Origin of the sequence: Pelagibacterium sp. 26DY04, assembly GCF_031202305.1 — a bacterium.
Lineage (GTDB): Bacteria > Pseudomonadota > Alphaproteobacteria > Rhizobiales > Devosiaceae > Pelagibacterium.
This window is the reverse complement of record NZ_CP101731.1, coordinates 630,969-746,311: the sequence shown is the minus strand read 5'-3', so window position 1 is coordinate 746,311 and position 115,343 is coordinate 630,969. Positions and strand designations below refer to the sequence as shown.

At 62.7% G+C, this 115,343-nt stretch carries 103 protein-coding genes, 1 tRNA gene and 2 riboswitches (2 of these 106 cut by a window edge); of the genes, 47 read left to right on the top strand and 57 right to left on the bottom strand.

Translation table 11 applies throughout. The features are described from left to right. From NO932_RS03430 to NO932_RS03395, 8 genes are all read left to right on the top strand, one after another. On the top strand, window positions 1-256 hold the final stretch of the coding sequence (locus NO932_RS03430) for an ABC transporter substrate-binding protein (protein WP_309209667.1). Its footprint begins 605 nt before the window's first position; 256 of the gene's 861 nt are visible here — the last part of the coding sequence; its start codon lies off the left edge, out of view; it ends in the stop codon at window positions 254-256. 5 nt (window positions 257-261) lie between these two features. Continuing rightward, window positions 262-1,353, top strand: a complete 1,092-nt coding sequence (locus NO932_RS03425; protein ID WP_309209666.1) for an iron ABC transporter permease — start codon at window positions 262-264, stop codon at window positions 1,351-1,353. A gap of 6 nt (window positions 1,354-1,359) precedes the next feature. After that, entirely contained in the window at window positions 1,360-2,148 is a 789-nt protein-coding gene (locus NO932_RS03420; RefSeq protein ID WP_309209665.1) for a heme ABC transporter ATP-binding protein, read from the top strand. Window positions 2,149-2,238: 90 nt separating this feature from the next. Then, window positions 2,239-2,838: a hypothetical protein gene (locus NO932_RS03415; RefSeq protein WP_309209664.1), complete on the top strand. Its 600-nt coding sequence runs from the start codon at window positions 2,239-2,241 to the stop codon at window positions 2,836-2,838. 147 nt (window positions 2,839-2,985) lie between these two features. Further along, complete coding sequence (locus NO932_RS03410) at window positions 2,986-4,263, top strand: hypothetical protein (protein WP_309209662.1); 1,278 nt, start codon at window positions 2,986-2,988, stop codon at window positions 4,261-4,263. Window positions 4,264-4,266: 3 nt separating this feature from the next. Beyond that, on the top strand, window positions 4,267-4,671 hold the full coding sequence (locus NO932_RS03405) for a hypothetical protein (protein ID WP_309209660.1): 405 nt from the start codon (window positions 4,267-4,269) through the stop codon (window positions 4,669-4,671). A 15-nt stretch (window positions 4,672-4,686) separates the two neighbouring features. After that, window positions 4,687-5,352, top strand: a complete 666-nt coding sequence (locus NO932_RS03400) for a hypothetical protein (RefSeq protein WP_309209659.1) — start codon at window positions 4,687-4,689, stop codon at window positions 5,350-5,352. A gap of 79 nt (window positions 5,353-5,431) precedes the next feature. Continuing rightward, entirely contained in the window at window positions 5,432-5,956 is a 525-nt protein-coding gene (locus NO932_RS03395) for a hypothetical protein (RefSeq protein WP_309209658.1), read from the top strand. A 24-nt stretch (window positions 5,957-5,980) separates the two neighbouring features. On the opposite strand, the gene NO932_RS03390 is transcribed toward NO932_RS03395, so the two are convergent. The 3 genes from NO932_RS03390 to NO932_RS03380 form a co-directional block, all read right to left on the bottom strand. After that, window positions 5,981-6,799: an ABC transporter permease gene (locus NO932_RS03390; RefSeq protein WP_309162601.1), complete on the bottom strand. Its 819-nt coding sequence runs from the start codon at window positions 6,797-6,799 to the stop codon at window positions 5,981-5,983. After that, on the bottom strand, window positions 6,796-7,587 hold the full coding sequence (locus NO932_RS03385) for an ABC transporter ATP-binding protein (RefSeq protein ID WP_309209657.1): 792 nt from the start codon (window positions 7,585-7,587) through the stop codon (window positions 6,796-6,798). Before NO932_RS03385 ends, NO932_RS03390 begins: the two co-directional genes overlap by 4 nt. 176 nt (window positions 7,588-7,763) lie before the next feature. Beyond that, window positions 7,764-8,795: an ABC transporter substrate-binding protein gene (locus tag NO932_RS03380; protein ID WP_309209655.1), complete on the bottom strand. Its 1,032-nt coding sequence runs from the start codon at window positions 8,793-8,795 to the stop codon at window positions 7,764-7,766. Between the two features lie 225 nt (window positions 8,796-9,020). On the opposite strand from NO932_RS03380, the gene NO932_RS03375 reads away from it, so the two are divergent. Genes NO932_RS03375 through NO932_RS03365 form a run of 3 tightly spaced genes read left to right on the top strand, consistent with a single transcriptional unit; the run spans window position 9,021 to window position 13,177 of the window. After that, on the top strand, window positions 9,021-11,330 hold the full coding sequence (locus NO932_RS03375; RefSeq protein WP_309209654.1) for an FdhF/YdeP family oxidoreductase: 2,310 nt from the start codon (window positions 9,021-9,023) through the stop codon (window positions 11,328-11,330). Next, complete coding sequence (gene fdhD / locus NO932_RS03370; RefSeq protein ID WP_309209652.1) at window positions 11,327-12,172, top strand: formate dehydrogenase accessory sulfurtransferase FdhD; 846 nt, start codon at window positions 11,327-11,329, stop codon at window positions 12,170-12,172. The genes NO932_RS03375 and fdhD overlap by 4 nt, the downstream gene beginning before the upstream one ends. A gap of 45 nt (window positions 12,173-12,217) precedes the next feature. Beyond that, window positions 12,218-13,177 carry a TIGR03885 family FMN-dependent LLM class oxidoreductase gene (locus tag NO932_RS03365; RefSeq protein WP_309209651.1) on the top strand — a complete coding sequence of 320 codons (960 nt, stop codon included), beginning with the start codon at window positions 12,218-12,220 and terminating at the stop codon, window positions 13,175-13,177. Between the two features lie 3 nt (window positions 13,178-13,180). On the opposite strand, the gene NO932_RS03360 is transcribed toward NO932_RS03365, so the two are convergent. The 16 genes from NO932_RS03360 to NO932_RS03285 form a co-directional block, all read right to left on the bottom strand. Beyond that, window positions 13,181-14,581 (bottom strand): Coenzyme F420 hydrogenase/dehydrogenase, beta subunit C-terminal domain, encoded by a 1,401-nt coding sequence (locus NO932_RS03360; protein ID WP_309209650.1) that lies wholly within the window; start codon window positions 14,579-14,581, stop codon window positions 13,181-13,183. Next, window positions 14,565-15,635 (bottom strand): polysaccharide pyruvyl transferase family protein, encoded by a 1,071-nt coding sequence (locus tag NO932_RS03355; protein ID WP_309209648.1) that lies wholly within the window; start codon window positions 15,633-15,635, stop codon window positions 14,565-14,567. The genes NO932_RS03360 and NO932_RS03355 overlap by 17 nt, the downstream gene beginning before the upstream one ends. A gap of 164 nt (window positions 15,636-15,799) precedes the next feature. Beyond that, window positions 15,800-16,741, bottom strand: a complete 942-nt coding sequence (locus tag NO932_RS03350; RefSeq protein WP_309209646.1) for a 2-hydroxyacid dehydrogenase — start codon at window positions 16,739-16,741, stop codon at window positions 15,800-15,802. 11 nt (window positions 16,742-16,752) lie between these two features. Continuing rightward, the gene (locus tag NO932_RS03345) at window positions 16,753-17,514 is read right to left on the bottom strand and encodes an amino acid ABC transporter ATP-binding protein (RefSeq protein WP_309162615.1); all 762 of its coding nucleotides are present in this window, start codon (window positions 17,512-17,514) and stop codon (window positions 16,753-16,755) included. Window positions 17,515-17,544: 30 nt separating this feature from the next. Continuing rightward, complete coding sequence (locus NO932_RS03340) at window positions 17,545-18,345, bottom strand: transporter substrate-binding domain-containing protein (protein ID WP_309209644.1); 801 nt, start codon at window positions 18,343-18,345, stop codon at window positions 17,545-17,547. Between the two features lie 31 nt (window positions 18,346-18,376). After that, entirely contained in the window at window positions 18,377-19,033 is a 657-nt protein-coding gene (locus NO932_RS03335) for an amino acid ABC transporter permease (protein ID WP_309209642.1), read from the bottom strand. Between the two features lie 9 nt (window positions 19,034-19,042). Beyond that, on the bottom strand, window positions 19,043-19,714 hold the full coding sequence (locus NO932_RS03330; protein ID WP_309209640.1) for an amino acid ABC transporter permease: 672 nt from the start codon (window positions 19,712-19,714) through the stop codon (window positions 19,043-19,045). A gap of 69 nt (window positions 19,715-19,783) precedes the next feature. Then, entirely contained in the window at window positions 19,784-20,824 is a 1,041-nt protein-coding gene (locus NO932_RS03325) for a LacI family DNA-binding transcriptional regulator (protein ID WP_309209638.1), read from the bottom strand. Window positions 20,825-21,046: 222 nt separating this feature from the next. After that, window positions 21,047-21,958 (bottom strand): ABC transporter ATP-binding protein, encoded by a 912-nt coding sequence (locus tag NO932_RS03320; protein WP_309209637.1) that lies wholly within the window; start codon window positions 21,956-21,958, stop codon window positions 21,047-21,049. Then, window positions 21,955-22,998, bottom strand: a complete 1,044-nt coding sequence (locus tag NO932_RS03315; protein ID WP_309209636.1) for an ABC transporter ATP-binding protein — start codon at window positions 22,996-22,998, stop codon at window positions 21,955-21,957. Before NO932_RS03315 ends, NO932_RS03320 begins: the two co-directional genes overlap by 4 nt. Further along, entirely contained in the window at window positions 22,995-23,855 is an 861-nt protein-coding gene (locus NO932_RS03310; RefSeq protein ID WP_309162628.1) for an ABC transporter permease, read from the bottom strand. The genes NO932_RS03315 and NO932_RS03310 overlap by 4 nt, the downstream gene beginning before the upstream one ends. 3 nt (window positions 23,856-23,858) lie before the next feature. Then, window positions 23,859-24,863, bottom strand: a complete 1,005-nt coding sequence (locus NO932_RS03305; RefSeq protein ID WP_309209635.1) for an ABC transporter permease — start codon at window positions 24,861-24,863, stop codon at window positions 23,859-23,861. 78 nt (window positions 24,864-24,941) lie between these two features. Further along, window positions 24,942-26,843 carry an ABC transporter substrate-binding protein gene (locus tag NO932_RS03300; RefSeq protein ID WP_309209634.1) on the bottom strand — a complete coding sequence of 634 codons (1,902 nt, stop codon included), beginning with the start codon at window positions 26,841-26,843 and terminating at the stop codon, window positions 24,942-24,944. A 194-nt stretch (window positions 26,844-27,037) separates the two neighbouring features. Further along, on the bottom strand, window positions 27,038-28,537 hold the full coding sequence (locus NO932_RS03295) for an alpha-N-arabinofuranosidase (RefSeq protein ID WP_309209633.1): 1,500 nt from the start codon (window positions 28,535-28,537) through the stop codon (window positions 27,038-27,040). 115 nt (window positions 28,538-28,652) lie between these two features. After that, window positions 28,653-29,579, bottom strand: a complete 927-nt coding sequence (locus NO932_RS03290) for a helix-turn-helix domain-containing protein (RefSeq protein WP_309162635.1) — start codon at window positions 29,577-29,579, stop codon at window positions 28,653-28,655. 191 nt (window positions 29,580-29,770) lie between these two features. Then, window positions 29,771-29,844: transfer RNA gene (locus NO932_RS03285), tRNA-Gly, on the bottom strand. 347 nt (window positions 29,845-30,191) lie between these two features. Here NO932_RS03285 and NO932_RS03280 point away from each other — a divergent pair. The 3 genes from NO932_RS03280 to proX all read left to right on the top strand — a co-directional run bounded on the left by NO932_RS03280 (window position 30,192) and on the right by proX (window position 33,498). Continuing rightward, complete coding sequence (locus tag NO932_RS03280) at window positions 30,192-31,439, top strand: glycine betaine/L-proline ABC transporter ATP-binding protein (RefSeq protein ID WP_309209632.1); 1,248 nt, start codon at window positions 30,192-30,194, stop codon at window positions 31,437-31,439. Further along, window positions 31,432-32,361, top strand: a complete 930-nt coding sequence (locus tag NO932_RS03275; RefSeq protein ID WP_309162639.1) for a proline/glycine betaine ABC transporter permease — start codon at window positions 31,432-31,434, stop codon at window positions 32,359-32,361. Before NO932_RS03280 ends, NO932_RS03275 begins: the two co-directional genes overlap by 8 nt. A 117-nt stretch (window positions 32,362-32,478) precedes the next feature. Further along, complete coding sequence (proX, locus tag NO932_RS03270; RefSeq protein WP_309209631.1) at window positions 32,479-33,498, top strand: glycine betaine/L-proline ABC transporter substrate-binding protein ProX; 1,020 nt, start codon at window positions 32,479-32,481, stop codon at window positions 33,496-33,498. A gap of 108 nt (window positions 33,499-33,606) precedes the next feature. Here the strand turns inward: proX and NO932_RS03265 are convergent, their stop codons facing one another. Beyond that, entirely contained in the window at window positions 33,607-34,716 is a 1,110-nt protein-coding gene (locus NO932_RS03265) for a 2'-deoxycytidine 5'-triphosphate deaminase (RefSeq protein ID WP_309209630.1), read from the bottom strand. An 87-nt stretch (window positions 34,717-34,803) separates the two neighbouring features. Then, a riboswitch (SAM riboswitch) is annotated at window positions 34,804-34,883 on the top strand. Window positions 34,884-34,921: 38 nt separating this feature from the next. Here NO932_RS03265 and metZ point away from each other — a divergent pair. Together metZ and NO932_RS03255 are read left to right on the top strand one after the other, a co-directional pair. Continuing rightward, window positions 34,922-36,130 carry an O-succinylhomoserine sulfhydrylase gene (gene metZ, locus NO932_RS03260; RefSeq protein ID WP_309209629.1) on the top strand — a complete coding sequence of 403 codons (1,209 nt, stop codon included), beginning with the start codon at window positions 34,922-34,924 and terminating at the stop codon, window positions 36,128-36,130. A gap of 41 nt (window positions 36,131-36,171) precedes the next feature. Next, entirely contained in the window at window positions 36,172-37,617 is a 1,446-nt protein-coding gene (locus NO932_RS03255) for a TrkH family potassium uptake protein (RefSeq protein ID WP_309209628.1), read from the top strand. A 6-nt stretch (window positions 37,618-37,623) separates the two neighbouring features. On the opposite strand, the gene NO932_RS03250 is transcribed toward NO932_RS03255, so the two are convergent. From NO932_RS03250 to NO932_RS03230, 5 genes are all read right to left on the bottom strand, one after another. After that, on the bottom strand, window positions 37,624-40,779 hold the full coding sequence (locus tag NO932_RS03250) for an efflux RND transporter permease subunit (protein ID WP_309209627.1): 3,156 nt from the start codon (window positions 40,777-40,779) through the stop codon (window positions 37,624-37,626). A 1-nt stretch (window position 40,780) separates the two neighbouring features. Further along, window positions 40,781-42,172, bottom strand: coding sequence for an efflux RND transporter periplasmic adaptor subunit (locus tag NO932_RS03245; protein ID WP_309209626.1), 1,392 nt, complete (start codon window positions 42,170-42,172; stop codon window positions 40,781-40,783). Between the two features lie 200 nt (window positions 42,173-42,372). Continuing rightward, window positions 42,373-43,359 carry an Hsp33 family molecular chaperone gene (locus NO932_RS03240; RefSeq protein WP_309162648.1) on the bottom strand — a complete coding sequence of 329 codons (987 nt, stop codon included), beginning with the start codon at window positions 43,357-43,359 and terminating at the stop codon, window positions 42,373-42,375. A gap of 63 nt (window positions 43,360-43,422) precedes the next feature. Continuing rightward, window positions 43,423-44,349 (bottom strand): ornithine carbamoyltransferase, encoded by a 927-nt coding sequence (argF, locus tag NO932_RS03235; RefSeq protein WP_375142821.1) that lies wholly within the window; start codon window positions 44,347-44,349, stop codon window positions 43,423-43,425. Window positions 44,350-44,374: 25 nt separating this feature from the next. Then, window positions 44,375-45,562, bottom strand: a complete 1,188-nt coding sequence (locus tag NO932_RS03230; protein ID WP_309209623.1) for an aspartate aminotransferase family protein — start codon at window positions 45,560-45,562, stop codon at window positions 44,375-44,377. Window positions 45,563-46,014: 452 nt separating this feature from the next. Between NO932_RS03230 and NO932_RS03225 the strand changes: the two genes are divergently transcribed. Then, window positions 46,015-46,569 (top strand): GcrA family cell cycle regulator, encoded by a 555-nt coding sequence (locus NO932_RS03225; protein ID WP_309162652.1) that lies wholly within the window; start codon window positions 46,015-46,017, stop codon window positions 46,567-46,569. 57 nt (window positions 46,570-46,626) lie between these two features. On the opposite strand, the gene NO932_RS03220 is transcribed toward NO932_RS03225, so the two are convergent. After that, entirely contained in the window at window positions 46,627-46,839 is a 213-nt protein-coding gene (locus NO932_RS03220; protein ID WP_309209622.1) for a hypothetical protein, read from the bottom strand. Window positions 46,840-47,025: 186 nt separating this feature from the next. On the opposite strand from NO932_RS03220, the gene NO932_RS03215 reads away from it, so the two are divergent. Next, complete coding sequence (locus NO932_RS03215) at window positions 47,026-47,226, top strand: hypothetical protein (protein WP_309162656.1); 201 nt, start codon at window positions 47,026-47,028, stop codon at window positions 47,224-47,226. A 9-nt stretch (window positions 47,227-47,235) separates the two neighbouring features. Here NO932_RS03215 and NO932_RS03210 read toward each other — a convergent pair whose 3' ends face one another. Then, complete coding sequence (locus NO932_RS03210) at window positions 47,236-47,670, bottom strand: PACE efflux transporter (RefSeq protein WP_309209621.1); 435 nt, start codon at window positions 47,668-47,670, stop codon at window positions 47,236-47,238. 170 nt (window positions 47,671-47,840) lie between these two features. Then, window positions 47,841-48,071, bottom strand: a complete 231-nt coding sequence (locus NO932_RS03205) for a DUF2798 domain-containing protein (RefSeq protein ID WP_309209620.1) — start codon at window positions 48,069-48,071, stop codon at window positions 47,841-47,843. Window positions 48,072-48,270: 199 nt separating this feature from the next. Between NO932_RS03205 and NO932_RS03200 the strand changes: the two genes are divergently transcribed. The 3 genes from NO932_RS03200 to NO932_RS03190 are packed head-to-tail and all read left to right on the top strand — an operon-like array spanning window position 48,271 to window position 50,388. Continuing rightward, a complete protein-coding gene (locus NO932_RS03200; RefSeq protein ID WP_309209619.1) occupies window positions 48,271-48,699 on the top strand; it encodes a CrcB family protein in 429 nt (142 codons plus the stop codon). Continuing rightward, a complete protein-coding gene (locus NO932_RS03195) occupies window positions 48,696-49,112 on the top strand; it encodes a CrcB family protein (RefSeq protein ID WP_309209618.1) in 417 nt (138 codons plus the stop codon). The genes NO932_RS03200 and NO932_RS03195 overlap by 4 nt, the downstream gene beginning before the upstream one ends. Window positions 49,113-49,158: 46 nt before the next feature. Next, complete coding sequence (locus NO932_RS03190) at window positions 49,159-50,388, top strand: hypothetical protein (protein ID WP_309209617.1); 1,230 nt, start codon at window positions 49,159-49,161, stop codon at window positions 50,386-50,388. A 1-nt stretch (window position 50,389) separates the two neighbouring features. On the opposite strand, the gene NO932_RS03185 is transcribed toward NO932_RS03190, so the two are convergent. The 10 genes from NO932_RS03185 to NO932_RS03140 form a co-directional block, all read right to left on the bottom strand. Next, window positions 50,390-52,117, bottom strand: a complete 1,728-nt coding sequence (locus NO932_RS03185) for an ABC transporter ATP-binding protein (protein ID WP_309209616.1) — start codon at window positions 52,115-52,117, stop codon at window positions 50,390-50,392. Window positions 52,118-52,167: 50 nt separating this feature from the next. Further along, window positions 52,168-52,605 (bottom strand): GtrA family protein, encoded by a 438-nt coding sequence (locus NO932_RS03180; protein WP_309209614.1) that lies wholly within the window; start codon window positions 52,603-52,605, stop codon window positions 52,168-52,170. Continuing rightward, the gene (locus tag NO932_RS03175) at window positions 52,602-54,077 is read right to left on the bottom strand and encodes a UbiA family prenyltransferase (protein WP_309209613.1); all 1,476 of its coding nucleotides are present in this window, start codon (window positions 54,075-54,077) and stop codon (window positions 52,602-52,604) included. Before NO932_RS03175 ends, NO932_RS03180 begins: the two co-directional genes overlap by 4 nt. Window positions 54,078-54,252: 175 nt before the next feature. Beyond that, on the bottom strand, window positions 54,253-54,951 hold the full coding sequence (phoB, locus tag NO932_RS03170; protein WP_309162667.1) for a phosphate regulon transcriptional regulator PhoB: 699 nt from the start codon (window positions 54,949-54,951) through the stop codon (window positions 54,253-54,255). Window positions 54,952-54,954: 3 nt separating this feature from the next. Further along, on the bottom strand, window positions 54,955-55,662 hold the full coding sequence (gene phoU, locus NO932_RS03165) for a phosphate signaling complex protein PhoU (protein WP_309209612.1): 708 nt from the start codon (window positions 55,660-55,662) through the stop codon (window positions 54,955-54,957). 13 nt (window positions 55,663-55,675) lie between these two features. Further along, window positions 55,676-56,506: a phosphate ABC transporter ATP-binding protein PstB gene (gene pstB, locus NO932_RS03160; protein ID WP_375142871.1), complete on the bottom strand. Its 831-nt coding sequence runs from the start codon at window positions 56,504-56,506 to the stop codon at window positions 55,676-55,678. 35 nt (window positions 56,507-56,541) lie between these two features. Further along, entirely contained in the window at window positions 56,542-57,903 is a 1,362-nt protein-coding gene (gene pstA, locus NO932_RS03155; RefSeq protein WP_309162671.1) for a phosphate ABC transporter permease PstA, read from the bottom strand. 2 nt (window positions 57,904-57,905) lie between these two features. Then, a complete protein-coding gene (pstC, locus tag NO932_RS03150; protein ID WP_309209608.1) occupies window positions 57,906-59,282 on the bottom strand; it encodes a phosphate ABC transporter permease subunit PstC in 1,377 nt (458 codons plus the stop codon). A gap of 74 nt (window positions 59,283-59,356) precedes the next feature. After that, window positions 59,357-60,388, bottom strand: coding sequence for a substrate-binding domain-containing protein (locus tag NO932_RS03145; protein WP_309209606.1), 1,032 nt, complete (start codon window positions 60,386-60,388; stop codon window positions 59,357-59,359). A 239-nt stretch (window positions 60,389-60,627) separates the two neighbouring features. Continuing rightward, a complete protein-coding gene (locus tag NO932_RS03140) occupies window positions 60,628-61,842 on the bottom strand; it encodes an ATP-binding protein (protein WP_309209605.1) in 1,215 nt (404 codons plus the stop codon). A gap of 179 nt (window positions 61,843-62,021) precedes the next feature. On the opposite strand from NO932_RS03140, the gene ppk2 reads away from it, so the two are divergent. Together ppk2 and NO932_RS03130 are read left to right on the top strand one after the other, a co-directional pair. After that, window positions 62,022-62,861, top strand: a complete 840-nt coding sequence (ppk2, locus tag NO932_RS03135; protein ID WP_309209603.1) for a polyphosphate kinase 2 — start codon at window positions 62,022-62,024, stop codon at window positions 62,859-62,861. 33 nt (window positions 62,862-62,894) lie between these two features. After that, window positions 62,895-63,803 (top strand): sugar kinase, encoded by a 909-nt coding sequence (locus tag NO932_RS03130; RefSeq protein ID WP_309209601.1) that lies wholly within the window; start codon window positions 62,895-62,897, stop codon window positions 63,801-63,803. On the opposite strand, the gene NO932_RS03125 is transcribed toward NO932_RS03130, so the two are convergent. Together NO932_RS03125 and NO932_RS03120 are read right to left on the bottom strand one after the other, a co-directional pair. Then, window positions 63,800-65,071, bottom strand: coding sequence for a DUF3422 domain-containing protein (locus NO932_RS03125; RefSeq protein ID WP_309209600.1), 1,272 nt, complete (start codon window positions 65,069-65,071; stop codon window positions 63,800-63,802). The two genes, NO932_RS03130 and NO932_RS03125, sit on opposite strands and share 4 nt — an antisense overlap. Before the next feature lie 123 nt (window positions 65,072-65,194). Next, entirely contained in the window at window positions 65,195-65,737 is a 543-nt protein-coding gene (locus NO932_RS03120; RefSeq protein WP_309162679.1) for a DUF924 family protein, read from the bottom strand. Between the two features lie 110 nt (window positions 65,738-65,847). Between NO932_RS03120 and NO932_RS03115 the strand changes: the two genes are divergently transcribed. Continuing rightward, complete coding sequence (locus NO932_RS03115) at window positions 65,848-66,945, top strand: AAA family ATPase (RefSeq protein WP_309209599.1); 1,098 nt, start codon at window positions 65,848-65,850, stop codon at window positions 66,943-66,945. Between the two features lie 1,634 nt (window positions 66,946-68,579). Here the strand turns inward: NO932_RS03115 and NO932_RS03110 are convergent. Beyond that, the gene (locus NO932_RS03110; RefSeq protein ID WP_309209598.1) at window positions 68,580-70,427 is read right to left on the bottom strand and encodes a monovalent cation:proton antiporter-2 (CPA2) family protein; all 1,848 of its coding nucleotides are present in this window, start codon (window positions 70,425-70,427) and stop codon (window positions 68,580-68,582) included. Window positions 70,428-70,546: 119 nt separating this feature from the next. On the opposite strand from NO932_RS03110, the gene NO932_RS03105 reads away from it, so the two are divergent. The 4 genes from NO932_RS03105 to NO932_RS03090 all read left to right on the top strand — a co-directional run bounded on the left by NO932_RS03105 (window position 70,547) and on the right by NO932_RS03090 (window position 74,332). Beyond that, complete coding sequence (locus NO932_RS03105) at window positions 70,547-70,903, top strand: GntR family transcriptional regulator (protein WP_309162683.1); 357 nt, start codon at window positions 70,547-70,549, stop codon at window positions 70,901-70,903. Further along, entirely contained in the window at window positions 70,900-71,790 is an 891-nt protein-coding gene (locus tag NO932_RS03100) for an ABC transporter ATP-binding protein (RefSeq protein ID WP_309209596.1), read from the top strand. Before NO932_RS03105 ends, NO932_RS03100 begins: the two co-directional genes overlap by 4 nt. After that, window positions 71,790-72,671 (top strand): hypothetical protein, encoded by an 882-nt coding sequence (locus NO932_RS03095; RefSeq protein ID WP_309209595.1) that lies wholly within the window; start codon window positions 71,790-71,792, stop codon window positions 72,669-72,671. Before NO932_RS03100 ends, NO932_RS03095 begins: the two co-directional genes overlap by 1 nt. A gap of 454 nt (window positions 72,672-73,125) precedes the next feature. Further along, window positions 73,126-73,273, top strand: a riboswitch (FMN riboswitch). A 93-nt stretch (window positions 73,274-73,366) separates the two neighbouring features. Continuing rightward, window positions 73,367-74,332 (top strand): DMT family transporter, encoded by a 966-nt coding sequence (locus NO932_RS03090; RefSeq protein WP_309209594.1) that lies wholly within the window; start codon window positions 73,367-73,369, stop codon window positions 74,330-74,332. Here NO932_RS03090 and NO932_RS03085 read toward each other — a convergent pair. From NO932_RS03085 to NO932_RS03070, 4 genes are all read right to left on the bottom strand, one after another. After that, window positions 74,329-75,441 (bottom strand): Gfo/Idh/MocA family oxidoreductase, encoded by a 1,113-nt coding sequence (locus NO932_RS03085; protein ID WP_309162688.1) that lies wholly within the window; start codon window positions 75,439-75,441, stop codon window positions 74,329-74,331. The genes NO932_RS03090 and NO932_RS03085 overlap by 4 nt on opposite strands. A gap of 209 nt (window positions 75,442-75,650) precedes the next feature. Then, window positions 75,651-76,553 (bottom strand): sugar ABC transporter substrate-binding protein, encoded by a 903-nt coding sequence (locus NO932_RS03080; protein WP_309209593.1) that lies wholly within the window; start codon window positions 76,551-76,553, stop codon window positions 75,651-75,653. Between the two features lie 74 nt (window positions 76,554-76,627). Beyond that, window positions 76,628-77,611, bottom strand: coding sequence for an ABC transporter permease (locus tag NO932_RS03075; protein ID WP_309209592.1), 984 nt, complete (start codon window positions 77,609-77,611; stop codon window positions 76,628-76,630). Between the two features lie 13 nt (window positions 77,612-77,624). Next, window positions 77,625-78,410: an ATP-binding cassette domain-containing protein gene (locus NO932_RS03070; RefSeq protein WP_309209591.1), complete on the bottom strand. Its 786-nt coding sequence runs from the start codon at window positions 78,408-78,410 to the stop codon at window positions 77,625-77,627. A gap of 261 nt (window positions 78,411-78,671) precedes the next feature. On the opposite strand from NO932_RS03070, the gene NO932_RS03065 reads away from it, so the two are divergent. Next, window positions 78,672-79,541, top strand: coding sequence for a MurR/RpiR family transcriptional regulator (locus NO932_RS03065; protein ID WP_309209589.1), 870 nt, complete (start codon window positions 78,672-78,674; stop codon window positions 79,539-79,541). Between the two features lie 311 nt (window positions 79,542-79,852). Here NO932_RS03065 and NO932_RS03060 read toward each other — a convergent pair whose 3' ends face one another. Beyond that, window positions 79,853-80,425 carry a putative glycolipid-binding domain-containing protein gene (locus NO932_RS03060; RefSeq protein WP_309209587.1) on the bottom strand — a complete coding sequence of 191 codons (573 nt, stop codon included), beginning with the start codon at window positions 80,423-80,425 and terminating at the stop codon, window positions 79,853-79,855. 1 nt (window position 80,426) lies between these two features. Continuing rightward, window positions 80,427-80,888 carry an Rrf2 family transcriptional regulator gene (locus NO932_RS03055; protein WP_309209584.1) on the bottom strand — a complete coding sequence of 154 codons (462 nt, stop codon included), beginning with the start codon at window positions 80,886-80,888 and terminating at the stop codon, window positions 80,427-80,429. A 111-nt stretch (window positions 80,889-80,999) separates the two neighbouring features. Here NO932_RS03055 and NO932_RS03050 point away from each other — a divergent pair, with 111 nt between their 5' ends. The 3 genes from NO932_RS03050 to NO932_RS03040 all read left to right on the top strand — a co-directional run bounded on the left by NO932_RS03050 (window position 81,000) and on the right by NO932_RS03040 (window position 82,789). Next, entirely contained in the window at window positions 81,000-81,422 is a 423-nt protein-coding gene (locus NO932_RS03050; protein WP_309209582.1) for a methyltransferase domain-containing protein, read from the top strand. 196 nt (window positions 81,423-81,618) lie between these two features. Beyond that, window positions 81,619-82,281 (top strand): DUF1236 domain-containing protein, encoded by a 663-nt coding sequence (locus NO932_RS03045; RefSeq protein WP_309162698.1) that lies wholly within the window; start codon window positions 81,619-81,621, stop codon window positions 82,279-82,281. A gap of 103 nt (window positions 82,282-82,384) precedes the next feature. Further along, window positions 82,385-82,789 carry a hypothetical protein gene (locus NO932_RS03040; protein WP_309209581.1) on the top strand — a complete coding sequence of 135 codons (405 nt, stop codon included), beginning with the start codon at window positions 82,385-82,387 and terminating at the stop codon, window positions 82,787-82,789. A gap of 34 nt (window positions 82,790-82,823) precedes the next feature. Here NO932_RS03040 and iolG read toward each other — a convergent pair whose 3' ends face one another. Then, a complete protein-coding gene (gene iolG / locus NO932_RS03035; RefSeq protein ID WP_309209579.1) occupies window positions 82,824-83,816 on the bottom strand; it encodes an inositol 2-dehydrogenase in 993 nt (330 codons plus the stop codon). Window positions 83,817-84,038: 222 nt separating this feature from the next. On the opposite strand from iolG, the gene iolC reads away from it, so the two are divergent. From iolC to NO932_RS03010, 5 genes are all read left to right on the top strand, one after another. Next, window positions 84,039-85,946 carry a 5-dehydro-2-deoxygluconokinase gene (gene iolC / locus NO932_RS03030; RefSeq protein WP_309209578.1) on the top strand — a complete coding sequence of 636 codons (1,908 nt, stop codon included), beginning with the start codon at window positions 84,039-84,041 and terminating at the stop codon, window positions 85,944-85,946. A 154-nt stretch (window positions 85,947-86,100) separates the two neighbouring features. Beyond that, complete coding sequence (gene iolD, locus NO932_RS03025) at window positions 86,101-87,945, top strand: 3D-(3,5/4)-trihydroxycyclohexane-1,2-dione acylhydrolase (decyclizing) (protein ID WP_309209576.1); 1,845 nt, start codon at window positions 86,101-86,103, stop codon at window positions 87,943-87,945. Between the two features lie 1,439 nt (window positions 87,946-89,384). Beyond that, complete coding sequence (iolE, locus tag NO932_RS03020) at window positions 89,385-90,278, top strand: myo-inosose-2 dehydratase (protein WP_309209575.1); 894 nt, start codon at window positions 89,385-89,387, stop codon at window positions 90,276-90,278. A gap of 330 nt (window positions 90,279-90,608) precedes the next feature. After that, window positions 90,609-91,406, top strand: a complete 798-nt coding sequence (iolB, locus tag NO932_RS03015) for a 5-deoxy-glucuronate isomerase (RefSeq protein WP_309209573.1) — start codon at window positions 90,609-90,611, stop codon at window positions 91,404-91,406. A gap of 250 nt (window positions 91,407-91,656) precedes the next feature. After that, the gene (locus tag NO932_RS03010; RefSeq protein WP_309209572.1) at window positions 91,657-94,332 is read left to right on the top strand and encodes an EAL domain-containing protein; all 2,676 of its coding nucleotides are present in this window, start codon (window positions 91,657-91,659) and stop codon (window positions 94,330-94,332) included. A 231-nt stretch (window positions 94,333-94,563) separates the two neighbouring features. Here NO932_RS03010 and hrpB read toward each other — a convergent pair whose 3' ends face one another. From hrpB to NO932_RS02995, 3 genes are all read right to left on the bottom strand, one after another. After that, the gene (gene hrpB, locus NO932_RS03005; protein WP_309209571.1) at window positions 94,564-97,053 is read right to left on the bottom strand and encodes an ATP-dependent helicase HrpB; all 2,490 of its coding nucleotides are present in this window, start codon (window positions 97,051-97,053) and stop codon (window positions 94,564-94,566) included. A gap of 238 nt (window positions 97,054-97,291) precedes the next feature. After that, window positions 97,292-98,206, bottom strand: a complete 915-nt coding sequence (locus NO932_RS03000; protein WP_309209569.1) for an ROK family protein — start codon at window positions 98,204-98,206, stop codon at window positions 97,292-97,294. Between the two features lie 546 nt (window positions 98,207-98,752). Then, the gene (locus NO932_RS02995) at window positions 98,753-100,264 is read right to left on the bottom strand and encodes an ATP-binding protein (RefSeq protein ID WP_309209567.1); all 1,512 of its coding nucleotides are present in this window, start codon (window positions 100,262-100,264) and stop codon (window positions 98,753-98,755) included. A 151-nt stretch (window positions 100,265-100,415) separates the two neighbouring features. Between NO932_RS02995 and NO932_RS02990 the strand changes: the two genes are divergently transcribed. Continuing rightward, a complete protein-coding gene (locus NO932_RS02990) occupies window positions 100,416-100,937 on the top strand; it encodes an NUDIX hydrolase (RefSeq protein WP_309209565.1) in 522 nt (173 codons plus the stop codon). Here the strand turns inward: NO932_RS02990 and NO932_RS02985 are convergent. Together NO932_RS02985 and pcaQ are read right to left on the bottom strand one after the other, a co-directional pair. After that, window positions 100,927-102,426: an anion permease gene (locus NO932_RS02985; RefSeq protein ID WP_309209564.1), complete on the bottom strand. Its 1,500-nt coding sequence runs from the start codon at window positions 102,424-102,426 to the stop codon at window positions 100,927-100,929. The genes NO932_RS02990 and NO932_RS02985 overlap by 11 nt on opposite strands. Window positions 102,427-102,544: 118 nt before the next feature. After that, window positions 102,545-103,462, bottom strand: a complete 918-nt coding sequence (gene pcaQ / locus NO932_RS02980) for a pca operon transcription factor PcaQ (protein WP_309209563.1) — start codon at window positions 103,460-103,462, stop codon at window positions 102,545-102,547. Window positions 103,463-104,078: 616 nt separating this feature from the next. Between pcaQ and NO932_RS02975 the strand changes: the two genes are divergently transcribed. The 3 genes from NO932_RS02975 to pcaF are packed head-to-tail and all read left to right on the top strand — an operon-like array spanning window position 104,079 to window position 106,912. Continuing rightward, window positions 104,079-104,924, top strand: coding sequence for a CoA-transferase (locus tag NO932_RS02975; RefSeq protein WP_309209562.1), 846 nt, complete (start codon window positions 104,079-104,081; stop codon window positions 104,922-104,924). A gap of 1 nt (window position 104,925) precedes the next feature. Beyond that, complete coding sequence (locus NO932_RS02970; RefSeq protein ID WP_309209561.1) at window positions 104,926-105,705, top strand: CoA-transferase subunit beta; 780 nt, start codon at window positions 104,926-104,928, stop codon at window positions 105,703-105,705. Window position 105,706: 1 nt separating this feature from the next. Next, a complete protein-coding gene (gene pcaF / locus NO932_RS02965; protein WP_309209560.1) occupies window positions 105,707-106,912 on the top strand; it encodes a 3-oxoadipyl-CoA thiolase in 1,206 nt (401 codons plus the stop codon). Here pcaF and NO932_RS02960 read toward each other — a convergent pair. Beyond that, entirely contained in the window at window positions 106,909-107,472 is a 564-nt protein-coding gene (locus NO932_RS02960) for a TetR/AcrR family transcriptional regulator (RefSeq protein WP_309209558.1), read from the bottom strand. The two genes, pcaF and NO932_RS02960, sit on opposite strands and share 4 nt — an antisense overlap. Window positions 107,473-107,517: 45 nt before the next feature. Between NO932_RS02960 and NO932_RS02955 the strand changes: the two genes are divergently transcribed. The 6 genes from NO932_RS02955 to NO932_RS02930 all read left to right on the top strand — a co-directional run bounded on the left by NO932_RS02955 (window position 107,518) and on the right by NO932_RS02930 (window position 114,438). Next, on the top strand, window positions 107,518-108,042 hold the full coding sequence (locus NO932_RS02955) for a dihydrofolate reductase family protein (protein ID WP_309209556.1): 525 nt from the start codon (window positions 107,518-107,520) through the stop codon (window positions 108,040-108,042). 66 nt (window positions 108,043-108,108) lie between these two features. Next, window positions 108,109-109,794: a D-lactate dehydrogenase gene (gene dld / locus NO932_RS02950; protein ID WP_309209554.1), complete on the top strand. Its 1,686-nt coding sequence runs from the start codon at window positions 108,109-108,111 to the stop codon at window positions 109,792-109,794. A gap of 171 nt (window positions 109,795-109,965) precedes the next feature. After that, window positions 109,966-111,951 carry a PhoX family phosphatase gene (locus NO932_RS02945; RefSeq protein ID WP_309209553.1) on the top strand — a complete coding sequence of 662 codons (1,986 nt, stop codon included), beginning with the start codon at window positions 109,966-109,968 and terminating at the stop codon, window positions 111,949-111,951. A 134-nt stretch (window positions 111,952-112,085) separates the two neighbouring features. After that, a complete protein-coding gene (locus tag NO932_RS02940; protein WP_309209552.1) occupies window positions 112,086-112,952 on the top strand; it encodes an aldo/keto reductase in 867 nt (288 codons plus the stop codon). 2 nt (window positions 112,953-112,954) lie between these two features. After that, window positions 112,955-113,929, top strand: coding sequence for a zinc-binding dehydrogenase (locus NO932_RS02935; protein ID WP_309209550.1), 975 nt, complete (start codon window positions 112,955-112,957; stop codon window positions 113,927-113,929). Further along, the gene (locus NO932_RS02930; RefSeq protein ID WP_309209549.1) at window positions 113,926-114,438 is read left to right on the top strand and encodes a DUF1697 domain-containing protein; all 513 of its coding nucleotides are present in this window, start codon (window positions 113,926-113,928) and stop codon (window positions 114,436-114,438) included. Before NO932_RS02935 ends, NO932_RS02930 begins: the two co-directional genes overlap by 4 nt. A gap of 9 nt (window positions 114,439-114,447) precedes the next feature. Here the strand turns inward: NO932_RS02930 and NO932_RS02925 are convergent, their stop codons facing one another. The 3 genes from NO932_RS02925 to NO932_RS02915 form a co-directional block, all read right to left on the bottom strand. Next, the gene (locus NO932_RS02925) at window positions 114,448-114,660 is read right to left on the bottom strand and encodes a hypothetical protein (protein WP_309162728.1); all 213 of its coding nucleotides are present in this window, start codon (window positions 114,658-114,660) and stop codon (window positions 114,448-114,450) included. Window positions 114,661-114,705: 45 nt separating this feature from the next. After that, complete coding sequence (locus tag NO932_RS02920) at window positions 114,706-114,915, bottom strand: cold-shock protein (protein WP_309209547.1); 210 nt, start codon at window positions 114,913-114,915, stop codon at window positions 114,706-114,708. 206 nt (window positions 114,916-115,121) lie between these two features. Continuing rightward, on the bottom strand, window positions 115,122-115,343 hold the 3' portion of the coding sequence (locus tag NO932_RS02915; RefSeq protein WP_309209545.1) for a hypothetical protein. Its footprint extends 132 nt past the window's final position; 222 of the gene's 354 nt are visible here — the last part of the coding sequence; its start codon lies beyond the right edge, outside the window; its stop codon occupies window positions 115,122-115,124.

Genomic DNA, 115,343 nt, shown 5'->3' with positions numbered 1-115,343 from the left:
ATATGAGGGGTATCGGCAGCTCACCGAAGAAGCGATCATCAATGCCAATCCCGACGTCATTTTGATGATGGACCGGGGCGGCGACCATGCGGTGAATGATGCCGAACTGCTCGACCATCCCGCCGTTTCGCTGACCACGGCGGGACAGACCGGCGCCATCATCCGCATGGAAGGGGAATATCTGCTCGGCTTCGGCCCGCGCGCCGCTTCGGCGGCCCGCGAGCTTTCCCAAGCCATCTACGCCGGGGAAGACTGAACCCCATGAGCATGATCGCCATACGGCACGCCATCGCTTCGGGCCGCCAGGGCGACCGAAGCGGGCTGGCGCGCCTGGTGCTGGCTGGCCTCGTGGCGCTGCTCGGGGTGGCAATCCTCGTGAGCCTGTTCACCGGCGCCTCGGGGGTTTCGGCCCTCGATGCGGCGGCGATCTGGCTCGGGCTGGGGGGCGCCGAGGACGCCTCGGCGGCACGGGCCATGCTGATCATCAACGAGATCCGGCTGCCGCGCATGGTGCTGGGCGCCATGGTCGGGGCCGGACTCGCCATCTCTGGCGTCGTCATGCAGGGCATGTTCCGCAACCCGCTGGCCGATCCCGGCCTAGTGGGGGTTTCGGCCGGCGCCGGGCTCGGCGCCGTGCTGTTCATCGTGCTCGGCGGAACGGTGCTGGCGCCGATCAGCGCCGTGCTAGACATTTACGCGGTGCCGATCGCCGCGTTTGGGGGCGGCGCGCTCACGACGATCATTCTTTACCGGGTATCGACCCAGCGCGGGCAGACGGCCATCGCCACCATGCTGCTGGCGGGCATCGCCATCGGAGCGCTCTCGGGCGCGGTGACGGGCATGCTGGTCTATATCGCCAACGACGTGCAGTTGCGCGACCTCACCTTCTGGGGGCTGGGTTCGCTGGCCGGAGCCAATTGGATGAAAGTCATCGCCAGCGCGCCATTCATGGTCACCGGGATCGTGGTTTCGCTCATGCTGTGGCGGGGGCTCAATGCGCTGACGCTGGGCGAGGCCTCGGCCCACCACATGGGTGTCGATGTCCAAAGGCTCAAGAATGTCGCCATCGGGGCGGTTGCCGCCTGTGTGGGCGCGGCCGTGGCGGTGAGCGGGGGCATCGGGTTCGTGGGCATCGTCGTGCCGCACCTTCTGCGCATCCTGATCGGGCCCGATCACCGCTATCTGCTGCCGGCCTCTGGCTTGCTGGGCGCCTCGTTCCTGCTCGGCGCGGACGCGATCAGCCGCGTGATCGTGGCACCGGCGGAGCTGCCCATCGGCATCATCACCGCGAGCGTGGGGGGACCGTTTTTCCTCTATATCCTGCTTCGGCGCAGAAACCATTTGGCCTGGTAGTCAGCCATGTATCACGCAAGCGATATCCGATACGCGATCGGGCGGCGCGAGATTTTGCGAGGGGTCGATTTTTCGGCGCGGCCGGGCGAGGTGACCGTCATTGTCGGGCCGAACGGGTCGGGGAAATCGACACTGCTGAAGGCCTTGACCGGGGAAATCGCCGCCCGTGGCGAGGTCAGCATCAACGGCAATCCGCTCAAGAACCTCAAACCCTGGCAGAGCGCGGCGATCCGCGCGGTGCTGCCGCAATCGAGCGTGCTGACCTTTCCATTTTCAGTGCACGAGGTTGTGCGGCTGGGGCTCTCGGGCGGCATATCGGGAGTGTCCGAACGTGAGGCCGAACGCCTGCCGGAGATGGCGCTGGCCCGTGTGGATCTCGCCGGGTTCGGCGGCCGGTACTACAACGAGCTTTCAGGGGGCGAGCAGCAGCGGGTGCAATTGGCGCGCGTGCTGTGCCAGGTCTGGGCGCCGGTGCTCGAGGGCGAGCCGCGCTACCTGCTGCTCGACGAGCCGATTTCGAGCCTCGATATCCGCCACCAGCTCCTGATCATGGACATCGCGCGCGATTATGCGCAGGCGGGCGGCGGAGTGATCGCGGTGCTGCACGATCTCAACCTGGCGGTGATGTATGCGGACCGTATCGCGGTGATGAGCCAGGGTCAGGTGGTCTCCCAAGGAACGAGCCGCACCGCGATCACCGATGCGGTGATCGAAACGGTTTTTGCCTGCCCCCTGCGCCTCAACAGCACGCCGCCGGCCGGCATGCCCTTCCTGCTGCCGCAATCGGCGCGGTAGCCGCGATCAAGGCGTACGAATAAAGGCTTGTCGTACTCCTGACAAAAATGGTCGGATAAAGTCCGGTGGAACCGAGCGGGAGGGATGGCAATGGGTTTTGGGTTCGCGCTGCGCCTGGCAGCGATTGCGATGGGCTATGCGCTGTCGGTGACGGCTCCGTTTGCCCAGATCAACGATTACCTCGGGCTGCCCGGGCCGATCGCGTTGGGTGGCGAGCAATACGAACTGGCGTGGAGCTCGAACCCGCAGGACAATTACATCAAGCATGAATATGTCCCGGCCGGACAGACCGTCGAGGCTTTCGAGGACATGGTCATCATCGAAACGCTGATCGGCGCCATCGAGCCGCTGCAGGCCGCCGCGGCGCAGGTGGAAAACCTCAACCAGGGCCGTCCCAACGATCCACTGCTCAATATGGACCTCATCGAGAATGAGGCGAGCGGGGAAGCGCTTTTGGATTTTCTGCTCAGCGACAGAACCGCCGAGGGCGAACTCGTTATCGAATGGAATGCCTATCGGTATGCGCCCTATGAAGATGGCGAGGGCAATGCGGGCATACTCCTTTTCGCCCTCTCCCACCGGGCTTATGGCGAGGAAAACGGCCGCGCATTCCTCGAAAGCCTGGGGACGTTCCGCACCGATCAGATCCAGGCCCTGGCCAGCGCACCGCTGCCGGAACCCGCTAATTAGTGGAGCGACATCGATGCGCGTTCTTGCCCTGGTTGCGCTCCTGACCGGTCCTGCCGCCGCCCAGGACATCACAAGTGTCGTAATCGCGCTAAGGTGAGCGATCACAATGGGGAGCGGAATGTCATTGGGCAGCGGGGAGGATCGCCAATGTCGAAGTTTCCGGGTTTTCTCAGATCATGCCTTGCCTGCCTCATTTGCGTTCTGCCCCTGGCGGACGCCCACGCCGAGGACGTAACGCTCAGCGGCGTCACGTTCAGCCTGCCCGACACGGGCTGGGAACGCCAGGAAGGATCGGGCAGCATCATCCTGCGCAGGACCTGGGATCGTGACGAAGCGGCCGGGCGCGATGAGGCCGGCGCGGCGCTGATCCAGATCCTCCCGGTCACCAACGCCACCGATTTCGACGCCAGCTTCGACCAGCTTTTCGGCCTGTTTCCCGACCTGGCCGAAGACGACCCGCTGATCGACAGCGAAGGGCGTACCGTCAACGGCCACGATATCCGCATGGAGCTGCGCTGCTGCACGAGCCAGCAGGACCTGACGGTTTCCGCCACGCTGGCCGGCATCGCCACCGAAGGGCTCGGGCAGTACATCATGCTGATCGAAATGGAGCTTCACGACGAGGATTCCGAGGTGGCCGAGGCGGCGTTTTCCGATATCGTGCGCAGCGTGCGGTTCTCGTCCGACGAAGAGGCCTTCGCGCTTGCGCCGCCCGAGGGGGCCGGTGGGCTCGAAGGGATCTACACCACGCTGACCTCGACGCTGATGCCCAACGTGTTCGGTGGCCTGGACTTCGTGGCCGAGAACCGGGTGCTTGCGCTCGATTCCGGCGGGCTTTTCAGCACCGTCATTCCGGCCGGGACGATCCCCGACCATTGCGCCAGCGCACCGACCGATTGCGGCACCTACAGGCTGCTGGGCGGAGGGGTGTTCTCATCGGCCGATACGATCGAAATGGCCGAGGTGGCCAACGAATACGGCATACTCGAGGTCAGCCGGGAACCGTTCAGCGGCGGCAAGGAGCAACTGGTCATCGGCGATACGACCTATGATCGCGTCCCGCCGCTGTCGGCGGGGACGACGTTCGAGGGGACCTGGCGTTTTTTCTGGGCATCGAGCGGCATGACGGCAACCAGTTCGGGTGGGGTTTCGTCCGAACGGATTCTGACGCTTACGCCCGACGGCCGGTTCTCGCTGACGGGTTCATCGGGGTTCATGTCCAGCTTCGATGGTGCCGATGCGACCACATCGGTGGCCGGGGCCGGTGCCGATCCGCTCCGGTCGGGCACCTATCGGGTGGAGGGCTATGAGCTCATGCTGACCGGTGAGGATGGGCAAACCGTGACGCAGAGCCTTTTTCTGCCCGAGCCCGGCAGCGACGAGTTGCTGGTGATCGGCGGCGACAACTACCTCAAGGAGGAGTGAGGCATGTCCGGTTTTGACCAAGACGCTGCCGACACGATATTGGGCGAGCTTGCCCGGCAGATCGTGGCCGACGAGGAATTCCAAGGCAAGCCCTGGCGGGCGATAGCCCTGGTGATCGGGGTCAGGCCGCGCCGCCGCGTGTTCGGATATCTCTACCGCCCGGATGGGAGCTGGGAGGCGGCGATACCGCGTGCGTCGAGGCCCACGATCGAAAAGGCCCAGGAACTCGCGGCCGCCATGCAGGTCGATGGCCGGGAAAGCTGGAAAGTCTGCCTGCTGCAGCTTATGGCGCCTGGTCCTCAGATCACGGCCGATTTCGAATATGACGATCACGGGCGATGGGACGTTTCGCCCGCCAATCTCGAGAGCCGGGTCGAGGAGCTTCGCCCCCGGGTTCAGCAACGTTGAGGAGCGGGCTAGGGCATGCAGGATAACGTAGCGGAGCATCCGGGTTTGCGATCTTCGAGGATTTGGATCGGGCTGGTCATCGGCCTGATCATCGGCGCGGGTATCGCCGTGGCGGCGGCGGCGCCCCACCTATGGCAGCCATTGCTGCGCGGTTCCGCGCCCGAGCCCATGGTGCTGCCTGAAAGCATCGGGATCGGCAGCTATCCGGCGGAGATTCCGCCGGTTCAAAGCCTGTTGTTCCTCGATATGACCGCACCTTACAAGGCGCTGGCCGAGGCCAGCTATGCCGATGTCTGGGAAACGACATATCTGTGGCGCCCCGACCGGCCGCTGCATGCGCGCGAGACGCGGCAGATGGTTGACGGCCCCGCCACGCTGATCGAAATGCTGGACCAGAACGCGCTCGATAGCGGCTGGACGCGAGACGATCGCTTCCGGCACGAGGGCTGGGCGATCACATCGGCCGGATACCAGCGCGACGGCTATGTCTTTGCCATCGCCATTCTCGGGCGGCGCGCGGCGCATGCACAGGATGGGCAAATCGTCATCGGCCCGGATGCGGACGCCGCAACCGGGACAGATACGGTGCTGCCCGTTGCCATCTTCACCAATCTGCCAAGGCCGCAAAACCCGACGGTAGAGGCGCCATGGATCGCGCCCGATGCCTGGCGGACGCAATAGCGGGCTCGAGAGTTCCGCGCGTCACGCTACGGTTATTGCCGCCCGCTAGCCTGCATGTTGCTAGATGTTTGGGAGACCGATGATGCGATCCGCCCGTATATTTGCCGCGCTCACGGCGCTGACGGTATTGGCGCCGGTTCCCGCGACTGCGGAATTTCTGGCGCCCGACTGGTCCACCCTCTCAATCGAGGGCGTCAGCCCGCCGGACTGGTTTGCCGGCGTGCGCGAGGGGAATTATATCGGCATGTGCACGGGCTGCGACGGCACGATGCTGCTCGAGGTGCGCGTTGTCCCAGACGATGGGACCGGCGACCGGATCCGTTCGGGCGAAACCACCGCTCAGACCTATACCGAAATCGGCGAGGCCAACGCATCGCAAATGGGCGGCGAAGCGGCCTATTACGGCACCAAGGAGATTGCTTTTGCTTCCGCCGTCGGGTTCGTAACGCAAGCCCGCACCGCGACGGGCGACTTCGCGGTGTCCTATCAATTGTGGAGCGACGGGCAGCAGCTCATCGTACGGGTCTACGGCAAGGATCAGGCCGCGGTCGAGGAAATCGCCGCGCGGGCGTATGAGCAGGCCGCGCCCCTGACCTTCAGGTAGGGCGCGGGCGCCCTACTCGGTTGCTCAACCGGCCATTGTGGTGGAGCGGTGCGCCCAGCCGGTGGTGCGTTTTTCGATCCAGGCCATGAGCGCATACATCGCAATGCCTTCGATGGCGAGCATCACCAGGCCGGCGAAGACCAGCGGAACGTTGAACTGGCTCTGGGCCGAGCTCATCATGAAGCCGAGGCCGGAATTGGCGGCGACGGTTTCGGAAATCACCGAGCCGACAAAAGCGAGCGTGATGGCGACCTTGAGCGAGCCGAAGAAATACGGCATCGAGCGCGGAATGCCGACCTTGAGCATGATGTCGATCTTTTTCGCCCCCAGGGCGCGCAGCACATCCTCGGTTTCCGGCTCAATGGTGGCAAGGCCCGTGGCCACATTCACGACGATGGGGAAAAAGGCGATGAGGAAGGCCGTCAGCACCGCCGGAACCGTCCCGATGCCGAACCAGATGACCAGAACGGGCACCAGCGCCACCTTGGGAATGGCGTTGAACCCCACCATGATGGGGTAGATCCCGGCATAGATGGTCCGCGACCAGCCGATCAGCAGGCCCAGGGCCAAGCCGCCGCCCACCGCGAGAACAAAGCCCAACGAGGTGGTATAGAGCGTCTGGAGGGAGTGCCGCTGGATGGCCGGCCAGTATTGCACGATGGCCCCGAAGACGCGCGAGGGGGCGGGCAGAATGGTGTGCGGCAGCCCGGAAAGCAGGACCCCTACCTCCCAAAGCACGAACAGTGCGACAGTGTAGATCCAGGGCATCCAGGGCAGCCAGTTGAACGGCTGCCTGGCGATCGGCTCGGACTTGACCACGGCGGGAGCGGGCGTATCGGTCATGCGGCCGCCCTCGCATCGGCGATCTGGCCGCGCAGGGCGTGCACCAGATCGTTGAACTCGGGCTCGTACATGACATCGAGTTGGCGCGGCCGGGGGAACGGCACGTCATGCACGTCGAGGATGCGGCCGGGGCGCGCGCTCATCACATGGATGGTGTCGGCCAGAAACGCCGCTTCGCGCAGATCGTGAGTGACGAGCACGATGGTCACGCCTTGCGCGGCATGGAGGTCGCGGATCACCTGCCAGAGCTCCTCGCGGGTGAAAGCGTCGAGCGCGCCGAACGGCTCATCGAGCATGAGCAGTTCGGGCTCGTGGATCAGGGCCCGGCACAGATTGGCGCGCTGCTGCATGCCGCCCGAAAGCTGCCAGGGGAATTTCTCGCCGAAGCCCTTGAGGCCCACGGTCTCGAGCAGCGCTTCGGCCTTGGCCACATATTCTGCCTTGTGCCTGCGCAGGCGATGGCGGTGTTTTTCGACGATCTCAAGGGGGAGCAGGATGTTGTCGAGCGTGGTGCGCCAGGGCAGCATTGTGGGGTTCTGAAACGCCATGCCCACGATCGACACCGGCTTGGTGACGCGGGCGCCCGCAACGGTGACGTTGCCCTTCTGAGGAAGGTGAAGCCCGGTGACGAGCTTCATCAATGTCGATTTCCCGCACCCCGAAGGGCCGACGACGGCGGCGAACTCGCCCTTTTTGACCTTCATGTCGAGCCCGGCAACGGCCAATGTACCGTCGGCGCCGCCATAGCGCATGTCGACATCGTCGATTTCAACCAATGGCTTGTCCATCCATATCCTCCCTAGAGCATTTCCGCTTTTCTCCGAATCGCTTCAATTGCTCTAAGTCTTTGTTTTATCGCGTGTCCGAACCGAAAAACCGTTTCCATCCCCGGCCAAGCCGGGGACATGATTTTGCTGGACACGCTCTGGAGCCGGGCCCGTAGGCCCGGCATTTGTGCCTATCGTCAGTTGAACATGCGCTCTTCTGCCGGAGGCAAGAAGCTGTCGTCAAAGACATCCGCCGCGGAAATATCCGACGAGATGCCGATCGAGGTGCCCAACTGCTCGATGGAGGCGTCAAGGCGCTCCATGTCCACGCCGCCGAACCCGTTTTCCTGCACATAGGGGGTGTAGATGTTCATCTCATTGGCCATGGTCAGGCGCTCGGTTTCGATGGCGACATCGAGAATGTCATTGGCAGCGACCACGGCCTCCGCTCCGGCCGCCGGATCGGCCACAGCATCGGCGAAGCCCTTGGTCAGCGCCCTCAGCATGCCTTGAACCACCTCGGGATTTTCGGCGGCGAAATTGGTGTTGACCATGATGGCGTTGCCATAAAGATCGAGCCCGTGATCGGCCATCATGATCGGCACGATATCGTCATCGGGGACGCCCTGGGCCTTCAAATTGAGGATCACCGAAAAGGCAAAGCCGAACACCGCATCGACATCACCCTGGGCAAGCATGGGCTCGCGCACCGGAAAGCCGATGGATTCGATGGTGATGTCGGAGGTATCGATCCCCGATGCCTCGACAAAGGCCGGCCATTGGGCGAACGCACCGTCGGGCGGGCGCGCGCCCAAGGTCTTGCCTTCGAGCGAGGCCGGATCGTCGGTGATGCCCAGCGATCTGCGGCCCACGATGGAGAAGGTGGGCGTTTCGTAGATCATCATGATGGCCTTGATCGGCTGGCTCGCGTCCTCATCGAGGAATTTGATGAGCGAATTGATGTCGCCAAAGCCCATGTCATAGGCGCCGGTCGCAACGCGCGGAATGACGTCCACCGAACCATTGCCGACGTCGAAGGTGACATCGAGGCCTTCCTCTTCGAAATAGCCGTTGGCCTCGGCGAGCATGAAGCCGGCGGCAGGCCCCTCGATGCGCCAGTCGAGCGTGAACCGGACCGGCGTCAATTCCTGCGCCCATGCGGGCGCGCCCAGGCCCGTGCCGAAAGCCAGAGCCCCGACGGCAAACGCGAATTGTCTCAGGTGAAGCATTTGGTTCCCTCTTGTTTTCCAAGGGGATCAAAGCTCGCGATCTCCGGGCTGTAAAGGGGAAAATGCCTGTTCTTAGGCAATGACTTGCAAGTGATCAAACTATATGCACGCCGCCTACGGTATTTGTTCATTCCGGCATCATTTCGGTTAGCCCGTCCGATGCGTCCCGGAACCGAGCCTTGCCACCGACATTGAGCAATCAATGCGATAGGACGAGGTGAAGGCATGGCGCGCAAACTCCACTTGGAACCCTATGAAGGACCGGCCGGGGGATGGGGCTCGATCAAATCGGTGGCCCGGCACATGGCCAAGCAAGGGGTGATGCCGGGCGCGACAGCGGAGCTTATGGTGCAAAACAAGCCCGATGGCTTCATGTGCGTGAGCTGCGCCTGGGCCAAACCGCGGCCGACCCATGCTGCCGAATTTTGCGAAAACGGCGCCAAGGCGACTTTTGCCGAAATCACCAAGAAGCGGGCAACGCCGGACTTTTTTGCCAAGCACACGGCAAGCGAGGTGCGCGAGTGGTCCGACCACGACCTCGAAGAGGTGGGCCGTCTGACCCATCCCATGCGGTTCAATCACGACCTCGACCGGTACGAACCGGTGGAGTGGGACGAAGCGATCTCCGATATCGGGAGGGAACTGAGGGCGATCGGGGCGCGCGATTCGCGACGGGCGGTGTTTTATACATCGGGGCGAGCCTCGCTCGAAGCCTCTTATATGTATCAGCTCTTCGCGCGCATGTTCGGCCACAACAACCTGCCCGACAGCTCCAACATGTGCCATGAATCCACGTCCGTGGCGCTGCCGGAATCGATCGGGGTGCCGGTGGGCACGGTTCGGCTGGAGGATTTTGACGAGGTCGACCTGATCTTGTTCTTCGGTCAGAACGTGGGATCGAACAGCCCCCGGATGCTGCACCAGCTCAAGGATGCGGTTGAGCGCGGAACGACGATCATCACGTTCAATCCGCTGCGCGAAAGGGGCCTGGAGCGGTTCGTCGACCCGCAAAATCCCGCGCAGATGCTCTCGACGGACCAGACGCAGATTTCGAACCTTTATTATCAGGTGCGGGCCGGCGGCGACATCGCGGCAATCACCGGCATCTGCAAGGCGCTGTTCACCCTGGATCGCGAGAGCCGCGACGGCGCCGGGTGGGGCGTGTTCGACACCGAATTCATCGCCGAGCATACGGACGGCTTTGCGGGCCTTGAGGCATTCGTTGCCGCGCAGGAGTGGGGCGAGCTCGAACGCGAAAGCGGGCTAACGCGCACCGACATGGAGATGGTGGCAAAGATCTACGCCAAGTCCCGCAACGTCATCGGCATCTATGGCATGGGACTGACCCAGCACAAGCTGGGGGTGGAGACCGTCCAGATGCTGGTCAACCTGCTGCTCTTGCGCGGCAATATCGGGCGGCCGGGTGCGGGCATCTGCCCGGTGCGCGGCCACTCCAACGTGCAGGGCCAGCGCACGGTGGGAATTTCCGAAAAGCCTGAACTGGTGCCTCTCGACCGACTGGCCGAGCAATTTGACTTCGAGCCGCCGCGTGAGAAGGGGCACGATACGGTGGAGACCTGCGAAGGAATCATCAAGGGCGAAGTCGATGCCTTTATCGGGCTTGGCGGCAACTTCCTGCGGGCGGTTCCCGATCGTGGCCCGATGGAGACGCACTGGCCGCATATGCGCCTTACGGTGCAGATCGCGACCAAGCTCAATCGCAGCCATCTGTTCAATGGTCAGACGGCTTACCTGCTGCCCTGCCTGGGCCGGATCGAGATCGACCGCCAGGCGAGCGGCGAACAGATGGTGTCGATGGAGGATTCCACCGGGGTCTTCCACTCTTCCTACGGCAAGCGCGAGCCGGCCAGCGAGCATTTGCGCTCCGAGCCCTGGATCGTAGCCAACATGGCCAAGGCGACGCTGGGTCCGCGCAACAATGGGCCGGACTGGGATGGCTGGGTGAGCAATTACGACCTGGTCCGCGATGCGATTGCCCAGACCTGGCCGGATACGTTCGGCGGGTTCAACACGCGCATCCGCGAAAAGGGCGGGTTCGGCAAGCCGATCCCGGCACGCGAGCGGAAATGGAATACCGAGACGGGCAAGGCCAATTTCATCACCCCAAGCGCGCTCAATGCCAGCTTCGATACCGGCGAGGACGATGGGGTGCTGAGACTCGTCACCCTTCGCAGCAATGACCAGTTCAACACAACTGTCTATGGCTATCGCGACCGGTTCCGGGGCATCTATGGATCGCGCATGGTGGTGCTGCTCAACGAGGCCGATATGGAACGGTTCGACCTCGACAAGGGCCAGGAGATCGCCCTTGTCGCCAAGGCCGATGACGGGGTTCACCGGCGGCTCGATGGGCTGACGGTCGTTCCCTACGACATTCCTCGTGGGTGTGTGGGCGCCTATTATCCGGAAGCCAACGTGCTCGTGCCGCTTTACCAGCGGGCTGAACGCAGCCATGTGCCGGCCGCCAAATCGGTTCCCGTGACCATCGTGCCCATGCGGGAGAATACGGCGTGAACCCGGCACGGCTAACCCATCCGCTTAAACTGGGAGCCAAGGCGGAAGTGATCACCCGGGCCGTGCCCGAGGAAGTTCCGGTGGCGATTGTCTGCAATGGCACGAGCGTGGGTGTGATGATGGCCACGCCCGCCGATCTCGCCGACTTTGCGCTGGGGTTCTGCTTTTCCGAAGGCATTATCGACGACAAGCGGGAGATCGAAAGCCTCGATATCGTCGAGCATGGCGAGGGGATAGAACTTCGGCTATGGATCGAGGCGAGCAAGGCCGATCGCCTTCTGGCGCGCCGGCGCAGAGCGGCTGGGCCGACCGGCTGCGGCCTGTGCGGGATCGAAAGCCTGCAGGAAGCCAGCCGGGCGCTTCCGGCGGTGCTCCACGAGAACCTTGCCGTCGATGCGTCTTTGCTGCGGCAGGCGATGCAATTGCTGCGCGGCGAGCAGCACCTCAACGGGCTCACCCACGCTGTACACGCGGCGGCAAGCTGGTCGCCCGAACGGGGGTTTGGGATGGTGCGGGAGGACGTGGGACGTCACAATGCGCTCGATAAGCTCATCGGGGCGATGCTGACGGGCGATCAGCAGCCTGCGATCCTGCTTCTCACCAGCCGGGTTTCGATCGAACTGATCCAGAAGGCGGCTATAGCGGGGTTCGGGCTCATCGCGGCCGTTTCGGTCCCTACAGCTTTGGCGGTGCGCACCGCCGAGGCGTGCAACATTACGCTGATCGGCGTTGCGCGGGATGACGGGTTCGAGGTGTTCACATGCGGGCATCGCGTGCGGGCCGATCGTGGCGGCGGGTTCCACGGCAGGGCCGGGCTGCGGCCGGAATGGGGGAACACATAAGAGGCGCTGCCGTTCTGCCATGGTTGGCCTGGAGCTTCCTAGACGATGCCCCTTATCGGATTTCACGCCTCTCACGAGCAGATCGACCCAGCGTCTCTGCTCAAGGCGGTATGCCTTGCCGAACAAGCCGGTTTCCAAGCGGCGATGTGTTCGGATCATTTTGCGCCCTGGAGCGCAAGACAGGGGCAATCGGGCTTTGCCTGGGCCTGGCTTGGCGCGGCGCTGCAGGCGACATCGTTCGGGTTCGGCGTCGTCAACGCGCCCGGACAGCGTTACCATCCCGCCATCATCGCGCAGGCGGGAGCCACGCTGGCCCAGATGTTTCCCGGCCGCTTCTGGCTGGCGCTCGGCTCGGGGGAAGCGGCAAACGAACACATCACAGCCGATCCCTGGCCCATCAAGCCGGTGCGCAATGCGCGGCTGGGTGAGTGCGTGGATGTGATGCGACGGCTCTTTGCCGGCGAGACGGTGACCCATGACGGGCTGGTTGCCGTCGACCGGGCGAAGCTCTGGACGCTTCCGGAGCGGCCGCCGGAGCTGATCGGCGCCGCCGTCAGCGCCGAAACAGCACGATGGGTGGGCTCGTGGGCCGACGGGCTCATCACCATCAACCAGCCACATGACACTTTGCGGCGCGTGATCGAGGCTTTCCGAACTGGCGGCGGCAAGGGCAAGCCGATCTACATCCAGATCCACCTCGCTTATGCGCATGATGACGAAACGGCGCTGGCCATCGCATTCGAGCAATGGCGAACGAACGTGTTTTCCCCTCCCCTGTGCTGGGATCTGGAGCTTGCCGAGCATTTCGATGAGGCATCGAAATTCGTGCGCAAGGAGGACATGCACGGTTCAGTGCTGATCTCGAGCGAGCCGGGCCGGTTCGTCGAGTGGCTGGGAGAGTTGGCCGATCTGGGCTTTGACGGGCTTTACCTCCACCATGTGGGGCTCGAACAGCGGCCGTTCATCGAAACGTTTGGCGAGCGGGTGCTTCCGGAACTGAGGTAAGATCTAGCCTTCCCTGCCCTTGAGGCCCATCCGGTCCATGGCCTGGCCTATACGTCCGCGCGAATAGGCCAGGCCATGATAGGTGGAAAGGGCAAGGCGCGCCCAGCCCAGGTAGAGGCCCGGCCGATCGAGCCTGCGGGCCAGCCAGAACATGCGATGGCTCCAGGCGCTGATCTGATAGCGCATGAAATAGATGAGCTTTCGGCGCAGCGAGAGACCCTCGGCGCCGGGCGCGACACGCTTTTTGGGCCTGATGCCCAAGCGCGGCCAGGTGAGGCGGAAGGCCAATCCCTCGCGCCGCTGGCGGAAGCCGGCGGCCTGAGTTTGGCGGATGAATTCGTGATCGACCTGGTCAAGCGCGAGACGGCCTTGAGCCATTCCCTCGTCAAGGATGGCCTTGAGCTGCGGCGAGCGCACGATCACCACATTGGTCCCTCGACCATCGGATGCATAGGGTTCCACCCAGGCGTCACCAAAGGCGATATCGGCGGTTTCCGCCACCACGTCATCGCAGAAATTGCAGGCCGGACTCTGGAAGAACCCCGCGCCCCAATCGCCATCGGCAAGATGCCACCAATCCTTGACGCGCTTTTCGCCGCTTCGATCGGTCAGTTGCGCAGTGTACCAATTGGCGGGACGATCGGCGTTCTTGAGGCGGTAGTCCACTTTTTCGACGGCATCGATTTGCTGATCCATCTGCCAGGCGAAGCTTTCAACGAACCGGGCGCTTTTCATATGTCCGCAGAACAGGCCAAGGGTGAAGGCGATGCGCTCGGCAAGCACCGGGTCCTGCGCGCACTGCAGATGGACGGCCTTGATGAAACAGGGGATGCCGACAACCGCATAGCGTCCGGGCACGGTCCGGATGGTCTCGATCACCCCTGAAAGCTCGATGGGATAGTAGCGCGACTTCGCCCCGGCATGGATCTGTTCCGGGCTGCGCGAGACCACATAGCGGAAAAACGCGCCATCATCGGCAGGCGCAACATGGGCCACGCCATCCACGAGGCCCCGCCGCAACAACTCGGTTGCGACCCAACTCACCATGCCGCCGGAGCTCCCCTGGGCACGGAACGCGTTCTCGGCGGCGTGGCCGACATAAGCGGCCTCATAGCGGCCGATATGCCAATCCCGATTGGGTGCGGCGGGAAAATTGCCGGCCGCCAGGTCGTCCTCATCGCGGGCGAAGGGGGAGAACGGACATGTGCGCGCCAGGGTGGGACTCGGCGTCTCCAGCCAATCGCGCGCGCCGGTTGGCTGGAGCTGCCCATAGGCGTTCCACGCCATATGCACGTCCCCCCTGCCCGCCTGGGCGACACAGCCGCCGCAGCCGATGCAGAGGCCCGAGCGCAGCATAGCTTTGGGGCTGATGGCGGGCTGTGCGGGCTCAGTTGCAGACGGCATCGAGATAGGCGTCCGAGCGCCGTTTGAGGATCGCGATTCGATGCGGGATCGTCCTCTCGGGTGCTTCCCCGAGAATGTCCCAATAATGGCTCGACGGCGTCTCCTGCCCCACCAGATGCCGCTGGGCACCGACGGTTTCGGTCAGGTCGCGGATCTTGTTGGAGCGATAATCGGTCAAGGCACACGCGAAGGGCTTTTGGTTGACGAGTGCAAAGACACAGCCATGGAAGAACGTGGTGACCACCGCCTGAGCCCCGGCCATGAAGCCGGCGAATTCCTCCGGGCCGGCATCGATCCATTGCTCGTCTGCCCAATCGTTGCGATAGCCGATGCTGATAAGCCGCAGGCCTTTATCCTGGGCGAAAACGCGCACATTGTCGATGAACCACTGAGGGAAACCGTGCCCATAGACGGCCAGATATGGCGGCAGGCGGCGCAGCGCCTTACCCTCGATCAGGTGGGAAAATTGCAGGCACGGGTCGAGCACCAATTCGGGCTCGCAGCCAAGCGCATCCTCCACAAGACGGCGCGAGTTCTGGTCGCGGATGGAAATCCGCGAGAAATCGCGCAGCTTGCCGGCCCAACGGCCATCGAGCCCTTCACCGGCATCCTGATTGCCGAAGCTCGCCGCATAGGAGGCGATTTGCCCGGCCCGCACCCCCTCGCCGAAAAAGACGGGGTGACCGCCATACCAGGGATGGCGCAAATTCCAGACTTCGTCGCTGCCCACGAGTACCAGCTCATGAGGGTCCATTTCCCATGGCCGATCGAGCGCGAAAGGTTTCGACAGCGGCAAGCTGTCGATGGCATCGAGGAACCTCCGCGTCTTGCCGGCATAAAGCGGTAGATCGGCCTTTTCACTCCTTTTTGGCAGCAGGGGTTGAAGAGCGCTGCGCCACTCGGCGCGTTTGACGCGCTCAGAATGATGATCGAGGAGCACCGCGCCATGTCCCCGTTCACGCAGACCTTCCACGAGGCAGCGAGCCTGCCAGTATGAGCCATAATTGATGCAGCGGTGAAAGGTGAGGACAGCGATGCGGGGAGCAATGGGCATAAAGGACGCCTTCCGGCTCATTGGTGTCGCCTTGACCCAATGGCGCCGCAGGGCATGCGTTCCGCTCCGCCGTCCAGCTTAACCCTTGGCAATCGGGGAGTTCAGCATGGCCTTATCGGTTCACTCCGTGCCACGGAGCGCGAAATCCCCGAGCTCCCGCGGCGTCAGGTGAACCGGCTTGCCGTCACCGATGTCGGTGGTTGGCGCCCGGCGAAATAGGCGTCGATATTCTCTCTGACCAATTCCGCCATGGCGGTGCGCGTTTCCACGGTGGCGCTGCCGACATGGGGCACGGGGAAAACGTTATCGAGCTTCAGGAATCGCTCATCTATCCTGGGCTCGCCGAGGAACACATCGAGACCGGCACCCGCAATAGCCCGCGCTTCGAGCGCCTCGATCAGCGCGTTCTCGTCTATCACGCTGCCCCGTGCAATATTGACGAGATATCCCTCGTTTCCCAGTGCCTCGATCACGGCGCGATCGACGAGGCTCTCAGTACTCGCGGTTGCTGCAACGGCGACGATCAGCACGTCCGCCCAGCGCGCGAGCTCGAGGGGGCTGAGAAAGGCTCTCCATTGGGGCACCGACTTTTCCGACCGGTTCCAGAACCCTATCTCCATTTTGAAGGCCGCCGCCTTTTCCGCTATCGCCCGACCGATAGCGCCCAGCCCGACAATTCCCACTTTCTTGCCCGAGGCCGAACGGGACAGGGCAAGCTTTCCACCCTGCGCCCATTCGCCCGAGCGCACCAGGTCCCGTCCGCGCCCCATGTCGCGAAGCACGGCCAGCATCAGCCCTATTGCCATGTCCGCAACGTCATCGGTCAGAATCCCGAGCGTCGTTGCAACATGGATCTTCCTTTGCGCACAGAGATCGAGATCGATCCTGTCGGTCCCCACGCCGTTGACCGCGATCAGTTCGAGGTTGGGCATCCGTTCGATCCAGGCGCGATCGATCCCGAGCGCTCCGTTCGTGAGGACCGCCCGAAATCCTGTGAGCATGGTCTCCGCCGAAGCGTCTTGTGCGGAAATCAACCGGTAGCGGCCCGCGAGGTCGGACCCGATGGGCTCGATAAGAGTGTCGAACGCCAGGATCGGCTCTATCATTGGCTTGCCTATCAATGTGAAATCTGACCCAGGAAGGTCTTGGTCCGCTCGTTCTGCGGATTGGAAAAGAAGCTCTCGGGCTCGCCGCTCTCGACGATTTCGCCCTTGTCCATGAAGATCACCCGGTCCGCCACCTTGCGGGCGAAGCCCATCTCATGGGTCACCACCAGCATGGTCATCCCCTCGCTGGCCAGATCGATCATGGTGTCGAGCACTTCGTTGACCATTTCGGGGTCCAGAGCCGAGGTCGGCTCGTCAAACAGCATGATCTTGGGGTTCATGCACAATGCCCGTGCGATCGCCACGCGTTGCTGCTGCCCCCCTGAGAGCTGGGCCGGATATTTGTCCGCCTGCTCGGGAATGCGCACGCGTTCGAGATAGCGGCGCGCCGTGGCCTCGGCCTCTGCCCTGCTCACGCCCCTCACCTTCATCGGCGCCAACACGCAATTGTCCAGAACCGTCATGTGAGGGAAGAGGTTGAACTGCTGAAACACCATGCCGACCTCGCGGCGGATCTTCTCGACATTTTCCGCCCCGGCGGTCAGTTCGACTCCCTCCACCACGATCGTTCCGCTCTGCACGGTTTCAAGCTGGTTGATACAGCGGATAAGGGTGGATTTTCCCGAACCTGAAGGGCCGCACACGACGATCTTTTCGCCGCGTGCGACCGATAGTTCGATGGCCTTGAGGGCATGGTAGCTGCCGTACCATTTCTCGACGCCGCTCATGCGTACGGCGATTTCGGTATCGTTTCGTGCAGCATCGGTAACCATGTTCTGCCCTCAAAGCCTTGCTGGAGTTTGTTATTCGCCCGCCAGAACGAATTCAGGCAGCGGACCGCCGACCCATTCCTCGTGCAGCGCGTTCAGACTTCCATCTTCCTTCACCCGGGCCAGAAAGTCGTTGATGTAGTCCAAAAGCTCGGTGCTGCCCGGACGGACGGCAATCGCCTGGCTCTGCTGGCGCAGCGAGAATTTGGTGTCGAACCGGCCCGGCGCCATTTCATTGATCTGTGCGATCACCACGTTGGACGCGCCCATCAACGGGGCCTGCCCCGAAAGCAGCGCCTGCACCGCCGAGGCGTCGTCATCGAAGCGCTGGATGTTCGCATCGGCCGGCGCGATCTCGGTGATCGAGGTGTCCTGTGTGGATGCGCGCGCAACGGCGATGCTGTGGCCGGAAAGATCTTCCGGTCCCGTCACCTCGAGATTGGCGTCGCCGAAAACGAAGATCTCGATACCGGCATAGGGTGCTGAGAAATCGACCTGTTCGGCACGTTCGGGCGTAATGCCCAGAGAAGCGACGAGAACGTCGATCTGGTTGGACACGAGATAGGGAATACGGTTGGGCCCGGTCACGGGAACCAGGTTGAGCTCCACCCCCATGTCCTCGGCGAGCAGGCGGGCGACGTCGGCGTCATAGCCGTCCGGATTGCCCGCCTCATCGAGAATGCCGAACGGGGGGAAATCGACGAGCAGGCCGATATTGATCGTGCCACGTTGCTGGATTTCCTCGGGCGTCTGGGCGATGGCCGGGCCAGCCACAAGGCCCGCCACAAGCGCCGCGGCGCCCATCATTCCGATCAAAGTTTTGCGCAGTTCCATATTCTCTCTCCCTTGGTTGATGTCGTCGAGTTCAGCGCGTGGTCGCCACGGCAAACCGTCCTTCCAGGTGCCGCGCCCACAGCGAGAGCGGCCAGCAGAGGATAAAATAGAGCGCCGCCACCAGCGAAAAGACGGTCAGGGGCTGGAACGTCGCGTTGTTGATGATCTGGCCGGCCCGTGTCAGCTCGACAAAGCCAATGATGGAGGCCAGCGAGGTGCCCTTGATCAGCTGCACCAGAAAGCCCACGGTCGGCGCCACCGATATCTTTGCCGCCTGGGGCAAAACCACGTAGCGCATGCGATCACGATATTTCAGCCCCAGCGCCCAACTCGCTTCGGACTGTCCCGCGGGCACGGCCTCGATGCAGCCGCGCCAGATCTCGCCCAGATAGGCGCTGGCATGGAGCGTGAGGGCCAATGCCGCCGCGATCCAGGGATTGATCCCCACCCCCACGATCGAAAGGCCGAAATAGACCAGGAAGAGCTGCATCAGGAGCGGAGTGCCCTGAAACACCCGAATGAAGGCGAGCGCTCCATAGCGCAGCGGCGCGACGCGCGACACGCGGGCCAGCGCGATGGCGATGCCGCCCAACGCTCCGCCAGCGAAGGCGATCGCCGAAAGCAACAGCGTCCATTGCACGGCGGTTATGATGAACAGCGCTTCGTTAAACCCGAATGTGCGAAACATGGGCTGCCCTCACCGCGCCAGGGGATAGCGGAAAGCGATCCGCCCGAGTGCAGAAAACAGGCCGGAAAAGCCGAGCGAGAGAATGAAGTATATCAGCGTGATCACCAGATAGACCTCGAAGGCCGCGAAGGTGGCAGACTGGATATTGTTGCCGGCCGCGGCGAGATCCGTCGCCGAAATCGCCGAGACCACCGACGAGGTCAACATCAGGTAGATGAACTGGCTGGTGAGCGCGGGATAGATGGTGCGCAGCGCCGGCTTGAGGATGATGTAGCGGAAGATCTGATGGCTCTTGAGTCCAAGGGCCCGACCGGCTTCCACTTGCCCGCGATTGACCGACTCGATCCCCGCGCGCACGATTTCGGTCGCGTAGGCTCCGACATTGACCGACAGCGCAACCAGTGCGGCGGTGTTGGGATCGAACCTGATTCCCAGGGCGGGCAGCGAGAAATAGATGAAGAATATCTGGATCAGGAACGGGGTGTTGCGGATCACCTCGATATAGACGTTCACCAGCCAGCGGAGCGCGCTGGGGCCTGCCGTCTTGGCAGCGGCGCACGGGACGGCGATCAGCATGCCGATCAGGATCGCTCCGAAGCTGAGCTGAATGGTAACCAATGCGCCATAGATCAACTGGTCGAAATTGTTGATCACCGGAGCGAAGTTGAACTGATAGTTCACGCGCCCGTTCCTCCCGCGGCCCTTGCCTGCCGTCGTTTAGATCGATCTAAATATAGCCGAGCCACCGAGTCAACCCTCTAGGGGATCGAACGCGCGGGGTCCAACCGAACCCCGGTCGACGAAATGGCTGGGCACCGTCATCCGCTGGCGCGGCGCGTCGGGGTTTTCGATCCGGCGCAGCAACTGGCTGGCTGCCAGTTGCCCGATCTCAACCGCTTCGGTTGCAACCGAAGCCAGCGCCGGCCGCACCAGCTCGGTTTCCGCGACATTGTCATATCCGATCAGCGATACGTCGCGTCCGGGCACCAGCCCGGCTTCGCAAAAGCCGCGATGCATGCCGAGCCCGATGACGTCATTGTGGCATATCCAGGCGGAGGGGGCGCCCTTTTGCCGCGCCATCCTCAGCGCCAGAGCCGTTGCTTCCCCATGGGTGGGTTCGATTGTCATCTCGACCGCATCCACCGCATGGTAACGCGCGATGGCGGCCCGGAAAGCGCTGAGCCTTTCTTCACGGGCCGAATGATCGAGATTGGCGGTGACGAACCCGATCCTCACGTGCCCAAGGTCAACCAGCCGCGAAACCGCTCCGTACATGCCGCCGAACTGGTCCATCCCTACGTAATCGGCTTCTCCACCGACCGTCCTCAGGACTTCGACCACGGGCATGCCCCACATCTGCAGCTTCTGGGTGAAGTCGGCCTTGGTGCCCGCGGCGGGACAAACGATCAGACCATCCACTCCGTGCTCGCGCATGCGGGTGACGAAACCATCCTGCTTTTCCTGGGACTCGGCGGATTGGGCGATGAAGGTCGCCAGCCCGGCGCCTTCCACCACATGGTCGATGCCGGTGAGCAGGATGCCGAAGAAGGGATTGGAAAGGTTGGGAATGATCACGCCGATCGTACGGCTGCGCGCGGCCCGCATGCCTGCCGCACCGGCATTGTAGACATAACCGATCTCCGCCATTGCGGCCTCGACGCTGGCCCGCGTCTCCCGGCTCACCAGCGGGCTCTTGCGCACGACCAGCGATGCGGTCGCGCGCGAGACGCCGGCGTGCCGAGCCACATCCATAAGCGTGGGACGGGCTATGCGTCGAGTTTGCTTGCTCATGGTTGGTTATAGAACCGGCGCTTGCGCGCTCCCCTTTGGATCGATCTCATCGACCACCATGGCAAGGCTCGATCACCAAAGCAACAAAGCTCGGAGCTTTAATGGCCCGGCGCCGAGAAGCGCGCTTTGGCGGCGAGGCGGGAGAGGCTCATTGAGCAGGTAAGCCACGGATTGCTGCGGGAACCCGAAAGAAGCGAGTCCTTTCGGGAACCGGCGTCGACCTTAAACCCTCACCAGCCGGCCATCCGCGCGCGGCTGCAGCACGCCGTCCCCTACCCGCTCCCAGGCCGCTGCGGCGATGCTCCGGTCGGCCGGCCGGAGATCTGCGTTATCGGTCGCCGCATCGATCGCGAGCACCGAACTCTTGAGAAGCCGCGAATAGGGATGTTCGGGCGTATCCAGTATCGGTCGAGCAGGCCCCATCTCCACCACATAGCCCTTCTGCATGATCACCAGCCGATCCGATATGTAGTAGGCCGTGGCGAGATCGTGGGTGATGTAGATCACCGAGACCTCAAGCGTATCGCGCAGGTCGCGCAAGAGATTGACGATCGACATGCGCAGCGAGGCGTCCACCATCGATACCGGCTCGTCGGCAATCAGCAGCGAGGGATTGGAGATCAGCGCACGAGCAATCGCGATCCTCTGAAGCTGCCCGCCGGAAAGCTCATGAGCATAACGTCCGGCGATTTCCCTGAGACTCAACCCCACCTTCTGAAGCGCCGCATCCATTGCCGCTTCAACCTCGGGCCGGGTTCTCGCGCCGAGGAGCGTGCGCGCACTCGCCTGAAGATAGCGGTCGACCTGCTTGAGCGGGTTGAAGGTTTCGAACGGGTTCTGGAATACCGGCTGCACCCGTCGCATGAAATCGAGCCGTGCCGCCCGGCTCCGGCGCTCCGCCGCGCTCCTGCCCTCGAACAGGATATCGCCACTGGTCGGGCTTTCGATCCCCAGAATCATTCGCGCGAGCGTCGTCTTGCCCGAACCGGACTCGCCAATGATCGTGAAAATTTCCGCCCTATCGGCCGAAAGCGAGAAATTCGCATCCACAACAGCGTCGATGGAATTGCGCGAGAGCGGCCCGCCCATCACGAAACGCTTGGAGACGTTGGAGACATCGAGCAGCGCTGTCATGGCACGGCCTCCTCCACCGGCGTACCGATGCGCACGAGCGGCTTTACATCCTCACTGCGCCAGCAGGCGGCGCGATGATCAAGGCCTACGGGGGCGAGAGGCGGCACTTGCTTGCACTTGTCGATGGCGAGCGGGCACCTTGGGTGGAAGCGGCACCCTTGCGGCGGCTCGGCCAGATTGGGCGGACGCCCTTCCAGCGCGGCCTTGGGTGCCGTATCCCCAATCCTGGGGAGCGATGCCACGAGATGGGCGGTATAGGGGTGTTTGGGGGCGGTAAAGATTGTCCGCGTCGGCGCCTCCTCCACCAGTCGCCCAGCATAGACGATCCCGATCCGATCGGCGATGTTGGCATGTACGCTCATGTCGTGGGTCACGAAAACCACCGAAGCCTGCATCTGGCGCTGTACGTCGCGAATCATCGCCAGCACGTCCTTTTGCACTACGACATCGAGCGCGGTCGTCGGTTCGTCGGCGATCACGAATTCGGGCTGGCATACGGTCGCCAGCGCAATAACCACCCGCTGGCGCATTCCGCCCGAAAGCTGATGGGGAAATGCGGACAGCACGTCGGGCGATAGACCCAGCCGCTGGAGATGGGCTTCGACCCGAGCCCAGAACTCTCGCCTCGGCAACCCCATGGGGCGGAAAGCGAAGTCGCGGAACGTCTTATGTACCCGGCGCACCGGGTTGAGCAGGCTCATCGAGCCCTGCATGATATAGGACAGGTGTTTCCAACGGATCGCGTCGATCTCTTCCCTGCTGGCCTTGTAGGGGTCGATCTCGAGATCGCCGAAACGATAGGTCATCGACCCGTCCACTATCCTGAGCGGAGGCCGGATCGCGGCGGCGAAGGTCTTGATCAGCGTTGTCTTGCCCGATGAGCTTTCCCCGGCAATGCCGTAGATCTCGTTCTTGCGGATGGAGAGGGTCACGTCGTCCACGGCGCGCACTTCGCGTTCGACCCCGAAATAGCCCATCTGATAATAGGCCTTGAGGCCTTTCACGGTCAGCACGTCAAGGGCGTCGGTTGCGGTCATCATGCACCCCCCATGCGCCGCAAGCGCGAACGCGGATCGATGTATTCGTTCATGGACACCGTGAGCAGGAACAGGCCGATAAACAGCATCACGATCATGATCACGGGGATAAGGATCCACCACCAGACCCCGACCACCATCGCCGAGTGGTTATTGGCCCAATAGAGCGTAGTGCCGACGGTGGGTATGTTGACGTTGGTAAAGCCGAGCACCGCGAGGGTCACTTCCATGCCGATCGACCAGATCATGTTGGCGATGGCGGTGGCGAAGACGATGGGCATGACATAGGGCAAATGTTCCTCGAACATTATCCGGCGCGCGCTCATGCCCGAAAACACCGCATGGCGAGTGAATTCGCGATGACGCAGGCCGAGCGCGACCGAGCGGATCAGCCGCGCGTCGAACGGCCAGCCGAAGCACGCCATCACCAGCGCGAGCCGGAATAAGTCGAGTTCCGAGCGCATCACGAAATAGAACAGGATCAGGATAGGGAAGATCGGCAGGGCAACGAAGATGTCGTTGAAAAACATCAGCACCCGGTCGGTCCAACCACCGAGATAGCCAGACAGCAATCCCACGGTGATCGAGATGATGCGGCTGAGCACGGCCACTATCAATCCGAAAGCCAGCGTGTTGCGGAAGGCGAAGCTGAGCTGCCAGAACATGTCCTGACCGCGTGAATTGGTGCCAAACCAGTATTGGGCGGAGGGCGGCTGGTCGGGAATGACGACGTACATCAGCACAGGATCGACCGGCGAGAAAAAACTGGCCAGCGCGAAGATCACGATGCCGCCGACAAGAATGCAGCCGATGGCGAATTCGATATTGTAGCGGACGAGGTCCCTGACGATCGCAAACATTGGCTATTTCGCCCTCACGCGTGGATCGAGCAGCGGGTGCAGCAGATCGATGATGAAGATGGCGCTTGCGACCGCGATGACGGCAATCGAAGAGACCGCGAGGACCAGCGTCGTATCGCCGCCATTGACTGCGCGAACCAGCAACGTGCCCAACCCCGGATAGGCGAAGACCTGCTCGGTGATGATCGTTCCCGAGAAAATGCCCCCAAGCGCCATTGCCAGCCCGGTGAGCTGGGGCACCATCGCGTTGCGGATCACATAGGAAAAGACCACCCTTTGGGTCTTGACCCCGGCCAGTTCGGCATAGGTCACATAATCCTCGGTGATGATGTTGGAGACCAGCGCCCGCATCCCCAGAAATGAAATCCCCAGGCCGACGATCACCAACGAGGTGGCCGGCAGGATGGAATGATGGAGCACTGAGAAAATGAACTCGGGCGTAAAGCCGGGCCGCACATTCATGGCAAAGCCGCCGGAGATCGGCATGACCGGCCACAGATAGCCGAAAATGACCACCAGCAAGAAGGCGACGATATAATAAGGTATGGGTTGGATGCCCATGGCGACGATGCCGAAGGCTTTGAGGAACCTGTTGTTCTGGTAATAACCGGCCAAGCCACCCAGCAAATTGCCGATGATCCAGTACAGCACGATCGAGGTGACGAGGAGCCCCACCGTCCAGGGCAGCGCCAGCATGACAAGGCGCATGGCCGGAGAGGGAAACGCGATGAGGGATGGACCGAGATCGCCGACGATGAAGCGCGACCAGAAGTTCACATACTTTTCGAGGAGCGGCCGATCGGTCCCGAAAAGCTCCGTCAGCGTCTCGCGTAGGGCCTGGATTGCTTCGGGACTGAAGTTCGATTGTCCCGCGACGCGACCGATAATGGTTTCGACCGGAGAAACAGGCGAGAGGTGCGTAATGAAAAAAGCAGCCGAAATACCGGCGAAAATAACGACCGCTAACTGCAACAACCGCTTAAAAGCGAAAAACAGATAGTCCTTCATTGTCGACGCTACGCCTTCCCCTCTTCGTTCGGGGGTGTCCGGCCGAAGCCGGACACTTGGTTTTGCTCGAAGGAGAGCCTACTGGGCCGGCTCAAGCTGAGTGAAGATGTAGCGTGAGTTCGCCCAGTTGGTCACGATATTGGCATAGGGGTTTTCCTCTGCAGTTGGAAAACCGGTCCAATACCTTTCCGAATAGGCAGCGAACACGTTGAACGACATCATCGGGATGACCGGCATCTCCTCGACCATCAGCCGGACGAAGTCATGGCCGAGCTCGAGGTTCTCCTCGCTCCCAAACGGGGTCACGCGAATTTCCTCGATAATGCGGTCAAGTTCGGGATGCTGCCAGCGCTGCCAGTTGCGCTGCGGCTGCCGCTCGCCTTCGGGCGCGACATAGCTTGAATGCCAGCTCTCAAGGAAGAACGAAAGGTCGGGGTCGCCGCCCCAGGTCTCGATCGACCACGCCGTTGCCGCGTCGAAGTCGCCCAACGGCAGGTCCTGAGCGAACATTTGCGGGGTCACCTGAGCGGTCACGTCCACGCCTGCCTGGCTCCATTGCTGGGCTGCCATGGTGCCGAAGCGGTTCATAACCCCGCTTTCGAAGGTCGTGATGGTGAAGGCGAAACGCTCGCCATCGGGGGTGTACCAGTCATTGCCCTGACGGGTGAATCCGGCGTCCTCGAGCAGTTCGGCAGCGGCGTCGAGATTTTGCTCCCACCAGCCGTAACCAAATGCCCGCCGAATCTCGTCTTCATCGGTTGGCACGGCATCGCCGAATTGCGGACGCACCATATCGGCGACCTGGATTCCGATATCGGGGTTATAGGGTTTGATGACCGAACTGCCCGTATCGAGTTCATAATCGACCAACCATTCCTGCAACGGATCGTGATAGTCGTCGGGATGGGTTCCGGTGGGCGGGATGGCAATGGCCGAAAGGGTCGCCGCTCCGCGATAAGCGGCCATCGAGATCTGACGCGCGTCAAGCATCAACGCCAGCGCCCAGCGCACCCGGCGATCCTGGAACAGCTCATTGTTGTGATTGAAGATCACCATCGGCAACGTGGGATCAGGATGGGCGTAGGGGAAGCCGGGGAACCAGCCGCGCGCCGTCTCGTCCTGCTCGACGAGGCTGAACATGGCTTCGGGCGTCAGGTCATGGATCATGTCCAGATTGCCGTTCACCATTTCGATCAGCCGGCTGTCTATCGCCGGAATGGAGCGATAGATGATATATTGGGGTGCGGGTTCGCCATACTGGGCAACAGTCGTCCGCTCCCAATCCTCCCGCTTTTCCCAGATATACCACGCGCCGTTCGGATCATGGCTGTGCAGCGTGTAAGGACCGAGGCTGACGGGCGGATTGAAGTCGTAGGATGATGGATCTTCAAACTCTTCAAAGACATGCTTGGGCATGATCCACGCGCCGTTCCAGCGGACCGAGAAGATCGCATGGAAACGCGAGTTGGGCTCTTTGAGGTTGAACAGTACGGTATAGTCGTCAACCGCTTCGACGCTCTCAACCTGCTGGGCGAAAGTGGCGCCCCAGTTGGTGGCCGGCATTTCGGCCTGCGTCTCCACCGTATAGACAACATCATCGGCCGTGAATTCAACGCCATCGGACCAGTAGATGCCTTCACGCAGGCGCACGGTCATCTGCGTGAAGTCCTCGTTATATTCCCAAGGCTCTGCGGCCAGGGAATTGTAGAGCGCGCCGTCCAGGCCCGCGTCCGGATCGATATACCAGAGCGTATCCATGGCAAGCTGATGCAGACCATTGGCAACGCTGTACCCCGGCACCCAGATATTAAACCAGTCCGGGCTGATGGACGGCGGCTCCGGGTTGTGGACGATCAGAGTTTGTTCGCGTGGGAATTCGTTGATCGGCGGCAGTTCTGCCGGAGCATCCTGGGCTATCGATGCACTGCCCATGATGGCAACGACAGCGACAGACGCCAGAAGCGTCTTCCACATCTTCATCTTTTCCTCCCGATTTAATGGAGCGCCCCTCGACGCCCCTTCCTCCTGCCTCGTTATGCTACCGCAGCGTTTCTTTCTGTCAACATATTATATGATATATATCGCCTTAATTGATATACTAACATTTTGCCGACCGGTGCGAGCGATGGCCGGCAAGTCTCCAATGATCCTCACCGAGTAGGCATGCGGACGCCTTACCGGCCCAGCCGGACCATCTGATAGGAGTAAGGCGGGAGCGACACGGACAGCGTATCGCCCGAAACCGAGGCACCTTCGCCTTTACGCGGCGCCACCTCGTCCGGCTTAGCGCTGGTGTTGACCGCATTAAGATCGCCATGGGTCATCACTTGATGGTCGATGACGCGCATGTCGCCAAAACCCTGAAGCTCCACAGAAAAATCCACCATCTCATCGGGATGCCGGTTGACCGCGAACACCGTGACAGCCCCCTCCTCTTGGTTGTGGACGGCAGACACATCGGCATAGGCAACGCCGCTGTCATAGGTCGGACAGTCGATCGAAAGGTCGAGTGCGGTACCGCGTCCAAAGCGGGAGGCAAAGTAATAGGGATAGTAGATCGTCTGCCGCCAGGCATCTCCGCCCTTTTCAGTCATGATCGGAGCGATGACGTTCACCAGTTGCGCGATGCACGCGATCTTCACCACGTCCGAGCGACGGATGAACGTATTGAGAATCAGACCGACCTGAAGAACATCCTCGAAATTATAGACATCCTCGAGAAGTGCCGGTGCGTGCGGCCACCCTTCCTGCCCTTCGAGAATTTTCCGGTCCTGCTGGCGAGAATGATACCAGACATTCCATTCATCGAATGAAATATAAATATCCTTTTTCGAGCGCTTCTTGGCCTTGACATAATTTATGGCGCCCTGGACGGCAACGATGTAGTCATCGAGCTTCTGGTTTAGCGCCAGGTAGTTGCTTGCGTTTTTCTCATGGTTGGCGAAATACATGTGCAGCGAGATGTAATCCACCACGTCATAGGTGTGCTCGAGCACCGTCGCTTCCCACTGGGGATAGGTGGGCATGTTGGAGTGGCTCGACCCACAAACCACCAGCTCCAGCGATTTGTCGAAGGCGCGGATCGCCTTTGCCGTCTCGGCGGCGAGCTTGCCATATTCCTCGGCGTCCTTGTGGCCGATCTGCCAGGGGCCGTCCATCTCGTTGCCCAGGCACCAGAGCTTGACGTTCCAAGGCTCCTCCTGCCCGTTTTTCTTGCGCAGATCGCTCCAATAGCTGCCGCCGGGATGATTGACATATTCAACGAAGTTCCGCGCGGCATCGAGCCCGCGTGAGCCGAGATTGACCGCGAGCATCATCTCGGTCCCCACCGATTTGCACCATTCTGCGAACTCGTGAATACCGACCTCATTGCTTTCGGCAGTGTGCCAGGCCAAGTCCAGCCGGGTCGGCCGATCTTGCTTGGGCCCAATGCCGTCTTCCCAATTGTAGGCCGAAACGAAGTTACCGCCTGGATAGCGTACTACAGGTACGTCGAGCTCCTTGACCAGTTCGATCACATCACCGCGCATGCCGTTTGCATCGGCCGTGGGGTGGTCCGGCTCGTATATGCCCGTATAGATCGCCCGGCCCAGGTGCTCAAGAAATGCCCCATACAACCGGTCATCGATCTTGCTGACCGTAAAGTTCTTGTGGGCGACCGCCGTAGCCTTCACTGCCCCCTCCCTCTTTTGCGCAGAATTTCCGATTTATATCGGAATTTATGATAGACAAGGTCGCGCTTGTCAACAGCACCGGAGTCTGACGACGATTTTGCGAAGGACGCGCCTATCACGCCTGATAGATGCGCATCAGGATGTCCTGATCGTAATTTCCGAAGCCGCGCCCAAATATGTTCAGCCCTCCGGGATGAGCGGCATCTTCGCGGATTCCGATCTTAAGTCGGATGGAATGGTGGGCAGCGATACCGAGATCGGCGAGGGTGACGGAAGAAATCTGCAACCCGTCGACGAAGCTTCCGACTGAATTTACGCGGAAGCTCTTGAGCTTGCCATATTGCGACCCCTTGAGCTTCCACCAGTCGGGGGTATAGACGCCACGCTTGTCCCCGTAATCCCCCGGAGAAGTCCATGTGCCGATTTCCGTGCCATTCACCCATATGGTGATGTCGGAAGGCCAATCGGCGCTCGTACCCGGCACTTCGGACGAGAGCTCCATGGAAAACTCGATGGCCTCGATCTCGCTGTTGGAGAGCTTGGCGTTGTTGGGAAACTGATATTCCACATTGCCCCGCGTGAACCAGATCAGTCCTGCACGCATCCGCGAGGGATCAAGGAACGTATCGGGGACGTCGAGCAGGCCCACGATACCGTCCGGGGTACACAACCCACACGGCGCCATGACGTCGCAGCTCGTGTAAAGTCCCAGCGGCATGGATACCTCGATATGCCCGCCCTTGACTTTGGCGATGTCCTCCTTGAACGCCACAAGGACCTCGTCGAAAGTGGAATGGCAGATCTTCTGGTTTCCCTTGCGCGCCTTTTGCGTCTCCGAGCGGATCAGCCCAGCCTCCTCCAAAATGTTCACATTGGACGAGACAGTTGATTGCGGCAGGCTAAGAATACTGGCGATATCGTTGATATTCTGCGCTCCACGCACATGCAGCAGCTTAAGGATTTGCACGCGCACGGGCGAGGCCAGCCCCTTGAGCACGTCCATTCCTTCTTCAGGATCCACCACGAGAAAGTTTCGCGCCATTATCTATCAGCCTCCTCTCGTGCCGCAGCAGTTCACCGTTCATACATATCAGGTGTCCCGATATAGTCGAGTCGGTTAAGATGGGGGATGATCTTGGTGTGCTTAGAGCCGGGTGCAGAAGAGCGCGACATACCCACCGCAAGAATTCGTTCTAGCGGACTTCCATACCTTGCCGGCCAGTTAGATCAGATTGGAGCGGGTGAAGGGAATCGAACCCTCGTCGTAAGCTTGGGAAGCTTCTGCTCTACCATTGAGCTACACCCGCGCGACTGCCTGTTTGCGGCAAATCCGATGCTGCGTCAAGAGAGGGTGCGCGGAGGGTATCTCCGCACTCACATCGCTGTTATCTAACAGCATATCTGGCCGGATTCAGGGGCGTTTCGCTGTAGTTCCGCCCTTCTCCGCAGACCAATTGCGGCAGAAAGTCGGCGCCAAAGGTTGATCTCGGGGCAACCTACCCCTATTATCGCGGATCAACAGCGTATCATTTATCTCATATCTGGCTAGGATCGTGCGCGAACCTGGCTCGATATCTTTTTGCGCGCAGGGAAGCAATTTCGAATACACATCGATATTTATTGTTTTCAGCGCCGCGCATCTTAAAGGAGACACATGGCAGTCAAGTTATCCGTAAGGAACGTCTATAAGATATTCGGTGAGAAGACCGATGCAGCGCTCGGGATGCTCGAAGCCGGCAAGAGCAAGGAAGAGATCCTGGAAGCCACCGGCGCGACGGTGGGTGTGAGGGATGCGAGCTTCGATGTCGGCGAAGGGGAAATCTTCGTCGTCATGGGACTCTCGGGATCCGGCAAATCGACCCTGGTGCGCATGCTCAACGGGCTAATTCAGCCCACATCCGGCTCGATCATGATCGACGGCGTGGACGTGGCGAACTGCTCGAAAGAGCAGTTGCGACGCATCCGGCGCGAAAAGATCGCCATGGTGTTCCAGCACTTCGCCCTGTTCCCACATTGGAGCGTGGCCGACAACGCCGCCTATGGACTCAAGATCAAGGGCGTTGCCGCCAATGAGCGCCGGGAAAAGGCTCTCAAGGCGCTCGAACAGGTAGGGCTGACGGCCTGGGCGGATAGCCTGCCGTCCGAACTCTCGGGCGGCATGCAGCAGCGCGTGGGCCTGGCTCGCGGATTGGCCACCGGCCCGGAAGTGCTGCTGATGGACGAACCGTTCGGCGCGCTCGATCCGCTCATTCGCCGCGAAATGCAGGACGAGTTGATCGCGCTGCAGCGCTCGCTCAAGAAAACCATCATCTTCATCACCCACGATCTCAACGAAGCCCTGCTGCTCGGCGACAAGATCGCCATCATGAAGGATGGGCGTTTCGTGCAGGTGGGAACCGCCCAGGAGATCGTTTCCAATCCGGCCGATGACTATGTTGCCGCTTTCGTTGCCGATATCGATCGCGGACGAGTGTTTACGGCCGAGGACGTTTCGGGTGAGGCCGCGCCGGTCAAACTCGGGGAAGCCAGTGCGGAAGACGCCATGCGGGTCATGGAAGACCTCAACCGCAACGCGCTCTATGTGGTGGATGACAAGGACAAGGTGGCCGGCGTTGTCACCTACCAGGATCTCGCGGCGGCCACGTTCGACGAGAGCAAGCCCGACCCGGTACTCGAAGAGGTGATGCTCACCGACTTTCCCACCGCCGAGGCCGATCAGCAACTGGCCGATCTCTACAGCGCGGCGAGCGCAGGGCTGCCCATTGCGGTGACCGACGAGAAGGACCGTCTGGTGGGTGTCGTCGAACCGGAAGCGGTGTTCGCGCAGCTTTCGGGCGAGGATGCCGACGCCATACCTACCGAAACAAACACCACAAACGAAAAGGAGAGCGCGCATGTTTAGTCCCGGCGACCTCCTGGTCATCCCCTTTGACGACTGGATCAACGATTTCGTGCGCGGATGGCTGGTGCCCAATTTCCGGCCTGCCTTCCGGGCGGCGCAGGTGCCCATCACCATGGTGCTCAATGCGCTGGACGATTTCTTCAACTTCCTGCCCATGCTTTTGACCACCGGAGCCTTTGCACTGGCGGCCTGGAAATGGGCCGGGCGAGGCATGGCGATCTTCACCCTGATCGGCTTTGCCTTTATCGACATGATCGGGCTCTGGCCCGAGACGATGACCACCCTGGCGATGATCATCACCTCGGTGCTGTTCTGCGCCGTGATCGGCATTCCGGCTGGCATCGTCGCGGCGCGTTCCAACCTCGTCTGGAAAGTGCTCCGGCCGGTGCTCGACATCATGCAGACGATCCCGAGCTTTGTTTATCTCGTGCCGATCGTCATGCTGTTCGGCGTGGGTATGGCGCCTGGAATCATCGCGACCATCATCTTTGCGGTGCCGCCGATCATCCGGCTGACCAATCTGGGCATCCGCAATGTGCGCGGCGATCTGATCGAAGCGGCGCAGGCGTTCGGCTCGACCGGATGGCAGATGCTGGTCGACCTGCAGATCCCTCTAGCGATGCGCACCATCATGGCAGGCCTCAATCAGACGCTGATGCTGGCCCTTTCGATGGTGGTGATCGCCGCGCTGATCGGCGCGGGCGGGCTGGGGCTGGTGGTCAATACCGGGCTGGGCCGGCTCGACGTGGGCGGCGCGACAGCCGGTGGCGTGGGGATCGTGATCCTCGCCATCGTCCTCGACCGTATCACGCAGGGCTTCGGCGAAAATCAGGGCAACACCATTTCCCTGCGCCAGGTGCTGGGCAATCTCGTCCGGCTTCGCGGCACGCAGGCGATCGGGGAGAGGGAAAAGACAGCCTGATAGCTCTTGATGCGGCGGCAGCACTGCCGCTGCTTCTATCGCCCGTATCTTTGCGGGTTTCGCATGGCGGGTAAGCCCGTCCATTTCAGAACCAAAGAAAAGGAGACAAAGGCAGAAATGTTCAGTCTCAAAAAGACCCTTGCAACCCTTTCCGCCGCCGCCCTTCTGGGCGCAGCGGCAGTTCCGGCCGTGGCTCAGGACAATCCCGGCGACGGCGTAACCGTCAACATGGCACAGGCCACTTGGGACACCGGTTGGTTTCACGCCGAAATCTACCGCCAGCTTCTCCAGGAACTGGGCTATGACGTTCCCCAGATCACGACGCTGGACAACCCGCCCTTCTACCAGGCGGTGGCGCAGGGCGACATGGACCTTTGGGTCAATGGCTGGTTCCCGCTGCACAACACCTATGAGCCGACCTTCAGCCAGGGTGCGGAGATCATCGGCTCGGTGGCCGAAGGCGGCGCGCTGGAAGGCTATCTCGTCAACGCTTCGGCGGTCGAGGAATTCGGCATCACCTCGCTCGAGGATTTCAAGCGCGACGAGGTGAAGGAAGCGTTCGACCGCAATGGCGACGGACTGGCCGATCTGGTTGCCTGCCCTCCAGGCTGGGGCTGCGAAGTCAATATCGAGCATCACATGGATGCCTATGAGCTGCGCGACCACGTCAACCCGATCAAGGCCGGCTATGCCGCCTCGATGGCCGATGCGGTTGCCGCCTATGAAGCGGGCGAGAACATCCTGTTCTACACCTGGACCCCGAACTGGACCGTCAATGAGCTCGTGCCGGGCGAAGACGTGATGTGGATCGAGGTTCCGGAAGTCGACCTGCCCGATATGAGCCTTGCCGATGCGGCAACGCTCGAAGGTGTCGAAGGCTGTGTCAACGATCCGTGCATGCTGGGCTTCCCGGCCAATGACATCGTGCCGGTCGCCAATTCGGCGTTCCTCGAAGAGAACCCGGCAGTGGGCGCCCTGCTCGAAGCCGTAGAAATCCCGCTCGGCGATATCTTTGCCCAGAATGCGGCGATGAATGCCGGCGACGACGACATCGAAGCCCAGGCTGCTGCCTGGATCGAAGAAAACCGCGAAGCCGTGGATGGCTGGCTGGAAACAGCTCGCGCTGCCGCATCGTAAGCGTTTCGCTCAAACCAAATTGAAAGGCCGGGTTCTCCCGGCCTTTTTTGTTTTCTCAGTTTCCGCAGAAGCCGGCGTAGGCCTCGGCTCTCAGGGCCGCCGAACGGCCTAGGGATAGGATTTGAAGTGCTTGGAGAGTTTGAGACTTTGGGCCTGGTAGTTCGAGCCAAGCGCGGCGCCATAGAGCATGTCCGGGCGCTCCGCCATGCGTTCGTAGATCAGCCTGCCGATGGTCTGGCCATGGCCGAGAAGAAAGGGAACTTCGCGGCTGCGCACTTCCAGCACGGCGCGCGAACCGGTGCCTCCGGCGGCCGAGTGGCCGAAGCCGGGATCGAAAAACCCCGCATAGTGGACGCGGAATTCGCCGACCAGCGGATCGAAAGGCACCATCTCGGCGGCGTAATCGGGCGGCACATGGACACTTTCACGCGAGACGAGAATGTAAAACTCGTCCGGATCCAGGATGAGTTCACCGGAACCGCGGTTGATGAGGGGCTCCCAATAGTCGAGGACGTCGAGGGCATCTTTCTTGTCCACGTCGACCACCGCGGTGTGCCGCTTTGAGCGAAAGCCGATCAGGCCGTTGCGGCCTTCGCCGACGAGATCGATCGAAAGTGAAACACCCTCCCCCACATCCATGTTGGGATCGAACACCAGTGTCTCGGCGGCATGGACAGCCTTGTGTTCGGCGGCCGACAGCCGCGCGTCGCCGACACGAAAGCGCATTTGCGAGAGGCGTGAGCCGGTGCGCACGAGGACAGGAAAGGTGCGCGGAGAGATTTCGAGATAGAGCGCGCCCTTATAGCCGGCCGGAACGATGTCGAAGCTGCGCGCCCCGTCCGAGATGACGCGGGTGAAGATATCGAGCCGGCCGGTGGAAGATTTGGGATTGGCCGAGGCACTGACTTCATCGGGAAGGTCGAGGCTTTCGAGCAGCGGGACGATATAGACGCAGCCGCGTTCGAGCACGGCGCCCTTGGTCAGGTCGATCTCGTGGAGTTTCAAGGTTTGGATGCGATCGGCAACGGTCTTGCCCGGCCCGGGAAGAAAGCTCGAGCGAACGCGAAAGGCTTTTTCGCCCAGCCGCAAATCCAGGCTGGCAGGCTGGATCTGATCGCCATCATAGGGGCGATCGGCACTGATGGCGCCTGCCTCGGACAATCTACCGATCAGCCGGGCTGAGAAGATCCCGGTTGGCCAAGCCTGGTTTATAGTCATGATGTCTCCGGCGAACCTGTTGGTCTGGCTTAGCAAGCGAAGCGATTGACGCCAAGGGCGATTTCGGCGTAACTCAGCACTGACCGCAATGCGGTTGGTGGCGATTTGGCCGGTCCGATTGCAAGCCACCTAAAACAACTTGCTAAAGTGACCAGTCGAACCGGCCGCATCGCGCGCCGGTTTTTTTTGTTTTAGAGGTGTTCCCATGGCCGACAAGACCGCCAATCCGCTCAACGACCCGAAACGCCGCAGGGCGCAGACGATGTTGGTGCATGGCGGCATGGAACGCAGCCAGCACGGGGAGACGTCCGAGGCCATCTTTTTCAACTCGGGCTATGTGTATCCCACGTCGGAAGGGGCCGAAGCGCGGTTCAAGGGGGAAGAGCCGGGGCACATCTATTCGCGGTTCTCCAACCCCACTGTGGAAATGTTTCAGCAACGGGCCGCGCTGCTCGAAGGCGCCGAGGCGGCGCGGGCGACTGCCACCGGCATGGCGGCAGTGACCACCGCCGTGATGAGCCAATTGCGTGCCGGTGACCACGTGGTCGCAGCGCGGGCGCTGTTTGGCGGATGCCGGTTCGTGGTCGAAACCTATATGCCGCGCTGGGGGGTAGAATCGACGCTGGTCGACGGACGAGACCCGGAAAACTTTGCGCGCGCTATGCGGCCCAACACGAAGGTGGTATTCGTCGAAACGCCGACCAATCCCACACTGGAACTGGTGGACCTCACGGCTGTCGCCGATATCGCCCACGCGCATGGCGCCGTGCTGATCGTCGACAATGTGTTCGCCACCCCCATCTGGCAGAAGCCGCTGGAATTGGGTGCGGATCTCGTCACCTATTCGGCCACCAAGCATATGGACGGCCAGGGCCGCGCCATGGGTGGGGTGATCCTGGGACGCAAGGAGCTGATCGAAGCCGATATCCATACGATCATCCGCCAGACCGGCCCCTCGATCTCGCCCTTCAACGCCTGGGTGCTTCTGAAGGGCCTGGAAACGCTGCCTTTGAGGGTGAAGGCTATGACCGATAGCGCCGGCCAGATCGCTGACTACCTCGCCGAGCACCCCAAAATCGAATCCATCAGCTATCCGCATCACAGATCGCACCCCCAATATGAGCTGGCCAAGAGGCAGATGGGCAGCGGTTCGACGCTGGTGGCCTTTACGCCCAAGGGTGGCAAGGCGGCGGCGTTCGCGCTGGCCGACGCGCTGGCGGTGATTGCGATCTCGAACAATCTGGGTGATGCGAAGTCGATCATATCGCATCCCGCCACCACCACCCACCAGCGCTTTTCCGATGAGGAAAAGGCGGAGATGGACATCACCGCCGGGCTGCTGCGGCTGTCGGTGGGGCTGGAAGACGCTGATGATTTGATCGCCGATCTGGAGTTTGCGCTGGATCAGATATAGGCTGATCGGTGAGGGACTCTTAAGGACGCGGCGCGTCGGGCATGGATTTTCGCACCATCTTCTCGGCTGTCGGCGCGCTGACCGCGGCGCTCGGGATCGCCATGCTGCTGCCCGCCTTCGCGGACCTTATGGTGGGGCATCCCGACTGGCAGGTGTTCCTCACCGCTTCGCTGATCACGACGATTTTCGGCACGGGCCTGTGGGCATCCTCGAGCGGTCGGCGCTCCGAGCTCAATTTGCGTCAAGCCTTCCTCATGACGGTGATGATCTGGGTGGTGCTGACGCTTTTTGCGGCCTTGCCGCTCTATATGTCGGACCTGGGGCTGAGCTTTGTCGACGCGCTGTTCGAGGCGATGTCGGGGATAACGACGACCGGAGCGACGGTGATCACCACTCTCGACTCATCCCCGCCCGGCATCCTGCTCTGGCGCGGATTGCTGCAATGGTTCGGCGGGCTGGGCGTGGTGGTGATGGCCATCGCCGTGCTGCCCATGCTGCGGGTGGGCGGCATGCAGATGTTTCGGGCAGAGGCGTTCGAGACGCCCGACAAGATCCTGCCCGCCGCCGCGCAGATCGCCAGCGCCATGACCGTTGTCTATTGCATCCTCACCTTTGGTTGTGCAGTGGCATATTGGCTCGCCGGGATGAACACCTTCGATGCGGCGGTTCATGCGCTCTCGACCGTGGCGACAGGTGGGTTTTCGACGCGCGACGCATCGCTTGCCGCATTCGAGGAGCCAGCGATCCACTATGTGGGCGTGGTGTTCATGATCCTGGGCGCCCTCCCCTTCGTACTCTATATCGGCGTGCTGCAGGGACGCCTCGTGCAACTTTATAGCGACTCCCAGGTGCGGCTCTTCCTCACGCTGCTCGCAATGACGACCCTAGTGGTTACGCTGGTGCTCATCATCAGCGATATCGCAACGGGCGAAGAGGCCTTTCGCGACGCGCTGTTTTCCGTGGTGTCGGTGATGACGGGCACCGGGCTGGGAATTGCCGATTTTTCGAACTGGGGTGCTCTCGCGATAACGATATTCTTCGTCATCATGTTCATTGGCGGATGCACCGGTTCGACCTCGTGCGGCATCAAGGTATTCCGCTTCCAGGTTCTGGCGCGCGACCTCTACCAGCACATCAGGCAGATCATCTTTCCCTCAATGATCTATATCAAACGCTACAATGGTCGGCCGATGCCCGACAGTGTCTCGACCTCGGTGCAAAGCTTTGTTTTTCTGTATTTTTCGAGTTTTCTGATCCTTGCCGTGCTGCTCTCGCTTTCCGGCCTCGAGCCGCTCGATGCGCTGGGGAGTGCGGCAACGGCGATCTCGAACGTGGGCCCGGCGCTCAGCCCCGAACTGGGGCCGGCGGGCAATTTTGCCGGTCTGTCCGACGCGGCAAAATGGCTGATGACGATCGGCATGCTGGTCGGCCGGCTTGAAGTGATGATGATCCTGGTGCTGTTCACACCCCGTTTCTGGAAGGCGTGAGCGAACCTACTCAGCCGGCCCGGCGGGCGGCGCTTGATGGTGGCGGCCAGCCAGCATTTCACGCACCGTCAGTGCGTTGGGGGTCAGGAACATCCACTGCAGCAAAGCCTTGATATCGGCGCCGATCCCGAGAATGGCGGGAACGAGAAACAGGACAAGCAGCGTAGCCACCGCCAGGCCTGACACGATGGTCAGCGCCATGGGCACGAGCATCTGAGCGACCAGACTGGTTTCAAAGAGCAAAGGCAAAAGCCCGCCGATGGTGGTGAGCGAAGTCAAGATCACAGCTCTCAGCCGATCCTTCGACGCACCGATGGCGGCGTCGCGCAAGCCCTCGCCCACGGCGATACGCTCATTCATGCGTGAGATCAGCACGATCGAGGAATTGACCAGAATACCGGCCAGCCCCAGCATGCCCATCATCGAGATGATCGTGAGATTGTGGCCGAGCAGATAGTGGCCCCAGATCGCGCCCGCCACGCCGAAAGGAATGATGACCATAACGGCGAGCGGCGTGAAATAGGCGGCAAAAATCCAAGCGATGATGATGTACATCACGGCAAGGGCGATAATCATCCCCCTGCCCAGATCGGCGAAAGCCGCGTTCTGTTCCGCCTGCCGGCCACCGAACTCGTAGGATATGCCGTAGCGGCTGGTGATCTGGGGCAGGTAGTCCGTCTCGAGGCGGGAAAGGATATCTGCGTGATCGACGCCGTCGGTCACAGCGGCACGCACCGAAACCGCGGTGCGTCCCTCTTCGCGGGCGATGAAGGCAAAGCCCTGATGCTCGGAAAAAGTCACGATCGAGGAGAGCGGTACGTATTCCCCGCTGGGGGCGCGGACCCACATATCTCTGAGCGCTGACGAGCCCTCGGCGTTGAAAGTGCGTACCAGGCGGACTGTAATCTCGTCTTCATTGGAGGCGATGGTCGCCACGTCCCGCCCTTGGAACGCGCTGCGGATCTGCGAGCCCAGGGTCGCAAGGTCGAAACCAAGCGCGGCGCCGCGCGCATTGAGCGACATGACGAGTTCAGGGCTGCCATAAAAAAGAGTATCGAAGGTGCCGTCGACCTCGTCAAACCCTTCGAGCACGTCCTTTAAGTCTTCGGCGGCGAGCTTGAGCGTTGCGGCGTCGGCACCCACGAAGCGGACATCGACGGCCGAGCCCTGCGGACCGCCACGGTACTGGCGGACGCGGATGTCCTCAACGCCGGCCACTGAGGGCAGATTGTCGTTGAGCGCCTGGATGATCTCATCGGTGCGTACCGAGCGGCGTTCGGAGGGTGTCAGGTACACGTCAAAGCTGGCTTGGCCATCCTCGAGTTCGAGGCTGGCATAGGTGGTGACGATGAGCTGTTCGCCACCGGGCGCCAGGCCGGCCTCCACTTCGGACACGGCATTTTCAATTTCCCCGATGATCGCGGCCATCTCCGACTGCGGCGTTCCGGCCTGGAACTGAGCGCGGACATTGAAGCTTTCGCCTTCTGCCGTGGGGAAAAACTCGAAACGCAGCGCGCCCGAGGCGTAGACGCCAAGGGCGCCCAGTGTGATGGCGATGGCAATGGCTGCCGTGGCGTAGCGCCATGAATAGCTGATCGCTGCCAACCCACCGAAGATGCGTTCGCGGAAGAAATCAAAGCCCCTGTCGAAGGTGCGCCGGAAGGGTCCGGGCTGCTTGCGCTCGCGGGGCAGCGCATGGGCCAAATGGCCGGGCAGGATGAAGAAGCACTCGATGAGGCTGGCAATCAGAACCGCAACGACGACCACGGGAAGCGGCGACATGATCTGACCGACCACATCGCCCACCAGCCAGATGGGGGCAAAGGCGGCTATGGTGGTGAGTGCCGACGCGATGACGGGAGCAGCCATGGAACCGGCAGCACGGATCGCGGCTTCGCTGCGCGATAGGCCCTGCCGGTAGAGCGTGGCCGTGTGTTCGCCCACGACAATGGCGTCATCGACAATGATGCCTAGCACCATCATGAGCGCGAACATCGAAATCATATCGAGCGTCAGCCCCATGAGATACATGGCCCCCAGCGTGCCCATAATGGCGACAGGAATGCCCATGGCCACCCAGATGGCGATGCGGCCATCAAGGAACAGGAACAAGACGATGAGAACCAGGAAAAAACCGGCAATGCCGTTGGAGATCAAAAGCCCAAGCCGCTGATTGACCTGTTCGGCCGCCGCATCGAAAACCACAGCCTCGAGCGATTGGGGAAGTGTGGGCTGGAGTTCGTCCACATAGGCCCTGACCGCCTCATAGGTCGTGACCGTATCGGCATTGGCGGCGCGGGAAACCTGGAGCTTGATGGCTGGTTCGCCGCGCATGTAGCCAAGCGGCGTATCGGGGTCGTAGGTGTCGGTGATGGTGGCGACATCGCCGAATGTGAGGCTTTGTCCCGTTGCCGAGGACAAGATCTCGGTTTCGGCGATTTCGCGGGCCGACAATTCGTTGGCTGCGGCACGGATTTGCGCATCGAAATCGCCGGTGAGCGAGCCGGAGGGCTGGTCGGCGAAATTGGGGGTGAGGGCAGCGGAAAGATCGTCGAGCGTCAGGCCCAACTGACGCAGCTTGGCGTCATCGACCTCCACAACGATCTGGCGGTCCCGATAACCAGTGAATTCCACGCGATCAACGCCGGATGCGAGCAGGCCGTCACGGATTTCGCGGGCGTAGCGGCGCAACGCATCTTCGGGGAACGGGCCGGAAATGGCGATGGCGGCGACGGGGTCAAAGAAGCGAGGCGCCGAGACGTTGGGGGTTTCTGCCCCCTCGGGCAGGCCCGTGACCGAGGAGACCGCAGTCTGAACCTGCCGCTCGGCAGTCTGCATCTCCACGGTGCGCTCGAAATTGAGCGTGATCGAACCGCGGCCTTCGCGGGCGTTCGAGGTCATCGAGATGACGCCGTCCAGCCTCTGCACAGCAGGTTCGATCAGCAACAGAATATTGCGCTCGACGTCTTCGGCCGTGGCGCCCGGCCAGCTCACACTGACCTCGACAGACCGGGTTTCGGTGTTCGGCATCAACTGCCGGTTGAGGTTGTCGAGCCCCCACCAGCCGAAGAGCACGAAGAGGATCATGAAGAGATTGGCGGCGTTGCGGTGCCGCACGAAAGCGGCGATCACCCCGGTCGAGGCCTGCGGCGAAGGACGCATTTCAGCCTCCCGGTCCGCGCATCACGACGCCACCGCCCGGCCCACCGGGGCCGGCAGTTTGCTCCTCACCTTCGACCGCAACAGCAACCCCTTCGCCAGCCTGAGAGAGGCGCGTGGTGATGATGCGCTCGCCTTGCGGTATATCGGCCGCGATGATGACCTGGGAGCCGTCACGGTCGAGAATTTCGAGCGCAATGGCAGCCATGCGTCCGTCGCGGATGACGTAGAGGTGATTGTCGTCGTAGATCGCGGTTTCGGGCACGAGTAGAGCGTTTTCGTGAGCCACGCCTTCGACTTCGACGGTGACGAAGGTGCCCGGGCGCAGGAGATCGAACTGCTCATTATCGAGCACCGCATAGAGGGTCACGCCGCCCGTCGCGGAATCGATTTCCGGCGCGACACGGGCGATCCGCCCATCAATGGCCTCGGCGCCGACGCCCGTGGTGCGCGTGACCTGCACGGGACGATCGAAAAGCCCATCGCGCCGCAGAATTGCATAGTTGGCATCCGAGACCATGAAGCTGACTTCGAGCGCCTCGCTTTCATAGATCGAAGCCACAGCCTCATTGGCGCTCACATAAGCGGACGCCGTGACATTGCGGGCGGTAACGATGCCGGTAAAGGGCGCGGTGATCTCGGTGTTGGCCAAATCGCGCTCGGCTGTTTCGAGCGCATATTGCGCCTGCTCGATCGCGGCCTGCTGGCGCAATATCTGAGCGTTAAGCGTAACAAGGTTGGATCGGCGCTGATCGAGAGCCTGTTGGCGTTCCGAAACCGTCAACACACGGGTATCAACCGTCTGCTGGGTGACAGCGCCGCTGGCGAGCAGGGACTGGCCACGCTCGAGATCGATCTGGGCCGACGCCAATGCGTCCTCGGCGGCAGCAATCGCGCTCTGTTCAAGTGAATAGGCTTCCCGGGCCTCGGTCAGCGCGAGTTCGGCATCGGCCACCGCTGCCCGCGCTTCGATCACCGCGCCATTGTAGGTGAAGGGGTCAACACGCACGAGCAGCTCGCCCTCCTCCACCTGCGCACCGACGGCGAAATTGGGTGAAATTTCCAGCACCCTGCCCGCAACCAGCGACCGCAATTCTATGGTGCGGGCGGCGGCCACCTGACCATAGGCGGTGATATCGGAGCTATGGGTGGCGTAAACCGGCTCGATCACCTCGACGGTGAAGGTGCGCTCGCGATTCATACGTTGGGGCGCCTCGGGGCGCTGGGCGGCCCAACTGAGCGCCCAATACACCGCAGCGCCAAGGATGAGCACCGCCAATGCAAGCCGAAGCAGAGCGGACATCAATCCGAACCTGCGCGGGTTGGACGCGGTGTGAGGCTCGTTTTCGCTCTTTTGCGGCGAGACGGTATAGCCGGAGCCGGTGAGGTTTTCCAAGGCGGTTTTTCCTTGCCCAGAACGCGTTCGGGCGGCCGGCGCTGGCCGCATCGTTTCGGAATCGGGCAATTTTTACCTGCGAGAGGACAGCGTCACAAATGAACTTTTGGAAAGCCCGGTAAGGCTTTGCAGTCGAATGGGATCGAAAACACAAAAAGGCGGCCCGAAAGCCGCCTTTTTATTGTCCGATCGCATGCCGCTTAGAACTGGTTGGGATTGAAGTGATAGTGGGTCGAGCAGAACTCGCACACCACTTCGATCTGGCCATCGACCACCATTTCCGTGCGGTCCTCGGGGGTAAAGTCGTTGATCATCTGCTCTACGCGTTCGGCCGAGCAGGTGCAGCGTTCCACCAGAAGCTGGGGCTCGAATACCCTCACGCCGGTCTCGTGATAGAGGCGGAACAGGAGCCGTTCGGCCGAAAGGTCGGGATCGGCAAGTTCAGCATCGGTGAGGCTGTCGAGCAGGACCTTGGCTTCGGTCCAGCGGTCGTCTTCAACGAAATCGGGATCTGCGGTTTCCTCATTCTCGAAATCGCCGTCACCGGGGAGATCAGGCATCACCGATTGGCCGTGCTCGGGCAAATGCTGGAGCAGCACGCCGCCAGCCCGCCACATGGGCCTCGATCCACCGCGCTCGGAATGCTCGGCGACCGCAAGGCGCACGCGGGTCGGGATCTGCTCTGATTGCATGAAGTAGGTATGGGCAACCTCTTCGAGCCCTTCCCCTTCCAGCGCCACGATGCCCTGATAGCGGTCCATATGGGCGCCTTGATCGACGGTGAGCGCCAGAATGCCCTTGCCCAACAGGTCTTCGGGCTTGGTGCGGCCGGACTTTTCGGCTTCAGCCAGCGCTTCCTCATCAAAGCGCGCATAGGCACGCAGGCCGTCGGGCGTGTCGAAATCGACAACCAGCAAACTCACCGGGCCATCTGTGCGCGACTGAAGAATGAAGCGCCCTTCGAATTTAAGCGACGAACCGATCAGAGCGGCCAGCGTCACCGCTTCGCCCAACAGGCGCGCCACGGGCTCGGGATAGCCATGGCGCGAGATGATCGTGTCGAGTTCGGCGCCCAGCCGAACGACGCGCCCGCGGCTATCGAGATTGTCGAGGGTGAAGGGGACGGCAACATTGTCCCCACTCTCGGGCCGGTCGAGCCCGAACTGTTCGAGAGAGGTCTGGCTCATCTCTTGTCCTAACGTTGTTTTCCGCTCCGTGACCGGAACGCATGAACCGCCGATTGGGTGGCGCTAAAGCGTCTCGATCCCGAAGGCCCAGCAGAGAATGGCTTTCTGGATGTGCAGACGGTTTTCAGCTTCGTCGAATACGACCGATTGCGGCCCGTCGATCACCTCGTCGGTGACCTCGTCCCCCCTGTGGGCAGGCAGGCAATGCATGAAGAGCGCCCCGGTCGCGGCGTTGGAGAACAATCTGGTGTTGACCTGGTAAGGTTTCAAGATGCGCCGGCGTTCGCCTTCATCGGTATCGCCCATGGAAACCCAGGTGTCGGTGATGACGAGATCGGCATCAGCGATTGCCTGGTGCGGATCGGTGCCCAGCGTTACGGCCTCGCCCACTTCGGCGATGTCGGAAAGGAGTCCCTGGTCGGGCCAATATTCCTTGGGGCAGGCAATGGCCAGCGTGTTGCCGAACAGCGCCGTGGCGTGGACCCAGGAAGCCAGAACATTGTTGGAATCCCCGATCCAGGCGACCTTCTTGCCCTCGAGCGAGCCGTTGTGTTCCTCGTAGGTCATGATGTCGGCCATCACCTGGCAGGGGTGGGAACGACGCGTCAGCCCGTTGATGACCGGCACGCTCGAGGCGCCGGCGAGATCGAGCAGGTCGTCATGGGAAAGGATGCGGATCATGATGGCATCCACATAGCGGCTCATCACCCGAGCCGTATCCTCGATGGTTTCCTCGCGGGCAAGCTGCATTTCCTGGCCGGTGAGCATAAGCGTCTGTCCACCGAGTTGACGCATGCCGACATCGAAGGAGACGCGGGTGCGCGTGGACTGGCGCTCGAAAATCATGGCCAGAACCTTGTCTTCGAGCAGGCGCGGGCGCTCGCCAGCCTTCAAGCGCTTTTTGAGTTCGTGGGCGAGATCGAGGATGGCCCGGAGTTCGGAATAGGAAAAATCCTTGAGGTCGAGAAAATGTCTCGCGGTCATAATCAATGTCCTGAAAGCAAAGAGGAGGCCGCTATTGCGCGGCGCTAGCCGTTTGGGCTTCGAATTCGGCGAAGGCCTCGGCAATAATACGCACGGCCTCCTTGACGTCGTCCTCGCTAGCAATGAGCGGAGGCAGAAGGCGCAGAACATTGTCGCTGGCGGCGACGGTGAGCAGCTTGTGCTCGCGCAAGCGCTGGACGAAATCGCGCACAGGCGGGGTGATCTTGATGCCCGCGATCAGCCCCCTGCCCCGCACCTCCGTGACGTATTGCGGGAATTTCTGCATCAATTGCTGCAGCTCATGGGCGAGGACCTTGCCGACCTCATCGACATGATCGAGAAAGCCTGGCTCAAGGATCCGATCGAGCACCGCATTGCCCACGGCGCAGGCCAACGGATTGCCACCATAGGTCGAACCGTGGGTGCCCGGAACCATGGCCTTGGCGACCTCTTCGGTAGCCAGGCAAGCGCCGAGCGGGAAGCCCGCGCCGATTGCCTTGGCGACGGTCATGATATCAGGGATGACGCCGGACCATTCGTAAGCGTTGAACTTGCCCGTCCGGCCATAGCCGCACTGGACCTCATCGAAGATCAGCAACAGGCCGTGCTTGTCGCAGAGCGTGCGCAGACCCTTGAGGAAGCTGTCGGAAAACGCGGTGACGCCGCCCTCGCCCTGGACAGGCTCGATCAGAATGGCGGCCGTCTTGTCGTCGATCAATGCTTCGACGGCGGCAAGATCACCGGGCTTTGCGTGCTTATAGCCCGGCATGGGACCGAAGCCTTCGGTATAGGTGGGATTGCCGGCCGCCGCGATGGTGGCGGTGGTGCGGCCGTGGAACGAGCCGGAAAAGCCGATGATATCGACGCGCTCCTTCTCGCCCTTGTCCCAGAAATAGCGCCGCGCCGTCTTGATGGCGCATTCGAGTGCCTCGGCGCCCGAATTGGTGAAGAACACCTTGTCGGCGAACGTGATCTCAGTGAGGCGCCTGGCGAGCTTTTCCTGCTCGGGAATGATGAAGATATTGGAAGTGTGCCAGACCTTGTCGGCCTGGGCCTTCAATGCCTCGGTAACGTGCCTATCGCCATAGCCCAGCGCGTTGACGGCAATGCCGGCGGCGAAATCGAGATAGGCCGTGCCATCCTCCGTGAACAATCGCATGCCCTCGCCCCGCACAAAGGCGAGTTCGGACCGGGCATACGTGCCATAGAGCGCAGACATTTCGATAAAGCCTTTCGTAGGGTGGCGGGGACATGGTCCCTGAAAACAAAAGCGCGCGAGGGGAACGCCCAGGCACGCAGCTAACGCGTTCGCTTATGCTGGCCGAGGGGCGAAAAGTCAATTCTATAGCCCGGTTTTCCGGGGCTAGGGAGGCATCGACTCACCTCTGCCACATTGCTGATTCATCAACCGCGCAACCCTCGCTTGTGTGCTCGTTGCAACATGCCAGTTCAATTACCCGCAGGCATGAAAATGAGATGGGATAAACCGGGGAAAGTCCCTGCCCGACCCTTGCCACCGATTCCGCCGACTGTGTAGTATGGCGGCATTGGGAACACGACATCTCGTGTGGCGGACCCCATCATCATACGACAGCTAGTATGCCGGCGGTCAATGGCGTTTGTCCGCACGCGAGTTGACTCTATTTAGGAATACGGCCTGGAGCACTATCGATGACCTGGACGGACGAGCGCGTCGCACTCCTCAAGAAACTCTGGATGGAGGGGCTCAGCGCAAGCCAGATCGCTGCTGAACTGAGCGGCGGGGTGACCCGTAATGCCGTGATCGGCAAGGTTCACCGCCTCAAACTTTCGGCGCGGGCCAAGCCGGCAAGCGTAACTCCGCGTGCCAAGGCACCGCGCCCGGCCGCGCCGCGGCGCCCCAGTGCGCCCTCGGGACCGCGGGGCACGGCATCGGCGGCCGCAAGCGCGGTAAGCCAGCGGCGGACCACGTCAGCACCGACCATGGGCGCGACGGCGCTCAAGATCGACGCCGAGATGGAAATGGAAGCGGTGGTGGAAACCACCGCCAAGGTGGCTGAGCTGTTCATTCCCGTCGAAGAACGCATTTCGCTGCTGCAATTGACCGAAAAGACCTGCAAGTGGCCGATCGGTGATCCGATGAGCAGCGAATTTCACTTCTGCGGGCGGGATTCGGATGAAGGCAAGCCTTATTGCGAGTTTCACTCGCGGCGGGCCTATCATCAGATCGATCGCCGGAAGCGCTGATCGCTCCGTGAAATGCAAAAAAGGCCTCGGCGAAAGCCGGGGCCTTTTGCTTTGCAATCAGGGCATTCTGATCCGGCACTCGGTCATTTCACGCGCGAAATCGGCCACCGCCTTTCCGGCGGCCTCTTCGATCTCATCCAGGGACGTACCGTAGGGCACTTCGAGGCCGAGCCGTTTTGACGGATCGTCCGCCCAGACGAAGTTCACATAGGACTTTTTCTGCGCGAGGTCATGAGACAGGCCGACGATGGTGATGGTCGAGATTGCCATGGAGCCCTCCAGTTCTTCATCCGATGAGGAATATCTTGTCATTGGGTACAGCAATGGCAAGGCGACCATAGTTTCTCCCCCTTCTGGTGCAATATTGCACGATCAGGCGCCTTGACGAGACGCAACCCACCGGGCTTTTATTCCAAAAAGGGGCAAGAAAACTAAAACTGCGCAGGGAGATGCGCCATGAAACTCTTGCTTGCCGTAGACATCGCCGACTGGTTACGCAAAACGGAAACCAATCGGCGCCCCTTCGATATCGAAACCGAGGCCCGAGCCTTGTTGGAACGGCATCCGGAAGCCCATGTCAGCGTCGATGACATCATCGCTACCATGCGGTCTGAATTGCGGGGCGGCCCGTCTTGGGAGCGGCCACCACCGCGGTGACCGCCCTGCTCAGCTCGCCTCGACGCTCTGCCATTCCGGCAGCGGGAACACCTTGTCATAGCCCAGATTGAAGACGAAGGCGTAACCCATATAAAACAGAGCGAAGCTGATATCCATGACCAGCGCGTGCATGAGCGAGATGCCCAGATACCATGCGATGAACGGCATGAGGACGATCAGCAGACCGACTTCGAACAATACCGCATGAGCGATGCGCAGCGGCACCGTCTTGAGCGTGTTGCCCCGCATGCGCTGGAGCACAGTGTCGAAGATCAGGTTGTAGACGTAGTTCCACACCATGGCGAGCGTGGCCGAGACGACACCGACAACGCCGATGTCGTGCATGGGCATGGAAAAAACGAGCGCGCCGAGGGGGATGACGAGAATTAACCCGAAAACCTCAAACAGCAGCGCGTGACGGACGCGATCCCAGGATGTACGCATTTTGAGAACTCCTAGCTCAATGGCTTGCCCGCGCCTTGCAGCGGCGGGGTCAAGATCGGGCCGTCCCGAATGATGCCCATCGTGGGGGAGGTCGTCCTCGCGAGAGGGGTATTTAGTACCCCGGGGCGGGAAGTCAAGATGGGGCATACGATACCGGATGCCCCATCTTCTTAGGCATTCCGGCTGGCGGTAATCCGATGCGCAAGGGCAAAGCCGAGCCGGCTGATGACCATGGTGAGGACAAAGGCGATGGGCCAAGCGATGATGAATTGGCGCGGCCAAATCGTCAGCCATTGGGCAGTGGCGCCAAGTTGGAGCAGGCTCATGATGCCCGACATCGATAGCGCCATCATGAAGGTGATGAAGATCTGGGCGAGGAGAAGGGTCTTTTTGTCAGTCATGCTTGTTTTTCCAGAAGGGCCAGCGGCTGACGGAGCACGTCTCCCTCAGCACCAGCCGGATTAGGGTGGTGCCGCGGGTTCGCTCAGAGCGACTCTATCCTGGGAAACAGGGGCCGGAATAACCAAACCGGCCTTGAAATTTTTTCGGCTGGGTTTGAGTACGAGTGCAAAGGCATCAAGTCAACCACTCGACAGCACAATGGAATCGGCCTCAAGTCAGCCCATGTTGGAAGCGGTCATCGCCATGGTGCTGGTGGGAATTGGCGGCGCGGGAGGAGCGGTGCTGCGCCATCTCGTCTCCACGGTCGTCAGCCGCGGCTTCGGGCACGGAGCAATCGGCACTTTTGCTGTCAATCTTTCCGGGTGCCTGGTTATCGGGCTTGCCGGGGGGCTTGCCGTTGGTGCGGATGGAAGACTGAGCCCCCAGGGGGCCGCGTGGCTATTGCTGGTGACTGGTCTTCTGGGTGGCTACACCACCGTGTCGAGCTTTTCGTTACAGACGCTAACCCTGTTGCGTGCGGGCAAGGGTGGGATGGCGTTGGTCAATATCGGAGCTTCGCTGCTTTTTTGCCTCAGCGCTACGGTGACCGGCTTTGCCGTTACCTACAGCCTCGGAGCCGTCTTATGAACGGGGGGCGGCTGGCCGGTTTTATCGCAGTGGGCGGAGCAATGGGCGCGCTGCTGCGATTTGTCGTTTCGATGGCGGCGCTGGCCCTGTGGCCGGATTGGAGCGTAGCGGGAACGCTGATCGTCAACATCTTTGGATCATTCGCTATCGGGCTGGGTGCGACCTGGGCGGTGCGGCGCAGCCTATCCCCGACGCTCGAAGCGTTCCTTATTGTAGGATTCTGCGGGGGTTTCACCACGTTCTCGGCATTTTCCCTCGAAACGGTGATGCTGATCGTGGGCGGGAACTGGGCCGGGGCGGGGGTCTATGTTCTCGCGTCCGTCGTTCTTTGGCTCGCGGCCGCCTGGGCCGGCTGGACCGCCGGCGAGTGGGTGTTTGCCGGCAAACCGGGCCATGACCACACCAAATCTTAAGTCGGTTCGTCCATAAACGGAGCTTGAAGCTTGGGGGACGAGGATCATGCTCAGCCGCATCAACGCCATGGGCGTTCTGTTCGCGATCGCCGCGTTGATGGCGCTGGCCCTGGTCGGCGGACTGGTGCTCTATGCAATCCTCGAGAATCCGGGTTCGAACAGCTATGCGCTGCTTGCCGAGGCGTTCCTCAATGGCCGCCTCGATACCACCACCTGCTACGATGGAGATTGCGCGCGGTTCGAGGACAAGATCTTCGTGATGTTCCCTCCCGTTCCGGCGATTATCGCCCTGCCCTTCGTTGCGCTGTTCGGGGTGGATTTTTCCGGCTTCGTGCTGCTCTCGGGTCTCGCCTTCGCACTCTCGGTGTGGCTTTGGTGGCGGATCTTCGAGGGGCTGAAGATCGATCGCGACGTCGCCACGTGGCTGCTGTTGGGGATTGCGTTCGCCACACCGCTCTATTTCGTGACCATCCGTGGGGATGGGGTGTGGTTTTTTGCCCAGGCTATTGGATTTGCGTTTACCTCACTCGCCATCCATCAGCTCGTGCGCGGAGGGAGCCTCGTCCTGGCTGGGGCCTGCATCGGTGCCGCGTTTTTGTGTCGGCAAATGGCGGTGTTCTACCTGCCGTTCCTGTTCGCCCTGGCGCTGGACAGATACGAGCCACTGATCAGCTTTCGGCGCGAGCACATCATACGGGCTTTAAAGCTCGGGCTTCCCGTGGCGGTCGCGGTGCTGGTCTATCTCGCCTATAATTATTTCCGCTTCGGCGATCCGATGCAGACCGGCTATCCCTACATGATGGGTGCCGACATTTCCGAGGGCGGATCGATGATCAACTATCGATTGGCCGAGCATGGATTGTGGTCGACGGCATATCTGCTGTTCAACACGGTCTATATGTTCCTCCAGGGCTTCCACCTCGAGTTCGGCGGCAATTCCATGGTCGACCCCGTGGGCCTCGATGCCGCCGGCACGGCGATCCTGGCCGCCAGCCCGTTCGTGCTTTTCGCCTTCTTCGCGCCCATGCGCCGCCCCGTATTGATCGGGATCGCGACGATCCTGGTGATCGCGGTACCGACGCTGTTCTATCACTCCAATGGCTATTCCCAGTACAACGTACAGCGGTACGCGCTCGATTGGCTGCCGATCGTTTTCTACCTGCTGGCGCTGGCGGTGAGCGAGAAGGATATTCGCGGACTGGCCCTGCTGGTGACCTACGGAATCGGGCTCAACCTCGCGACCATGACGTTTCTGGCGCTCGGGCTGGCGGCCTGATCTATTCTGCCGCCCAGGCGCCGAATTGGGCGTTGTGAAGGCGGGCGTAGGCGCCATTGCGGGCTAGAAGCTCCTCGTGGCTGCCCTGTTCGACAACGCGGCCGCCATCGACGACGACGATCCTGTCGGCGTTGCGGATGGTGGCGAGGCGGTGGGCGATGACCAGGGTGGTCCGCCCTTCCGAAAGCGCGGCAAGTGCCTGCTGAATCTGGAGTTCGGTTTCTGTGTCGAGCGCCGAAGTTGCCTCATCGAGGATGAGGATCGGCGGGTTCTTCAAGAAGATGCGCGAGATGGCGAGGCGCTGCTTCTGACCGCCCGAGAGCTTGACGCCGCGTTCACCGATCATGGTATCGAGTCCGTCTGGAAGCTGGGCAATGACGCCATCGAACTGCGCCTTGCGGGCCGCATCCATGATTTCCTCATCGGTGGCACCGAGACGACCATAGGCGATGTTGTCTCGGATCGAGGTGCCGAACATGAAGACGTCCTGCTGCACGATACCGATCTGATTGCGCAGGGAATCCTGGGTGATCTGGCGGATGTCGATGCCATCGACGGTGATCGAGCCGCTGTCGATTTCGTAAAAGCGCGGCAGAAGAGAGCATATGGTCGTCTTGCCGGCGCCCGAGGGGCCGACGAGGGCAACGGTTTCGCCTGCGCGAATGTCGAGCGAGATATCCCGCACGGTGGGGCGAGCATCCGAATAGGCAAAACTCACGGCATCAAAGACGATATCGCCCTTGAGCGAAGTGACTTTTCTCGCGTCGGGCGCATCGACGATATCGGGCTCGGTATCGATCAGTTCGGTGAAGCGTTTGAAGCCGGCAATGCCCTTGGGGTAGCTCTCGATAACGGAAATGATCTTGTCGATGGGGCGGAACAGCACTGTGACGATCAGCAGGAATCCCACGAACTCGCCATAGGTCATTTGGCCGTACATCACCAATGCCGTGCCGGCCAGCATGACCAGAAGCTGCACGAAGCTCTTGGCGAGATAGGAGATCGAGATCGAGGCCGTCATGATCTTGTAAGCCTGGAGCTTGGTCGTGCGGTATTTCTGATTGTCGCCTTCGAACAGGCGCCGCTCGTGTCCTTCATTGGCGAAGGCGCGTACGGCACGGACGCCGCCGATCGATTCTTCGATGCGCTGGTTGAAATCGCCCACCCGGCTGTAGAGCCGCTTCCAGGTCATGGTCATGGCGCTGCCGTAGCGGAAAACTATGAAAGCAGCGACGGGCACGATGATCAGGGTCAACATCGCGAGTTGGAGATTCATCAGCGCCATGATGATGAAGGCGCCGATAAAGGTCATGATCGCGATGAACACATCCTCCGGGCCATGGTGGGCTATCTCGCCCACATCCTCGAGGTCCTTGGTGACGTGGGTGATCAGATGTCCGGTTTTCTTATTGTCGAAATAGCCGAACGAAAGCTTGTGCAGATGATCGAAGGCCTGCCGGCGCATGTCGGTTTCGATCCCGATGCCCAACGCGTGGCCCCAATAGTTGACGATCGAGAGCAGCACGGCGTTGAGCAGATAAACCGCCAGCAACCCGCCCGCAGCCGCGAGTATCCAGAACCAGTTCTGGCTGGGCAGGAGCCGATCCACGTAGAGCTGGACGACTACCGGAAAGCCAAGCTCGAGCAGGCCAACGACCACGGCGCAGCCGAAATCAAGGGCAAACAAGCCCTTGTAGGGGACGTAATAGGAAAAGAAGCGGCGCAGCATATCGGATCACTTTACGAACGTGTCCCGAGTAGGCGCTTAAAATGGACCCGTCAAGTCAGGTTTCCGGCGCGACCGGGATGTACTCGGAAACTGAGATATTTGTGTCCGGCGAAATTGACAACCGCCCCGACGGCAATACCCGTGCCATGAGCCACCGCTTCAGGCAGCAGCCACCAGCCGATAAGCGGCAAGATATGGTCGAGAAGACTGACCGAAATAGTCATGACCACCACGGCGCCCACGGCATTGACGATGAGGAACAGCGCCGCCTGCATGGCGATCGGCCGGGGCGAATTGGGAAAGACATAGGCGCGATAGAGCGTGAAGCCCGCGCTCATTCCGATGAGGTAGGCGACGAACACGGCGGCGGAAAACGGCATCGCCAGCGAGAGCGGGAAGCGCACCAGCCAATTGATCGCGGCCGCCAGTCCTCCCAGCAGTAGGAACCGCACGAGCTGCGGCAACCGAAGAAATGCTTGGGGCCTCATATGCCGATCCAGGCAAGAAAGAAGCCCAGCGCCAGCCCGGCGGCGAGCATCAGGCTCTTGGGATCTTTCATGGCGAAGGCCACTGGGTCGTCGTTGAGTTCGCCGCGAAAGCACAGCATCCAGATGCGGCCGATCCATAGGAACAGGGCAGCGGGCATTAGCCAGAGCCAGATGGAGTCGGAATAAAAATCCGCCGCCAGTGCGTCCTGGGTGAGATAGAGCACGAGGATCAGAACCGATCCGATACCGCTCGCCACGCCCATGGCCATGATGAAGGGCGCATCCGTGGTGAAATATCCCCTCCCCCCGACCTTGCCCACGCCACCCTTGTCGGCCAGACGCTGCACCTCTGTGTTGCGTTTGGCAAAAGAGAGCGACGCGAACAGGAACATCGAGAACACCAGCAGCCAGGGCGAGGCCATGACGCCGACAGTGACGATGCCGAGAACCAGACGCAGGGTGAAGAGCACTGCGAGGGTGAACGCATCAAGGATGGGCTTGCGCTTGATGCCCATCGAATAGGCAACAGTCAGGACGAGGTATGCTCCCAGCGTTGCAACGACCAGCGGATTGACCAGCGCGCCGAGGACGAAGGAGATCGCCATCGCCACCGGAATGGCAACAACAGCTTCAGCGATCGCCATGCGGCCTGAAGCAAGCGGCCGGTCACGTTTGGACCAGTGGCGGCGGTCGTCGGCAATGTCCCAGAGATCGTTGAGCAAATACGTGGCCGAGGCGAGAATGCCCAACGCGAGGAAAGCGATGCCGGCGCTGGCCCAGGCGGCGGGATCGAGCATATGCCCCGCCAGCATGAGGGGAACGAACACCAAGGCGTTCTTGGCCCATTGATGCGGTCGGGCGGCTTTGACCCAATCCCTCAGACGCGCCGGACGGGTGATGGCGTGTTCAATCGCCGTCAACCTGGTTGCGGCCCGAGAGAGGCGGCCATTGGTTTCCACCAGTACCGCACCCTTGGCAATGCGCCAGACATTGAGATCGGACGCGCAATCGCCGGCATAAACGAAGCCATCGGGAAACATATCGGCCAACCGCTCGGCCTTGGCGCGTCCCTTGAGATTGGTCACACCATCGGAGGCCAGTGTCTTGTCGATGAAAGGGAACCGCCGCGCGATACGCATGGCCAAAAGGCTGTCGGCTGCCGTCGCCAAAATGATCGTGCGCCCCTTGCTCTTTTCAGCCTCGGCATAGGCGGCAACCGCTTCGTTGACCGGAAGGTCATCGACCTCCAGCGTCACCCGCGCCGCGAGCTGCTGTTTGAGATGCGCCTTGCCCTTGACGAGCCACAAGGCAATCAGAAACAGCCCGAGGGGATTGACCTTTAGAAACGCAAATACCGTTTCGTGCAGCAGATCGGTACGGATCAGCGTGTTGTCGAGATCGAGAACCAGCGGCAAGAGACGGGGCTCCGTTTTAGCCTCGGTTCGTTTGACGGCAATGGCTGATTTGGGCATGGCACCTGCTCGCACCGGAACTAACCGGTTATCGCGGGCGCGGAGGATAAGCGCAAAGCAAAGCGCAAATGAACGTTAATGACGCTTCATTTGAAACAAAAGCAAACCGGCTGCGACATTTACGTTTTGTCGAGCCGGTTTAATAAAACAGCGCAGAATTTCGATAAAGTTCTATCTAACCAACCACGAATTTCTCGTCGAAAGCGTAGCCGGCACCGCGCACCGTGCGGATCGGATCCTTGGCCCGCCCCTTGTTGATGGCCTTGCGCAGGCGGCCCACATGCACATCGACGGTCCGTTCATCGACATAAACATCGGTGCCCCACACGCCATCCAGCAATTGCTCACGGGAATAGACGCGGCCGGGATTGCCCATGAGATATTCGAGCAAGCGATACTCGGTGGGGCCGAGATGGACTTCCTTGCCAGAACGCCGGACGCGATGGGTGGTCCGGTCCAGCTCGATATCACCAGCCTTGAGAACGGCGGCGATGAGCTGGGGATTGGACCGGCGGAGCAGCGCATTGATGCGCGCCATCAACTCAGGCAGCGAGAAGGGCTTGACGACATAGTCGTCGGCCCCGGTAGCAAGCCCGCGCACCCTCTCTTCCTCCTCACCGCGGGCGGTGAGCATGATGATGGGGATGCGGGCGGTGTCGGTACGTGCACGAATGCGCCGGCAGATTTCAATCCCCGAGGTGCCCGGCAGCATCCAGTCGAGCAGGACGATGTCGGGCGTGTTCTCGGCAATGCGCAGCATCGCCTCTTCAGAGTCTTCGGCCGTGGAAACGGTGAAGTTTTCGGCTTCGAGATTGTAACGGAGCAGTTCGACGAGATCGGCTTCGTCTTCAACGACAAGAACCTGTGGCGTCATACGTCAGCCCTTGATCTGCTCGCGCTTTACATCCTCGACATCGGCAGTCAGCGACTTGCCGGTGGCGAGGAAGTAGGCTTGCTCGGCGATGTTGGTGGAGTGGTCGCCGACCCGTTCGAGGTTCTTGCCGCAGAACAGAAGATGCGTGCACATGGTGATGTTGCGCGGATCCTCCATCATATAGGTCAAAAGCTCGCGGAACAGGGAGACATAGAGTGCATCGACTTCAGTGTCGCGTTCGACGACATCGACGGCCATATCCTTGTCGCGCGCCGCGAAGGCATCCAGCGAGAGTTTGACCTGGCGCAGGGCAAGCTCGCCCATGTGGCGCAGACCGTTCTTGAACTGCACCGACATGGCCAACCCTTCGATCTGGGTCGAACGGCGGGCCGTGGATTTGGCCATGTCGCCGATGCGTTCGAGATCGTTGGCGACGTGGATGGACGCGATCACCAGACGCAGATCCTGCGCCATGGGCTGGCGGCGGGCGATGATCGAAACGGCCATATCGTCGATCTGGGTCTGCATGGCGTCGATCTTCTTGTCGGCGGCTACAGTGGCGAGAGCCAGTTCGCTATCGGCGCGGATCAGCGCCTCGGTGGCGTTGACGATGGCCTTTTCGACCAGGCCGCCCATTTCGGAGATCGAGCGGGCCAGTTCGGTCAGTTCGTCCTCGTAGGACGTAACGATATGTTCTGTTGACGGGGGCATCTGGTCCTCCTCCTTACCCGATCCGGCCGGTGATATAATCCTGCGTGCGCTTTTCCCGCGGATTGGTGAAAATCTCTTCAGTCGGACCTTCTTCGATCAGCTTGCCAAGATGGAAGAACGCCGTCTTTTGCGATACGCGGGCGGCCTGCTGCATGGAGTGGGTGACGATGACGATCGTGTAATTGGTACGCAGTTCGTCGATCAGTTCCTCGATGATCGCCGTGGCGATCGGATCGAGCGCCGAACAGGGCTCGTCCATAAGGATAACTTCCGGACCCACCGCAATGGCCCGCGCGATGCACAAGCGCTGCTGCTGGCCGCCCGAAAGCCCGGTGCCGGGCTGATGGAGCCGGTCCTTGACCTCCTCGAACAGACCCGCCTTCTGCAGCGAGGTCACTACGATTTCCTCAAGATCGGCCTTATTGCGAGCCAGGCCGTGGATCTTGGGGCCATAGGCGACGTTCTCGAAAATCGACTTGGGGAACGGGTTGGGCTTCTGGAACACCATGCCGATCCGGGCGCGCAGCTCGACCACGTCGAGGCTGGCGTCATAGAGATTGTCGCCGTCGAGCGAAATCTCGCCGGTGACTCGGGCGCCCTCGATGGTGTCGTTCATGCGGTTGATGCACCGCAGGAAGGTGGACTTGCCGCAGCCCGACGGGCCGATAAAGGCGGAAACCGACTTTTCAGGGATGTCGATCGAGACGTCGAACAGCGCCTGCTTTTCGCCGTAGAACACCGAGACGTCCTTGGCCTTGAGGCGAGAAGGGCCAGCGTTGGGATCAGGAATCCGTACAGTCTGATGAACCGGCGTCGCGGATGCTTCGGGTTGGCTCTCCGACATATCGGTTGCGCTCCTTGCGCTCAGGGTATCGCTCGTCATTTTTTACGCTCCAATCGCGTGCGCAGGAATATGGCGATGGCATTAAGAAGGATCATCAGGCCCAGCAGGACGATGATGGCCGCCGATGTGCGGGCTTCGAAGAAATTCCGGTTCTCGTTGCCCTGCCACAAATAGATCTGCACTGGCAGTGCTGTAGCCGAGTCCAATGGATTGGCCGGAATGTTGGCGATAAAGGCGCTCATCCCGATCAGAAGAAGGGGCGCCGTCTCGCCGAGCGCCTGCGCAACGCCGATGATTGTCGCGGTCAGGATTCCGGGGAAGGTCAACGGCAGGACATGATGGAATACGGTCTGGTTGCGCGACGCGCCCAGTCCGAGGGCGGCCTGGCGCAGCGAGGGCGGCACCGCGCGGAGCGCAGAGCGGGTGGCGATGATGATGGTGGGCAGGGTCATCAGCGTGAGCACGAGACCGCCGACAAGCGGTGCCGAGCGTGGCAGGCCCATGTAGTTGATGAAAATGGCGGCGCCCAGCAGGCCGAAAACAATGGAGGGCACGGCAGCCAGATTGTTGATGTTGACCTCGATCAAATCCGTCAGCCGGTTCTTGGGCGCGAACTCTTCGAGATAGACGGCACTGGCGACGCCGATCGGAACGGCCAGCACGATCACCACCGCCATCATGTACAACGACCCCATGAACGCGCCGGCCAAACCGGCCGATGCAGGAGCAGAGCGGCTGTCGACATTGGTGAAGATGTGCCAGGCGAAATCGAAGCGGATAATATCCTCGTCCAGAAGCCGGTCGGCCAGCGCACGGGTGTCGGCGGAGAGTTGCTGGCGCGCATCGGGCTGCGAGCGATCGATGGTCCCCTTGAGCCAGTTATCAGTATTGGCGGAGGCCAGGAGCGCCACAGGCACCGTCTGCCCCAGCAGGTCAGGATTGGCAAAATAGAGATCGCGCAACTGAAAGCGGGCGGCGGACGTCACCAATGCGAGCACGTCCCTGGCTTCGATCTCAACATCAGGCGCTTGGGCACGGATAGCCGTCTCGACAAGGGCATTCCAGTTGGAAAGCGTGACGTCACGCTGCCATTGGTTCACCGCCTGCTGATACTCGGCCGCCGAGTTGCTGTCCGCTCGTTCCGGCATGGGACCACCCTCGATCAGCTCGGGATCGAAGTAGACTTCGGCATGGAGCGTGGACTGCCAAAAAGACGGCAGGCCTTTGGAGAGGATCATTCCGAACAGAATTACCACGAAACCCAACGCGGCGACGATGGCGAGAACACCTGCCCACCGAAACAGGTTTTCGCTGCGATGGCGCCGGGCGAGGCCGGCCCTGACGCGCTCGCGGTTGCGGTTATTGGTTTCCGTATTGGAGAGCAATGCGTCGGTCATGGCTATTCGTATTGCTCCCTGAATTTACGGACGATGTAGAGTGCCAGGACGTTAAGCAGCAGGGTCATGACGAACAGCGTCAGGCCCAAAGCGAAGGCGACCAGCGATTGTGGGCTGGTGAAATCGGCGTCGCCGGTCAACTGATTAACGATGCTGACCGTAACCGTTGAGGTCGGCTCGGCCGGGTTGAAGCGGAGGACGGGACTGTTGCCGGCGGCCAGAACCACGATCATCGTTTCACCAATGGCTCGGCTGACCGCGAGCAGGATGGCACCGACCACGCCCGGCAACGCGGCGGGCAACAGGACCTTGCGAATGGTTTCGGATTGGGTGGCTCCCAAGCCCAGCGAGCCATCCCGCATGGCGTTCGGCACCTGCGAGATTATGTCGTCACTCAGCGATGAGATAAAGGGGATGATCATGATCCCCATCACGACCCCTGCCGTGAGCGCGCTGGTTGCGCGGATGTCGATGCCGATCGCGGCACCCAAGCCCGAAAGGAACGGGCCGACAGTTACAAGCGCGAAAAACCCGTAGACGATAGTCGGGATGCCGGCCAGCACTTCAATGATGGGCTTGACCACGTCGCGGACGCGCTGGTGGGCATACTGAGAGAGATAGATCGCCGACATAAGACCGATCGGCACGGCAACCAGCATGGCGATGATGCTGATCATGAGAGTGCCGGTGAGCAGCGGCAGGAGGCCGTACTCGCCTGCCGAACCGGTGCCGGTGGACTGGAACCGGGGATTCCAGACAGTGCCGAAGAAGAAGTCGATCGGGTTGATGAACGAGAAGAAGCGGATCGCGTCGGCCAGGAGCGAAAGCACAATACCGATGGTGGTGAGGATGGCCACGGTAGAGCAGGCAACCAGACCAATGCGAACGGCGAATTCGACTTGATTGCGTGCGCGCAAGGCCGGACCGATACGGCGTTGCGCCCAGAACAGACCGGCGGCGCCCAAGGCGGATGCCGCGGCGATGACCGTTAGAAACCCAATAAGCTGGAAGGTCTCGTAAGCACTCGCGGCCGCCGCCTCCTCGGGGGCAGGCTCCCCGAGAACACCAAATCCATTGGCCAGAGCACGGACGCGGTCAAGCGTAGCCTGCAGCTGGACCTGGGGCAATTGCGCCGTTTCGGGCGGCAGTTGCGCAAGAATATAGTTGTTCGAGACGGATTGGCTGAACAGCGCCCATAGGCCGAGCACGAGGATGGCCGGGAGCAGCGCAAAAAGGGCAACGAGCACGCCGTGATAAATAGGGCGGGAATGAAGCCGGGCCCCTTTGTCGGTGGCGAGCCGGCGGCTGCGCGACCACCCAACCTGGTAGGAGAGTGTCAGAAGGACCAACAGGAGTGCAGCGATAACCAAGGCGTTCACAGCGGATCAGTCCTTCCCTGTTTGGTGAAGAACCCCAGACCAAGCCGGGGTTCTCCGCATATTGCTCCAGCCGATTATTCGGGCTGGTACTGCTCGGCGTTGTTGAAGGCGTCGAGCTGGGCAGCGAGGAACTCGCTGGAAGCGGGAACCAGACCAGCGGCTTCAAGAGTGCCGCCGCCACCGGCCATCTGATCGGACAGGAAGAAGGCAACGTAATCTTCAATGCCCGGGATCACGCCGACGTGCGCGCCCTTGACGTAGAACTGCAGGGGGCGGGAGATCGGGTATTCGCCCGAAGCAATGGTTTCGAGCGAAGGCTCGACGCCAGAGACGGTGGCAACCTTGAGGGTGTCACGGTTCTGGTCGTAGAAGGAGAGGCCGAACACGCCGATGGCTTCGGGGTTGGACTGCAGACGAGCCAGGGTCTCGGTGTAGTCACCAGCGATCTCGACCACCACGTCCTGACGCGGGGTCAGGCAAGCAGCTTCCATGGCCTCTTCGTCCATTTCCGGCAGACCGGCGGCTTCGCAGCCAGCTTCCAGAACGCGCTCATCGAAAACTTCGCGAGTGCCGTGGTTGGTGCCCGGAATGGCGATGAAGATGCCCTGGTCGGGCAGCGACTCGTCGATTTCGGACCAGTTGGTGTAGGGGTTGTCGACCATTTCGCCGTCGACCGGAACCTGGGCGGCAATAGCCTGGTAGAGGTGCACGGGCTCGAGAGCGAAATCGCCCTGATCGATGCCGGTGGCGAACACGATGCCGTCATAGCCGAACACGACTTCACGCACGTCTTCGACGCCGTTGGCGTGGCAGCTTTCCAGCTCGCTGGCGCTCATCTTGCTCGAGGAGTTGGCGATATCGAGGGTGTTTTCACCCACGCCTTCGCAGAGCTGGCGCTTGCCGCCGCCCGAACCGCCACCCGCAACATTGGGCGTGTTGTAATCAGGGAATGCGTTGCCGAATTCTTCGGCGACGATCGAGGCAAACGGCAGAACCGTCGAAGAGCCGGCGATCTGGATGGTGTCGCGGGTCTGAGCCTGAGCGGCGGTAACGCCGAAGGCGGCGACCACGGCGAGCGCGGCGCTGGCATAAAGTGCGGTTTTCATGTCTCTGATCTCTTTGGTTCGTGTCAGAAGCGTCCGGGCAATGAGCCCCCTGGGTCGGATGAAGGCCGGACTTTTCTGCGGCTCCATCTCGAAAACGGGGGCAACCTAGGCTTCGCCGCTAAAGGTTATATGTCGGTTTAATGACAGTTCCGTGACAGCGCAAGTCATTGCAAATCAGATCGAATTCAATTTTCGGCCTGTGAATGGCCGATTCAGCCATCGTTGTGTGACAGCGGTTTTCAACGTGGCAGAAGGATCTCCACACGGGTGCCCTCGCCCAGCTTGGAACGAATGGAGAGATGGCCATGGTGGCGGGCGACGATGTGCTTGACGATGGCCAAGCCCAGCCCGGTGCCCTTTTTCTTGCGGCTCGATTCCGCGTCGACGCGATAGAAGCGCTCGGTCAGCCGCGGAACGTGTTCCTCAGCGATACCGGCGCCGAAATCGGTGACGGTGATGGCATGGTGCGTTCCGCTTCGGCTGCCGCCGGCAACCAGGGCGATCTCCACCTTTCCCCCGCCCCCCCCATATTTGATGGCATTTTCCGCAAGGTTTTCCACGACCTCGAACAGTTCCTGACGATCGCCGATGACGGACACGGTCTGCTCGGGAAGTTTGAGCTCGAGCTCGAGGTTCTCGGCCTCGAGCTGTGGCTCAAGACTTTCCGATACCTCGCGCAGCAAGAGATTGAGGTTGACCTCGGTGGTGGGCTTGACGTGCTGACGCAATTCGATGCGCGAGAGCGAGAGTAGATCATCTATCAACCCCGACATGCGTTCGGACTGCGACCGCATTATGCCCAGAAAGCGCCCACGGGCCGCCTCGTCCTTGGCGGCGGGTCCCTGCAGGGTATCGATGAAACCCATCAGCGAAGTCAAAGGCGTGCGCAGTTCATGGCTGGCATTGGCGATGAAGTCGGTGCGCATGCGATCGGTGCGCTTCTGCTCGGTGAAATCATAGAGCGTGATCACGATGAAGAACCGCTCACCCTCGCTCGGGCGATAGGGAACCACTGAAGCACGATACCACGTATCGTTGGGCACCGAGATATGGAGTTCGGTCGACTGGGCGCTGCCTGTTTCAACAGCGGCATCGATGGCGGCGACCAGATCCGGATCGCGCAATGTGAAGGCCAGCGGATCGCCGAGGCGTGCACGAGGAAATTGCCGGACCGCAGCAGCGTTACGGTAAGTCAGCACCGCGCGCTCATTGATGATCAAGCACGGTTCGGTGAGAATATCGGCAAACCGCTCAACCGCGGCATCGAGTTCGAGGGAGAGTTCGTGACTTTCCTCGTCCTCAACTTCTCCAGGCGTGCTACGCGCCGCAATTGCCGTGACGGCAGCGATAGCGATGGTGGCGATACCGGTTTCAATGAGAGGCAGGCGTCCAAAAACAGCCAGCGCCAAGATGATCAGGAGGGCTCCGCCGCCGACGAGCAAGGGCGGTGCCAATACAATCCGCCGACCCGTTTCGGGACGCGTCTTCACGCTTTTTCCAGCACTCATTGAAAAGGAATCATCAATCATGACAATGGCCATAACGCGCGTGCATGACAATGGCGTGATGCGCCAAGCTGCCGCCTCGTCATGACAATTTCGACATGCAGGTTAAAATTTGTGAGGATTTCCCAATGATTGAGTTCGATCTTGAAAACCCGGAACTGGACGAGACGATCAAGGACCGCGCCTTGGAAAGCGGTGGATATCCTTATCGAGATGCAATCGATGATGACGGATATGAAACCCATCTTCGTGCCCTGCAGATTGAGCTGGTAAAGCTGCAGAGCCATCTCATTGAAACGGGCGAGCGGGTGGTGGCCCTGTTCGAAGGGCGCGACGCCGCCGGCAAGGGCGGCACGATCAAACGGTTTCTCGAAAACCTCAATCCTCGCAATGCACGCACCGTAGCGTTGCCCAAACCGTCCGACAGGGAGGCGCGTCTTTGGTACTTCCAACGCTATGTGAGCAATCTGCCGGCCGGCGGGGAAATCGCTCTGTTCGACCGCTCCTGGTACAACCGGGCGGTTGTCGAGCCCGTCATGGGGTTCTGCACGCCCGAAGAGACCGAGATATTCTTGCGCGAAGCGCCCGCCTTCGAGCGGATGATCACCGAAGAGGGGCTGCATTTCTTCAAATTCTGGCTGGAAATCGGGCGTGAAATGCAGATCAAGCGGTTTCATAAACGCCGGCACGACCCGGTAAAGGTCTGGAAGCTGTCGCCGGTTGATCTTCAAGCTCTGGAAAAGTGGGACGAATACACGGCGGCGCGCAATGAAATGTTCGTCGCCACCGACGCGCCGGCTACGCCCTGGACGGTGATCCGGGCCAATGACAAGAAGCGCGCGCGGATCGCGGCTATCCAATCCGTGCTCTGGCCCATTGCTTACAAGGACAAGGATTTTTCCGCGATCGGCGAGATCGACCACAAGATCGTCATGTCGCCCGAGGCCTTTCTCGCGCGCGCCGGATAGGGTATGGCGCAGCGGTAGTACGAGGAGGACAGCATGGTCAAGAAGGCCGTTTCCATCGGGGAAGCGATGATTGAAATGAGCGGGGGTACGGGCGGGAGCTACCGGCTCGGCTTTGCCGGCGATACGCTCAACACCGCCTATTATCTCAAGGCCCTCTTGGATGCGGATTGGTCGGTGAGCTATTTCACCGCCGTGGGGGACGACATCTATTCGCGCAAGATGGTCGAGTTCATCGCCGGTACAGGGATCGACACGGGATCCATAGCGACGATAGCGGGCAAGCGGGCCGGGCTCTATATGATCCATCAGGCCGAGGGCGACCGGCACTTCACCTATTGGCGGGACACATCGGCGGCCAAGCTTTTGGCCGACGATGCCCATGCGCTCGAGACGGCGCTGGGTGAAGCCGATCTCATCTACTTTTCGGGCATCACGCTGGCTATCCTGGCTGCTCCGGCGCGGCAGAGGCTGATCGACGCGATCGGGGCGCGGCGCAGGGCCGGAGCGCGGGTGGCGTTCGATCCCAATATCCGGCCCGCCCTTTGGCCGGATAAGGCAAGCGTCGCGGCAGCGCTCACGGCTGCGGCGGACGTTGCGAGCATCGTGCTGCCGACCCATGCGGACGAGGTGCCCTATTTTGGCGACGCCGATGCCCAGGCGACGGCGGCGCGGTATCTGAAGGCAGGCTGCGAGGAAGTGGTGGTCAAGAACGGCGCCGATCCGGCGCTGGTCGTCACCCACGATGGCTCGTGGACGGTCGGCGCGCGCCGAGTCGAGAGCGTGGTCGATGCCACAGGCGCCGGTGACAGCTTCAACGGCGCCTATCTCGCTGCCCGGCTCTCGGACGCCTCGCCCGAGGAGGCAGCGAAGGCGGGCCACGCCACCGCCTCGGTGGTCATCGGCCACCATGGCGCTCTGGTGCCCAAAGAAGTGCTCGGCTAGTGCTTTGAATTTTTCTCGAACCCCCGGCGGATAGCTCGCAGGCCGAAGAATACGGCAATCAGCGCCAGCGGGGACAAGATCGAGATCACCAGCGTCTTGCTCCAGCCCGTGGCCTCCAACGGCCCGGCCAAGGCGTAGCCCAGGATGCCGATCAGGTAATAGGTGATGGCGATGGTCGAGAGGCCTTCGACGGTGTGCTGCAGCCGGAACTGGCTGCGGGCTGTTTCGGCGATGGTTTCGAGCACCGATTTGTTCTGGATCTGCATGTCGAGACTGATGCGGACGTTGAGCAGTTCGACGGCACGTTCGAGCTTTTGCGACAGCACCGTCAACCGCTTGTCCATGGCCTCGCAGGTGGCCAGCGCCGGTTCCACCCGGTTGCCGATAAAGCTTGAGAGCGAAGAGCCCTGCCCCAGCGTTTCCTCGCGCAGCTTTTCCAGCCGGCGCCTGAGGATGGCGCCATAGGCATAGGCGGCGGCGAAGCGATAGTTGAGCCGCTCGGAAATCTGGCCGGACCGCACCGAAAGATCGTGGAGCTTTTTGAGCCGCTCCTGAACCTCGTCCGTGGTTTCGATGCCTGAAAGATCGGCCATCACGTCCGTCAGTTCCATTTCCACGGCCCGCAACGCCGGACCGGTCTGGCGGGCCAGCGGCAAGGCGAGAAGCGCCATGGTGCGGTAGGTCTCGACCTCCAGGATGCGACGCAGGGTTATGGCGCGGCGCAGGGGCGAGAGCTTGCCGGCGGCGAATTCAAAGCGGATGAACTTATCGGCATCGGGGACGAAATCGGCGGCAAGCTGGGCGTTGCCATATTCGATGGCGACAAGGCAGAGGCTGGTCGGGTTGAAGGAGGGCAGCACCCGGTCGGGCAGAGCCGGCTCGTCCATCATATCGACGCGCATGGCGCCCACCAGCTCGGCCTCGCTCACCGCTTCCAACCCGATGTCGTCGGGCCAGTTCTGGCCATCGTCGAGCGCCGAATACCAGGTGATGGTGATGAATTCGGTGTGGAATTCCCAGCTCACCACGCGTTCGGGCGTCGAAAACTGGTATTGCCGGCCCGCTTCATCTTCCAGGGCATAGCCCTTGGCCAGCGCGAAATCGCGGAACTGGGAAATGGCGGCGCCCATGGCGCCCGAGCGGGTCGGGACGGCCAGAACCAGCCTGCGTACGCGCATATTGGGGGCGACCAGTTCGACCGGGCGGGCGTGCAGTTCGGTGAGAACCGCATCGCGATAGGGATGTTCGGCAATGGGTACGGTGCTCATTTGCGTAAGGTCCGGAAGGATAAAGCTTCTTTTAGCGCCCCAAGCATGAACGACCCATTCGCCTTTGGTTCGGTGTGCGCTTTTGCCGTAGGGCCGATCGATTTACGGTTTCTCAGGTTGAAACTAATAGGCCTGCCCCTCGCGCTCGGTCATGTACGCGATCTCTTCGGGCGTGGATTTCCGGCCCAGCGCAGCGTTGCGAAACGGAAAGCGGCCGAAGCGGGCGATGGCTTCGTGGTGCTCGATGGCATAGGGCAGATAATCGTCATTGCCCAGCGAGCGGAACAGCCGCACCGACTCCTCCTGAACGATGAGGGATTCGGCATGCTGGAAGGGCATGAAGACGAAGAGCTTTTCGTTGATCGAGAGCTCGGCGTCGAGCCCGCGATAGACCACCTCCTGGGCGAGGGCCAGCGCCATCGGATCGGCGGCGAAGGCCTGGGCATCGCCGCGATGGAGCTGGCGCGAGAGCTGATCGAGCAGGATGATCTCGGCCAGCCGTCCCTGAACGGTGTGGCGCCACTCCCAGAGTTCGCCCCGTACGGCCTGGCGATGAACACCGCTCAGCCGCGCCGCGCAACGGGCGTCGAATTCGGGATCGCCCGAATACCAATCCTCGGGCCCGTGTTCGACGAACCAGAAGTCGAGGACATCGCTCGCTTCCATCGCGCACTCCAATTCCGCTTTTGTTCACATTTTGGGTTTCGCGCGCCGACCGACGCCGCGATACTCTTGGGAAGTGATTCCCCAAGCCGCATGCGGAGTGTGTCCCACAAATGGTCGTCTGGTCCAGCCAGCAGGATGAGGCTTTGACGGCCGTTGCCGCATGGCTCAAGGACAAGAACGGGCCGCAGGTGTTCCGTCTGTTCGGCTGGGCGGGCACGGGCAAATCCACGCTCGCCAGGCATCTGGCCAAGGATGTGGAGACGGTCAAATACGCCGCCTTCACCGGCAAGGCGGCCCTGGTGATGCGCAAGCGCGGCTGCAAGGGTGCTTCGACCATCCACTCGCTGATCTATACCCGGATCAGCGAAAAGGAGGGCGAACCGCGTTTCGTGCTCGATCCGGAATCGGCAGCCGCCGACGCGGATCTGATCGTCATCGACGAGGTTTCGATGGTCGATGAGGTGCTGGGCACCGACCTTTTGAGCTTCGGCACCAAGGTGCTGGTTCTGGGCGATCCGTTCCAGCTTCCGCCCGTGCAGGGCGAAGGTTTCTTCACCGCGCAGGAACCGGACGTGATGCTGACCGAGATCCATCGGCAGGCGCAGGACAACCCGATCGTGAAACTCTCGCTCGATATCCGTGAAGGACGCGGGCTGGGCTATGGCACCTATGGCGAAAGCAAGGTGGTTTCGCGCCGGGAGGTCGATCAGTCCGAAGTGCTTGGCGCCGACCAGGTGCTGGTGGGGCGCAACAAGACGCGGCTGCACTACAACAACCGCATCCGCGAGCTCAAGGGACTGCCGGTCGACATTCCGGTCAAGGGGGACCGGCTGGTGTGCCTGAGGAACAATCCGCAAAAGCGGTTGCTCAATGGGCAGATCTGGACGCTCAACGAGATCAGGAAGCGGGCGGGTGGCACGCTGGAGATGACCATCGACCCCGAGGAGGCCGACCGCACATCGGTGCAAACCAAGGTGCGGGCGCATCAGAGCTTTTTTACCGGCGAGGACGCCGAAATGAGCTGGCAGTTGCGACGGCAATACGATGAGTTCACCTATGGATATTGCCTTACCGTGCACAAGGCGCAGGGCAGCCAATGGGACAATGTGTATCTGTTCGACGAAAGCTTCGTTTTCCGCGAGGAAGCGCAGCGCTGGCTCTATACGGGGATCACGCGGGCGGCCGAGCGGATCACCGTGGTGCGGTAATGCCGGTCTTCGAGACGCGCGCAAGCTCCGCACGCGGCACCCGCTGCGGTTGTGAACTTTGATTGGTCGTGTTCCCGAACCGGAAAACCGGTTCCCACTTTTCCTGGGAACACTCCCGATAGACGGCATGGGGCGATGAACGCCTCGTGCTGAGTTTGTTAGTATGAAGCGATCATCGCCCCCTGCGTCCGGGATTTTGGGCTTATGGCGGCTTCTCGGGCTGGGGGTTGTTGGGAAAGCCACCGTTGCCGATGATTTCCCGCTGCCCCTCCGGGTTTCCCCGGTACGACATGGGAGTGATTGGATTGGTGGTCCGCTCACACCTTTTATCCACATCCGGCCATCTGTCCGCTTTGGGCCTTCCCCACGGCGACCCATGAGGAACCCGAACCGACCCCGCCCAAACGTTCGTAGCGCTTGCGTCCATATGCGCGGGGTCGTGAGGGGGAGTATGGGGGAAACCGAGAGGGCGGGGATAAGTTTTTTGCGCCGGTGCCTATGGAAGCTCAGCGCCCCCCTCATCCCCTGCCATTCGAGCCCCCGCCTTCGCGAGGGGCAGGCTCCGCGTCTCATGGCCTTCTCACCTCCAATCGTGCCACCGGCACGATTGGCCAAAGGACGGTTCGAAGTCTCCCACCAGGGGAGAAGGGGGCTCTTGGGGGAGCGTTACGGCTTGGGCTCAAGCGCTGAGTGTACTGGATCCCGGCTCAAGGCCGGGATGACGGTGGGTGGGGTGATGGTGGGTGGGGTGATGGTGGGGATAAGCAGTTGGGTTGCTGGAGACTTCGGCGGTGGAGCGTGGTGAGGGTGGAGACGGTGCAGTGCCCTGCCCCACCCCCACCGTGTCACCCCGGGCTTGACCCGGGGCAAGGTATGCGCGCCGTTTTCGGCTCCTGCCATGACGCAAGCTCAGCACCCCCTCATCCCCGGCCCTTCTCCCTCAAGGGGAGAAGGGGGCTCTTGGGGGAGCGTTGCGGCTGGGGCTCAGGCGCTGAGTGTACTGGATCCCGGCTCAAGGCCGGGATGGCGGTGGGGGTGGGTGATGGTGGGTATCTTCAAGGCTGCTGGAGACCTCGGTGGTGGAGCGTGTTGAGAGCCGGAGGCGGGGCTGTGCCCTGCCTCACCCCCACCGTGTCACCCCGGGCTTGACCCGGGGAAAGGTATGCGCGCCGTTTTCGGCTCTTGCCATGACGCAAGCTCAGCGCACCCCTCATCCGTCTCGCCCTTTGGGCGATCCACCTTCTCCCTCAAGGGGAGAAGGGTTCCTGGGGAAGCTTTACGGCCCGAGTCTCTTCGCTTGTGGACTCAAGCCTCTCTATCGTGATCGCCTTCGTTCCCGGACTTGATCCGGAGACGAAGGCGACGAGGGGGATGCGGGAAAAAGAGCCGGGAGCGGCGCGCATACCGTGCCCCGGGTCAAGTCCGGGGCGACAGAGGGTGGGGTGATGGAAGGAGGACGGCACAAGCAGTTTAATGGGGCACGCCCCTCTCCATCGCCACTGCCGGGTTGGACTCGGCAATCCGCAGTGTTGCCGGTGGTGGGGGAACGACTGCCGAGGGCGTGAGAAGTTCGGTCGAGGCGGCGGCGAAGGGGCGGGAGGAAAGGAGGGGTTTCGAGAGCGACGTGGGGTGCCTTACTGTGCTTCGGTAGCCTCGGCGCGTTGCAGGATGTCGGCGGCTTCGGGGTTGAGTGCTGCGCCTTCCTTGCGCGGGCGCGTCAGGGGTGTGGGCTTGGGGACGCCGGTGTTGGGCTGGAACATGGTCGACCCGGCCATCAGCCCGCCAGTGATCTGCATTTCGAACCGATCGGCGTCGCGCAGGCGGACGTCTTCGATGATCTCCTGGGCCTCTTCCCGGTCCACGCCGAGCGATACAAGGGTTTCCTCGCCGAACACCAACGCCGATTCCAGCGTTTCGCGGATTTGATAATCCACCCCGAGCCGCACGAGTTCGAGCGCGTGGGTTCGGTCAAAGGCGCGGACGTGGAGCTTGGCGAGGGGGTATTCGGCCTTCACATGCTCAACGATGCGCGTTGCGTCGGCGGGCTTGTCGATGCACACGAGAATGGCCGTGGCGGCGCCGGCACCGGCGGCGTGCAGGATGTCGGGGCGCGTGCCGTCTCCGTAATAAACCTTGAAGCCGAAATCGGCAGCGGCCTGGATCATCTCGACGTCGTTGTCGATGATGGTGACGTCCACGCCCTTGGCGAGCAGCGGCTGGCTTACGAGCTGGGCGAAGCGCCCGAAGCCGATCATCAGCACGGTGCCCGAAAGGCCATCGCGGACCTCCTCGACTCCGTCGAGGCTGACGCGTTCCTTAGGCATTGCCCCGTTCATGGCGATGATCGCGATGGGCGTCAGCACCATCGAGACGATCACGGTGGCGGTCAGGATGGCGTTCATCTCCGCATCGAGGATTCCGGCCGTTGCGGCGGCGGAATAGAGCACGAAAGCGAATTCGCCGCCCTGAGCCATAAGCACCGAGCGCTCCAGCGCCTCGCGATGATCGGACCGCATGATGCGGGCGATGGCATAGATGCCGGCGAACTTGACGGCCATATAGGCGACCACGGCCAACGCGATAAAGGCGTAGTTCTCGGCAATGACCGTCAGATCAAGCGACATGCCGACGGCGATGAAAAACAGGCCCAAAAGGATGCCCCGGAACGGCTCGATATCGGCTTCGAGCTGATGACGGAAGGTCGATTCCGAAAGCAGCACGCCGGCCATGAAGGCACCCATGGCCATGGAGAGCCCGCTGATATCCATGGCGAGCGCAGCGCCGAGAACCACCAGCAGCGCGGCGGCGGTCATCACCTCGCGGGCATGGGCATTGGCCAGGATGCGGAACAGGGGGTTGAGCAGGAACCGGCCGACCACGAACAGCCCAACCAGCGCGCCAATGGCAATGGCGATATCGGTGAGGCGTTGCCCCAGCGTGATGGTTTCGGCCTGCGGCGCGATGAAGGCGACCAGCGCCAGGAGCGGCACGATGGCCAAATCCTCGAGCAGCAGGATCGAGACCATTTTCTGGCCCTGGGGCGTGGAGATTTCGCCGCGCTCCTCGAGTACCTGGAAGACGATGGCCGTCGAGGTCAAGACAAAGCCCAGGCCGGCGATGAGCGCAATTGTCGGATCGAGCCCGAGCAGCACCCCTGCCCCGGTTATCAGCGCCGCACAGGTGGCCACCTGCAGCACGCCCAGCCCGAAGATCTCGCTGCGTAGGCTCCAGAGGCGTCGTGGCTGCATTTCGAGCCCGATGACGAACAGGAACATCACGACGCCCAGTTCGGCCGTGTGCAGGATGGTTTCGGGATGGGTAACGACGCGAAATCCGAACGGGCCGATGGCAAGCCCGGCAGCGAGATAACCCAGCACCGAACCCAGGCCGATCCGCTTGAAGATCGGCACCGCGACGACACCGGCGGCCAGGATCGCCACCACGGGAAGAAGATCGAATCCGTGTGCTGCTTCGCCGGCCATGACGATCCCCCGTGGCGTGTGTCCCGGCCCCACGCTAGGCCAGAGCGCGGAATCGGACAAGGGGATTGACAGCGGCGAAATGGTGTATTACTCAACTAATACACTATACGGAAGCACACATGACACAGTGGCGCGACGATCAACCGATATTTCTGCAAATCCGGCAAAGGATGATCGAGATGATCCTCAATGGCACCATCAATGAAGGCGATGCCCTGCCCTCGGTGCGGCAGGTGGCGGCCGACCTCTCGGTCAATCCCTTGACCGTCACCAAATCCTACCAGTCGCTGGTCGATATGGGGACGGTGGAAAAGCGCCGTGGCATGGGCATGTATGTGACCGAAGGCGCTCGCGCGGCCCTGCTCGCCCATGAGCGGGAAAAGTTTCTGACTGAAGACTGGCCAGCCATCGCGGCGCGGATCGCCGCGCTTGGATTATCGGCCGAGATGTTGCTCAAGGACGGGGACGACCAATGACCACGACCACAGAAAACCCGATCGTTTCGGCACGCGGTTTGCGCAAGCGGTTCGGCAAGTCCGAAGTGTTGCACGGGCTCGATTTCGACATCCCCGCCGGCCGCATCTACGGCCTTGTCGGTCACAATGGCGCGGGCAAGACGACGACGCTCAACGCGCTTTTGGGGCTGACCCAGTGCGAGGGCAAGATCGAGGTCCTGGGGCTCGACCCGTTCGCCAACCGCGCCAAGCTGATGAACAATGTGGCGTTCATCTCCGATGTCGCCTCGCTGCCGCGGTTCCTGCGGGTGCGCGAGCTTTTCGCGCTGCTTTCCAACATTCATCCCAATTTCTCGCAGGGCAAGGCGCGAGATTTCCTCTCGGGAACCGACATCAAGCCCGAAGCCAAGATCAAGAACCTCTCCAAGGGCATGATCGCCCAGCTTCACCTGGCCGTGGTGATGGCGATCGACGCCAAGCTCCTGGTTCTGGACGAGCCCACGCTGGGGCTCGACATCACCTATCGCAAGCGGTTCTACCGGCGCCTCCTGGAAGACTACATGACCGAGGAGCGCACGCTTTTGATCACCACCCATCAGGTGGACGAGATCGAATTCATGCTTTCCGACATCATGTTCATCCGCGATGGCGAATTGATCGTGCATATGCAGATGGAGACGGTGAACACCAAATTCGCCCAGCTCGTCATCTCCGATCCGGCAAAGATCGAGGCGGCGCGGGCGCTGGGGCCAGTGTTCGTCGAAAGCCGGTTCGGGCAGACGGTGATGATCTTCGATGGGGTGGCCCATGACGAGCTTGCGCCCCTGGGACAGGTTTCGACCCCGAGCCTGTCGGACCTTTTCGTGGCGCTGATGCAGCGCGAAACCTACAATGCGGGAGCCGCCTGATGCAGGCCACCATCGCCCTTATCAAGCGCGAATATCTCGAGCATCGCGGCGCCTTCGTCTATGGGCCGCTGATCCTGCTGGCGGTGATGCTGGCCGCCGCCATCTATGCGGTGCTCGACATCGATTTCGGCGGCGAGTTTACCGAAAGCCTGCCCACCGTTCTGCGGTTTTACGAGACCGGCTTCGCGATGTCGGCCGCCGGGTGGCTGGTCTACCTGATCATCATGCTGTTCTTTTACTATGCCGATGCGTTTGCGGCCGACAGCCGCAACAATTCGATGCTGTTCTGGAAATCCATGCCCCAGAGCGACCTCAAGATTCTTTCCTCCAAGGTCGCGGCGTCGGTAACGGTGTTTCCCGCGCTCATCCTGCTCGCCCTCGCCCTGACCGGGGTGATCGTCTACCTGCCGACGGTGATGGCCAGCGACTTCCTGGGCGGTTTCGCGCCACCCTCGCTGGGGGAAACGGCGGGGGCCTGGCTCAACGTCATGGTCTCGGCGCTGGTGATCTTCGTCATCGCGCTGCTATGGTATCTGCCGTTCCTTGCCTGGGTGGGGCTGTTGGGCACCATGGTCAAGAAATGGGCCATTCCCCTGGCCTTCCTCATTCCGGCGGTCATCGGACTGTTCGAGAGGGTGGTGACGCGCAATTTCCTCGTCGACGGCGTCTTCTGGACCTTTATCGCCGACCGGTTCGAACTCAAATTCGAGGGGCTCGATTTCGAGGGATATTGGCTGACCGGCCAGCCCTGGAACGGGCTCGAGCTGGCGGCGCTGATGCTCAACGGGACCGATTGGGTGCAGCTTGTCGGCGGGGTCGCGGTGGCGGTGATCTTTGTCTATTTCGCCAGCGAATACCGGCGGCGGTTCGTGCTCGCATAGGCGCCGATTCGAGCCGGCGCAAAGTATGGCGCATCAACAAGCCCTTGAGAATCCGGAAAATTTTCATGCCCACACAAACAATCGTGCAGAACTCACGGAGCCAAAACGGGTTGCCAGACTTATAGATTCGGGCCACGATGGCCCCGGTTTCAACCAAGCGAAAGGAGGTGATCCAATGTCTAGTGAGATCCGCGCATGCGGGAGTGACTTTGGGTATGAGGTGGTTTTGACGAGGCAGCCCTCGGCAAAATAGCCCTCCCTCCGAACCGCTTGGTTCACGGCGGTCCGGCTAAAGGACACGCACAGGGAAACGCTGGCGGTTCAGGTCACCTCGTGTGACGGTATCATGGAAGGACTGTTCGAGAGATCGGGCAGTCCTTTTTCTTTTTGCCCGCTTGATCGCGCGCCTTCTTCGTCCTAGATTGTCCATCGCCTCTTTACGATGAAGAGGCGGATACGTTCTCAGGGCGGGGTGGAAGTCCCCACCGGCGGTGACAGGCGAATTGCCTGAAGCCCGCGAGCGCTTTGCCAGGTGGCGAAGGTCAGCAGATTCGGTGCGATTCCGAAGCCGACGGTCACAGTCCGGATGAGAGAGAACGGGACCAACGTCCGATGACGCGCCTGCCCTTGCGGCCGGGCGCCTGTGGCGTCGTCTCCCGTAACCCTGGGGAAACTGGTTACGGAAAGGACGACCAATGAACCAGATTTCCTCTTCCACCCACGCTCCCCTGTTGGGCGCGGTGTTCATGCTCGGCGCGGGGATGACCTTCGCCGCGATCAATATCCTCACCCCCATCATCACCTATCAGATGGGCGTACCATCCACTGCCGTGGTGTTCTGGCAATATGTGATCGCCACTGTCTTTGCCTTACCGCTAATTCTGCGGATCGGGCTTTCCAGATTGCGCACGCGGCATCCTTACTGGCACGAGGCGCGGGCGTTTCTGTCGGCACTCGGCGTGCAGTTCTTCGCCTTCGGCTTTGCCGTGGGCGTGCCGGTCTGGCAGATGGTGGCGCTGTCGATGACGGGGCCGTTTTTTATCCTCATCGGCGCCACGGTGTTTCTGGGCGAAAGGCTGACGCCGCAAAGGCTAGGCGCGACCGTTATCGGCTTTATCGGCGCCGTGCTGGTGTCCCAGGTCGGGACCGAGCAATTCACGCTGGCCTCTCTGTTGCCGGTTCTCGCGGCGCTGTGCTGGGGAACGGTTTCGGTGATCACCAAATATCTCAGCCGTGACGAAGAACCGGAATCGCTGACGCTTTATATGCTGGTGCTGATTACGCCCAATCATTTCCTGATCGGGCTGATCCTCGGCATCGCCATTGCGGTATTGCCGGCGGACGCGCTGCCGGCGGGCCTAGCGACCGGGTTCGACTTCGCGCTGCCGATGGGCGCGGCGCTTGGGCTGATCGCGCTTTTGGGGCTGGTGACGGCGGCCGCGCAGTATTGCTTGAGCCTTGCCTATAAGGTCGCCGATGCCACCTATCTACAGCCGTTCGACGATTTGAAGCTGCCGCTCAATACGCTCTTGGGATGGGCAGTGCTATCGCAGGTGCCGGCGGTTTCGTTCTGGCCGGGGGCGGCGCTGATCCTGGCGGCGTCGAGCTTCATTCTCTGGAGCGAACGGCGGAGCGGGCCGGGGCAGTTGCAAATGGCTTAAAGGCTCACCCACCGTCCGTCTCGATGGCTGTGGGCCATGGCGTGGACGGTGCGTTCGATGGTGAGGCCCGTTTCGAAATCGATGATGTGCGCCGGCTCCCCGGAAATGGCGCGCATCACCTCGCGGGCTTCGATGATCTTGAGATCGTTGAACCCCAGGCCATGGCCGGGCGCGGGGATGAATTTATCGTAGGGCGAGTGGATCGGGGCGGTGAGCACCGTGCGGAAACCCTGTTCAGCCGCCCTGCCCTCGCGGGTGAAGAGCTGGAGCTCGTTCATGCGCTCCTGGTCATAGGCGATGGTGCCGTCCGAGCCGAAAATCTGCAGCGCGATGCGACCCTTGCGGCCCCAGGCCGAGCGGGAGAGCTGGATGGCGCCGGCGATGCCGCCCGAAAGACGCAGGAGGATGTTGGCGATGTCGAAGGTTTCGACCTCGCGCTGCTTGTCGTCGGCTGTCGGCCTGGTGGCGAAGGGCTTGGCGAAATCGGCCATCACCTTTTCGACCGGGCCCAAAAGCGTCGTAAGGATCGAAAGCGGGTGGACGCCGAAATCATCGAGGGCGCCATAGCCCGAACTTGCCTCGCTTTTCCAGGAAAAGAGCGCCGCCGGATCGGCCATGAAATCCTCGTCCATCTCGACGCGGACGGAATGGACGATGCCGATGGCGCCTTCGGCCAGCAGTTTCTGAACGTGCCGGATGAGCGGGTTCTGGATGTAATTGTAGCCCAGGACAGCGACACGGCCAGACGCTTTTGCGGCCTCGGCCATGTGTTCGGCATCGGCAAAGTGCGGCGCCATGGGCTTTTCGCACCAGACATGCTTTCCGGCTTGCAACGCCGCGATGGCCATCTCCGGGTGGAAGGCGTTGGGCGTGGTGATCGAAACCACATCCACTTCCGGATCGGCAATCAGGTCGCGCCAATCGCCAGTGGCGCGCTCGAATCCTAGTGCCTGGGCCTGCCGGGCAGCGAGGTCGGCATTGGCTTCGGCGAGATGGACGAGGCGTGGCCGGGCGACATCGCCGAACACGGGGGCGACCGCGTTCCAGGCCAGCGCGTGGCACTTGCCCATATAGCCGGTGCCGATCAATCCGACGCCCAGTGATGTCATGGAATGCAACAGCCCCAAAAAAAGACGGCGGAATATGAGAAACTCATATCGCCGCCGGAGGTTGCTCTTGCCCTTCGCGCTCTCGCGAAGGTCTTAAAGATACCCGGCCTTTTGCTCGCCTTGCAAGATCGTGGCAACAAAAAGGCGAAAGATTCATCCTATTATTTGCAAAAATCCCACACAGCCGGGTATCGGGAACCGCTTGCGGACTATTGGTATTCGGCGGCGTTGGAGGCGTCGACCAGCACCGTGCCGGTATCGATCCACTCTTCGATGGTTTCGCCATTGGAGAGCGCGATCAGCGACTCGATAGCGAAACGGCCCATATTCTCGGGTGATTGCGCCACCGAAGCGGTCAACTCGCCAGCCAGGATGGAGGCTGCCGCATCGGGGTTGGCGTCGAACCCGACGACCATGACGTTTTCGAGCATCGCTGCCTGCTTGAGCGCTTCGACGGCGCCCAAAGCCATGTTGTCGTTGGATGCGAAGATGCCCTGAATGTCGGGATTTCCGGTAATGATGGTTTCGGCCACCGACATGCCCATGGCGCGGTCCCAATTGGCGGGCTGTTCGGCAACGATGTTGAGGCCACAGCCCGAGAGCCCTTCCTGAGCCCCCTGGGCCCGAGCCTGGCCGGTGGACTGGCTGATCAGCCCCTGAAGGATCGCCACATTGGCCCCTTCAGGCAGGTTTTCGCACATATATTGGGCTGCGAGCGCCGCGCCGGCCTGATTGTCGGTGCCGATGAAGGAGACGCCTTCATTGATGCCTTGCGTATCGACGAAAACCACAGGGATTTCCTGGGCGATGGCGGCATCCACCACGGGAGCGAGCGCATTGGGATCGGTCGGCGCCAGCGCGATGCCGTCCACCCCTTGGGCGATCAAATCCTCGATCTGGGTGATCTGGGCCTGAACGTCGGATTCCTGGGGCGGAGCGACGACGATCACTTCGACCCCGGCTTCCTCGCCAGCCGCCATGGCACCCGCTTCGACGGCGGCCCAGAACGGGTTGCCGGCGCCTGGGCCCTTCATGCCCAGAACATAGGTCTGGGCGCTGGCACCCACCGTCATGACCGAGAGCGCAATCCCGGCCAGAAGCACTGCTTTCATTTCATGGTCCTCCCTTTTCTCCATTTCAGTTGCGGTGCGTTCCGGCTGGAGAGCACCGGAACGGCCGGATTTTCCTACCTGCGCACGGCGGCGCGGCGGCGGACGACGTCGATCCAGACCGCGAAGATGATGACTACCCCGATCAGCACCATCTGCCAGAAAGAGCTGACATTGTTGATGTTGAGCCCGTTGCGTAAGAGCCCCATGATCAGCACCCCGGCCAGAACGCCGATCACCGTGCCGCGGCCACCGAAGAACGAGGCTCCGCCGATGATCACCGCCGCGATGGCGTCGAGTTCGAGCATCAGCCCGGCATTTGGAAAGCCTGAATCGGTGCGGCCGGCGAGCAGCAGGCCGCCCAGGCCGGCCATGAAACCGGAGATGACGTAAACCAGGATCAACACCCGATCGACATTGACGCCGGAAACCCGCGCCGCCTGGGGATTGCCGCCGATGGCGTAGATATGCCGGCCCGTGGAGGTCTTTTCCAGGAAGAACCACAGGCCGATCGCGCAGACGGCGACGAGGATCAGGCTGGCCGGAATGCCGGCGGGCGGCGCGAAGATGCCGAGATCATAATAGGCCTGGCCGAGATAGCGCACCTCTGGCTGGAGCCCGGAAATCGGTGCGCCGTCGGTCACGAGATAAGCGATGCCGCGCACCGCGTTCAGCGTTCCCAAGGTCATGATGAAGGGGTGCGGCAGCTTGAGCCAGGTGAGCCCTATGCCATTGACCAGCCCCACGGCGATGCCGACCAGCGGACCGACCATCAGCACCACCGGCCAAGGCAGGCCCGCACGGCTGGCGATGGCGAGGGTGACCATGGAGAGCGCCATGGTGGAGCCAACGGAGAGGTCGATGCCGGCGGTGACGATGACCACGAACATGCCCAGGGCGACCAGCGCCAGAGTGGCGTTTTGCTTGAGGATGTTGGTGAGATTCTGGGGGGTCAGGAACACCTCGGGGCGCGAGAGAGCGATCACCACCATCATGACGATGACGACGAGGACGATGCCGTAGGTTTCGAGAAATTTCGCGAGCCTCGGATTATAAAGCACGTCCCGCCCTCCCCTAGTGCAGCCGATCGTGGGCGAGGGATTTGGTATGGCCCTTGGTGCCCATGATCCAGCCGATCACCTCGTTGCGCGAAGTGTCGCCCAGCGGGCTTTCGGCGAAATTGGTGCCCTGATAGAGGGCCATCACCCGGTCGCAGCAGTAAAAGATATCGTCCATGCGGTGGGAGATGATGATCACCGCAACGCCATGATCCTTCAGCCTTTTGATGAGGTCGAGCACCTTGCCGACCTCCTTGATGGCAAGCGCGGCGGTGGGCTCGTCCATGATGACGAGCTGGGCATCGAACGCGGTGGCACGGGCGATGGCGACCGCCTGGCGCTGGCCGCCGGAAAGATCCTCGGTGTTCTGGTCGACCGATTTCACCTCGATATGGAGATTGTCGAGATGGTCCTTGGCCATGTCGCGGGCGCGCTTGTGATCGATGAAGGTCAGCGGGCCCACCTTGGTGCCAGGCTCGCGGCCGAGATATATGTTCTCGTAAATGGGCATGTTTCCGGCCAGGGCGAAGTCCTGATAGACCATCTCGATGCCCTTGGCGCGGGCGTCTTTGGGGCTGGAAAAGCGCACCGGGCGACCATCGAAGATCAGCTCACCCTCGGAGGGCTGGTAGAGGCCGGAGAGGATTTTCATCAGCGTGGACTTGCCCGCGCCATTGTCGCCGACGACACCCAGAACCTCGCCGTGATCGACGTGGAAATTGACGTCGCGCAGCGCGGTGATGGCGCCAAAATATTTGGCGATTCCGCGCGCTTCGAGAAGCGCCGCGCCTCCTCCGGCCATGCTCACCTCCCTCGCATCAAAATAGAACGACTGATGCATCAAATTATTATTGTGGAATGTTTATTCCATTTGAGGCAGAGTGCGTCAAGACACAATCGGGCGATCCGGCGCAAAAATCAGCGCGAAATGGCGGGGATAAATGCGGTTTTTGCGCCTGTTTCATTTCGTTTAAGCGCCGGCGGTGCAATTGCCGGGGAAAGCGCGCCCACGAGTATAGAAGCGGGCGGGGGCGCGGGGATAAGTAAAGGGCACGAAACGGGAATGGCGCGCGGGAAAGCGATGGACAGCCAAAGCCAGGCGGAGATGCCGCCACGCGACTTCGCGGCCTTGCGCGAAAAGGTGATCGCGCGCTGGGAGGAATTGCCGCGTCGGCTGACGCAGGTGGCCGAATACGCGCTCAACAATCCCGACGACGTGGCGTTCGGCACCGCCGCCTCGATCGCCGCCAAGGCGCAGGTGCAGCCCTCGACGCTTGTGCGGTTTTCCCAGGCCTTCGGCTATCAGGGGTTTTCGGACCTTCAGGACGTGTTCCGCTCGCGGCTGCGCGATCATGTGCTGGGCTATGACGAGCGCATGGCGCAATTGCGCGAGCATGGAGAAGGCTCGCCCCGCGCCTCGATGATCCTCGAAGGGTTCGCCGAAGCCTCGCTGCGTTCGATCTCGGCGCTGACCAGCCGGCACGATCCGGCGGTGTTCGAAAGGGCGCTGGACGTTCTGGAGGGCGCGCAGACGGTTTATCTCATCGGGCTGCGGCGCTCGTTTCCGGTGACCTCCTATATGGCCTATGCCATGGGCAAGCTCGGGATCCGCACCATTCTGGTCAACGCTGTGGCGGGGCTAGCGGCGGAACAGGCCGGATTTGCCGGCGAGGGCGATGTGGCGATCGCCATCAGCTTTACGCCCTATGCCAGCGAAACCGTGGCGCTGACCGCGCAGGTGCGCGAGGCGGGCGCCAAGGTGGTGGCGATCACAGATTCCATATTCTCTCCCCTCGCCTCGCAGGCCGATGTGTGGTTCGAGATCGCCGAGGCCGATTTCGAGGGGTTCAGGTCGATGAGCGCGACGATGACGCTGGCCATGGCGCTGACGGTGGCGCTGGCGGATCGGCGCAAGGGGGGACCCGGGGCCTAAACCTCTGCTGCGGACGCGGAAGCGTTGCGGGTCTCCGGGTCAAGCCCGAAGACGACGAAAGGGAGGGTTGATGCGTGTGGCAGCGGCCTGCGCCTGTGCTCCAGGCCAATCCTTGGGTTGAGCGGCGGCGTGGACGGTGAAGCCAAAGGCCGAAACGGGCACTCCCCTCTCGCTCGTCATTGTCGGGCTTGACCCGACAATCCGCAGGGCTGCCCGGTGTGCGGGAGACGTTGGGGGTATAGGAAGCGTTGCGGGTCTCCGGGGCGAGCCCGAAGACGACGAAAAGAAGAACGGCTGGAGCCAGAGGGGATCTAGATCGGCTCAACCCGCTCGAACAGGCCCTCATAGGAAAGCACAAGGCCCTGGTCGTCCAGGTCGAGATCGGCTTCGAAGCCGTTGGCGACGCCCAGATCGGTGTAGTGGACGCGGGTGGGGGTGAGGCGGTCGTAGCGCTGGCGGGAGCGGCGGAGGGCCATGGTGGCGGCGTCGATGTAGGCGACGTCGAGAGTGAGGCTGTTCTTGGCGCCCGAAAGCAATTTGCGGATGGGGAGCGTGTTGCAGAAGGGGGTGACCGAGAGGTCGGGTTCTTCGGCGCCGTCCAGATCGGGGCGGTGGACGCCATCGACCGACCAGCCGGTGCCGGCGCGTTCCAGCGCGATGCGCGTCATGCCGTCGGCGTCCGATTTTTCGACAAGAAGCGAAAGCGTGTGCCAGTCCGGGGTCAGGCGCCAGATGTGATCGATGCGGAAACCGCCGTCTTCGACGCAGATCACCGTGCCGGAGACGGAAATGCCGTCAGCGCCGGGTTCGAGCACGAGCCGCTCCATGCCGGCGAGATCGATCCGCCGCCAGAACAGGATTTGGGTTGCCGGCGCCGCGTGCATCTCAATCTCCCGCGTGCGGATGGCCGCATTGGTGCGGGGTCTGGGCCAGACGGTCCTCGAAATCGTCCCGCACCTGGGCCAGCGTCATTGCGGCGAACTGCTCGAGGATCATGGCTTCGGCGGCGCCGAGCGTATCGTGGATGCGCGCGTTGACCGATTTTTCCACCAGGCAGCGCGGATCGTCATTGGCAAGGCCAAGGGCGAACAGATGGGGGGAACCCAAGGCGCGGTAGATATCGGCCATGGTGATCTCCTCGAGCGGGCGGGCCAGCTCCCATCCGCCATTGTGCCCCTTGGCCGAGCGCACATAGCCCGCCTCGCGCAGCCCGGCCATGGTGCGGCGCACGACCACAGGGTTGGTCGAGAGCATTCTGGCGATGGTTTCGGACGTGGCGGCGCCGGTGTGCGAGCTCATGTGGATCAGCACATGGAGCATGCGGGAGAGCCGGTTGTCGGTGCGCATGACGAGTACCTCCGCCTCTGCCGTAGCGCGGGGAAGACCGGCGCGTCAATCAAGGGCTTGAGCGGGACGAGCGGGTGGGCGATGCTCCCGGCGGGCCGAAGGAGGAGCATCATGGGCAGCCCAATTTCGCAAAGATTGCTGGATATCGTCGATGCATTGCCGCTCAAACGCGACATGCGGGTGCTCGAGATCGGGTGCGGGCCAGGCGTCATGGCGCGGGAGATGACCAAACGCGTGGGCGCGGGCAAGGTGGTGGCCATCGACCGCTCCGCCAAGGCCATTGCCCAGGCGATTGCCGGCTCGGCCGAAGAGATCGCGGCCGGACGGCTCGAGTTCCGCCAGAGCGAGACGGAAAGCTTTGCGCTGGAAGAGGGCGAGGCGCCATTCGACATCGCCGTCGCGGTGCGGGTGGGTGCGCTCGACGGGCGGCATCTGGAAGCCGGAGTGAAGGCACGGGCGGCGATCGCCAAGGCGCTCAAGCCCGGCGGCAGGCTCTTTATCGACGGCGCGCCGATCCGGGAGATCGGGCTTTAGGTTCGCGCCAATCCGAGTTGCGGGAAAGCCACAGCAAAGTTTGAAGTGGTTACCGCAAGGTTAGCGGCGCGGAACGAAGGGGTGGGCGCTGCGTTCAACTGGCCGCGGGGGAAGATCAGGCAGGCCGATGCCTGGGTCGCGACGGCAACGCCGTCGCCCCCAAGGGTTTGCCTGTGCAAACCAACGGAGATGAACAATGAAATCCGCTCTTGCAAAGACCATCCTGGCGACCACCGCCGGGCTGCTGATGACGGGCACCGCGCTGGCCCAGACCGCCACGGCGACCGCCACCACCGACCTCAACATCCGTTCCGGCCCGGGGCCGCAGTTCGAGGCGATCGGGGTGATCGGCAGCGGCGAAACCGCGACCGTTACCGGCTGCGTGACCGACTCCATGTGGTGCGAGATCGACTTCAACGGCACTGTGGGCTTCGCCTATTCCGACTATCTGACCGTGGAATCCCAGACTGCCGGGGAAGTGGTGGTTTTGACCGAACGTCCGCCTGAACTGGTCGGCGTCGTCGAACCCGACACCACCGCCAACTCCACGGTGACCGGCGCGGCCGGCGGCGCCATCGCCGGCGCCCTGATCGGCGGCCCTGTCGGCGCGGCGATCGGCGCGGGCGTAGGGGCGACGGCCGGCGTTGTGGTCGATCCTCCGGAAGAGGCCGTCACCTATGTGCAGTCGAACCCGGTCGACCCCATCTACCTTGAAGGTGAAGTGGTGGTCGGCGCGCAGGTGCCTGAAACGGTGACCGTGCAGACCATCCCGGACTATGAATATTCCTACGCCTACATCAACGGCCAGCCGGTGCTGGTTGCGCCGGACACGCGCGAGATCGTGTACATCGTTCGGTAAGCATACCGAAGAAAATTGCCCGGGGCGGCCGAAAGGCCGCCCTTTTGCTTGTCAAAGCCCAACCCGCTCCCAAGATGGATAAAATTGCCCAGGAAATTTTACAATGCCCGATACTTCTCCGACGTTTTTCGCCCGCCTGGCCCCGCAGCTCATGGCCGGGGCCGCGGCGTTTTTCGCGCTGGCAGGCGCGGCCATGGCCGAGACCGTGGCGCTGGAGGTGGCTGAAGCGCGGGCGGGAATGGATGCAAACAGCGGCGCGCCGGCGCTGCACATCGAATTGAGCGCGGCGGGGCGCAAGGCGTTCGGGGATTTCACCATCCGCAATGTCGGCACCCAGATCGACGTGCTGCTGGACGGCAAGGTTTTGACCTCGCCCTACATCCAGAGCCCGATCACCGGCGGATCGCTGGTGATCAACGGCAACTTCACCGCCGAGGAGATCGAGGCGATGGTGGCGCGGATCCGGGCCGGCGAGGGTGCGCTGGTGGTGCGGCTTCCGGCGCCGTGAGCGGCGCCGCCGGTGGTGCCGGAGGGGTATCGGCTTAACCCAGCCGCACGACCTGACCCGATTTCAGGCTTTCGCTGGCGGCTTCGGCGAGTTTCTGGGCCATGAGACCGTCATGGCCGGAGGCGCGGGGGGACTCGCCGCGATCGAGGAAATCGAGAAACTTTTCGATTTCGGCGGTGTAGGCGAGCTGGTAGCGCTCGACGAAGGAGAAGGGGATCTTGTCTTCGGTCCAGCCCTTCTCATTGGCCAGTTCGACGGTGGTGTCGTGAATGTTGGCGGCGCGCAAAAGGCCTTTGGAACCATGGACTTCGATGCGCTGATCGTGGCCGTAGGTGGCGCGGCGGGAATTGGTGATGACCACGATCTTGCCCGAGGCGGTCTGCATCTGGACGCTGGCGGTGTCGATATCTCCTGCCCGGCCGATTTCGGGGTCGGTCAAAACACCCCCAAGTGCATGAACCGTAACGGGTTCTTCGTCGCCTAGAAGGAAGCGGGCCATGTCGAAATCATGGATCATCATATCGCGGTAAAGCCCGCCGGAACGCTCGATATAGGAGACCGGGGGTGCGGCGGGGTCGCGGCAGGTGATGGTGATGATTTCGGGATCGCCGATTTCGCCCGAACGCAGGCGTTTTTCCAGCGCGGCGAAGTTGGGATCATAGCGGCGGTGGAAGCCGATCATCAGGGGAACGCCTGTTTTTTCAGCCACTTGCAGGCAGGCTTCGATGCGCGGGACCGAAAGCGAGACCGGCTTTTCGCACAGGATCGCCTTGCCGGCGCGGGCGGCCTGTTCGATCAGGTCCGCATGGGTATCGGTGGGAGTGGCGATGAGGATGGCATCCACATCGGGAGAGGCGACAACCTCCTGGACCGGCTTGGTTTTCGCGCCCACGGCGGAGGCCAGCGCTTCGGCGGCCTGGGGCATTGCGTCGGCAATATAAGCGACGCTGGCGCGGCCCGAGCGGGCGATCGAGCGGGCGTGGACATTGCCGATGCGGCCGGCACCCAAAATTCCGAAACGGACCATTTTCCCTCCCCAGAACCGTTCAACACCCCCTGTGTTGAACGGTCGAATTTGCTGTGTTGAATGCACAGGCCCGCTAACGTTGACGAACCGGCGTTTCATGGGCCCATGTTTTCCCAATCAGGGCCGAGAAAGCAACAGCAAAATGGAACAAACATTCTGAATTGACACGTTTTCAGAATTGATGTTTCAATTCAGATCAGCGGAACGGAGGCCGCCGCCAGCATGGACAGGTTGGAGGACCGGCTCGATGTGATCACCATCGGGCGCGCATCGGTCGACCTTTACGGCCAGCAGATCGGATCCCGGCTCGAGGACGTTTCGAGCTTCGCCAAATCGGTGGGCGGGTGCCCGGCCAATGTGGCGATCGGGGCGGCGCGGCTGGGACTGAAATCGGCCTGGCTGGGGCGCGTGGGCGACGAGCCGTTCGGGCGATTCATCGCCGAGCAGATGGCGCGCGAGGGCGCTTCGACCGAGGGGATCATCACCGACCGCGACCGGCTGACGGCGCTGGCGATCCTGGCGGTCGAGGACGACAAGCACTTTCCGCTGATCTTTTACCGCGAGGACTGCGCCGACATGGCGCTGACCGAGGGGGATATCTCCGAGGATTTCATCGCTCGCGCGAGCGCCGTGCTGGTGACGGGGACGCATTTTTCGCGCCCCTCCACGGCGGCGGCCCAGAAGATCGCCATGCAATTCGCCCGGCGCCATGGGGGCAAGGTGATCTTCGACATCGATTATCGCCCCAACCTTTGGGGGTTGGCGGGGCATGGGGCGGGGGACGAGCGCTATGTGCCCTCCAACGTCGTTTCCTCGCGCATGCGGGACGTGCTGCCGCACTGCGATCTCATCGTGGGGACGGAAGAGGAAATCCTGATCGGTTCGGGGGAAACCGATCTCGATGCCGCGCTGAGGGCGATCCGGTCACTGTCCTCCGCCGTGATCGTCCTCAAGCGCGGCCCCATGGGGTGCGTGGTGTTCGACGGCGATATTCCCGAGCGGATCGAGGACGGGATCGTGGGACAGGGGTTTCCCATCGAGGTGTACAACACGCTGGGCGCGGGGGACGCGTTTCTGAGCGGGTTCTTGCGCGGGTGGCTCAGGGGGGAGGCGCTGGAGACCTGCGCGACATGGGCCAATGCCTGTGGGGCGTTCGCGGTGTCGCGGCTGTTGTGTTCGCCGGAAATCCCGAGCTTTTCCGAGCTGCAATATTTTCTCGCGCATGGGAGCCAAGAAAAGGCGCTGCGCAAGGATCAAGCGCTCAACCATATCCACTGGGCGACGACGGGGCGGCGGCGGGACTATCCGGAGCTGATGGCGTTGGCCATCGATCATCGGACGCAGCTCGAGGAGCTGGCCGACAACGTGGGGGCGGACCGGGAGCGGATTTCCGCCTTCAAGCTTTTGGCCGTGGAGGCGGCGGCGCGGGTGGCGGATGGGCGCGACGGCTTCGGGATGCTGATCGACGACAAGTACGGGCGCGAGGCGCTGTTCGCGGCGAGCAGGCACGCCAATTTCTGGATCGGAAGGCCGGTGGAACTGCCTGGATCGCGGCCGCTCAAGTTCGAATTTTCCGAGGACGTGGGATCGCGGCTGATCGAATGGCCGGTGGATCATTGCATCAAGTGCCTGTGCTTTTTCCACCCCGACGATCCGGAGGAACTGCGCGGGGCGCAGAGGGCGAAGCTCAAGGCGCTCCATGACGCGGCGCGGCGGCTGGGGCGGGAATTGCTGATCGAGATCATCGCGGGCAAGAGCGGGGCGGTGGGCGACGAAACGGTGCCGGAGGTGCTCGAGGCGCTGTACGCGGTGGGGATCAAGCCCGATTTGTGGAAGCTCGAGCCGCAGGCGGGGGCACGGGCATGGCAGCGGATCGACGAGGTGATCGAAAGGCATGATCCCTATTGCCGGGGAGTGGTGCTGCTGGGGCTGGATGCGCCGACCGAGGAGCTGGAAGCGGCGTTTGCGGCGACGGCGGGGTCGCGGACGGTCAAGGGGTTCGCCGTGGGGCGGACGATTTTTGCCGGGGCGGCGGAAAAATGGTTGGCTGGGGAGATGGGAGACGAGGAGGCGGTGACGGAGATGGCGGGCCGGTTTGCCGGGCTGGTGAGCGCGTGGGGGGAAAGGTGATGAGCGTGCTGGATTATGCGGCTTTCGCCGCCGCATCGACGATGTCGATGCGCACCCCTCATCCGCCCCTTCGGGACACCTTCTCCCACCAGGGGAGAAGGGTATCTGAGTTCGTGGAGGCCTCTGAGCTCACCAAGACGGCGGAGAGCCATCCATGACCGGGACGATCAGGCTGACCATGGCGCAGGCGGTGGCGCAGTTTTTGGCGGCGCAGATGACCGAGATCGAGGGGCAACGACTGCCGCTGTTTGCGGGGGTGTGGGCGATCTTCGGGCATGGGAATGTCGCGGGGATGGGCGAGGCGCTTTATGGGGTGCGGGACAGGCTGCCGACGTTTCGGGCCCATAATGAGCAAGGGATGGCGCATGCAGCGATCGCGTTCGCCAAGGCCAGTTTCCGGCGGCGGATGATGGCGTGTACGTCTTCGATCGGGCCGGGCGCAACCAATATGGTGACCGCCGCCGCGCTGGCCCATGTCAACCGGCTGCCGGTGCTGTTTCTGCCCGGAGATGTGTTCGCCAACCGGGCGCCCGATCCGGTGCTCCAGCAGGTGGAAGATTTTGGCGACGGGACGGTTTCGGCCAATGACTGCTTTAAACCCGTGTCGCGGTATTTCGACCGGATCACGCGGCCCGAGCAGATCATGCCGGCGCTGCGACGGGCGATGGCGGTTTTGACCGATCCGGCCGAATGCGGGCCGGTGACGCTGGCGTTGTGCCAGGATACGCAGGCGGAAGCCTATGATTATCCGGCGTCGTTTTTTGACGAGACCGTGTGGCGGCAGCGGCGGGTGCGGCCCGATGAGGGGGAACTGGCACGGGCGATAGAGGCGATCCAGGGGGCGCAAAAGCCGGTACTGATCGCGGGCGGCGGGGTGCTCTATTCGGGCGCGAGCGAGGTGCTGGCGCGGTTTGCCGAAAAGCATGGCGTGCCGGTGGTGGAGACGCAGGCGGGGAAATCGGCCCTGCCCCATTCTCACAAGATGAACATGGGGTCTGTCGGGGTGACCGGGACCAGCGCGGCGAACCGGCTGGCCGATGAGGCCGATCTGGTGATCGCGGTGGGGACGCGGTTGCAGGATTTTACGACAGGGTCCTGGGCGCTGTTCAAGAATCCCGATGTGCAATTTATCGGCCTCAACGTGGCGGCGATGGATGCGGCAAAGCATGGGGCGATGCCGCTGGTGACCGATGCACGGGCCGGGCTGGAGGCGCTCGATGCCGGGCTGGGAGACTGGCGGGCACCGGAGCGCTGGCGCGAGGCGGCGGAAGCGGGCAAGCGCGAGTGGCTGGAAGCGGCAAATGCCGTGACGGCGGCGAGCAACGCTCCCCTGCCCTCGGATGCGCAGGTTATCGGGGCGGTGCAGCGGAGCGTTGGGGACGCCGTCGTCGTGTGCGCGGCGGGCGGGCTGCCGGGGGAGTTGCACAAGCTGTGGCAGGCCGAGGCGCCGGGGAACTATCACCTGGAATATGGCTATTCGTGCATGGGCTATGAGATCGCCGGGGGCTTGGGCGTCGCCATGGCGCGGCCGGGGGACGAGGTGGTCGTGATGGTGGGGGATGGGAGCTATATGATGCTCAATTCCGAGCTCTCGACCGCCGTGATGATGGGGCTAAAGCTCACCGTGGTGGTGCTCGACAATCGCGGGTTCGGGTGCATCAACCGGCTGCAGATGGCGACGGGCGGGGCGAACTTCAACAACCTGTTCGAGGATGTGCGGCGCGAGCGGATGCCGGAGATCGATTTCGCGGGGCACGCGCGGGCCATGGGGGCGCATGCGGAGAAGGTTTCGGGGATTGCCGAGCTTGAAGCGGCGCTGGGGGCGGCGCGCGGGCGGGAGGGGGTGAGTGTCGTCGTGATCGACACCGATCCGTTGGTGACCACCGAAGCGGGCGGGCATTGGTGGGACGTCGCGGTGCCCGAGGTGAGCGCGCGGGAAGAGGTGCGGGAGAAAAGGGGTAAGTATGAGGAGAGGGTGAAGGGGCGGACGCTTGGTTGAGACGCGATTTCGGCCTTGCGGCCGACGCATCGGCGAAGCCGACGCGCACCCCTCATCCCCGACCCTTCTCCCTCAAGGGGAGAAGGGGGCTCTCTTGGCAGGCGTTTGTGTTCTTGCCGAAGTGCTGCCACGCGATCTCCTTCTCCCCTTGAGGGAGAAGGTGGCCGGAGCGAAGCGGAGGTCGGATGAGGGGTGCGCTGAGGTTCCATTCGAACCACGTTGGACGGGTCAAGCTCAGAGCACCCTCATCCGTCTCGCCCTACGGGCGATCCACCTTCTCTCTCAAGGGGAGAAGGGTAACGGGGCAAACATGAAAGTCGGTTATTGCCGTAAACGCGGCATCGGGCATCCCTTCTCCCCTGGTGGGAGAAGGTGGCCGCGAAGCGGTCGGATGAGGGGGCGGAGGGGGTGAGGTGGGTCCGTAGGAACTCTTCGGCGCTGCCGATTACTGGATCCTGGCTCAAGACCGGGATGACGGTGGTGAGGAGGACAGGTATGGGGAGGCGCCAATTCGAGAAGGAAAATATAGCGGTTCATCTTGATTTTCCTTCGACAGCTCCTGTTCCTGGTCGACTCCGAAAATCGGAAACCGTGCCCGGAGGTGGTACTTCTGTCGGGATGCGGGGAAATCTAGCGGATCTACGGGTCAGTCTTCCGGCCGCGAGCGTCAACCGAATCTTCGGCCGCTGCCGGTTACTGGATCCCGGCTCAAGGCCGGCAATGACAAGAGATTTGGGTTGGCGGGTGATCGGGCATGCCGAAGCTCGGCGCCCCCCTCATCCGACCTTTCGCTTTCAGCGAAAGCCCACCTTCTCCCACCGGGGGAGAAGGGTAGTGGGGCAAACATGAAAGTCGATTATTGCCGTAAACGCTGCAACGGGCATCCCTTCTCCCCTGGTGGGAGAAGGTGGCCGCGAAGCGGTCGGATGAGGGGGGCACTGAGGTTCCATTCGAACCACGTTGGGCAGGCAAACTCAGCGCCCCTCTCATCCCCGTCCCTGGTTCGGCTCCAATCGCTCCACTGGAGCGATTGGTGGCTACGCCACCGCCTCCCAGTCCCACCAGGGGAGAAGGGGGCTCTCTTGGCAGGCGCCACAGTTCTTGCCGAAGCTCTGCACCGGGTTATCCTTCGCCCCTTTGGGGAGAAGGTGGGCCGGCGAAGCCGGGTCGGATGAGGGGACGGCGCTTGATCCGCCGGCTAGAGTGGACGTGGAAGCTCAGCGGCCCCTCATCCGCCCCTTCGGGGCAACCATTCGAGCCCCCGCCTTCGGAGGGGCAGGCTCCGCTCTCATGGCCTTCTCACCTCCAATCGCGCCACCGGCACGATTGGCCAAAGGACGGTTCGAAGTCTCCCACCAGGGGAGAAGAAGATCGGGGCTTATCGGCCGCTGGGATTCCCGCTACCGACACGGTAAGCAAATGAAAGAAGACGAGGAAACATGATCCGGATCGGTGCGAACCCTATCGGGTGGTCCAATGACGATATGATCGAGATCGGCGGGGAGACGCCGCTGGAGGTTTGTCTGGCGGAGGCCAGGGAGGCGGGGTTTTCCGGGATGGAGCTGGGGAACAAGTTTCCGCGGCGGGCCGAGGCTTTGCGGCCGATCCTCACGGCGCATGGGCATGAGCTGGTTTCGGGGTGGTATTCGACCCAATTGCTGCTGCGCGACGTCGATGAAGAACTCGCGGCGGCGCGGGGGCATGCGGAACTGCTCCGGGACATGGGCTGCACGGTGATGATCGCGTGCGAAACCTCCAACGCCATACACGGGCAGATGGAGACGCCACTTTCGGCAAGGCCGGTGCTGCCCCATGAGATCTGGGGACGGTTCGGGATGCGGCTGACGGCGTTTGCACAGAGGCTCAGGCAGGAATTCGGGCTCAAGCTGGTTTATCACCACCATATGGGAACGATCGTGCAGACCGAGGCGGAGATCGATCGGCTGATGGCATCGACCGGGGATGCGGTGCATCTGCTGCTCGATACCGGACACGTCACCTGGGGCGGGGGCGATCCGGCGCGGGTGGCGCGGAACCATTTCTCACGCATCGCGCATGTGCACACCAAGGATGTGCGCGGGGACGTGATGCTGCGGGCGAACTCGGAGGATTGGAGCTTTCTGCGCTCCGTGCTGGCGGGGGTTTATACTGTGCCGGGGGATGGGATCGTGGATTTTGCCGCGGTGTTTGCGGCGCTTGAGGGGTACGAGGGGTGGGTCGTTGTGGAGGCCGAGCAGGACCCGGACAAGGCGCATCCGCTGACTTATGCGAAGATGGGGTATGGGCATTTGCGAGGGGTGGTGGAGGATGCGGGGTTTGTGGTGGAGGGGTGAGGGTTTGATCCGCGACTGGTGAGTTCGTAGCAAGCTCAGCACCCCCCTCATCCGACCTCCGCTTCGCTCCGGCCACCTTCTCCCACCAGGGGAGAAGGGTAGCTGGGGCAGACACGAAGACCGGTTGTTGCCGAAGCGCTGCCGCGACCGCCCCTTCTCCCCTGGTGGGAGAAGGTGGCCGCGAAGCGGTCGGATGAGGGGGGCGCTGAGGTGGCGAAACCACTGGCGCTCGCGTTTGCCGAAGCTTTGCGCACCCCTCACCCCCGGCCCTCCCCCTCGAGGGGAGAGGGAGGCTCTTGGGACTGGGGCTGAGACAAGAAGGAGAGGACCATGTCAGACCTGCTCATCAAGCCTACCCGCACCCGCGGCAAGGTGATCGATGTCACGCCCGCGAGCGCCGGGTGGGCGTATGTGGGGTTCGCCCTGCACAGGCTCGCTCCGGGCGAAACCGTGGCCGAGACGACCGGGGAGCGGGAGGTTTGTCTGGTGTTTGTGGCCGGCACGGGGGCGGTGAGTGCCGGGGGCGAACGCTTAGGGGAGATGGGCGGGCGGATGAGCCCGTTCGACGGCAAACCGGCGGCGGTCTATGTGCCGGGGAACAGCGAGTGGTCGGTGACGGCGGCGAGCGAACTGGAGTTTGCGGTGTGTTCGGCCCCTGCCCTCACCGGGCGGGAGGTGAAGGTGATCGGCCCCGACGCGATGAGCCAGGAGGTGCGGGGGAAAGGCACCAATACGCGCTATGTCACCAATATCCTGCCCGAGACGGACGGGGTGGCGGACAGCCTGCTGGTGGTGGAGGTGATCACGCCGGGCGGGCACACATCGTCCTATCCGCCGCACAAGCACGATCGCGATGCGCTGCCCGAGGAATCCTATCTCGAGGAGACCTATTACCATCGGCTGAACCCGCCGCAGGGGTTCGGGTTTCAGAGGGTCTATACCGATGACCGCTCGCTCGACGAGGTGATGCTGATCGAGGATGGAGTCACGGTGCTGGTGCCCAAGGGATATCACCCCTGCGCGGCGATCCATGGGTATGATCTTTATTATCTCAACGTCATGGCCGGGCCGCACCGGGTGTGGCGATTTCATAACCAGCCGGATCATGAATGGCTGCTCGGCGGGTGAGGCCGGTGCGGCTTGTTTCCTGCGCAGCTCCGGCGACGCAAAGTGCGGCGCACTTTGCTGCTCGCTGCGGGCCGACTGGGGTTTTCGTAGCGAAATGCCATAGAACTCTGCTTGACGTATAGTGCGCTATACTGACTTTCTTAACCAGAAAACGCATGAGTGACTGTCCAGGCCCCAAGATGACGCGCCTAAAGGCGGCGTTAAATCCTTTGGACCTAACAGTGGCCGAAGCAAGGACACGGGGCTCACCTTGGGGGACAAGGCGCGACAGAGGCTGGAACGATTGGGGCGGGCGGTATTCCGCGCCAGCAACATTCCCACGTTGATCGCGCTGATCGTGATCGGCATCACCGTTCTTTACGCCGAACGCCAGAACCGCGAGGTCTATGAGCAGTCCCAGCGCACCATGGTGCTCGACAAGGTGGGGCTGGTGCGGGCCCAGCTCGAAGGCAAGGTCAACGCCAATCTGCAGCTCGTCCATGGGCTGGTGAGCGTGATTTCCAACGAGCCGGACATGGACGCCAACCGGTTCGCGGCGCTCGCATCCTATCTGTTTGCCCAGGAAAACCTGCTCATCAACATCGCGGCGGCGCCCGAGCTCGTGGTGCGGATGGTCTATCCGCTGGAAGCGAACGCGGCGGCGCTGGGGCTCGACTATACGGCCAATGCCGCCCAGCGCGAAGCGGCGCTGGTGGCGCGCAACACGCGCGAGATCGTGCTGGCCGGGCCGCTCGATCTGGTGCAGGGCGGGCGCGGATTTATCGGGCGGTTTCCCGTCTATTACACCGACGATCAGGGGCGCGAGGTGTTCTGGGGCATCGTTTCGGCGGTGATCGATGCCGACCGGCTCTATGCCGAAAGCGGGGTGATCGAGACCGGCGAGATCGCCATCGCCATTTCCGGGCGCGACGGAGACAGGGACGCGGGCGGCGTGTTCCATGGCGATCCGGCGATCCTTGCCGACAATCCCGTACGCGCCGAGGTGTCCCTGCCATCGGGCGGCTGGACGATCTGGGCGGCGCCGGCGGACGGTTGGGGCGCCAACCCGCCCAACGCGATGGTGCAGCGCATGGGGATGGGGCTGGCCGCGGCGCTGATCCTGGTTCCCATTATCCTTTTGGGCCGGCTCAACGACGAGCGCCGGCGGCGGATGGACGAACAGCGGCGGCGCGAGATCGAGCTGTCGCGCATTTCGCGCCGGCTGGGGCTGGCGCTGGCCAGCTCGCAGATGGGGGTGTGGGAACTCGATGTGGAGACGGGGGCACTCACCTGGGACGCGCGCATGAACCAGCTTTACGGCTATTCAGCCGATGGCGGACCGCGCAGCTATCGCGACTGGCGCGACAGGCTGCATCCCGACGACATCGCACGGGCCGAGGACGAGTTCGCCCAGGTGCTGAGCACGGGCAGCCAATATCTTTCCAACTTCCGCATCGTGACGCCCGCGGGGGAAATCCGCCATATCCGGGCGGCGGGCTCGATCTATCAGGAAAAGGGCGCTTCGATGCGCTTTCTGGGCGTCAACTGGGACGCGACGCCCGATGCCAAGCTGTCCGAAGCGCTGATCAAGGCCAAGACGCAGGCGGAAGCGAAAAACTTCGAATTGGAAACCGCCAAGGCGCGGATCGAGCACAACGCCATGCACGACCCGCTGACCGGGCTGCCGAACCGGCGCTATCTCGACCACATTCTGGAGGCCCATACGCGCCAGAGCGCGGGAGCGAAAGGGCACGTTTCGATCCTCCATATCGACCTCGACCGGTTCAAGCAGATCAACGACACGCTGGGGCATGCGGCGGGCGATGCGATGCTGATCCACGCCGCCGACGTGCTCAAATCCGCCGTGCGGCCGACCGATTTCGTGGCGCGGATCGGCGGGGACGAGTTCGTGATCCTGTGCTTGGGGAAGCGGGCCGATGCCGAACTCAAGGGCCTGGCCGACCGGATCATCGAAGCGATGCGCAAGCCGGTTTCCTACCAGGGGCACGAGTGCCGGTTCGGGGTTTCGATCGGCATCGCGCGCGGGGATGTGAGCGCCATCGCGGCCAAGCAGATACTGGTCAACGCCGATATCGCGCTCTATCGCGCCAAGCGCGAGGGCCGCAGCCGCGCGGAGTTCTTCTCGGAGGAATTGCAGGCCCAGATCGTCACGGCCAAACGGGTGGCCGACGACATTCTGGCGGCGCTGGAGAATGACGAATTCGTCGCCTTCTACCAGCCGCAGGTGGATGCCAAGACACTCGATATCGTGGGCATGGAAGCCCTGGCGCGCTGGAAGCACCCCACGCGCGGGATATTGACGCCCGATGCCTTCATGGCGGTGGCCGAGGACCTCAACGTGGTGGCCGCCATCGACGAGCTGATCCTCGAGCAAGCGCTGGATCAGCACCGCGAATGGGCGGCGGCCGGGCTCCGCGTGCCGCGGGTGTCGGTCAACGTGTCGGCGCGGCGGCTCAATGACGAGGGGCTGATCGGAACGCTGCGGGGGCTCGACATCGCTCCGGGCACGGTTTCGTTCGAACTCGTCGAATCCATCTATCTGGACGAACGCGACAGCCTGGTGTCCTGGAACATCGACCAGATCCGGGATCTGGGGATCGATATCGAGATCGACGATTTCGGCACCGGTTACGCTTCGATCGTGAGCCTTTTGCAGTTGCGGCCCAACCGGCTCAAGATCGACAGGCAATTGGTCAAGCCAATCACCCAATCGGCCGAACAGCGCCAGCTCGTGGCCTCGATCGTCGAGATCGGGGCCTCGCTGGGGATCGAGGCGATCGCCGAGGGGGTGGAAACGCGCGAACATGTGGCGCTTCTGGCCGAAATGGGCTGCGCGGCGCTGCAGGGGTATACCATCGCCCGGCCCATGGCGGGGGAGGATGCGACGGCGTTCGTTGCCGCGGAGCGGTGGCGGGAGGTGGGGTAAGCTGCGGGGTGAGTGGATCGGTGCTTCGTGGAGGTATTGAGGACCGACGGACACGATGGCGGGTGGGCCAGCGCCGCGCACCCCTCATCCGCCCCTTCGGGGCACCTTCTCTCCTGAGGGGAGAAGGAAGATTGGCACTGGCGCTGCCGCGAGAGCCACCTTCTCCCCTAGGGGAGAAGGGTTGGGGGATGAGGGGTGCGCGGGGGTTGTGGACTGCCGTGATGTCTCGATTTAGCCGCGCGGCTTTGCCCGGTTGGTTGCCTGGGCCGAGAGCGGGTCGTCGGGCCAATAATGTTTCGGATATCTCCCTTTCAGATCCTTGGCGACGTCTTTCCAGCTTCCGCGCCAGAAGCCGGGGAGATCGCTAGTGGTCTGGATGGGGCGGTGGGCCGGGGAGAGGAGCGAGAGGAGGAGCGGGATTTTGCCGTTGGCGATCGCGGGGTGCTGGTCGAGGCCGAAAAGCTCCTGCACGCGGATGGCGAGGACCGGGCCGTTCTCGGTGGCGTAATCGATGGGGACGCGGCTGCCCGAGGGGGCGTCGAAATGGGAGGGGAGGAGGCGGTCGATTTCCGAACGGCGGTCCCAGGGGAGGAGATCGAACAGCGCGGCGGAGAGGTGGTCGGGCGTGATGGCGTCCAGCCGGGAGAGGCCGGCGATGTGGGGGACGAGCCAGGCGGCTCCGTTTTGCGCGAGGGCAGTGTCGGAAAGATCGGGCCAATCTTGCCCCAGGGTCTGGTGGAGGAAGGTGGCGCGATCGCGCAGGGTGCGCTGGTCGCGGGACCAGGGGAGCTTGCCGATGCCCAGTTGGGCGATGCCGGCGGCGAGGATTTTCGGGGCGTTCGGGTCGTCGATGGCGGCGGGGGCGTCTTCGAGGCGCAGGGCGCCATAGCGGCGCTGGCGGCGGGCGCGGACGGCGCGGGGGGCGGGATCGAAGGCGAGATCGATCACGGTTTCGATGTGGGGGGCAAAGACCTCTTCGACCGTGGCGCGGTCGATGGGGATTGCCGCTCGGATCACGGCGCTGGCGGCGGACCCGGTCATATCCGCGACAACGAGAAAGGGGGCGCGGGCGAGGCTGTCGGTTTCATCAAGCCGCGCCTGGCGGCCATTGGCGAGGCGGAAGCGGCCGGGGGCGGTTTGCTGGGCGACGCGATCGGGATAAGCGCGGGCAAGATGGCGGCCGAGATCGACGCCGGAGACCTCCCCTGCCCCGACGACGGCTCGGTCTACCCCAGGAGTGGGCTGCCTTGTGCTCACGGCGGCTTTGGCCCAGCGCGCGGCGAGGGATTTGGCTTCGGTGGCGCGCCTGGAGGTGTCACGGCGGAGACGGTCGAAGCGGGCGGAGAGATCGGTTGAGGTGCCGCCGAGACCCTGTTCGCCGACAAGGACGCCGAGGAGCGCCGCGTCCATGGCGGTGCCTTCGGCGGCGGCCAAAGCGATCATGTGGCCGAGGCGCGGATGCAGCGGGAGTTTTGCGAGCAACGTGCCGTGCGGGGTGATGCGGGCGCCGGCATCGAGGGCATCGAGGGATTTGAGCAGGGCGACAGCTTCGGACCAGGCGGGGGCTGGGGGCGGATCGAGAAAGCCCAGCGTTGCCGGATCGGTGACGCCCCAGCCGGCGAGGTCGAGGACGAGGCCGGTGAGATCGGCCTGCAGGATCTCGGGTGGATCGAAGGGGATGAGGCTTGCGGTCTGGCCTTCATGCCAGAGGCGGTAACAGACGCCCGGCTCGGTGCGGCCGGCACGGCCCCGGCGCTGGTCGGCGCTGGCGCGGGAGACGCGGCGGGTTTCCAGCCGCGTCAGACCGGTATCGGGCTCATAGACCGGCAGGCGGGAGAGGCCGGAATCGATGACGATCCTGACGCCCTCGATGGTGAGCGAGGTCTGGGCGATGGCGGTGGCCAGAACGATCTTGCGGCGGCCCTCTGGCGCGGGCTGGATGGCGCGGTCCTGCTCGGCGGGAGTCAACTGGCCGTAGAGGGGGGCGATGTCGGTATAGGGGCCGACGATCGTGGCGAGGGCTTCGGCGGTGCGGCGAATTTCGGCCTGGCCGGGAAGGAAGATCAGCGCCGAGCCCTGCTCTTCACTGAGGGCGCGGCGGGTGGCCGAGGCGACGACCTGCTCGATGCGGGCGTTGGGATCGGGGACGATGTGGCGGGTTTCGACCGGGAAGGCGCGGCCTTCGCTTTCGATAACCGGGGCGTCACCGAGCAGGTTCGCGACGGCGGCGCCATCGAGGGTGGCGGACATGGCGAGGATGCGCAGATCCTCGCGCAGGGCGGTGGCATCGAGAGTGAGGGCGAGGCCGAGATCGCCATCCAGGCTACGTTCGTGGAATTCGTCGAACAGTACGGCGGCGATGCCGGTCAGCTCGGGATCATCGAGAATCATGCGGGTGAAGACGCCTTCGGTGACCACTTCGATGCGGGTTCTGGCGCTGACCTTTGTATCGAGGCGGACGCGGTAGCCGACGGTTTGGCCGACCTCTTCGCCCAGCGTCTGCGCCATGCGGCGGGCGGCGGCGCGGGCAGCGAGGCGGCGCGGTTCGAGCATGACGATCCGGCCATCGCCGCGCCAAGGTGCTTCGAGAAGCGCGAGGGGCACGCGGGTGGTCTTGCCGGCGCCGGGCGGGGCGACGAGGACGGCGCGGGTGTGGGACGCGAGCGCATCGGCGAGCTGGGGGAGAACGGCGTCGATGGGGAGCGGGGCGGCGGGGTGCATGGGGCGTATGTCACCGGATTTGGGCCGCGGTGCAAGGGGGCGCTTGTACTGGGCGCTTCGCGGGCGGGAAGAAGCCGGGAGCGGCGCGCATACCTTGCCCCGGGGCAAGCCCGGGGTGACACCCGTTGGGGGTGGGAAAGAGTGCGGGTACATGCCGGCGCTGCTTGCGGCTTGATGAAAATCCCGGAATGACGAGCTGAGTTTCAGGGCGTGGCAGTGCCGGGACCGTCGATGTCTCTTACGCGTAGGCGAAGCGGTCGAGGCCCAGGAGGGCGGCGCCGACGAGGCCCGGTTCCAGAGCGCATTGGGCCGGGACGACCAGGGGACGATCGAGCTGGCGCAGGATGCGCGAGCGCACGGCTTTATCCAGCGCGGGGATAAGGCCAGGCGCGCCGGCCATGCCGCCGCCGACCGGGACGATGGAGGCGCCGGTGATATTGACCGCCAGCGCCAGCGGGGCGGCGATGAGATCGACATAGATCTCCATGGTGCGGGTGGCGGCGGGATCGCCGCCGGCCCAGCCCACGACGATCTCACGGCTGTCGCGGACCTCGCCGGAGAGGTGCATATGCAGCTTTTCGACCCCGCGCGCGCCGCCGACGGTATCGACGCACCCGGCGCGGCCGCAGCCGCAGGGGAAATGGGGGATTTCGACCGGCGGGGTGCCGGCGCTGGTCGCGAGAATGGTGGCATGGCCCCATTCGCCCGCATAGCCGCCGCGACGATTGGCTAGCCGATTATCGACCACCAGACCACCGCCCACGCCGGTGCCCAAGATGATGCCGAAGACCACGTCGTGCCCCAGCCCTGCCCCGAGCCCGGCTTCGGCCAGCGCAAAGCAATCGGCGTCGTTGGCGACGGTGACCGGCAGGCCGAGGGCGGCCTGGAGTTCGGCATCGAGGAGACGGCCGTCGATGCAGGGGACGTTGGCGCAGATCATCCGGCCCGTTTCGATATCGGTGACGCCGCAGATGGAAATCGAGACCGCCTCGGGACGGCTGGGCATGGCGGCGAGAATGCCGCGCAGGGTTTCGACGAAGGCGGCGAAATCGGTGCGCGGGGTTTCGATGCGGCCCATCGGGGTGATGGCGTCCGGCTCATCCGCCCAGGCGGCCTTGATGGCGCTGCCGCCGATATCGAGTGCGAGGATCATGGGCGCGAAGGTAGCGGGGGATGGCGGCGGCGCAAGGGGGCGATTTCGGAAAAAGCGGAGAATTGGTGGATTTGGGTGGGGAGATGCGGGTTGGGGCGTTCGAGATTGGTGATTGCCGAAGCTCAGCGCCCCCCTCATCCCCGTCCCTTTTCCCACCAGGGGAGAAGGGGGCTCTCTTGGCAAGCGCCTGCGATCCTCTTTCGCGGTAACGGCAGGGCTAACCTTCTCTCCTTGGGGGTGAGGGGAGCGCTGAGGTTGCCACGTCAAACGCGGGTGCGAATGGAAGGGCTGAGGCCCCTCATCCGCCCTGCGGGCACCTTCTCCCCTGAGGGGAGAAGGGTAGCCTGTGGCGCGGCTGCAATAGGAATTGAAGCGCTGTTGGAGGAGCCCCCCTCTCCCGCTGGGGGAGAGGGGTTGGGGATGAGGGGGCTGAGATTGCCACGCCAAACGCGGGTGCGAGCGGAAGGGCTGAGGCCCCTTATCCGCCCTGCGGGCACCTTCTCCCCTGAGGGGAGAAGGGCGATCGTCGCAAGTGCGTTTCGAGCGCTACTCCGCCGCTGCCCGGCCGTCGGGGGTTTCGGCGGGGGCGTTGGGGTCGCCGGGGGCGGTCTCTGCTGCGAGGTCGGGGAAGGCGGCGATGCGGCGGCCGGAGAAGTCCTCGCGCAGGACGATCAAACCACGGTCCTCGAAATAGGTCAAAAGCCGGCGGGCGCGGGAGGCGGAGTGGGAGCCGTAGGCGCGGGCCAAGGTCGCATCGGACGGACAGGGAAGCTTTTCGACAGCGGCGCGGGCGACCATGAGGAAGACGCCTTGCACGTCTTCGGGGAGGGTCTTGGCGAGGTCGAGGGCGGCCTGCCAGCCATCGGACTGGGCGGCGTCGGTATCCACCCCGGCGCGGGCGACGGCGAAGCGGCGCTTGAACTCGTTGAGGTCCGGCGGGGTGCCGGGGACGCGGCGGATGCGGCAGCGGACGAGGAAATCCTGATAGAGCACGGCGACAGAGCGGAAGGAGGCCTCGGGGTCCTCGAGGATTTCGGCCAGCACTGCATCGATCAGCGCGGCGCGCTCGGCCTCGTCGATCTCGGGGAAGAGCGTTGCCGGTTCGGGCTCGGCACGGGGGACGGGCTGGCTCAGCTGCGCGAGGATATCGGCGGTGGGGCGCGGGGCGGGTTGCGCGGCGCGGCGCGGGAGGGGGCGAACCTCTTCCTCGGGACTGGGGGTGAAGATCAGATCGGCCGCGTCGGCCCCGGTTTCGGGGAGCGGCATCAGCTTGGGCGAGGTGGAGCGGGCGCTGGTTTCGACAGCGCCGATCTTGATGGGCAGCGGGCGGCGCGAGAGCGCGGGGCCCAGCGCGACGAAATTGCCCTTTTGCAGATCGCGGAACATCTCGGTGCCGCGGCGGTCCATGCCGAGCAGGTCGCCGGCGCGGGCCATGTCGATATCAAGGAAGGTGCGGCCCATAAGGAAGTTGGACGCTTCGGCGGCGACGTTCTTGGCGAGTTTTGCGAGGCGCTGGGTGGCGATGACGCCGGCGAGGCCGCGCTTGCGGCCACGGCACATCAGATTGGTCATGGCGCCGAGGGACAGCTTGCGTGCGTCATCGGAGACTTCGCCGCCGGCGGCTGGGGCAAAGAGCTGGGCTTCATCGACGACGACCAGCATGGGATACCAGAAATCGCGGTCGGCATCGAAAAGGCCGCCGAGGAAAGCGGCGGCGGCGCGCATCTGGTTTTCCGCCTCGAGCCCTTCGAGGGAGAGAACGACGGAGACGCGGTGCTGGCGGATGCGGCCGGCGATACGGGTCAACTCGTGCTCGGAGCGATCGGCTTCGACCACGACATGGCCGAACTTGTCGGCAAGGGTGACGAAATCGCCCTCGGGATCGACGACGCATTGCTGCACCCAGGGAGCGCTCTGTTCGAGCAGGCGCCGCAGAAGGTGCGACTTGCCCGAGCCGGAATTGCCCTGCACCAGCAGGCGCGTGGCCAGAAGCTCCTCAAGATCGAGCCGGGCCGGCGTGCCGGTATTTGTCGTGCCCATGTCGATTTCGACGGTCATCGCCTGTGCCTATCGGGGGTGCGAGAAAGATTCGCGCGGAAGAACGCTTGCGCATCTTAACATCGGGCAAGGGGCGCGGAACAACCCCGCCAGCAAGATATTCACCGGCTTGCCGCTTTGCCGACTCACGGCATGGGGCTAGGGTTATACTATGTTCAAGCGCCTCCTCTCGCTGTTTGGCCGCAAGCCCGTCGATCTCGACGGGCCGCAATATGGCGCCCTGCCCTATACGATCGTGGACGGGCATCTGGTGGTGCTGCTGGTCACCTCGCGCGGACGGGGCAAATGGATCTTCCCCAAGGGACGGCTGATGGAAGGCAAGACGCCGTGGGAAACCGCCGCGATCGAAGCCTGGGAAGAGGCGGGCGTCGAGGGCGAGATCGAAACCACGCCGATCGGGCGGTATTATCTTCCGGTGACGCCGGAACGGCCGCGCCCGGTGGAAGTGGAGATCTTTCCCATGCTGGTCACCGGACAGCGGGAAGACTGGAAGGAAAGCGGGCAGCGGCACCGCCATTGGGCGGTGCTGCCCGAAGCGCGGCGTCTGATCACCCATGAAGGGCTGGCCGACGTGGCCGTGGCGCTGGGCCAGCGCGAGGCCAAGGCCGGCCGGGTGAGCGAGGGCCTGCCCTCGAGAACGCTGCCGGGGCTGCCGCAGGGCGCTAAAGCCTAAAGACCAGGCGCATGGCGGCATAGATCACGGCGGCGAGGGTGGCCGTAGCGGGTACTGTTATGATCCAGGCCGCAAAGATCGATGCCACGTGACGGCGGCGCACCAGCAAGCGGCGGCGGCGCTTGTGGTAGTTCGCAACGGCGGCCTCGGGCGTGGGGTTGAGATGGCTGGTGCGCAGGAAAACGCCTTCGGGGCTGACCACCGGGCGGTAAAGCGAGCCATTGGTCATGCGCTCGCGGAAAAAACCCACCCCGAAAATGGCACCGACGGCTACGTGGGTGGACGAGATGGGAATGCCCAGCGCGGCGGCGATCAGAACCGTCGTTGCGGTTGCCAACACCACGCAATAGCCGCGAATCTCGTTGAGCCGGGTGATCCCCTCGCCCACGGTGCGGACGAGGCGCGGGCCGAACAGGGCCAGCCCGAAGGCAATGCCCAAGGCACCTATGGCCAGGACCCATTGAGGCACCGGATTGGTGCTGGCCGGGTCGGCCGATACGGCCTCGACGATGGCCGCCAGGGGGCCCACGGCGTTGGAGACGTCATTGGCGCCGTGGGCGAAAGACAGCAGCGCGGCGGCAATGATAAGCGGCAGGCGGAACAGGCTGCCGATCTGCTTTTTGGAATCCTCCATGCCCAGGGTGCGCGCTTCGATCCAGGGGCGGGCCAGAACCCAGGCCAGAAGGGCAAGCCCGAGGGAAACGAAAACCACCATGGGCAATGGCGGCGCCCAGACGCGATCGAGGCCTTTCAGTGCCATATAGGCGGTAAAAATGCCGGCCATGGCCGAAACGAAGACGGGCACCCAGAGGCGCGCGGCGCGGACGCGGTCGGTCGCCTCGAGCACCGAATATTGAACGACCGCCAGAAAGAGGGCGGCAAACAGCCCGCCCACGGCGGGCGAAACCATCCAACCGGTGCCGATGGCCAGTATGGTGGGCCAAACGACCGCCGAAAAGCCGGCGGCGGCGATGCCGGCACCCACGATGCCGCCGATGACCGAATGGGTGGTTGAGACCGGGGCACGGATATAGGTGGCAAGATTGACCCAGAGCGCTGAAGCCAGGAGCGCGGCGATCATCACCATGACATAGGGCACGGTTTCCAGATGCGTGCCGGTGGCGATGATGTCGCGCGAGATGGTTTCGACAACGTCGCCGCCGGCAAAAAAGGCGCCGGCCGCTTCGCATATTGCGGCGAGCGCCAGCGCCATGCCCATGCTGAGCGCCCGGGCGCCGACAGCGGGGCCCATATTGTTGGCGATATCGTTGGCGCCGATGTTGAGCGCCATATAGGCGGCGAGCGCCGTGGCCACGACCACCAGATAGCCGAACGGGCCGGCCTGGACCGAGAACGCAGCCCAGATCAGCGTCGCAAAGATGAAGACCAGCGCGATGCCCGGCGCCGCCATGGCGCGGGCGATGGCGTCGGTGCCACTGGCGAGTTCGCCGACACGTTCGAGGTCCTTATCGATGGCGGATTTGGGCATTGAGCCTCTTTCGTCTTTTTCAGTGCATGCACGCCATAGCGCAAACCGGCCAGCGATAGCCACAGGGCAGTTGGTGGCAGGACAACGCAAAACCGGCTGGCGTCGATCCTCTTTGTCGTCAGCGGTTCTCGACAACCTCGCGCACGGAGGCGACGAGCGCGGCGGTGGGCAGGTCCAGCTCGCTCCCGCCACGGGTGGTGATGCCGATGGCGCCGAAGCTGGCGGTCATATCGATGGGGAGCGCGACCAGCGCACCGGTTTCAAGATCGGCGGCGACGACCGATCGGGAGATGAACCAGACCGCATCGGTCAACAGTGCGTAGGCGCGGGAGAACGAGTTGGAGACCGTTTCGATCTCGCGCGGCAGGCGGGCGATGCCGGCGGCAAGGAGGATGGATTCGACGGTGGGGCGGATGATGGCCTCGCGCGGGGGAACGAGCGCGGGGAACGGCTCGATGGTGCGCAGGGTGGGCTCGGGGTCGCCCAGCAGCGGGTGGCCGGGGCGGACGGCGAGGACGAGGGGCTCGGAATAAAGATGCTCGAACGAGAGGCCGGCCATAACCTCGGGAGCGGGCATGCGGCCGACGACGAAATCGATGGCCCCGGCGCGCAGCAGGCTCAGCAGGTGCGGACTGGGGCCGCTTTCCACATGCACGCGGCAGGCGAGCGGGCCGGCCGAAAAGCGGGCGACCGCCTGGGGGACCACTTCGACCTCTACCGTGGGCAGCGCGCCGAGACGGACCACCGCATCGGCGCTGCGGGCGGCCGAGACGGAATCGATCCCCTGCCGCAAGGCGCCGATGGCGGCATTGGCATGGCGCAGGAACAGGGCGCCGAAATCGGTGAGGGCCAGCTTGCGGCGGGAGCGATCGAACAGCGCGACCCCGAGGATGGCTTCGAGTTCGGCAAGGGATTTGGAAACCGCCGGCTGGGTGAGGCCCAGGGCTTCGGCAGCGGGGAGAACGCCGCCCTGACGGTTGGTTTCAATGAAGCAGGCGAGGTGGCGGAGTTTTATGCGGGGGTCGATGGAGGGCATGGGGCTCATCTGTCTCGGGTGATTGTGGCAGGCGCGGCGCACCCCTCATCCGCCCTTCGGGCACCTTCTCCCCTCGCGAGGGAGAAGGGAAGCTCGGGGCAGCGGTTCGGGAAATTGCCGATGGCTGTTGTTGTCGCAAGCTCAGAGCCCCCCTCATCCGACCGCTTCGCGGCCACCTTCTCCCACCAGGGGAGAAGGGGAGAATTTGGCAGCGGTTCGGCAAGGTCGGAATGCTGCAATGAGAGGGGTTGGGCGTGAAGGGACGCTGAGATTGCGGCATTTGCTAACGTTGGCTGTGCAAGCGCTGCGCACCCCTCATCCGACCCGGCTTCGCCGGCCCACCTTCTCCCTCAAGGGGAGAAGGGGAGCTTGTGGCGGCGGTTCGGGAAATTGCCGAGGGCTGTTGTTGTCGCAAGCTCAGAGCCCCCCTCATCCGACCGCTTCGCGGCCACCTTCTCCCACCAGGGGAGAAGGGGAGCTTGTGGCGGCGTTTCGGCAGGATTCTCCAAAGCGCAAGCATTCCCATTCGTTATACATCGTCCGCAATTTATCATTTTACCCTGCTCGCGCGCCAGTGTTTATTGCAGCATCGGTTATGTGTCCGGGATGGAGTGCTATGAGCAAGGTGATGCCGCTTGAGCAGGCGGTGCGGGAAAATCTCAAGGATGGGGATATTGTCGCCTTTGAGGGGTTCACGCATCTGATCCCGCATGCGGCGGGGCATGAGGTGATCCGGCAGGGGTTCAAGGATCTGACCCTGATCCGCATGACGCCCGATGTGATCTATGACCAGATGATCGGCATGGGGATGGCCAAGAAGGTCATCTTCTCTTACGCGGGCAATCCGGGCGTGGGGCTGTTGCGGCGGATGCGGGATGCCATCGAGAACGGGTATCCGCGGGCAATCGAGACCGTGGAGCACTCGCACGCGGCGATGGCGAACGCCTATGCGGCCGGCGCGGCGGGGCTGCCTTGCGCGGTGTTTCGCGGATACAAGGGCGCCGACCTGCCCAAGGTCAATCCCGACATCAAGTCGATCACCTGCCCTTATACGGGCGAGGAACTGGCGACGGTGCCGGCGCACAACCCGGACGTCGCGTTCATCCATGCGCAGAAGGCGAGCGAAAAGGGCGACGTGCTGATCGAGGGGATCGTGGGCGTGCAGAAGGAAGTGGCGCTGGCGGCCAAGCGCGTGGTGGTGACCGTCGAGGAGGTGGTGCCGGACTTCGATGACTTGCATCCCAACCTCACCATCCTGCCGCACTGGACGGTGGATGCGATCGCCGTGGTCAAGGGCGGGGCGCATCCCTCCTATACGCATGGCTATTACGCGCGCGACAATGCGGCCTATCTCGAATGGAACGAGATTTCCGCCGATCGCGAACTGTTCGCCAAATGGATGGACGACAACGTTCTGAACGCGACGCCCGAGGTGTTCGCCGAACGCGTGAAGGGGCTTTGAGATGGCCGATTTTACACCCAATGAAATGATGACCATCGCGGCCTCGCGGGCGCTCACAAGCAAGGATGTGTGCTTTGTGGGCATCGGGGCGCCGTCGGCGGCGTGCAATGTGGCGCGGCTGACCCATGCGCCCGACATCACGCTGATCTATGAGAGCGGGACGATCGGGACGGCGCCGGATGTGCTGCCGCTTTCGATCGGCGACGGGGAATTGTGCGAGACGGCGGTAACCACCGTCTCGGTGCCCGAGATGTTCCGCTATTGGCTGCAGGGCGGGCGAATTTCGATCGGGTTTTTGGGCGCGGCGCAGATCGACCGGTTCGGCAACATCAATACCACCGTGATCGGGGATTACGACAAACCCAAGGTGCGGCTGCCGGGCGGCGGCGGGGCGCCTGAGATCGCGACTTCGTGCGGGGAGATCTACATCACCTTGAAGCAGGCGACGCGCTCGATGGTGGAAAAGATCGATTTCTTCACCTCGTTCGGGCATGGCGAGGGCGGCGACCACAGGGAGCGGCTGGGGATCAAGACCAAGGGGCCGACGCTGCTGATCACGGACCTCGCGATCTGGAAACCCGACCCTGTGACCAAGGAGTTCACGGTTGTCTCGCTGCATCCGGGCGTGACGCGCGAGATGGTGCAGGAGACCTGCGGGTGGACGGTGAAATACGCCGACAATCTCGAAGAGACCCCTGCCCCGACGGCACTGGAGCTCAAGACCCTGCGCGATCTGCAGGAGCGCACCAAGCGCGCCCATGAGGGCGGGAAGGCAGCGTAAAATGGCTGAAGCGTACATTTGCGACTATATTCGCACGCCCATCGGGCGGTTCGGCGGGGCGCTATCGAAGGTGCGGCCGGACGATCTCGGAGCTCTGGTGCTCAAGACGCTGGTGGAGCGCAATCCCAACGTCGATTTCGAGGCGGTCGAGGACGTGATCTTCGGCAACGCCAATCAGGCGGGCGAGGACAACCGGAACGTGGCGAGGATGAGCCTGTTGCTGGCGGGATTGCCGGCGACGGTGACGGGCACCACGATCAACCGGCTGTGCGGGTCGGGACTGGATGCGGTTTTGACGGCGGCGCGGGCGATCAAGGCGGGCGAGGCCGAACTGATGATCGCGGGCGGCACGGAATCGATGAGCCGCGCGCCGTTCGTGATGCCCAAGGCCGAGACGGCGTTTTCGCGCAATGCGGAGATCTACGACACGACCATCGGCTGGCGGTTCGTCAATCCGCTGATGCAAAAGCTCTACGGTTCGGATTCGATGCCCGAGACGGGCGAGAACGTGGCGGAAGACTATAAGATTTCGCGCGAGGACCAGGATGCGTTTGCGCTGAGGAGCCAGAACAAGGCGGCTGCGGCGCAGGAGAATGGGCGGCTGGCGCAGGAGATCGCGCCGGTGACCATTCCGCAGCGCAAGGGCGATCCGGTTGTTGTCGACAAGGATGAGCATCCGCGCGCGACCTCGATGGAGGCACTGGCGAAATTGCCGACCCCGTTCAAGAAAGAGGGCGGGACGGTGACGGCGGGAAACGCTTCGGGCGTCAATGACGGGGCGGCGGCGCTGATCATCGCGAGCGAAGCGGCGATCAAGAAGTATGGGCTCACGCCCCTAGCCCGCGTTGTGGCCGGGGCGACGGCGGGCGTGCCGCCGCGGGTGATGGGGATCGGACCCCTGCCCGCTTCGGAAAAACTGGCGGCACGGATGGGAGTCAAGGCGACCGATTTCGATCTGGTCGAGCTCAACGAGGCGTTTGCGAGCCAGGGCATCGCGGTGCTGCGGGGGCTGGGGATCGCCGAGGATGCCGGGCACGTCAACCCCAATGGCGGGGCGATCGCGCTGGGGCATCCGCTGGGGATGAGCGGCGCGCGGATCGCGGGCACGGCAGCGCTGGAAATGAGCCTAAAGGGACACAAGCGGGCGCTGGTGACCATGTGCATCGGTGTCGGGCAGGGAATCGCTGCGGGGCTGGAGGCGGTTTAGGCCACCTCCATATCCCGCAACCATTGTCCAAGGACGCGCCGGATGGCGCGTTCTGCCGGTTCGTCCTGGGTGAAGGCCCACCAGGTGTGTGCGCCCTGCCATAGGCTGGCCATCTGCCAGCCCAGACGCTCTCCGCGCTCGGGATCGTTTGAAAGACGGCGGCCGAGCGCCTTGACGAGTGCCCGCCCCCAGGCCGCGCCGCGGGCGCGCAGGGCAGGATTGCGGATATCCTCGCGCAAGAGCAACAACCCGTCCGTCGCGTTGCGCTCTGCGGCATCGGTGGGCATCAGCCGGATCAGCACTTCGATGGCACCTTGAGGAGAACTCTCTTCCTCGGCGTCGGCTGCCTCGGTTTGCGCGTCCAGCACATCCCAGGCCCGCAGCAGGATGGCCTGCACCATCGCCTCCCGATCGCCATAGCGCTGCACGAGGGTCGCCGGAGCCAAGCCGCAATCGGCGGCGGCGCGGGCGAAGGTCAGGCCCGCTGGACCTGTTTCCAGGATCGTATCGAGAAGGATGTCGTGAATCTGCTCGTCGGAGATCGTCTTGCGTCTAGCCATGACTCAATATAAACATACGTTCGTTTATAAGGCAAGGAGAAGATCATGGCGAAAATCGTAGGATATATCGCGGCCAGTCTGGACGGCCTGATAGTCGACGGGAACGATGATCTGGGCTGGCTCTACAAATATGACGACATGGACCTGGGCGAGCACGACTATCGCACCTTCATCAAGGGCATCCGCACCGTGGTGATGGGGCGCGGCACTTATGATTTCATTGAGCGGGAAAGCTCGCCCTGGGCTTATGGCGAGCAGCGGACCATCGTTGTCACCTCGCGGCCGATCGAAAATCCGAAAGGACCGCTGGAGGTCCGTAGCGACGTCGATGCCTTGATCGCCGAATTGCGGGCGCTGGACGATGGCGATGTCTGGATGCTGGGCGGCGGGGAATTGCAGATGGCGTTTCTCGAGCGCGGAGCGTTGGACGAGATCGAGATCTATATCATCCCCGAAATGCTGGGCGGCGGGCGACCGCTGTTTCCGCTGACCGGTTTCCGGGCGTCGCCCACGCTGATCAGCGCCCAGGCGATCGACAAGGGTTGCGTGCGGCTGCACTACCGGTTCTGAGTGCAGGGCCTTCCATTCTGGCGCTGCGGCTGTATCGTTCGCGGCGCAACGATTTGGACCCGCCCCATGACCGATACGCTGATCGCAACCCTCCGCTCCATCACCGGCCCCCGCCATGTGCTGGTGGGGGATCGGGCCACGCGGCGATACCGCAAGGGGTATCGCTATGGGGATGGCGAGGTGTTGGCGGTGGTGCGGCCGGGGACGCTGGTGGAGCAGTGGCGGGCGCTCAAGGCCTGTGTCGAGGCGGGGGTGATCGTCATCGTGCAGGCGGCCAATACCGGGATCACGGGCGGATCGACGCCGTTCGGGGACGGATATGACCGGCCGATCGTCATCATAAACGTCATGCGGATCGCGCGGGTCGACCTGATCCGGGGCGGCGAACAGGTGATCGCGCTGCCGGGGGCGACGCTCGACAGGCTGGAAAAGACGCTGCGCGCCATCGGGCGCGAGCCGCATTCGGTGATCGGGTCGAGCTGCATCGGGGCGTCCGTGGTGGGCGGGGTATGCAACAATTCGGGCGGGTCGCTGATCCAGCGCGGGCCGGCCTATACCGAATTGGCACTGTTCGCGCAGGTGGATGCGGACGGGCAGCTCAGGCTGGTCAACCATCTGGGGGTGGATCTGGGCGAGGATGCGGAAACCATCCTGTCGCGGCTCGATGCGGGGCAATATACCGAGGCCGATATCGCGCCCGAGGGCAATCGGCGCGCGTCGGACCATGACTACCACGTCCATGTGCGCGACGTTGAATCGGAAACCCCTGCCCGGTTCAATGCCGACCCCCGGAAACTGTTCGAGGCTTCGGGGAGCGCGGGCAAGCTCGCGGTGTTTGCTTTAAGGCTCGACACGTTTGCCGCCGACACGGACACGCAGGTGTTCTATATCGGCAGCAATGATGCAGGGGAATTGGCGCGGATCCGGCGCGACATGCTGAGCCGGTTCGAGCATCTGCCGATCGCGGGAGAATATCTGCATCGCGATGGATACCGGCTGACGCGGAAATACGGCAAGGACGTTTTTCTCATCATCAAGCTGCTGGGCACCGACAGGGTGCCTGCGGCCTTCGCCATCAAGAGCTGGGTGGATGGGATCACCGAGAAGCTGGGACTGGGCGGGGCGGTTTCGGACCGGATCGTGCAATTCGTGACTGGCCTGATGCCCGAACATCTGCCCAAGCGCATGAACGATTATTGCGAGCGGTTCGAGCACCATCTGATGATCCGGATGGGGGGCGAGGGTATCGCCGAGGCTCGCGCCTATTTCGAGGACATCTTTCCCTCCACGAGCGGGGACTATTTCGAGTGCACGCCCCAGGAAGGGGCCGATGCCTTCCTGCACCGGTTCGCGTTCGGAGGCGCCGGAGGGCGGTATCGGGCCGTGCATCCAAATGAGGTGGAAGACCTTCTGGCTCTCGATGTGGCGCTGCCGCGCAACGAGACGAACTGGCTGCCGGATCTGCCGCCCGATCTCGAGGCGCAACTGGCGTATAAATCGGTGTGCGCGCACTTTTTCTGCCATGTGCTGCACCAGGACTATATGGTCAAAAAGGGCGCCGATGTGGACGCCATCAAGGCGCGGCTGCTCGAACTGCTCGACGCGCGCGGGGCGGAATATCCGGCCGAGCACAATGTGGGGCATCTCTATGCCGCCAAGCCGGCGCTGGAGGAATTTTATCGCGGACTGGACCCCACCAATACGTTCAATCCGGGGATCGGGAAGACCAGCAAGAAGCGGGAGTGGGCGTGAGGAGAAAACTGGAGTCCGCCGGTTATGTAATGTCATAACAGTGTTATGAGGCCCCAATAGCGTCCTGCTGCAGCGAGGTGGATCACACATCTTTCGCTCTCCGGACGCTCATGGAAATTGGCCTCACACCCGCCCATGAGCCCTCAACCATTCAAGAGTTAGGGCTTTTCGATGAACGAGCATAAACCGACCTTCCCCACACAGGGACTTGAAGACGCCGAGTTCGCTCCGACCAATCCCACTTCCAACCCCACGATGGGCGAACTGATCTCCCGCCGCTTTTCGCGCCGCGGGTTTCTGAAGGGTTCGCTGGCGACCACGGCGATTGCCGCTACGGTCAGCCCCTTGGCGCTGCTGACGGCCGAAAAGGCCCGCGCGCAGGAAGCCTCCGCCTTCTCGTTCCCCGAAGTGACGGCTGGTGTCGATGCCGACCACCACGTGGCCGAGGGCTATAATGCCGACGTTCTGCTGCGCTGGGGCGATGCCGTCGTCAATGGCGCGCCCGAATTCGACCCGACCGCGCAGACGGCCGAAGCGCAGAGCCAGCAGTTCGGCTACAACAACGACTATGTGGGCTATGTGCCGCTCGAGGATTCCTCGGAACACGGCCTGCTGCTGGTCAACCACGAATACACCAACGCCCACCTGATGTTCCCGGGGCTGGTCACCATCGTCGATGGCGAGCCGCAGCAGGGTCCGCTTTCCGAAGAGCAGGTCAATATCGAGATCATGGCCCATGGCGGGTCGGTCGTCGAAATCGAAAAGGTGGATGGCAAGTGGCGCCGTGTCGAGGGCAGCCCCTACAACCGCCGCATCACCGGCGAAACCGAAATGGAAATCACCGGCCCGGCTGCCGGCCATGATCGATTGAAGACCAGCGAGGACGACACCGGCACCCGCGTGCGCGGCACGCTCAACAACTGCGCTGGCGGCACCACCCCCTGGGGCACTTACCTCATGGCGGAAGAGAACTTCCACGGCTATTTCATGGGCGAGCTGCCCGAGGGTCATGCTGAAGCCGCCAATTACGAACGCCTCGGCGCTCCGGGCAACAGCTATGAATGGGGCAATTTCCACGACCGGTTCGACGTTTCCAAGGAACCCAACGAAATGAACCGTTTCGGCTGGGTGGTCGAAGTCGACCCGATGGATGCCAACTCCACGCCCAAGAAGCGCACCGCTCTCGGCCGCTTCAAGCATGAAGGCGCCGAATCCATTGTCGCCCCGGATGGACGCGTCGTGTTCTATACCGGTGACGACGAGCGCTTCGACTATGTCTACAAATTTGTGACCAACGGCACTTTCGACCCCGACAACCGCGAAGCCAATATGGACCTGCTCGATGACGGCACGCTCTATGTGGCGCGCTTTGACGAAGACGGCTCCATGGAATGGCTGCCGCTGGTTCATGGCGAGGGCCCGCTGACGTCCGAGAACGGTTTTGAAAGCCAGGCGGACGTGCTGATCGAAACCCGCCGGGCCGGCGATCTTCTGGGTGCCACTCCGATGGACCGCCCCGAGGACATCGAACCCAATGGTTCGAACGGCCGCGTCTATGTGATGCTGACCAATAACACCCGCCGCACCGAAGAGCAGGTCGACGCCGCCAATCCGCGCGCCGAGAACGCCTTCGGCCACATCATCGAAATCCACGAGGATGGCGGTGACTTCGCGGCGACGACCGGCACCTGGGAAATCCTGCTCCAGTGCGGCGATCCCTCGATCGCCGAAGTGGGCGCGACCTTCTCGACGGCGACGACCGAAAACGGCTGGTTCGGCATGCCCGACAACGCGGCAGTCGACAGCGAAGGCCGGCTCTGGGTTTCGACCGACGGCAACAACCCCACCGACACCGGCCGGACCGATGGTCTCTGGGCCGTGGACACCGAAGGCGATGCCCGCGGCACGTCCAAGCTGTTCTACCGCGTCCCGGTCGGCGCGGAAATGTGCGGCCCGCTGCCGACCCCGGACCTGACCACCTTCTTTGTGGCGGTTCAGCATCCGGCCGATGGCGGCGAGGATTGGGAAGGCCATGGCCGTCCGTCCTACTACGAAGATCTGTCCACCCGCTGGCCGGATTTCCGCGACGACATGCCGGTTCGCCCGGCGGTCGTGGCGATCACCAAGGCCGATGGCGGCAAGATCGGCATGGGCTAAGACCCTGCCTCATAGGTGACGGAAGGCCGGTGCGCGGTGCGTGCCGGCCTTTCTGCTTTTGATGGACGCGGCGGGTGGCCATCTCCCGGTCGCAAAGGCTAGGCTAAATTGATTGAGGAGAAAGGAATCGCCCCATGACGACTCAAGCCACCGCCGCGCAATCCGGCACCTTCACCATCGGCAATTTTACCATCAACCGGCTGGGTTATGGCGCGATGCGGATCACCGGGCGGGGGATTTTCGGACCCCCGGCTGACCGCGAAGGATGCCTGGAAACGCTCAAGCGCCTGCCCGAGCTTGGCGTCAATTTCATCGACACCGCCGATTCCTATGGACCCGATATTTCCGAGGAACTGATCAACGAGGCGCTGCATCCCTATGAGGGCATGCTGATCGCCACCAAGGCGGGGCTGACCCGGCCTGGGCCCGACCGCTGGGCGCCCAATGGAATGCCCGACTATCTGATCGGGCAGGCGCGGGGGAGCCTGAAACGGCTCGGGGTGAGCCAGATCGGGCTGTGGCAATTGCACAGGATCGATCCGCGCGTGCCGCGCGGCGACCAGTTCGCGGCGGTGAAAGCGATGCTCGATGAAGGGATCATCGCCAATGCCGGGCTGAGCGAGGTGTCGATCGAGGAGATCGAGGCGGCACGGGAGGTGTTTCCGGTGGCCACGGTGCAGAACCGGTATAACCTCGTCGACCGGCAGAGCGAACAGGTGCTCAAATATTGCGAGAAGGAGGGGATCGGGTTCATTCCCTGGTTCCCGCTGGCGGCTGGCAATCTCGCCAAGCCCGGCGGCGTGCTCGAGGAGGTGGCGAAAAGGCATGAGGCGACGCCGGGGCAGATCGCGCTCGCCTGGGTTCTAAAGCGCAGCCCCGTGATGCTGCCCATTCCGGGGACATCCAAGGTCACCCATCTCGAAGAGAACGTGGCGGCGGCGGAAATCGAATTGTCCGAGGACGATTTCGCCGCGCTCGAGGCGGCCGGGCGGAAGGGTTGAGCATGCGCGCGCTGCAATATTCAAAATTCGGGACGCCCGCCGACGTGCTCGGGGTTGCCGAGGTGGAAACGCCCCAGCCGGGGGTTGGGCAGGTGCTGGTCGAATCGCTGTTGTCGCCGATCCACAACCACGATCTTTGGACGATCGCCGGCAGCTATGGGTACAAGCCCGATCTGCCGGCGATCGGCGGCAGTGAGGCGGTTGGAAGGGTCGCGGCTGTGGGGCCGGACGTGGAGGACCGCTGGATCGGCAAACGCGTCGTGGCGAGCGGCAACGGCACCTGGGCCGGTGCGTATCTGACACGCGCGGCGGGACTGATGGAAGTGCCCGAGGCGATCCCCGACGAGGCGGCGGCGCAATTGGTGGCCATGCCGTTCAGTTCGATTGCGCTGCTCGAATGGCTCAAGCTCGAAAGCGGTGACTGGTTGATCCAGAACGCGGCCAATGGCGCCGTGGGCAAGCTGGTGGCCAAGCTGGCGCGGCCGCGCGGGATCAAGGTTTTGAGCCTGGTGCGGCGGGCCGAGGCGGTGGCGGAGCTCGAGGCGCTGGGGATGGCGCCGGTGATTTCCACCGACACGGAGAACTGGGTGAGCCGCGCGCGGGAGATCGTCGGCGAGGACGGAGCGCGGGCGGCGGTGGATTCGGTGGGCGGCAAGGTCGTCGACGGCATGGCAGACCTGCTCGGCTACAAGGGCACGCTGGTGGTGTTCGGTTCGGTGGGCGGCAATCCGATGGTGCTGCAGACCGGGCCGATCATCTTCAAGCAGCTTGCGATCAAGGGCTTCTGGGGCGCCAGGGCAATCGGGGAATTTCCCGAAGCCGACCGTGGGCGGATGATGGGCGAGCTGGTGGCCCTCGCCGCCAAGGGCGAATTGCCGCTCGATGTAGATGGAATCCATGAGCTGGCCGACTATCGGGATGCCCTTGCCGCCGCACAGGAGCCGGGGCGCAAGGGCAAGGTGCTGCTGCGGCCATGACCGCCTTTGTTGCCCTATTGCGGGCCGTCAATGTGGGCGGCACGGGCAAGCTGCCGATGAGCGAGCTCAAGGCCATGTGCGAGGCCGAGGGGTTCGCAAAGGTGGCGACCTATATCGCGAGCGGCAATGTGGTGTTTACCGCCGAGCGTTCGGAAGCCGAGGTGCGAGCGGGATTGGAAAAGCGCCTGGAAGCCTATGCCGGCAAGCCGGTGGGCGTGCATGTGCGCACGGCGGGGGAGATGGCGCAGGTTTTGGCCGACAATCCGTTTCCCGACGCCAAGCCCAACTGGACGGTGGCGATCTTTCTCAATGAAACGCCGGCCAAGGACGCGCTCGATACGGTGCGCGACCGCACCGATGAGGAGGTGCGGCTGGGTAAGCGCGAGATCTATATCGCCTACGGATCGGGGATGGGGCGATCGAAGCTTAAAATTCCGGCCGCGAAGGAGGGGACGGCGCGCAATATCAACACCATCGCCAAGTTGGCGGAGATGGCGGCGGCGCTCTGAACTCGGGCGCTACGCCTTCTTCCTTGCGCTGCCGCGCTTGCCGGCGAGGCGGGGCTTTACCGCCTGCTCCTGCCGCTCTTTTTCCAGGCGCAGGGCGCGCAGGCGGAGCGTCTTGGCCCGGGTCGCCTCCAAGGCGACCTCTTCGAGGCGGAGAGCTTCCTTTTCACGCGCCTCGCGCTCGGCGAGCTTTTCGCGCGTGCTCATCTTTGGTGCGGTGGACATACTAATCCTTAAAATGAAAAGGCCGCCTTGCGGCGGCCCTCATGCTTATTCGGCAGGACGGATGTTGACCGCCGAGGAACGGCCGTCACGGCCCTTTTCCAGCTCGTAGCTCACGGCTTGACCTTCGGTCAGCGTGCTCATGCCCGAGCGCTCGACGGCGGAAATGTGCACGAACGCATCCTGGCCGCCCTGGTCGGGCTGGATGAAGCCGAAGCCTTTGGTGGTGTTGAAGAATTTAACTTTGCCAGTGATCATCGTCGGATCCTTTTAAGTGGCGAATATCCGCACGCGACATGCGTGCGAACCGACCGGTGGCGCAAGAGCGCGCGGTCTAGACGTCTTGCAGTAAAGGATTCCAAGTGACCGGCAGGGCCGGATGATCAGATAGCCAAGCGCATCGAACGTATGGGCGCATTCTATAGAGCGGGTGGGGAGAAAACAAGGCACCCTGAAAAGGGAGGCTATCGCGGCCGGTCGGCCCTGTCGATGAGGGCCCGCGCGGGCAGCCGATCGTCGGGCTCCGAAGCGATGCGCCGCCGCAGGTTCTGGGCGAACGATTTGAGGCGTTCCCCACCCTGCCAGACGGCAAGATCCCAAGCGGCGTGGGGATGGCGGGCAACAAAACGCGACAGGCTGGGCCGAGGCTGGTCGGCCTGGGCGCTGACATAGCGGGCGACGCCATA

Bases quoted from the DNA above. Each gene is read 5' to 3' on its own strand.
- NO932_RS03425 (WP_309209666.1), top strand. From the start codon at position 262: ATGAGCATGATCGCCATACGGCACGCCATCGCTTCGGGCCGCCAGGGC.
- NO932_RS03420 (WP_309209665.1), top strand. From the start codon at position 1,360: ATGTATCACGCAAGCGATATCCGATACGCGATCGGGCGGCGCGAGATT.
- NO932_RS03415 (WP_309209664.1), top strand. From the start codon at position 2,239: ATGGGTTTTGGGTTCGCGCTGCGCCTGGCAGCGATTGCGATGGGCTAT.
- NO932_RS03410 (WP_309209662.1), top strand. From the start codon at position 2,986: ATGTCGAAGTTTCCGGGTTTTCTCAGATCATGCCTTGCCTGCCTCATT.
- NO932_RS03405 (WP_309209660.1), top strand. From the start codon at position 4,267: ATGTCCGGTTTTGACCAAGACGCTGCCGACACGATATTGGGCGAGCTT.
- NO932_RS03400 (WP_309209659.1), top strand. From the start codon at position 4,687: ATGCAGGATAACGTAGCGGAGCATCCGGGTTTGCGATCTTCGAGGATT.
- NO932_RS03395 (WP_309209658.1), top strand. From the start codon at position 5,432: ATGATGCGATCCGCCCGTATATTTGCCGCGCTCACGGCGCTGACGGTA.
- NO932_RS03390 (WP_309162601.1), bottom strand. From the start codon at position 6,799: ATGACCGATACGCCCGCTCCCGCCGTGGTCAAGTCCGAGCCGATCGCC.
- NO932_RS03385 (WP_309209657.1), bottom strand. From the start codon at position 7,587: ATGGACAAGCCATTGGTTGAAATCGACGATGTCGACATGCGCTATGGC.
- NO932_RS03380 (WP_309209655.1), bottom strand. From the start codon at position 8,795: ATGCTTCACCTGAGACAATTCGCGTTTGCCGTCGGGGCTCTGGCTTTC.
- NO932_RS03375 (WP_309209654.1), top strand. From the start codon at position 9,021: ATGGCGCGCAAACTCCACTTGGAACCCTATGAAGGACCGGCCGGGGGA.
- NO932_RS03365 (WP_309209651.1), top strand. From the start codon at position 12,218: ATGCCCCTTATCGGATTTCACGCCTCTCACGAGCAGATCGACCCAGCG.
- NO932_RS03360 (WP_309209650.1), bottom strand. From the start codon at position 14,581: ATGCCGTCTGCAACTGAGCCCGCACAGCCCGCCATCAGCCCCAAAGCT.
- NO932_RS03355 (WP_309209648.1), bottom strand. From the start codon at position 15,635: ATGCCCATTGCTCCCCGCATCGCTGTCCTCACCTTTCACCGCTGCATC.
- NO932_RS03350 (WP_309209646.1), bottom strand. From the start codon at position 16,741: ATGATAGAGCCGATCCTGGCGTTCGACACTCTTATCGAGCCCATCGGG.
- NO932_RS03345 (WP_309162615.1), bottom strand. From the start codon at position 17,514: ATGGTTACCGATGCTGCACGAAACGATACCGAAATCGCCGTACGCATG.
- NO932_RS03340 (WP_309209644.1), bottom strand. From the start codon at position 18,345: ATGGAACTGCGCAAAACTTTGATCGGAATGATGGGCGCCGCGGCGCTT.
- NO932_RS03335 (WP_309209642.1), bottom strand. From the start codon at position 19,033: ATGTTTCGCACATTCGGGTTTAACGAAGCGCTGTTCATCATAACCGCC.
- NO932_RS03325 (WP_309209638.1), bottom strand. From the start codon at position 20,824: ATGAGCAAGCAAACTCGACGCATAGCCCGTCCCACGCTTATGGATGTG.
- NO932_RS03320 (WP_309209637.1), bottom strand. From the start codon at position 21,958: ATGACAGCGCTGCTCGATGTCTCCAACGTCTCCAAGCGTTTCGTGATG.
- NO932_RS03315 (WP_309209636.1), bottom strand. From the start codon at position 22,998: ATGATGACCGCAACCGACGCCCTTGACGTGCTGACCGTGAAAGGCCTC.
- NO932_RS03310 (WP_309162628.1), bottom strand. From the start codon at position 23,855: ATGTTTGCGATCGTCAGGGACCTCGTCCGCTACAATATCGAATTCGCC.
- NO932_RS03305 (WP_309209635.1), bottom strand. From the start codon at position 24,863: ATGAAGGACTATCTGTTTTTCGCTTTTAAGCGGTTGTTGCAGTTAGCG.
- NO932_RS03300 (WP_309209634.1), bottom strand. From the start codon at position 26,843: ATGAAGATGTGGAAGACGCTTCTGGCGTCTGTCGCTGTCGTTGCCATC.
- NO932_RS03290 (WP_309162635.1), bottom strand. From the start codon at position 29,579: ATGGCGCGAAACTTTCTCGTGGTGGATCCTGAAGAAGGAATGGACGTG.
- NO932_RS03280 (WP_309209632.1), top strand. From the start codon at position 30,192: ATGGCAGTCAAGTTATCCGTAAGGAACGTCTATAAGATATTCGGTGAG.
- NO932_RS03275 (WP_309162639.1), top strand. From the start codon at position 31,432: ATGTTTAGTCCCGGCGACCTCCTGGTCATCCCCTTTGACGACTGGATC.
- proX (WP_309209631.1), top strand. From the start codon at position 32,479: ATGTTCAGTCTCAAAAAGACCCTTGCAACCCTTTCCGCCGCCGCCCTT.
- NO932_RS03265 (WP_309209630.1), bottom strand. From the start codon at position 34,716: ATGACTATAAACCAGGCTTGGCCAACCGGGATCTTCTCAGCCCGGCTG.
- metZ (WP_309209629.1), top strand. From the start codon at position 34,922: ATGGCCGACAAGACCGCCAATCCGCTCAACGACCCGAAACGCCGCAGG.
- NO932_RS03255 (WP_309209628.1), top strand. From the start codon at position 36,172: ATGGATTTTCGCACCATCTTCTCGGCTGTCGGCGCGCTGACCGCGGCG.
- NO932_RS03250 (WP_309209627.1), bottom strand. From the start codon at position 40,779: ATGCGTCCTTCGCCGCAGGCCTCGACCGGGGTGATCGCCGCTTTCGTG.
- NO932_RS03240 (WP_309162648.1), bottom strand. From the start codon at position 43,359: ATGAGCCAGACCTCTCTCGAACAGTTCGGGCTCGACCGGCCCGAGAGT.
- NO932_RS03230 (WP_309209623.1), bottom strand. From the start codon at position 45,562: ATGTCTGCGCTCTATGGCACGTATGCCCGGTCCGAACTCGCCTTTGTG.
- NO932_RS03225 (WP_309162652.1), top strand. From the start codon at position 46,015: ATGACCTGGACGGACGAGCGCGTCGCACTCCTCAAGAAACTCTGGATG.
- NO932_RS03220 (WP_309209622.1), bottom strand. From the start codon at position 46,839: ATGGCAATCTCGACCATCACCATCGTCGGCCTGTCTCATGACCTCGCG.
- NO932_RS03215 (WP_309162656.1), top strand. From the start codon at position 47,026: ATGAAACTCTTGCTTGCCGTAGACATCGCCGACTGGTTACGCAAAACG.
- NO932_RS03210 (WP_309209621.1), bottom strand. From the start codon at position 47,670: ATGCGTACATCCTGGGATCGCGTCCGTCACGCGCTGCTGTTTGAGGTT.
- NO932_RS03205 (WP_309209620.1), bottom strand. From the start codon at position 48,071: ATGACTGACAAAAAGACCCTTCTCCTCGCCCAGATCTTCATCACCTTC.
- NO932_RS03200 (WP_309209619.1), top strand. From the start codon at position 48,271: ATGGAATCGGCCTCAAGTCAGCCCATGTTGGAAGCGGTCATCGCCATG.
- NO932_RS03195 (WP_309209618.1), top strand. From the start codon at position 48,696: ATGAACGGGGGGCGGCTGGCCGGTTTTATCGCAGTGGGCGGAGCAATG.
- NO932_RS03190 (WP_309209617.1), top strand. From the start codon at position 49,159: ATGCTCAGCCGCATCAACGCCATGGGCGTTCTGTTCGCGATCGCCGCG.
- NO932_RS03185 (WP_309209616.1), bottom strand. From the start codon at position 52,117: ATGCTGCGCCGCTTCTTTTCCTATTACGTCCCCTACAAGGGCTTGTTT.
- NO932_RS03180 (WP_309209614.1), bottom strand. From the start codon at position 52,605: ATGAGGCCCCAAGCATTTCTTCGGTTGCCGCAGCTCGTGCGGTTCCTA.
- NO932_RS03175 (WP_309209613.1), bottom strand. From the start codon at position 54,077: ATGCCCAAATCAGCCATTGCCGTCAAACGAACCGAGGCTAAAACGGAG.
- phoB (WP_309162667.1), bottom strand. From the start codon at position 54,951: ATGACGCCACAGGTTCTTGTCGTTGAAGACGAAGCCGATCTCGTCGAA.
- phoU (WP_309209612.1), bottom strand. From the start codon at position 55,662: ATGCCCCCGTCAACAGAACATATCGTTACGTCCTACGAGGACGAACTG.
- pstB (WP_375142871.1), bottom strand. From the start codon at position 56,506: ATGTCGGAGAGCCAACCCGAAGCATCCGCGACGCCGGTTCATCAGACT.
- pstA (WP_309162671.1), bottom strand. From the start codon at position 57,903: ATGACCGACGCATTGCTCTCCAATACGGAAACCAATAACCGCAACCGC.
- NO932_RS03145 (WP_309209606.1), bottom strand. From the start codon at position 60,388: ATGAAAACCGCACTTTATGCCAGCGCCGCGCTCGCCGTGGTCGCCGCC.
- ppk2 (WP_309209603.1), top strand. From the start codon at position 62,022: ATGATTGAGTTCGATCTTGAAAACCCGGAACTGGACGAGACGATCAAG.
- NO932_RS03130 (WP_309209601.1), top strand. From the start codon at position 62,895: ATGGTCAAGAAGGCCGTTTCCATCGGGGAAGCGATGATTGAAATGAGC.
- NO932_RS03125 (WP_309209600.1), bottom strand. From the start codon at position 65,071: ATGAGCACCGTACCCATTGCCGAACATCCCTATCGCGATGCGGTTCTC.
- NO932_RS03120 (WP_309162679.1), bottom strand. From the start codon at position 65,737: ATGGAAGCGAGCGATGTCCTCGACTTCTGGTTCGTCGAACACGGGCCC.
- NO932_RS03115 (WP_309209599.1), top strand. From the start codon at position 65,848: ATGGTCGTCTGGTCCAGCCAGCAGGATGAGGCTTTGACGGCCGTTGCC.
- NO932_RS03110 (WP_309209598.1), bottom strand. From the start codon at position 70,427: ATGGCCGGCGAAGCAGCACACGGATTCGATCTTCTTCCCGTGGTGGCG.
- NO932_RS03105 (WP_309162683.1), top strand. From the start codon at position 70,547: ATGACACAGTGGCGCGACGATCAACCGATATTTCTGCAAATCCGGCAA.
- NO932_RS03100 (WP_309209596.1), top strand. From the start codon at position 70,900: ATGACCACGACCACAGAAAACCCGATCGTTTCGGCACGCGGTTTGCGC.
- NO932_RS03095 (WP_309209595.1), top strand. From the start codon at position 71,790: ATGCAGGCCACCATCGCCCTTATCAAGCGCGAATATCTCGAGCATCGC.
- NO932_RS03090 (WP_309209594.1), top strand. From the start codon at position 73,367: ATGAACCAGATTTCCTCTTCCACCCACGCTCCCCTGTTGGGCGCGGTG.
- NO932_RS03085 (WP_309162688.1), bottom strand. From the start codon at position 75,441: ATGACATCACTGGGCGTCGGATTGATCGGCACCGGCTATATGGGCAAG.
- NO932_RS03080 (WP_309209593.1), bottom strand. From the start codon at position 76,553: ATGAAAGCAGTGCTTCTGGCCGGGATTGCGCTCTCGGTCATGACGGTG.
- NO932_RS03070 (WP_309209591.1), bottom strand. From the start codon at position 78,410: ATGGCCGGAGGAGGCGCGGCGCTTCTCGAAGCGCGCGGAATCGCCAAA.
- NO932_RS03065 (WP_309209589.1), top strand. From the start codon at position 78,672: ATGGCGCGCGGGAAAGCGATGGACAGCCAAAGCCAGGCGGAGATGCCG.
- NO932_RS03060 (WP_309209587.1), bottom strand. From the start codon at position 80,425: ATGCACGCGGCGCCGGCAACCCAAATCCTGTTCTGGCGGCGGATCGAT.
- NO932_RS03055 (WP_309209584.1), bottom strand. From the start codon at position 80,888: ATGCGCACCGACAACCGGCTCTCCCGCATGCTCCATGTGCTGATCCAC.
- NO932_RS03050 (WP_309209582.1), top strand. From the start codon at position 81,000: ATGGGCAGCCCAATTTCGCAAAGATTGCTGGATATCGTCGATGCATTG.
- NO932_RS03045 (WP_309162698.1), top strand. From the start codon at position 81,619: ATGAAATCCGCTCTTGCAAAGACCATCCTGGCGACCACCGCCGGGCTG.
- NO932_RS03040 (WP_309209581.1), top strand. From the start codon at position 82,385: ATGCCCGATACTTCTCCGACGTTTTTCGCCCGCCTGGCCCCGCAGCTC.
- iolG (WP_309209579.1), bottom strand. From the start codon at position 83,816: ATGGTCCGTTTCGGAATTTTGGGTGCCGGCCGCATCGGCAATGTCCAC.
- iolC (WP_309209578.1), top strand. From the start codon at position 84,039: ATGGACAGGTTGGAGGACCGGCTCGATGTGATCACCATCGGGCGCGCA.
- iolD (WP_309209576.1), top strand. From the start codon at position 86,101: ATGACCGGGACGATCAGGCTGACCATGGCGCAGGCGGTGGCGCAGTTT.
- iolE (WP_309209575.1), top strand. From the start codon at position 89,385: ATGATCCGGATCGGTGCGAACCCTATCGGGTGGTCCAATGACGATATG.
- iolB (WP_309209573.1), top strand. From the start codon at position 90,609: ATGTCAGACCTGCTCATCAAGCCTACCCGCACCCGCGGCAAGGTGATC.
- hrpB (WP_309209571.1), bottom strand. From the start codon at position 97,053: ATGCACCCCGCCGCCCCGCTCCCCATCGACGCCGTTCTCCCCCAGCTC.
- NO932_RS03000 (WP_309209569.1), bottom strand. From the start codon at position 98,206: ATGATCCTCGCACTCGATATCGGCGGCAGCGCCATCAAGGCCGCCTGG.
- NO932_RS02995 (WP_309209567.1), bottom strand. From the start codon at position 100,264: ATGACCGTCGAAATCGACATGGGCACGACAAATACCGGCACGCCGGCC.
- NO932_RS02990 (WP_309209565.1), top strand. From the start codon at position 100,416: ATGTTCAAGCGCCTCCTCTCGCTGTTTGGCCGCAAGCCCGTCGATCTC.
- NO932_RS02985 (WP_309209564.1), bottom strand. From the start codon at position 102,426: ATGCCCAAATCCGCCATCGATAAGGACCTCGAACGTGTCGGCGAACTC.
- pcaQ (WP_309209563.1), bottom strand. From the start codon at position 103,462: ATGCCCTCCATCGACCCCCGCATAAAACTCCGCCACCTCGCCTGCTTC.
- NO932_RS02975 (WP_309209562.1), top strand. From the start codon at position 104,079: ATGAGCAAGGTGATGCCGCTTGAGCAGGCGGTGCGGGAAAATCTCAAG.
- NO932_RS02970 (WP_309209561.1), top strand. From the start codon at position 104,926: ATGGCCGATTTTACACCCAATGAAATGATGACCATCGCGGCCTCGCGG.
- pcaF (WP_309209560.1), top strand. From the start codon at position 105,707: ATGGCTGAAGCGTACATTTGCGACTATATTCGCACGCCCATCGGGCGG.
- NO932_RS02960 (WP_309209558.1), bottom strand. From the start codon at position 107,472: ATGGCTAGACGCAAGACGATCTCCGACGAGCAGATTCACGACATCCTT.
- NO932_RS02955 (WP_309209556.1), top strand. From the start codon at position 107,518: ATGGCGAAAATCGTAGGATATATCGCGGCCAGTCTGGACGGCCTGATA.
- dld (WP_309209554.1), top strand. From the start codon at position 108,109: ATGACCGATACGCTGATCGCAACCCTCCGCTCCATCACCGGCCCCCGC.
- NO932_RS02945 (WP_309209553.1), top strand. From the start codon at position 109,966: ATGAACGAGCATAAACCGACCTTCCCCACACAGGGACTTGAAGACGCC.
- NO932_RS02940 (WP_309209552.1), top strand. From the start codon at position 112,086: ATGACGACTCAAGCCACCGCCGCGCAATCCGGCACCTTCACCATCGGC.
- NO932_RS02935 (WP_309209550.1), top strand. From the start codon at position 112,955: ATGCGCGCGCTGCAATATTCAAAATTCGGGACGCCCGCCGACGTGCTC.
- NO932_RS02930 (WP_309209549.1), top strand. From the start codon at position 113,926: ATGACCGCCTTTGTTGCCCTATTGCGGGCCGTCAATGTGGGCGGCACG.
- NO932_RS02925 (WP_309162728.1), bottom strand. From the start codon at position 114,660: ATGTCCACCGCACCAAAGATGAGCACGCGCGAAAAGCTCGCCGAGCGC.
- NO932_RS02920 (WP_309209547.1), bottom strand. From the start codon at position 114,915: ATGATCACTGGCAAAGTTAAATTCTTCAACACCACCAAAGGCTTCGGC.